This is a genomic window from Streptomyces sp. SS7 (assembly GCF_037993025.1).
Taxonomy (GTDB): domain Bacteria; phylum Actinomycetota; class Actinomycetes; order Streptomycetales; family Streptomycetaceae; genus Streptomyces.
Genome location: NZ_CP141223.1, coordinates 8,216,543 through 8,331,885 on the forward strand (window position 1 = coordinate 8,216,543; position 115,343 = coordinate 8,331,885).

At 71.8% G+C, this 115,343-nt stretch carries 88 protein-coding genes, 3 rRNA genes, 6 pseudogenes and 1 riboswitch (2 of these 98 running past the window's edge); of the genes and pseudogenes, 70 read left to right on the top strand and 27 right to left on the bottom strand.

Features of this window, described 5'->3' with window-relative positions; genetic code table 11:
- The 5 genes and pseudogenes from U5640_RS37770 to U5640_RS37790 form a co-directional block, all read left to right on the top strand.
- A pseudogene (locus U5640_RS37770) lies at window positions 1-1,498 on the top strand (nitrate- and nitrite sensing domain-containing protein) (it extends 1,425 nt beyond the left edge of the window).
- On the top strand, window positions 1,495-1,926 hold the full coding sequence (locus tag U5640_RS37775; RefSeq protein ID WP_340383318.1) for a roadblock/LC7 domain-containing protein: 432 nt from the start codon (window positions 1,495-1,497) through the stop codon (window positions 1,924-1,926). The pseudogene U5640_RS37770 and the gene U5640_RS37775 overlap by 4 nt, the downstream one beginning before the upstream one ends.
- Window positions 1,927-1,935: 9 nt before the next feature.
- The gene (locus U5640_RS37780; RefSeq protein ID WP_340383320.1) at window positions 1,936-2,331 is read left to right on the top strand and encodes a DUF742 domain-containing protein; all 396 of its coding nucleotides are present in this window, start codon (window positions 1,936-1,938) and stop codon (window positions 2,329-2,331) included.
- A 24-nt stretch (window positions 2,332-2,355) separates the two neighbouring features.
- A pseudogene (locus U5640_RS37785) lies at window positions 2,356-6,001 on the top strand (hydantoinase B/oxoprolinase family protein).
- Window positions 5,982-6,587: an ATP/GTP-binding protein gene (locus U5640_RS37790; RefSeq protein WP_340383322.1), complete on the top strand. Its 606-nt coding sequence runs from the start codon at window positions 5,982-5,984 to the stop codon at window positions 6,585-6,587. The pseudogene U5640_RS37785 and the gene U5640_RS37790 overlap by 20 nt, the downstream one beginning before the upstream one ends.
- A gap of 54 nt (window positions 6,588-6,641) precedes the next feature.
- On the opposite strand, the gene U5640_RS37795 is transcribed toward U5640_RS37790, so the two are convergent.
- The 3 genes from U5640_RS37795 to U5640_RS37805 all read right to left on the bottom strand — a co-directional run bounded on the left by U5640_RS37795 (window position 6,642) and on the right by U5640_RS37805 (window position 9,431).
- Window positions 6,642-7,391 carry an MIP/aquaporin family protein gene (locus U5640_RS37795; protein WP_340383324.1) on the bottom strand — a complete coding sequence of 250 codons (750 nt, stop codon included), beginning with the start codon at window positions 7,389-7,391 and terminating at the stop codon, window positions 6,642-6,644.
- Between the two features lie 427 nt (window positions 7,392-7,818).
- Window positions 7,819-9,009 carry a lipid-transfer protein gene (locus U5640_RS37800; RefSeq protein ID WP_340383326.1) on the bottom strand — a complete coding sequence of 397 codons (1,191 nt, stop codon included), beginning with the start codon at window positions 9,007-9,009 and terminating at the stop codon, window positions 7,819-7,821.
- The gene (locus U5640_RS37805; protein ID WP_340385567.1) at window positions 9,006-9,431 is read right to left on the bottom strand and encodes a zinc ribbon domain-containing protein; all 426 of its coding nucleotides are present in this window, start codon (window positions 9,429-9,431) and stop codon (window positions 9,006-9,008) included. The genes U5640_RS37800 and U5640_RS37805 overlap by 4 nt, the downstream gene beginning before the upstream one ends.
- A gap of 196 nt (window positions 9,432-9,627) precedes the next feature.
- On the opposite strand from U5640_RS37805, the gene U5640_RS37810 reads away from it, so the two are divergent.
- The gene (locus U5640_RS37810; RefSeq protein ID WP_340383328.1) at window positions 9,628-10,164 is read left to right on the top strand and encodes an NUDIX domain-containing protein; all 537 of its coding nucleotides are present in this window, start codon (window positions 9,628-9,630) and stop codon (window positions 10,162-10,164) included.
- A gap of 63 nt (window positions 10,165-10,227) precedes the next feature.
- Here the strand turns inward: U5640_RS37810 and U5640_RS37815 are convergent, their stop codons facing one another.
- Window positions 10,228-12,588: a TIM-barrel domain-containing protein gene (locus U5640_RS37815; RefSeq protein ID WP_340383330.1), complete on the bottom strand. Its 2,361-nt coding sequence runs from the start codon at window positions 12,586-12,588 to the stop codon at window positions 10,228-10,230.
- Between the two features lie 214 nt (window positions 12,589-12,802).
- On the opposite strand from U5640_RS37815, the gene U5640_RS37820 reads away from it, so the two are divergent.
- Window positions 12,803-14,770, top strand: a complete 1,968-nt coding sequence (locus U5640_RS37820) for an acetoacetate--CoA ligase (protein ID WP_340383332.1) — start codon at window positions 12,803-12,805, stop codon at window positions 14,768-14,770.
- A gap of 43 nt (window positions 14,771-14,813) precedes the next feature.
- Here U5640_RS37820 and U5640_RS37825 read toward each other — a convergent pair whose 3' ends face one another.
- Entirely contained in the window at window positions 14,814-16,133 is a 1,320-nt protein-coding gene (locus U5640_RS37825; RefSeq protein WP_340383334.1) for an aminotransferase class I/II-fold pyridoxal phosphate-dependent enzyme, read from the bottom strand.
- A gap of 52 nt (window positions 16,134-16,185) precedes the next feature.
- Here U5640_RS37825 and U5640_RS37830 point away from each other — a divergent pair, with 52 nt between their 5' ends.
- Window positions 16,186-17,454 carry an MFS transporter gene (locus tag U5640_RS37830; protein ID WP_340385569.1) on the top strand — a complete coding sequence of 423 codons (1,269 nt, stop codon included), beginning with the start codon at window positions 16,186-16,188 and terminating at the stop codon, window positions 17,452-17,454.
- Between the two features lie 24 nt (window positions 17,455-17,478).
- Complete coding sequence (locus U5640_RS37835; RefSeq protein WP_340383336.1) at window positions 17,479-18,369, top strand: hypothetical protein; 891 nt, start codon at window positions 17,479-17,481, stop codon at window positions 18,367-18,369.
- Between the two features lie 73 nt (window positions 18,370-18,442).
- Here the strand turns inward: U5640_RS37835 and ptsP are convergent, their stop codons facing one another.
- Window positions 18,443-20,113, bottom strand: a complete 1,671-nt coding sequence (gene ptsP / locus U5640_RS37840) for a phosphoenolpyruvate--protein phosphotransferase (RefSeq protein WP_340383338.1) — start codon at window positions 20,111-20,113, stop codon at window positions 18,443-18,445.
- An 80-nt stretch (window positions 20,114-20,193) separates the two neighbouring features.
- Window positions 20,194-20,643, bottom strand: coding sequence for a PTS glucose transporter subunit IIA (locus U5640_RS37845; protein WP_340383340.1), 450 nt, complete (start codon window positions 20,641-20,643; stop codon window positions 20,194-20,196).
- 533 nt (window positions 20,644-21,176) lie between these two features.
- Here U5640_RS37845 and U5640_RS37850 point away from each other — a divergent pair.
- The 13 genes from U5640_RS37850 to U5640_RS37910 all read left to right on the top strand — a co-directional run bounded on the left by U5640_RS37850 (window position 21,177) and on the right by U5640_RS37910 (window position 36,517).
- A 16S ribosomal RNA gene (locus U5640_RS37850) occupies window positions 21,177-22,702 on the top strand.
- Window positions 22,703-22,995: 293 nt separating this feature from the next.
- A 23S ribosomal RNA gene (locus tag U5640_RS37855) occupies window positions 22,996-26,116 on the top strand.
- An 84-nt stretch (window positions 26,117-26,200) separates the two neighbouring features.
- Window positions 26,201-26,317, top strand: a 5S ribosomal RNA gene (gene rrf / locus U5640_RS37860).
- The 16S, 23S and 5S rRNA genes sit together here, the layout of an rRNA operon.
- 110 nt (window positions 26,318-26,427) lie before the next feature.
- A complete protein-coding gene (locus tag U5640_RS37865) occupies window positions 26,428-27,036 on the top strand; it encodes a CDP-alcohol phosphatidyltransferase family protein (RefSeq protein ID WP_067256261.1) in 609 nt (202 codons plus the stop codon).
- Window positions 27,037-27,151: 115 nt separating this feature from the next.
- Entirely contained in the window at window positions 27,152-29,647 is a 2,496-nt protein-coding gene (locus tag U5640_RS37870) for a mannose-1-phosphate guanyltransferase (protein WP_067256259.1), read from the top strand.
- Window positions 29,648-29,745: 98 nt separating this feature from the next.
- Entirely contained in the window at window positions 29,746-30,651 is a 906-nt protein-coding gene (locus tag U5640_RS37875) for a DUF881 domain-containing protein (protein WP_340383346.1), read from the top strand.
- Window positions 30,648-30,980 carry a small basic family protein gene (locus U5640_RS37880; RefSeq protein WP_003988855.1) on the top strand — a complete coding sequence of 111 codons (333 nt, stop codon included), beginning with the start codon at window positions 30,648-30,650 and terminating at the stop codon, window positions 30,978-30,980. Before U5640_RS37875 ends, U5640_RS37880 begins: the two co-directional genes overlap by 4 nt.
- Before the next feature lie 5 nt (window positions 30,981-30,985).
- On the top strand, window positions 30,986-31,819 hold the full coding sequence (locus U5640_RS37885) for a DUF881 domain-containing protein (protein ID WP_340385571.1): 834 nt from the start codon (window positions 30,986-30,988) through the stop codon (window positions 31,817-31,819).
- An 82-nt stretch (window positions 31,820-31,901) separates the two neighbouring features.
- Window positions 31,902-32,786 (top strand): FHA domain-containing protein, encoded by an 885-nt coding sequence (locus U5640_RS37890; protein ID WP_340385573.1) that lies wholly within the window; start codon window positions 31,902-31,904, stop codon window positions 32,784-32,786.
- Window positions 32,787-32,828: 42 nt separating this feature from the next.
- Window positions 32,829-33,566 carry a MerR family transcriptional regulator gene (locus U5640_RS37895; RefSeq protein ID WP_340383533.1) on the top strand — a complete coding sequence of 246 codons (738 nt, stop codon included), beginning with the start codon at window positions 32,829-32,831 and terminating at the stop codon, window positions 33,564-33,566.
- An 84-nt stretch (window positions 33,567-33,650) separates the two neighbouring features.
- Window positions 33,651-34,124, top strand: coding sequence for a bifunctional nuclease family protein (locus U5640_RS37900; protein WP_055634823.1), 474 nt, complete (start codon window positions 33,651-33,653; stop codon window positions 34,122-34,124).
- Window positions 34,125-34,368: 244 nt separating this feature from the next.
- Window positions 34,369-35,055: a MerR family transcriptional regulator gene (locus U5640_RS37905; RefSeq protein WP_340383536.1), complete on the top strand. Its 687-nt coding sequence runs from the start codon at window positions 34,369-34,371 to the stop codon at window positions 35,053-35,055.
- Window positions 35,056-35,110: 55 nt separating this feature from the next.
- A complete protein-coding gene (locus tag U5640_RS37910) occupies window positions 35,111-36,517 on the top strand; it encodes a DNA polymerase IV (protein ID WP_340383538.1) in 1,407 nt (468 codons plus the stop codon).
- Window positions 36,518-36,917: 400 nt separating this feature from the next.
- Here the strand turns inward: U5640_RS37910 and U5640_RS37915 are convergent, their stop codons facing one another.
- Window positions 36,918-37,289 carry a PRC-barrel domain-containing protein gene (locus U5640_RS37915; protein ID WP_340383540.1) on the bottom strand — a complete coding sequence of 124 codons (372 nt, stop codon included), beginning with the start codon at window positions 37,287-37,289 and terminating at the stop codon, window positions 36,918-36,920.
- 112 nt (window positions 37,290-37,401) lie between these two features.
- Window positions 37,402-37,497: riboswitch (glycine riboswitch) on the top strand.
- Between the two features lie 184 nt (window positions 37,498-37,681).
- Here U5640_RS37915 and gcvP point away from each other — a divergent pair.
- Window positions 37,682-40,567, top strand: a complete 2,886-nt coding sequence (gene gcvP / locus U5640_RS37920; protein ID WP_340383542.1) for an aminomethyl-transferring glycine dehydrogenase — start codon at window positions 37,682-37,684, stop codon at window positions 40,565-40,567.
- 53 nt (window positions 40,568-40,620) lie between these two features.
- Here the strand turns inward: gcvP and U5640_RS37925 are convergent, their stop codons facing one another.
- The 6 genes from U5640_RS37925 to U5640_RS37950 form a co-directional block, all read right to left on the bottom strand.
- Window positions 40,621-41,040: a TOBE domain-containing protein gene (locus U5640_RS37925; protein ID WP_340383544.1), complete on the bottom strand. Its 420-nt coding sequence runs from the start codon at window positions 41,038-41,040 to the stop codon at window positions 40,621-40,623.
- Window positions 41,041-41,068: 28 nt separating this feature from the next.
- Window positions 41,069-42,154 carry an ABC transporter ATP-binding protein gene (locus U5640_RS37930; protein WP_340383546.1) on the bottom strand — a complete coding sequence of 362 codons (1,086 nt, stop codon included), beginning with the start codon at window positions 42,152-42,154 and terminating at the stop codon, window positions 41,069-41,071.
- The gene (locus U5640_RS37935; RefSeq protein WP_340385575.1) at window positions 42,151-42,960 is read right to left on the bottom strand and encodes an ABC transporter permease; all 810 of its coding nucleotides are present in this window, start codon (window positions 42,958-42,960) and stop codon (window positions 42,151-42,153) included. Before U5640_RS37935 ends, U5640_RS37930 begins: the two co-directional genes overlap by 4 nt.
- Before the next feature lie 44 nt (window positions 42,961-43,004).
- Window positions 43,005-43,835: a molybdate ABC transporter substrate-binding protein gene (gene modA / locus U5640_RS37940; protein WP_340383548.1), complete on the bottom strand. Its 831-nt coding sequence runs from the start codon at window positions 43,833-43,835 to the stop codon at window positions 43,005-43,007.
- Between the two features lie 160 nt (window positions 43,836-43,995).
- Window positions 43,996-44,391, bottom strand: coding sequence for a helix-turn-helix transcriptional regulator (locus U5640_RS37945; protein WP_340383549.1), 396 nt, complete (start codon window positions 44,389-44,391; stop codon window positions 43,996-43,998).
- Window positions 44,392-45,799: 1,408 nt separating this feature from the next.
- Window positions 45,800-47,752: an amino acid transporter gene (locus tag U5640_RS37950; protein WP_340383551.1), complete on the bottom strand. Its 1,953-nt coding sequence runs from the start codon at window positions 47,750-47,752 to the stop codon at window positions 45,800-45,802.
- Window positions 47,753-48,078: 326 nt separating this feature from the next.
- On the opposite strand from U5640_RS37950, the gene U5640_RS37955 reads away from it, so the two are divergent.
- The 4 genes from U5640_RS37955 to U5640_RS37970 are packed head-to-tail and all read left to right on the top strand — an operon-like array spanning window position 48,079 to window position 52,296.
- Entirely contained in the window at window positions 48,079-49,371 is a 1,293-nt protein-coding gene (locus U5640_RS37955) for an extracellular solute-binding protein (RefSeq protein ID WP_340383553.1), read from the top strand.
- A 4-nt stretch (window positions 49,372-49,375) separates the two neighbouring features.
- Window positions 49,376-50,371 carry a sugar ABC transporter permease gene (locus U5640_RS37960; protein WP_340383555.1) on the top strand — a complete coding sequence of 332 codons (996 nt, stop codon included), beginning with the start codon at window positions 49,376-49,378 and terminating at the stop codon, window positions 50,369-50,371.
- A complete protein-coding gene (locus U5640_RS37965) occupies window positions 50,368-51,198 on the top strand; it encodes a carbohydrate ABC transporter permease (protein WP_340383557.1) in 831 nt (276 codons plus the stop codon). Before U5640_RS37960 ends, U5640_RS37965 begins: the two co-directional genes overlap by 4 nt.
- Before the next feature lie 42 nt (window positions 51,199-51,240).
- Window positions 51,241-52,296, top strand: coding sequence for an endo-1,4-beta-xylanase (locus U5640_RS37970; protein ID WP_340383559.1), 1,056 nt, complete (start codon window positions 51,241-51,243; stop codon window positions 52,294-52,296).
- A 368-nt stretch (window positions 52,297-52,664) separates the two neighbouring features.
- On the opposite strand, the gene U5640_RS37975 is transcribed toward U5640_RS37970, so the two are convergent.
- The 3 genes from U5640_RS37975 to U5640_RS37985 form a co-directional block, all read right to left on the bottom strand.
- Window positions 52,665-53,714 (bottom strand): LacI family DNA-binding transcriptional regulator, encoded by a 1,050-nt coding sequence (locus U5640_RS37975; protein ID WP_340383561.1) that lies wholly within the window; start codon window positions 53,712-53,714, stop codon window positions 52,665-52,667.
- 201 nt (window positions 53,715-53,915) lie between these two features.
- Window positions 53,916-54,104, bottom strand: a complete 189-nt coding sequence (locus U5640_RS37980; protein ID WP_340383564.1) for a DUF5999 family protein — start codon at window positions 54,102-54,104, stop codon at window positions 53,916-53,918.
- Window positions 54,105-54,498: 394 nt separating this feature from the next.
- On the bottom strand, window positions 54,499-55,092 hold the full coding sequence (locus U5640_RS37985) for a hypothetical protein (protein ID WP_340383566.1): 594 nt from the start codon (window positions 55,090-55,092) through the stop codon (window positions 54,499-54,501).
- Between the two features lie 580 nt (window positions 55,093-55,672).
- On the opposite strand from U5640_RS37985, the gene U5640_RS37990 reads away from it, so the two are divergent.
- Both U5640_RS37990 and U5640_RS37995 read left to right on the top strand, forming a co-directional pair.
- A complete protein-coding gene (locus U5640_RS37990; RefSeq protein ID WP_340383568.1) occupies window positions 55,673-57,190 on the top strand; it encodes a glutamate--cysteine ligase in 1,518 nt (505 codons plus the stop codon).
- A 178-nt stretch (window positions 57,191-57,368) separates the two neighbouring features.
- Complete coding sequence (locus U5640_RS37995; protein ID WP_340383570.1) at window positions 57,369-58,148, top strand: CPBP family intramembrane glutamic endopeptidase; 780 nt, start codon at window positions 57,369-57,371, stop codon at window positions 58,146-58,148.
- Window positions 58,149-58,157: 9 nt separating this feature from the next.
- Here U5640_RS37995 and U5640_RS38000 read toward each other — a convergent pair.
- Window positions 58,158-58,969, bottom strand: a pseudogene (locus tag U5640_RS38000) (PhzF family phenazine biosynthesis protein).
- 224 nt (window positions 58,970-59,193) lie between these two features.
- Here U5640_RS38000 and U5640_RS38005 point away from each other — a divergent pair.
- The 27 genes and pseudogenes from U5640_RS38005 to U5640_RS38135 all read left to right on the top strand — a co-directional run.
- Complete coding sequence (locus tag U5640_RS38005; RefSeq protein WP_340383572.1) at window positions 59,194-62,148, top strand: LuxR C-terminal-related transcriptional regulator; 2,955 nt, start codon at window positions 59,194-59,196, stop codon at window positions 62,146-62,148.
- 284 nt (window positions 62,149-62,432) lie between these two features.
- A complete protein-coding gene (locus U5640_RS38010) occupies window positions 62,433-64,235 on the top strand; it encodes a phage tail sheath subtilisin-like domain-containing protein (protein ID WP_340383574.1) in 1,803 nt (600 codons plus the stop codon).
- 10 nt (window positions 64,236-64,245) lie between these two features.
- Complete coding sequence (locus tag U5640_RS38015) at window positions 64,246-64,767, top strand: phage tail protein (protein WP_340383576.1); 522 nt, start codon at window positions 64,246-64,248, stop codon at window positions 64,765-64,767.
- A gap of 9 nt (window positions 64,768-64,776) precedes the next feature.
- Window positions 64,777-65,505, top strand: a complete 729-nt coding sequence (locus tag U5640_RS38020; RefSeq protein WP_340383578.1) for a hypothetical protein — start codon at window positions 64,777-64,779, stop codon at window positions 65,503-65,505.
- Window positions 65,498-66,226, top strand: a complete 729-nt coding sequence (locus U5640_RS38025; RefSeq protein ID WP_340383580.1) for a hypothetical protein — start codon at window positions 65,498-65,500, stop codon at window positions 66,224-66,226. Before U5640_RS38020 ends, U5640_RS38025 begins: the two co-directional genes overlap by 8 nt.
- Entirely contained in the window at window positions 66,223-67,410 is a 1,188-nt protein-coding gene (locus U5640_RS38030; protein ID WP_340383582.1) for a DUF4255 domain-containing protein, read from the top strand. The genes U5640_RS38025 and U5640_RS38030 overlap by 4 nt, the downstream gene beginning before the upstream one ends.
- Window positions 67,410-69,380: an ATP-binding protein gene (locus U5640_RS38035; protein WP_340383584.1), complete on the top strand. Its 1,971-nt coding sequence runs from the start codon at window positions 67,410-67,412 to the stop codon at window positions 69,378-69,380. The genes U5640_RS38030 and U5640_RS38035 overlap by 1 nt, the downstream gene beginning before the upstream one ends.
- Window positions 69,371-69,619 (top strand): hypothetical protein, encoded by a 249-nt coding sequence (locus tag U5640_RS38040; RefSeq protein ID WP_340383586.1) that lies wholly within the window; start codon window positions 69,371-69,373, stop codon window positions 69,617-69,619. Before U5640_RS38035 ends, U5640_RS38040 begins: the two co-directional genes overlap by 10 nt.
- Window positions 69,616-75,774, top strand: coding sequence for a DUF4157 domain-containing protein (locus U5640_RS38045; protein ID WP_340383588.1), 6,159 nt, complete (start codon window positions 69,616-69,618; stop codon window positions 75,772-75,774). Before U5640_RS38040 ends, U5640_RS38045 begins: the two co-directional genes overlap by 4 nt.
- On the top strand, window positions 75,771-76,391 hold the full coding sequence (locus tag U5640_RS38050; protein ID WP_340383590.1) for a hypothetical protein: 621 nt from the start codon (window positions 75,771-75,773) through the stop codon (window positions 76,389-76,391). The genes U5640_RS38045 and U5640_RS38050 overlap by 4 nt, the downstream gene beginning before the upstream one ends.
- Window positions 76,388-77,029, top strand: coding sequence for a hypothetical protein (locus U5640_RS38055; RefSeq protein ID WP_340383592.1), 642 nt, complete (start codon window positions 76,388-76,390; stop codon window positions 77,027-77,029). Before U5640_RS38050 ends, U5640_RS38055 begins: the two co-directional genes overlap by 4 nt.
- A 44-nt stretch (window positions 77,030-77,073) precedes the next feature.
- Window positions 77,074-77,406, top strand: a complete 333-nt coding sequence (locus U5640_RS38060; RefSeq protein WP_340383594.1) for a tail protein X — start codon at window positions 77,074-77,076, stop codon at window positions 77,404-77,406.
- A 60-nt stretch (window positions 77,407-77,466) separates the two neighbouring features.
- Window positions 77,467-78,594, top strand: a complete 1,128-nt coding sequence (locus U5640_RS38065) for a hypothetical protein (RefSeq protein WP_340383596.1) — start codon at window positions 77,467-77,469, stop codon at window positions 78,592-78,594.
- Window positions 78,595-78,603: 9 nt separating this feature from the next.
- A complete protein-coding gene (locus U5640_RS38070) occupies window positions 78,604-79,116 on the top strand; it encodes a phage baseplate assembly protein V (RefSeq protein ID WP_340383598.1) in 513 nt (170 codons plus the stop codon).
- A gap of 2 nt (window positions 79,117-79,118) precedes the next feature.
- Window positions 79,119-79,448 (top strand): hypothetical protein, encoded by a 330-nt coding sequence (locus U5640_RS38075; RefSeq protein WP_340383600.1) that lies wholly within the window; start codon window positions 79,119-79,121, stop codon window positions 79,446-79,448.
- Window positions 79,448-79,819, top strand: a complete 372-nt coding sequence (locus U5640_RS38080) for a GPW/gp25 family protein (RefSeq protein WP_340383602.1) — start codon at window positions 79,448-79,450, stop codon at window positions 79,817-79,819. Before U5640_RS38075 ends, U5640_RS38080 begins: the two co-directional genes overlap by 1 nt.
- A complete protein-coding gene (locus U5640_RS38085) occupies window positions 79,816-82,836 on the top strand; it encodes a putative baseplate assembly protein (protein WP_340383604.1) in 3,021 nt (1,006 codons plus the stop codon). Before U5640_RS38080 ends, U5640_RS38085 begins: the two co-directional genes overlap by 4 nt.
- Entirely contained in the window at window positions 82,833-86,624 is a 3,792-nt protein-coding gene (locus U5640_RS38090) for a putative baseplate assembly protein (RefSeq protein WP_340383606.1), read from the top strand. The genes U5640_RS38085 and U5640_RS38090 overlap by 4 nt, the downstream gene beginning before the upstream one ends.
- Window positions 86,621-88,825 carry a hypothetical protein gene (locus U5640_RS38095; RefSeq protein ID WP_340383608.1) on the top strand — a complete coding sequence of 735 codons (2,205 nt, stop codon included), beginning with the start codon at window positions 86,621-86,623 and terminating at the stop codon, window positions 88,823-88,825. The genes U5640_RS38090 and U5640_RS38095 overlap by 4 nt, the downstream gene beginning before the upstream one ends.
- Window positions 88,826-88,862: 37 nt before the next feature.
- Window positions 88,863-90,284, top strand: coding sequence for a DUF6519 domain-containing protein (locus tag U5640_RS38100; protein ID WP_340383610.1), 1,422 nt, complete (start codon window positions 88,863-88,865; stop codon window positions 90,282-90,284).
- A 136-nt stretch (window positions 90,285-90,420) separates the two neighbouring features.
- On the top strand, window positions 90,421-92,028 hold the full coding sequence (locus U5640_RS38105; RefSeq protein WP_340383612.1) for an MFS transporter: 1,608 nt from the start codon (window positions 90,421-90,423) through the stop codon (window positions 92,026-92,028).
- A gap of 19 nt (window positions 92,029-92,047) precedes the next feature.
- On the top strand, window positions 92,048-92,566 hold the full coding sequence (locus U5640_RS38110; protein ID WP_340383614.1) for a hypothetical protein: 519 nt from the start codon (window positions 92,048-92,050) through the stop codon (window positions 92,564-92,566).
- A 127-nt stretch (window positions 92,567-92,693) separates the two neighbouring features.
- Complete coding sequence (locus U5640_RS38115) at window positions 92,694-92,891, top strand: hypothetical protein (RefSeq protein WP_067256180.1); 198 nt, start codon at window positions 92,694-92,696, stop codon at window positions 92,889-92,891.
- A 17-nt stretch (window positions 92,892-92,908) separates the two neighbouring features.
- The gene (locus tag U5640_RS38120) at window positions 92,909-93,502 is read left to right on the top strand and encodes a DUF308 domain-containing protein (RefSeq protein ID WP_340383618.1); all 594 of its coding nucleotides are present in this window, start codon (window positions 92,909-92,911) and stop codon (window positions 93,500-93,502) included.
- Between the two features lie 100 nt (window positions 93,503-93,602).
- Entirely contained in the window at window positions 93,603-94,046 is a 444-nt protein-coding gene (locus U5640_RS38125) for an SHOCT domain-containing protein (protein ID WP_340383620.1), read from the top strand.
- A 40-nt stretch (window positions 94,047-94,086) separates the two neighbouring features.
- Window positions 94,087-94,500, top strand: a complete 414-nt coding sequence (locus U5640_RS38130) for a hypothetical protein (protein WP_340383622.1) — start codon at window positions 94,087-94,089, stop codon at window positions 94,498-94,500.
- 44 nt (window positions 94,501-94,544) lie between these two features.
- A pseudogene (locus U5640_RS38135) lies at window positions 94,545-95,373 on the top strand (class II glutamine amidotransferase); the annotation flags it as partial.
- A 287-nt stretch (window positions 95,374-95,660) separates the two neighbouring features.
- Here U5640_RS38135 and U5640_RS38140 read toward each other — a convergent pair.
- Together U5640_RS38140 and U5640_RS38145 are read right to left on the bottom strand one after the other, a co-directional pair.
- The gene (locus U5640_RS38140) at window positions 95,661-96,872 is read right to left on the bottom strand and encodes an IS701 family transposase (RefSeq protein ID WP_340385577.1); all 1,212 of its coding nucleotides are present in this window, start codon (window positions 96,870-96,872) and stop codon (window positions 95,661-95,663) included.
- Window positions 96,873-97,018: 146 nt separating this feature from the next.
- A pseudogene (locus tag U5640_RS38145) lies at window positions 97,019-97,811 on the bottom strand (SDR family oxidoreductase).
- Between the two features lie 95 nt (window positions 97,812-97,906).
- Here U5640_RS38145 and U5640_RS38150 point away from each other — a divergent pair.
- Window positions 97,907-98,531 (top strand): annotated as a pseudogene (locus U5640_RS38150) (PadR family transcriptional regulator).
- 112 nt (window positions 98,532-98,643) lie between these two features.
- On the opposite strand, the gene U5640_RS38155 reads toward U5640_RS38150, so the two are convergent.
- Window positions 98,644-99,072 carry an SRPBCC family protein gene (locus tag U5640_RS38155; protein WP_340383624.1) on the bottom strand — a complete coding sequence of 143 codons (429 nt, stop codon included), beginning with the start codon at window positions 99,070-99,072 and terminating at the stop codon, window positions 98,644-98,646.
- A 236-nt stretch (window positions 99,073-99,308) separates the two neighbouring features.
- Here U5640_RS38155 and U5640_RS38160 point away from each other — a divergent pair, with 236 nt between their 5' ends.
- Together U5640_RS38160 and U5640_RS38165 are read left to right on the top strand one after the other, a co-directional pair.
- Entirely contained in the window at window positions 99,309-99,890 is a 582-nt protein-coding gene (locus tag U5640_RS38160; protein WP_340383626.1) for a Clp protease N-terminal domain-containing protein, read from the top strand.
- Window positions 99,891-99,915: 25 nt separating this feature from the next.
- Window positions 99,916-100,920, top strand: coding sequence for a DMT family transporter (locus U5640_RS38165; RefSeq protein ID WP_340383628.1), 1,005 nt, complete (start codon window positions 99,916-99,918; stop codon window positions 100,918-100,920).
- Between the two features lie 46 nt (window positions 100,921-100,966).
- On the opposite strand, the gene U5640_RS38170 is transcribed toward U5640_RS38165, so the two are convergent.
- Window positions 100,967-101,650: a pyridoxamine 5'-phosphate oxidase family protein gene (locus U5640_RS38170; protein WP_340383630.1), complete on the bottom strand. Its 684-nt coding sequence runs from the start codon at window positions 101,648-101,650 to the stop codon at window positions 100,967-100,969.
- Window positions 101,651-101,686: 36 nt separating this feature from the next.
- On the opposite strand from U5640_RS38170, the gene U5640_RS38175 reads away from it, so the two are divergent.
- A complete protein-coding gene (locus U5640_RS38175) occupies window positions 101,687-103,018 on the top strand; it encodes an aminotransferase class I/II-fold pyridoxal phosphate-dependent enzyme (RefSeq protein WP_340383632.1) in 1,332 nt (443 codons plus the stop codon).
- Between the two features lie 108 nt (window positions 103,019-103,126).
- On the opposite strand, the gene U5640_RS38180 is transcribed toward U5640_RS38175, so the two are convergent.
- The gene (locus U5640_RS38180; protein WP_340383634.1) at window positions 103,127-104,098 is read right to left on the bottom strand and encodes a DMT family transporter; all 972 of its coding nucleotides are present in this window, start codon (window positions 104,096-104,098) and stop codon (window positions 103,127-103,129) included.
- A gap of 74 nt (window positions 104,099-104,172) precedes the next feature.
- On the opposite strand from U5640_RS38180, the gene U5640_RS38185 reads away from it, so the two are divergent.
- Entirely contained in the window at window positions 104,173-105,075 is a 903-nt protein-coding gene (locus U5640_RS38185; RefSeq protein WP_340383636.1) for a LysR family transcriptional regulator, read from the top strand.
- A 13-nt stretch (window positions 105,076-105,088) separates the two neighbouring features.
- Here the strand turns inward: U5640_RS38185 and U5640_RS38190 are convergent, their stop codons facing one another.
- A complete protein-coding gene (locus U5640_RS38190; protein WP_340383638.1) occupies window positions 105,089-105,556 on the bottom strand; it encodes a pyridoxamine 5'-phosphate oxidase family protein in 468 nt (155 codons plus the stop codon).
- A 111-nt stretch (window positions 105,557-105,667) separates the two neighbouring features.
- On the opposite strand from U5640_RS38190, the gene U5640_RS38195 reads away from it, so the two are divergent.
- The gene (locus U5640_RS38195; RefSeq protein WP_340383639.1) at window positions 105,668-106,315 is read left to right on the top strand and encodes a cysteine hydrolase; all 648 of its coding nucleotides are present in this window, start codon (window positions 105,668-105,670) and stop codon (window positions 106,313-106,315) included.
- Here the strand turns inward: U5640_RS38195 and U5640_RS38200 are convergent.
- Window positions 106,302-106,784, bottom strand: a complete 483-nt coding sequence (locus tag U5640_RS38200) for a Rieske (2Fe-2S) protein (protein WP_340383641.1) — start codon at window positions 106,782-106,784, stop codon at window positions 106,302-106,304. The genes U5640_RS38195 and U5640_RS38200 overlap by 14 nt on opposite strands.
- Before the next feature lie 192 nt (window positions 106,785-106,976).
- On the opposite strand from U5640_RS38200, the gene U5640_RS38205 reads away from it, so the two are divergent.
- From U5640_RS38205 to U5640_RS38235, 7 genes are all read left to right on the top strand, one after another.
- Window positions 106,977-107,741, top strand: coding sequence for a HipA family kinase (locus U5640_RS38205; RefSeq protein WP_340383643.1), 765 nt, complete (start codon window positions 106,977-106,979; stop codon window positions 107,739-107,741).
- Between the two features lie 17 nt (window positions 107,742-107,758).
- Window positions 107,759-108,187 (top strand): DUF3037 domain-containing protein, encoded by a 429-nt coding sequence (locus U5640_RS38210; RefSeq protein WP_340385579.1) that lies wholly within the window; start codon window positions 107,759-107,761, stop codon window positions 108,185-108,187.
- A gap of 125 nt (window positions 108,188-108,312) precedes the next feature.
- Complete coding sequence (gene fabG / locus U5640_RS38215) at window positions 108,313-109,074, top strand: 3-oxoacyl-ACP reductase FabG (protein ID WP_340383645.1); 762 nt, start codon at window positions 108,313-108,315, stop codon at window positions 109,072-109,074.
- A 12-nt stretch (window positions 109,075-109,086) separates the two neighbouring features.
- Complete coding sequence (locus U5640_RS38220; protein ID WP_055635517.1) at window positions 109,087-109,842, top strand: SDR family oxidoreductase; 756 nt, start codon at window positions 109,087-109,089, stop codon at window positions 109,840-109,842.
- Window positions 109,843-110,041: 199 nt separating this feature from the next.
- On the top strand, window positions 110,042-111,622 hold the full coding sequence (locus U5640_RS38225) for an ABC transporter substrate-binding protein (RefSeq protein ID WP_340383648.1): 1,581 nt from the start codon (window positions 110,042-110,044) through the stop codon (window positions 111,620-111,622).
- A gap of 90 nt (window positions 111,623-111,712) precedes the next feature.
- Window positions 111,713-112,399, top strand: coding sequence for a uracil-DNA glycosylase (gene ung, locus U5640_RS38230; protein WP_340383651.1), 687 nt, complete (start codon window positions 111,713-111,715; stop codon window positions 112,397-112,399).
- Between the two features lie 144 nt (window positions 112,400-112,543).
- Window positions 112,544-113,008 carry a hypothetical protein gene (locus U5640_RS38235; RefSeq protein ID WP_340383653.1) on the top strand — a complete coding sequence of 155 codons (465 nt, stop codon included), beginning with the start codon at window positions 112,544-112,546 and terminating at the stop codon, window positions 113,006-113,008.
- Between the two features lie 137 nt (window positions 113,009-113,145).
- Here the strand turns inward: U5640_RS38235 and U5640_RS38240 are convergent, their stop codons facing one another.
- Window positions 113,146-113,631, bottom strand: a complete 486-nt coding sequence (locus U5640_RS38240) for a hypothetical protein (protein WP_340383655.1) — start codon at window positions 113,629-113,631, stop codon at window positions 113,146-113,148.
- Between the two features lie 200 nt (window positions 113,632-113,831).
- On the opposite strand from U5640_RS38240, the gene U5640_RS38245 reads away from it, so the two are divergent.
- Window positions 113,832-114,743 (top strand): Gfo/Idh/MocA family oxidoreductase, encoded by a 912-nt coding sequence (locus tag U5640_RS38245; protein ID WP_340383657.1) that lies wholly within the window; start codon window positions 113,832-113,834, stop codon window positions 114,741-114,743.
- Here U5640_RS38245 and lnt read toward each other — a convergent pair.
- On the bottom strand, window positions 114,661-115,343 hold the 3' end of the coding sequence (gene lnt / locus U5640_RS38250; RefSeq protein ID WP_340383659.1) for an apolipoprotein N-acyltransferase. It continues 820 nt past the right edge of the window; 683 of the gene's 1,503 nt are visible here — the last part of the coding sequence; the start codon falls outside the window, past its right edge — the gene reads right to left on this strand; the stop codon is at window positions 114,661-114,663. The two genes, U5640_RS38245 and lnt, sit on opposite strands and share 83 nt — an antisense overlap.

Below are 115,343 nucleotides of genomic sequence, written 5' to 3' on the forward strand. Positions count from 1 at the left end.
GGCCCCCTCCCGGCAGTGGCGCAAGCCCGTCCAGCTCATGGACATCGTGCGTGCCGCCGTCGCCGAGGTCGAGGACTACGAGCGCATCGAGGTCCGCCGGCTGCCGCGCCTCGCCGTCACCGGCCCCGCCGTCGCCGACCTCACCCACCTCGTGGCCGAACTCCTCGAGAACGCCACGGTGTTCGCCCCGCCGCACACCGCCGTCCAGGTCCTGGGCGAGCGGGTCGCCAACGGGTTCACCCTGGAGATCCACGACCGTGGCCTCGGCATGGCACCCGAGGCGCTCCTGGAGGCCAACCTCCGCCTCGCGGAGACCCCGGAGTTCGAGCTGTCCGACACCGACCGCCTCGGACTGTTCGTCGTCAGCCGCCTCGCCCAGCGCCAGAACGTCCGGGTCTCCCTCCAGCCCTCTCCCTACGGCGGTACCACCGCCGTCGTCTTCATCCCCGACACCCTGCTGACCGACGACGTCCCCGACACCAACGGCATCGGCTTCCGCCTCGACCGTCCCCGGGCCCCGAAGGCCGCCGAGTCCGCCGAGACCCACCGGCCCGAGCTCTCCGCGTCCGCGCAGCTCCCCGGCCTGCCCGTGCTGGACGGCCCCGTCGAGCTGGAGGCCCCCGTCGGCCTCGACGCCCTCGGCGGCTTCCCGCCCGCCCTGGCCGACGAGGACGACAGCGGTGTCCTGTTCCGCCCCCGCAGCTCCCTGACCGGCCCCGAGGCCGACCCCGTCGTCACCTCCGTCGACCAGCACCGCAGGCTGACCGAGCCCCGCGAGCCGGACCACGGCACCGACACCCCGGCCGCCCTGCTCCCGCTGCCCGACCGCCGGACGCCCAAGCTGGTCAGCTCGCACGGCCGCCCGGTCGGCGACCCGCGCGCCCCGCACCCGGAGACGGGCCAGGAGTCGGCCCACCGCACCCCGCCCCACCGCGCGGATACCGACGGGCCGGCGCCGCTGCCCTCGCGCCGCCGGGGCAGCGGGGCACAGATCCCGCGGAGCACCGGCGCGACCGAGCCCCCGCCGCTCCGCAACGGACACGGCACCGAAGGAACGTCGCAGCCCCCCGCCCTCCCGCAGCGCACCCGCCAGGCGACGTCCGGCGGCCAGAACGGCCCGGCCGCCCCCGCGCACCAGCTGCCCGACCCGCGCCTGAGTGGCACGGACGGCCCGGTGGAGCGCACGCTGGAAAGCGGTCAGGGCACCGGTCCGCAGGACCGCACCCTCGGCAACCGGCCTCATGACGCCGGCTCCGCACCCACGGCACTGCCCCGCCGGGTACGGCAGGCGAACCTGGCCCCGCAACTCAGGCAGGGACCCGCGCCGCGCACGACGACGAACCGGTCCGACATCGAGGAGCGGGACGCCGACGAAGTACGCAGCCGGATGGCCTCGCTCCAGCGCGGCTGGCAGCGCGGCCGCGCGGAGAACGCCGCGGGCGACGAGACCCACAGCGGCACAGCACCACAACGAACGACAAAGGGGGACGGTCGATGACCGCACCGCAGGCGACCGGCCACATGAGCAACAACGGCGAACTGAACTGGCTCCTCGACGAACTCGTCGACCGGGTAGCCAGCATCCGCAAGGCCGTCGTGCTCTCCGGCGACGGTCTGGCGACCGGCGCGTCCAGGGACCTCACCCGGGAGGACAGCGAGCACCTGGCCGCCGTCGCGTCCGGATTCCACAGCCTCGCCAAGGGCGTGGGCCGCCACTTCGAGGCCGGCGACGTCCGCCAGACCGTCGTCGAGCTCGACGAGGCCTTCCTGTTCGTCACCGCCGCCGGGGACGGCAGCTGCCTCGCCGTCCTCGCGGACGCCGACTCGGACGTGGGCCAGGTGGCGTACGAGATGACCCTGCTCGTCAAGCGGGTCGGCGTCCATCTGGGCACCGCCCCGCGCACCGATCTGTCCTCGGGCGGGTAGTGGGATGGCATGAGCACAGACGGTCAGGGAAGCAGCCACTGGTTCGACGACGAGGCCGGTCCGGTCGTCCGTCCCTATGCCATGACACGGGGCCGCACCACCAGTGCGGTCCAGCACCGTCTCGATCTGATCGCACTGGTCGTCGCCGAGCCGCACGCCGACGAGGCGGAGGCCGACCCCTCGCTGTCCCCGGAACACGTGCACATCGTGGACCTGTGCCGGGGGGCGCCGCAGTCGGTCGCCGAGCTGTCCGCGGAGCTCGACCTGCCCATCGGCGTGGTCCGGGTCCTCGTCGGGGACCTCGTGGACACGGAGTACGTCCATGTGAACCGGCCCGTACCGCCGGCCGAGCTGGTGGACGTGAGTATTCTGCGTGACGTGATCAACGGCCTCCGAGCGCTGTGAGCAGCGCGGAAGCGAGGTGAGGACGTGAGCGGCTGGCAGTTCTGGGTGGACCGGGGCGGAACCTTCACCGACGTCGTCGCGCGCCGCCCGGACGGCCGGCTGCTGACGCACAAACTGCTGTCGGAGAACCCGGCGCGCTACCCCGACGCGGCCGTCGCCGGGGTCCGCGCCCTGCTGGCGGACTCGGACGACCCCGTCGAGTCCGTCCGCATGGGCACGACGGTCGCCACCAACGCCCTGCTGGAACGCACGGGCGAACGCACGCTGCTCGTCATCACCCGCGGATTCCGCGACGCCCTGCGGATCGCCTACCAGAACCGCCCGCAGATCTTCGCCCGCCGGATCGAGCTCCCCGAACTGCTCCATGAACGGGTCGTGGAGGTGGACGAGCGCATCGCGGCCGACGGCACCGTGCTGCGCGCGCCCGACCTGGACTCCCTCGCCGACGCCCTGCGCGAGGCGTACGACGACGGGATCCGGGCCGTCGCCGTCGTCTGCATGCACAGTCATCTCCACCCCGAGCACGAGCGGGCCGTAGGACGCCTGGCCGCCCGCATCGGCTTCCCGCAGATCTCGCTGTCGAGCGAGGTCAGCCCTCTCATGAAACTCGTCCCGCGCGGGGACACCACCGTCGTCGACGCCTACCTCTCGCCCGTCCTGCGCCGGTACGTCCACCGGGTCGCCGACGCGCTGCGCGACGTCCGGCTGATGTTCATGCAGTCCAACGGCGGGCTCGCCGAGGCCCACCAGTTCCGGGGCAAGGACGCCGTCCTGTCCGGACCGGCCGGCGGCATCGTCGGCATGGCCCGCATGTCCCAGCTCGCCGGCTTCGACCGCGTCATCGGCTTCGACATGGGCGGCACCTCCACCGACGTCTCCCACTTCGCGGGGGAGTACGAACGCGTCTTCACCACACAGCTGGCCGGCGTCCGGCTGCGCGCCCCCATGCTGGACATCCACACCGTCGCCGCGGGCGGCGGTTCCGTCCTGCGCTTCGACGGCTCCCGCTACCGCGTGGGACCTGACTCCGCGGGCGCGGACCCGGGCCCGGCCTGCTACCGCGCGGGCGGCCCGCTCGCCGTCACCGACGCCAACGTGATGCTCGGCCGGATCCAGCCCGCCCACTTCCCCGCGGTGTTCGGCCCCGACGGCGACCAGCCCCTGGACGCCGCTCTGGTCCGCGACCGCTTCACCGCCCTCGCCCGCGAGATCCACCAGATCACCGGCGACGACCGCACCCCCGAACAGGTCGCCGAGGGATTCCTCCGGATCGCAGTGGCCGACATCGCCAACGCCGTGAAGCGGATCTCCGTACAGAAGGGCCACGACGTCACCCGCTACGCCCTGACGACCTTCGGTGGCGCGGGGGGCCAGCACGCCTGCCGGGTCGCCGATTCGCTCGGCATCCGCACCGTCCTGGTGCCCCCCATGGCCGGAGTGCTGTCCGCGCTCGGTATCGGCCTCGCCGACACCACCGCCATGCGCGAACAGTCCGTCGAGGCACGGCTCGAAGCCGGTGCCATGCCCGGCATCCGCGAGACCGCCGACGCCCTCGAAGCGGCGGCCCGCGCCGAACTGCGCGCCGAGGACGTCCCCGACGACCGTGTCCGCGTCACCCGCCGCGCACAGCTGCGCTACGACGGCACCGACACCACCCTCACCGTCGAACTCACCGAACCCGCCGCGATGACACACGCCTTCGAGGAACGTCATCGCGCCACGTACTCCTTCACGCTCGACCGCCCGATCGTCGTCGAAGCGCTCTCCGTGGAAGCGACCGGCATCACACAACCCCCCGATCTGTCCGCCCTCGCCCCGTACGAGGGCCGCACCGCCACGCCCCGGACCGTCCGCCTCCACACCGGCGGCGCCTGGCGCGACGTACCCCTGCACCGCCGCGAGGACCTTCCTCCCGGCGAGCCCGTCACCGGCCCCGCGATCATCACCGAGGCCGGCGCCACGACCGTGGTCGACGACGGCTGGGAGGCGGCGCCGACCCACGACGGGCATCTGGTCATGGAACGCACGGCGGTCACACAGAGTTCCCGACTCGCTACACACGTGGATCCGGTGCTGCTCGAGGTCTTCAACAACCTGTTCATGTCCATCGCCGAGCAGATGGGCGCCCGCCTGGAGTCCACGGCCCAGTCCGTCAACATCAAGGAACGCCTCGACTTCTCCTGCGCCCTCTTCGACCCGGACGGAAACCTGGTGGCCAACGCGCCGCACATCCCCGTCCACCTGGGCTCGATGGGCACCAGCGTCAAAGAGGTCATCCGGCGCCGCGGGGCGGGGATGCGGCCCGGGGACGCCTACGCGGTCAACGACCCGTACCACGGCGGCACCCACCTGCCCGACGTCACCGTGATCACCCCGGTCTTCGACACGCCCCGCAGCGGCGACACGGAGAGTGACCCCGAGATCCTCTTCTACGTGGCCTCCCGGGGCCATCACGCCGAGATCGGCGGCATCGCCCCCGGCTCCATGCCCGCCGACAGCCGCACCATCGACGAGGAAGGAGTCCTCTTCGACAACTGGCTGCTCGCCGAGCACGGACACTTCCGCGAGAAGGAGACCCTCCGCCTGCTCACCGGTGCTGCCCACCCCTCCCGCAACCCCACGACCAACCTCGCCGACCTGCGCGCCCAGATCGCCGCCAACCGCAAGGGCGTCGAAGAAGTCGCCCGGATGATCGAGGACTTCGGGCTCGACGTCGTCCAGGCCTACATGCGTCACGTGCAGGACAACGCCGAGGAAGCGGTACGGCGCGTCATCGACGCCCTCGACGACGGCGCGTACACCTACGAGACCGACTCGGGCGCCGTCATCCGGGTACGCGTACGCGTGGACCGCGAGAACCGCTCCGCGACCGTCGACTTCACCGGGACCTCGCCCCAGCTCGCCACCAACTTCAACGCCCCGTACGCGGTCGTCAACGCGGCCGTCCTGTACGTGTTCCGCACGCTGGTCGCCGACGACATCCCCCTCAACGACGGCTGTCTGCGCCCCCTGCGGATCGTCGTGCCGCACGGCTCCCTGCTCGCCCCCGCCCCCCCCGCCGCGGTCGTCGCGGGCAACGTGGAGACGTCCCAGGCGATCACCGGCGCCCTCTACGCGGCCCTGGGCGTCCAGGCCGAGGGCTCCGGCACCATGAACAACGTCACCTTCGGCAACGCACACCACCAGTACTACGAGACCGTGGCCTCCGGGTCCGGCGCGGGCGACGGCTTCCACGGCGCCGCCGTCGTCCAGACCCACATGACCAACTCCCGGCTGACCGATCCCGAGGTGCTGGAGTGGCGTCTTCCGGTACAACTGGAGGAGTTCGCCGTGCGGCACGGCAGCGGCGGGGCCGGACGATGGCACGGCGGGGACGGCGCCGTCCGCCGAATCCGCTTCCGGGAACGCATGACGGTCTCCACCCTCTCCCAACACCGCAGGATTCCCCCGTACGGTATGGCCGGAGGGGCGCCCGGTGCGCCGGGCGCCAACCGGGTGGAACGCGCCGACGGCACGGTCGTCCGGCTCGGCGGGAGCGGTTCCACGGACGTCGGCCCCGGTGATGTACTCGTCGTCGAGACCCCCGGCGGCGGAGGCTACGGCCCACCGCCCCACACCCCAGTCACACCACCAAGCAGGAGAAGTGAACGATGATCCTCGGGCGTCCTGAGCGCGGCAAGCCCCCGGTCGAGCCCGTCACGCTCAAGATCCTGGTCGCCGGCGGTTTCGGGGTGGGCAAGACCACCCTCGTCGGCGCCGTCAGCGAGATCAGGCCACTGCGCACCGAGGAGTACCTCACCGAGGCCGGCCGGCCGATCGACGATCTCACGGGCGTCGAGCGCAAGCACACCACCACCGTCGCCATGGACTTCGGGCGGATCACCCTGCGCGAGGACCTGGTGCTGTACCTGTTCGGCACACCCGGCCAGGAGCGGTTCTGGTTCATGTGGGACGAGCTCTCCGAGGGCGCGCTCGGAGCCGTCGTGCTCGCCGACACCCGCCGCCTGGAGGACTGCTTCGCCGCCGTCGACTACTTCGAGCGGCGCGGCATCCCCTTCCTCATCGGCGTCAACTGCTTCGAGGGAGCCGACCGTTACCCCGTGGCAGACGTCCGCGGGGCCCTCGACCTCGACGACGACATCCCGGTGATCCTGTGCGACGCGCGCGACCGGCGCTCGGTCAGGGACGTCCTGGTCGGAGTCGTCCAGCACGCGATGGACTACGGCACCGAGCGCCGTCAGACCGTCACCACCTGAGCCCCGTACGGCCCGCACCCCCGCCGACCGGGGTCCGGGCCGTCGCGCCACGGCTCAGAAGGCCAGGTGGTAGAGGAGTCCCGCGAGCACTCCGCCGACCAGCGGGCCGACGACCGGGATCCAGGCGTAGCCCCAGTCCGAGGTGCCCTTGTTCGGGATCGGCAGCAAGGTGTGCACGATCCGCGGACCGAGGTCGCGCGCCGGGTTGATGGCATAGCCGGTCGGCCCGCCCAGGGAGAGCCCGATGCCGACGACGAGCAGCGACACGATCAGCACGAGCGTGCCCGACTCGCCCAGACCTTTCGTCAGACCGAAGGCCAGGACGGGCAGGACGAGCGCCATCGTCGCGATGATCTCCGTGATCAGGTTGGCCACGGGATTCCGGATCTCCGGGATGGTGGAGAAGATGCCCAGCGTCGGCGTCGGCTCCTCGGCCGCGTCGCCGTCGGCGCCCGGCTGCCGTACGTTGGCCTGGAACTGCGCGAGATACACGAGATACGCCAGGACGGCACCGAGCATCGCCCCGACCAGCTGGCCCAGCAGATAGAGCCAGACCTTGCCCCACTTGCCCGTGTCGACGGCGATGCCGAGGGTCACGGCCGGATTGAGCTGACCGCCCGAGAGCGGCGCGGCCGTGTACGCCCCCGCCAGCACGCCGAACCCCCAGCCGAAGGCGATCACCACCCACCCCGACGCCCGCGCCTTGGAGTACCTCAGGGTGACGGCGGCGCAGACTCCCGCGCCGAAGAGGATGAGGATCGCGGTTCCGATGACCTCGCCGACGAATATGTCTCCGTTGCTCATGGCGGCTCCTGGGCCCGGGCCGGGGCGATCTGGCCCCGGTGCACTGTGGAGGGTGCGGTGCGCGTGGGTGCTTCGGCCATGGCAGGGATTTCCCGCGCCCCGCCCGGCGTCCGTGACGAGCGTGCCGTCGGAGCCGAATCGCCCTGAGGGAGGGGGCCGCGGTGCAGGACGTCCCGCGTGGCGTGTGCCTGGATACGCCGAGAATGTACGGCGATGTCGGCTGACACCGGGAAGTGTTCACCGGCGCCCGGGGAGCGTCAAGGAGGCGGACGGCAATGGTTGGCCACCACTTCGTCCACGGAGCCTTCCTCGGCCACATCGGCGGATCCAGCCCCTCCCGATCGGCCGGCACCTCGCCGGCACGCGCCGACGGGCCGCACCCGGCCGTCGCCGTGCCCGCGTCGGATGCCCCGGCCCGGACCGCCCCTCACCGCACGGCGAGCACCGCGGACCCGTGGCCGAACAGCCCCTGGTTGGCCGTGACGCCCACGCGCGCGTGCGGGATCTGACGCTCTCCCGCCTGCCCCCGCAACTGCCAGGTCAGCTCGCACACCTGGGCGATCGCCTGCGCCGGCACCGCCTCCCCGAAGGAGGCCAGCCCCCCGCTGGTGTTCACCGGTATGCGACCGCCCGGCGCCGTCGCGCCCTCCCGCAGCAGCTTGGCGCCCTCGCCCTCGCCGCAGAGGCCGAGATCCTCGTACCACTGCAACTCCAGAGCGGTGGACAGATCGTAGACCTCCGCCAGCGACAGATCCTCGGGCCCGATGCCCGCCTCCTCGTAGGCCGCGCGGGCGATCGACGCCCGGAACGGCTCGTCCGGGGGCTCCACCGCGACCGCTGAGTCGGTCGCGATGTCCGGCAGATCCAGTACGGCGCTGGGATAACGGGGCGTCACGGTGGACACGGCCCGGATCCGCACCGGCTCCGCCACACCGTGCCGGCGCGCGAACTCCATGCTCGACAGGACCAGGGCAGCGCCGCCGTCCGAGGTCGCGCAGATGTCCAGCAGCCGCAGCGGATCGGCGACCACCGGCGAGGCGGCGACCTCCTCGGCGGTGACCCGCTTGCGGTAGCGCGCACGCGGGTTGAGCGCCCCCATGGCGGAATTCTTCACCTTCACTTGGGCGAAGTCCTCCGGGGTGTCCCCGTGCACCGCCATGCGGCGGCGCGCGTACAGCCCGAAATACGTCGGATTCGTGGCGCCGAGGACCCGGAACCGCAGCCAGTCCGGGTCGTCGGGCCGGTCCCCGCCCGCGGGCCGGAAGAAGCCCTTCGGCGCCGCGTCGGCCCCCACCACGAGCGCCACGTCCGTCAGACCCGCGAGGATCCGCGCCCGCGCCGTGTCGATCGCCTGCGCCCCCGACGCGCACGCCGCGTACACACTCGTCACGCGCGCGCCCTGCCAGCCCAGGGCCTTGGCGAACGTCGCCCCCGCCACATAGCCCGGGTAGCCACCACGCACCGTGTCCGCGCCGACGACCGCGCCGACGTCGCGCCAGTCCAGACCGGCATCGGCCAGGGCCGCCCGCGCGGCCGCCACGCCGTACTCCACGAAGCCGCGCCCCCACTTGCCCCACGGATGCATCCCCGCGCCGAGGACCGCCACCTCTGCCGTCATCCCGCCACCCCCGTCGGCCGCCACTGCCACGTCGTCCAGGTCGTCTCCGCGTCCTCGCTCAGCACGCCGGGGACGACCTCCACCTCCATGCCCACCGCCAGATCCGCGACGGTGACACCGGGAACCGCCTGTCCCAGCACCACGATCCGCTCGGACTCCAGCGCCACAGCGATCAACGCGTACGGCTCCCACGGAAGTTCCGGATCGGTCACATAGGGTGACGGAGGGCGGTAGCGGCTGTCCGTGTACGACCAGACACGTCCCCGCCGTGACAGCGGGACCTCCTCCAGTTCTCCGCCCCTGCACCCCGGATTGCGGCAGTGCGTGTCCTCACGCGGGAAGAAGACCGACCAGCACGTCGAGCAGCGCGTGCCGAGCAGTCTGAAGTCCTCCCCGTCCCCGGTGAACCACCCGGCCACCACAGGTGTGCGTGTACGTGACAACGCGCCTCCTCCGTACCAGACCTGACGAAACGTCAGGAGTGTGGCACGCGCACCGGCAAATGGGCAGGGAGACGACGTGACGCGACGCTCCTCGACGGCTCCGCCGCATCCCTCACCCCGTGCACCGAGCCGCACGCGCACGACGCCCTCCCCAAGATCGGATACGCTCCGCCGCGTGTCCGAATCTCTGCACTCCCATGCGAACTCCGCACGCGACTCCCACTGTTCGAGCTGCGGAGCGCCCTACGGGGAGGGCGTCACCGGCTGGCCCCGCGCCTGCCCGGCCTGCGCCGCCGTCGCCTACCGCAACCCGCTGCCGGTGGCCGTAGCCCTCCAGCCCGTCTACGACACGGCGGGTACCGGCCTGGTCGTCATCACCCGAACCATCGCCCCCGCGCGCGGGGGCGTCGCCCTGCCCGGCGGCTTCATCGACCACCGCGAGGACTGGCGGCAGGCCGTTGTCCGCGAACTCCGCGAGGAGACCGGCATCGACGCCGCGAGCCGCGACGTCCGCCTCGCCGACGCCATGAGCTCGCCCGACGGCCACCTGCTGCTGTTCGGGCTCCTCCCGGAGCGCCCCGCCGACCGCCTCCCGGAGTCGGCGGCCACCGACGAGACGGAGGGCTGGCACGTCCTGCGCGGACCCGAGGAACTCGCCTTCCCCCTGCACACGCACGCGGTACGCGCGTTCTTCGAGGGCCGCTACATCTGAGCCGACCGCCCGACCGCCCGACCGCCCGACCGCCCGACCGCCCGACCGCTCGACGCGCCGGCGCTAACCGAGCCCGCGCACCCGGACGGGATGGGACGGCTCCCGCAGGCCGTCCTCGCCCTCACGCTCGACGACGACCTGCCGGCCCTCCCACCGGGCGACGTACCGCTCGATCTCGGGCTCGTCCCAGCCGTCGCCCGTCTCCCGCACCACCAAACCTCCACCGGTCCGCCCCCGGGCCGGTGTCCACACCTCCAGCTCCAGCCCTCCGTCGTCCCCGCGCACCGGTATGACGGCACCCGCGCGCGCGAACACCGGGATCCCCGACAGCGGCGCGTCCACGAGGACCTGCCCCGGCCCCCGGTGCCGCCGCCCGGTCGCCGTGTCGTACCAGAGCCCCCTCGGCAGCTGCACCGCACGCCGCTCGACCCCGGGAGCCAGCACCGGCGCCACGAGCAGGCTGTCACCCAGCAGAAAGGCGTCCTCGCAGTCCCGCAGCGCCCGGTCCTCGGGCGCGCCCCACCACACCGGGCGCACATACGGCGCCCCGGTACGCCGCGCCAGATGTGCCAGCGTCATGAAGTACGGCAGCAGCCGCCGGCGTTCGACGAGCGCCACACGCGTGTGCTCCAGCACCTGCGGACCGAACTCCCACGGCTCACGGCGCCCCGCCCGCAGGCTCGCGTGCGTCCGGAACAGCGGCAGGTAGGCGCCCAGCTGGAACCACCGCAGATACAGCTCGGGCGACGGACTCCCGTCGAAGCCGCCCACGTCCGGCCCGGAGTACGGGACCCCGCACAGCCCGAGCCCCATCACCAGCGCCAGCGACGCCCGCAGCCCGGGCCAGCCCGTGGCCACGTCCCCCGACCAGGTCCCGCCGTAACGCTGCAGGCCCGCCCAGCCGGAGCGGGAGAACACGAACGGCCGCTCCTCGGGCAGCAGCTCCCGCAGCCCTTCGTAGGCCGCCCTGGCCATGCACAGGGCGTAGACGTTGTGGGCCTCCCGGTGGTCGCCGTCCCGCCCGTCCAGCGCGTGACGGGCGGACCGGGGGAGCGTCGGCTCGCCGAAGGCCGTGAACGACGTCGGTTCGTTCATGTCGTGCCAGAAACCGGCGAACCCCTGCCCGACGCGCTCCGCGTACAGCTCTCCCCACCAGCGCCGTACACGCGCGTGCGTGAAGTCGGGGAACACCGCCTCACCCGCCCATGCCACGCCCTCGACGAGCCGCCCAGCGGCGTCCTTCACGAACGCGTCCTCGGCGAGCCCGCTGTCGTAGACGGCGTTGCCCGGCTCGGCCCGGACCGCGGGGTTGACGATCGAGACCAGCCGGATGCCGTCCCGCCGCAGCTCCTCGGCGAGCACCGGCAGCTTGGGGAAGCGGTCCTGGTCGACGGTGAACACCCGGTGCTCGTCGAAGTGGTCGATGTCGAGATGGACGGCGTCCAGCGGCAGACCGTGCTCGTGATAGCCCGCCACGATCCGCCGCACCTCCTGTTCGGTGCCGAAGCCCCAGCGCGCGTGATGGTGGCCCAGCGCCCATGCGGGAGGCAGCGCCGGAGCCCCCGTGAGCGAGGCCCACACGAGCAGCACGCGCGCGGGGGTGCCCACCACGACCCAGCACCGCAACGGCCCGCCGTCCATCCGCAGCTCGCTCGAACCCGGCCGGTCGTGCCCCGAACCGGCCCCCTCCTCGCCCTCCTTCAAGGTCACCGTGCCGTCCCAGGAGGTGTCGTGGAACACCAGATGCGTGGCCGCGTCGGACACCACCAGCTGCACCGGCATCGTCAGATACAGCGGATCGTCCTCCCGGTCGAACGCGTGTCCGGGATCCGTGTTCCACAGCCGGTACGTCCCGCCCCGCAGCCGGGGCCCCGACGCCCGCCCGCCGAGCCCGAAGAAACGCGCGTCCGCCGCCACCTCCGACCGCTGCATCCAGCGCGCCGGACCACCGTCGCGCGGCTCCCACCAGCGCGGCGGCAGATCACGCCGCAACGTCACCCCGCCCGGGGTGCACACCTCGACCGCCCCGTGCCGCGAGACCACCACGGTCACCCGCTCGGCCACCACCCGCCAGCCGCCGTCCTTGTCCGGCTCCAGCACCGCCCGGGGATCGGGCTCCGGGCACCGCCCGGCCAGCGCGTACGACGGCTCCGGCTCGGCCCCGTCCCAGCCCCAGAAGACCGCCCCGTTCACCGCCACGAAGATCCGCAGGTCCGAGCGGCTGAACCGGATCGTGCCGCCACCCGGCCCCGGTTCCACGTCCAGCACCGGCCCCGGCACCCGGGCACGCTCGACACCCCGCGCCGGCAACCCGGTGGCGTCGGCGCGCCTCCGGCGCCAGGCGGCCCGCACGGTACGCAGCCCCCTGGCCGCCCCGGCGGAGTACACCGTCTTCATCGAACGCACCAGGTCACGACCGTCCATGCTGTTCACCCTGCCACTGACCGCTCCACACGCGCGTGTCGTTCAACTGCCGTTCACCCATGCCGGGACCAGATCTTCACGACAGGGACTGTGTGGGGCACACCCTGGTGCAGAAGTCGATCACATGGCATCGTCCCTGTCAGCCGCGTCACGCGCACAACCCCGCACGTGCGCGGAGACGCATACGACGCGCCACAGTCCCGGAGCCGCCCCCATGTCGACCGTGAACCCCGAGCCGCTCTGGCGGCCAGATCCCCAGCGCATCGCGAAGGCCCAGGTCACCAGGTTCCAGGCCTGGGCGGCCGAGCACCACGGAGCCCCCGCGGACGGCGGGTACCCGGCGCTGCACCGCTGGTCCGTGGACGAACTGGAGTCGTTCTGGGCCGCCGTCACGCAGTGGTTCGACGTACGGTTCTCCACGCCCTACGCGCGCGTGCTGGGCGACCGCTCCATGCCCGGTGCCGCGTGGTTCCCCGGTGCCACACTGAACTACGCCGAGCACGCCCTGCGCGCGGCCGTCACCCGCCCGGACGAACCGGCCCTGCTGTATGTCGACGAGTCCCACGAACCCCAGCCGGTGACCTGGTCGGAGCTGCGCCGCCAGGTCGGCGCGCTGGCCGCCCGGCTGCGCGACCTGGGCGTGCGCCCGGGGGACCGGGTCAGCGGCTACCTCCCGAACATCCCGCAGGCCGTCGTCGCCCTCCTCGCCACCGCCGCCGTGGGCGGGGTCTGGACCTCCTGCGCCCCCGACTTCGGCGCCCGCAGCGTCCTCGACCGCTTCCAGCAGGTCGAACCCGTCGTGCTGTTCACCGTCGACGGCTACCGCTACGGCGGCAAGGAGCACGACCGCCGCGACGCCGTCGCGGAGCTGTGTCGCGAGCTGCCCACCCTGCGCGCGGTCGTCCACGTCCCGCTCCTCGGCAGCGAGGCCCCCGAGGGAGCCCTGGAGTGGGCGGCGCTCACGGCCGGCGACGACGAACCCGTCTTCGCGCAGGTCCCCTTCGCCCATCCCCTGTGGGTCCTCTACTCCTCCGGTACGACCGGCCTGCCCAAGGCCATCGTCCAATCCCAGGGCGGCATCCTGGTCGAGCACCTCAAACAGCTCGGCCTGCACTGCGACCTCGGCCCCGAGGATCGTTTCTTCTGGTACACCTCGACCGGCTGGATGATGTGGAACTTCCTCGTCTCCGGCCTCCTCACGGGCACGACCGTCGTCCTCTACGACGGCAGCCCCGGATACCCGGACACCGGCGCCCAGTGGCGCGTCGCCGAACGCACGGGCGCCACCCTGTACGGCACCTCGGCGGCCTACGTCATGGCCTGCCGCAAGGCGGAGGTGCACCCCGCCCGCGACTTCGACCTCTCCCGCATACGGTGCGTGGCCACCACCGGCTCCCCGCTCCCGCCGGACGGCTTCCGCTGGCTGCACGACGAGGTCCGCGAGGATCTCTGGATCGCCTCCGTCAGCGGCGGCACCGATGTGTGCTCCTGCTTCGCCGGCGCCGTACCGACCCTGCCCGTGTACACCGGAGAGCTCCAGGCGCCCGGACTCGGCACCGATCTCCAGGCGTGGGACCCGAACGGCCACCCCGTCGTCGACGAGGTCGGCGAGCTCGTGGTCACCAACCCCATGCCGTCCATGCCGGTGCACTTCTGGAACGATCCCGACGGCAGCCGCTACCACGACAGCTACTTCGACACCTACCCCGGCGTCTGGCGCCACGGAGACTGGATCACCGTCACCTCACGCGGCTCGGTCGTGATCCACGGCCGTTCCGACTCCACGCTCAACCGCCAGGGCGTCCGTATGGGCTCCGCCGACATCTACGAGGTCGTGGAGCGGCTGCCCGAGATCAAGGAATCCCTGGTCATCGGCATCGAACAGCCCGACGGCGGCTACTGGATGCCGCTGTTCGTGCATCTGGCCCCCGGGGCCGTCCTCGACGACGCCCTGCTCGGCCGGATCAAGCAGGCCATCCGCGAGCAGCTGTCGCCGCGCCATGTCCCCGACGAGGTGATCGAGGTGCCCGGGGTCCCGCACACCCTCACCGGCAAGCGCATAGAGGTCCCCGTCAAGCGCCTTCTCCAGGGCACCCCCTTGGAGAAGGCGGTCAACCCGGGCTCCATCGACAACCTGGAACTGCTCCACTTCTACGAGGAACTCGCCCGCAAGAAGGCCTGACACACGGAAAGCCCACCCCCCGCGCCGCGTCCCGCCAGGACGCTCAGCCGCCGTAGGTGGCCTCGGACTCGCCCAGGACCGCGGCGAAGTCCGAGGCCAGCCGTGCCGCGTCCACGGGTTCCAGCTCGGCCACGGAGATCCGCACACCCGGCTCCGACGCCAGCCGGAACCGGGCTCCCGCCGCCACCCACCAGCCCTGCGACCGCAAGCCGTTCACCACGGCCGACTCGTCCCGCACGGGCACCCACACGTTCATCCCGCTCGCCCCGTGCGCCGCGAGGCCGTGGGCCGCCAGCTCCCGCAGCAGCGCGGCCCGGCGCCGGGCGTACGTCTCCCGCGCGCGGGACACCAACGCGCGCGTGCCGTCGTCGGTCAGCAAGCCGTACACCGTCTCCTGGAGGAGGTGGCTGACCCACCCGGACGTCAGCAGCAGTCGCCCGTCGTGCCGCGCCAGCGTGACCGGGTCACAGGCCGCCGCCGCCCACCGCAGGTCGGTCCCGAGGAACTTGCTCACCGTGCGTACGTGCACCCAGCGCGACAGCCCGCCCGACGTGAGCGACCACAGCGGCGCGTCCGCGATCGCCGAGGCATGGTCGTTCTCGACGACCAGCAGATCCGGCTCGCCCCGCAGCACCTCGACGAGCTCGTCCCGGCGCGCCTCGGAGAAACAGCCCCCCCTAGGGTTCTGCGCACGGGGACTGCACACCAGCGCGCGCACCCCCGACCGTACGGCGGTGCGGAGCGCCTCCGGACGAAGCCCCTGGTCGTCCACGGCCACCGGCACGATCCGCAGCCCCAGGGCCGTGACCAGATCCAGCAGATGGTGGTAGCCGGGATCCTCCATGGCCACGGCGTCCCCCGGCCGGAGTTCCACGGACAGCAGCCGGCCGACCAGATCCAGCGCGCCGTGCGCGAACGTCACCTGCTCCACCGGTACGCCGTCGGGCCGCAGCCAGTCCCGTACGGCCTCCTCCAGCCGCTCCAGCCGGGGCGCCGCGCGATGCGAACGGGCCCCGGGGGACAGCCGCGTGGGAGGCACCAGCGCGGGCAGCAGCTGCGGATCGGGATGGCCGCCGGCCAGGTCGCGCAACCCCTCCGGCACCCTTGGCGGCCTGCGTGAGGCCACCGCGGGAACCGGCGCCACCACCGTGCCGCCCCGCCCGCGTGTGACGACGATGCCCCGCCGCCGCAGCTCCGTGTAGGCCGTGGCGACCGTCCCGGGACTCACCCCGAGCTCGTCCGCCAGCCGCCGTACCGGAGGCAGCGCGGCCCCCGGCCCCAACGCGCCCTCGGCCACGCCCCGCTCGACGGACGCGGCAATCCCCTTGGCCGTCGTACCACTGATCGCATATTGTGTTGCCACAGTGCCAAGTATGTATCAATACATAATTCGCGGCAAGGGGGAGCCCGTGCGAATGATCCACCGCGCCATCACCTGGACCCGCGGCACACCCGGAGGACGCGACGGGCGCCGCATGCTGACCATCGCCCTCGTCGACCGCGTCGGCAGCGGACTGTGGGCATCCGTCAGCGTCCTGTACTTCACCTACGTCTCGGGCCTCTCCGTCGCCCAGATCGGCACCCTCGTCGCCGTGGCCGGAGCCGCCGGAATCGCCGGCGCCCCCCTCGGCGGCCGCCTGGCGGACCGCTTCCCGGCCACCCGCGTCCTCGTCACCGTCCAACTGCTCCGCGCCCTCACCTCCTTCGCCCTGCTGACCACCGACCACTACGCCCTCCTCGTCGCCTACTGCTCCCTCGGCAGCCTCGGCGACCGCGCCGCCAACGTCCTCACCAAGCTCTACGCCACCCGCGTCGCCGGCCCCGACCGCGTCCGCTACCAGGCCCTCCAACGCACCGTCGCCAACGTCGGCTGGGCCCTCGGCGGCCTCGCCGCCGCAGCCGCACTGGCGCTCGGCACCACAGCCGCCTACCGCTGGCTCCTCGCGGGCGACGCCCTCTCCTTCGTCGCCTGCGCCCTGCTCACCCTCCGCGTCGGCGAACCCCGCTCCCACACCCGCACGGTGACCACCTCCAAGGCCCCGCGGACCACCGCCGCGCCCACCAGCCCCTGGCGCGACCGCACGTATCTGGCCTACGTCGCCACCGACACCGTGCTCTTCCTCGACGACGCCGTGTTCAAGGTCGGCCTGCCCCTCTGGATCGCCCACACCGACACGGCACCCCATGGCCTCGCCCCCCTGCTCATGGTCCTCAACAATGTGATGGTCGTGGCCCTCCAGGTCCCCCTGGCGCGCTTCGGCGCCACCACGACCGCAGCCCGCCGCCTCCTCGCCCCGCTCTCGGCGGCCTTCGTCCTCGCGGGCATCGCCATGGCCGCCTCCCCGACCGGCGGAACCGTCACCACCACCCTGTTCCTCACCGCAGCGGCCGCCCTGTTCACGCTCGCCGAGATCCTCCACGCCACGGTCTCCTGGGAACTCTCCGTCGCCCTGGCCCCCGACACCGCCCAGGGCGCCTACCTCGGAGTCCACGGCCTGGCCCAGTCCGCCCAGCGCAGCATCGGACCACTCGCCGTCACCGCGGCCATCGCCACCGGCCCCCTCGGCTGGCTCTCCTTCGGCACCGCCATCGCCCTCACCTGCGCAATCCAGCATCGACTGGTCCGCGAACGCCTCACACGAGGCCCATTGTCAGTGGCTCCGATTACTGTGAGTGAACATTGATCGACCATGCACACAGGGGGAAACATGGCACTCACCGACCGTCAGCTCATGCGCCGCGTCCTGCGCCGCGAAATCGCCGGCACCATCGGCCTGCTCACCGACGAACACGACTTCCGCGCCATGAAGCGCTACCGCAGCTTCACCTTCGACGACCACCCCACCTACCTCCGGCAGGTCGAAGACCTCCTCCGGGTCCGCGCCCTGCAGGGCACGCACACCACCGTCGCCCTCTTCGACCCGCAGGAATACGCCGACTTCTGCGCCGCAGGCCACCTCGACCCCGACCTCCCCGCCAGCCGCAGCCGCTTCACCGCCCAGCTGGCGACCACCGGCCCCACCATCCCCTACGACGGCCAGCCCCTCGCCGACCTCCTCCCCGCCCTCGTCGACGAAGCCGTACGCCAGGCCACCTGGGAGTACGCTGCCACCCTGCTGGCCCGCCTCGGGGCCTGCGCCACCTGCGGCGAGGACATCGGCCGCGCCGCCTTCCAACGCGCCTCCGACCTCGTCGTCCGCATCCTCGACACGGCCCCGCCCGGCGGCCGGCACCTCGTCTGCAGCGTCACGGGAACACCCGAAACCCTCGTCGCCGCCCTCCACGCCGACGACGAGACCGACAGCACGGAACAGGTCGACGGGGCCGAAGCCCTGGAGTTCATCACCGTCCTCGCCCTCGGCCTCGCCACCCGCGGCCCCGGTGGCCTGGTCATGCGCACGAGCACACCCGGCGGCCCCGACCGGGTCTACGGCTGGCGCATGCGCGGCGACGGTCTCGAACCCCTGACCGCCGGCGAGGTCTTCGACGCCTACTGCACCGACGCCGAATCCGGCGACCTCATCGCCCCCGAGTCCGGAGTCGACTACAGCGTCCCGCCGGACCTGGAGGAGGACCCCCGACCCGGCCACCACCACTGAACCGACACGTGAAGGGGCGCTCCACTCGAAAGCGGAGCGCCCCTGATCACCTACCGGAGGCCGGCCCGAGCACCTACTCGCCGGACAGCACGGCCTGGGCCGCGCTCCGCGCCTCAGCGGCGCTGTCCGTCGCCCGCGCCGCCGCAGCCGCCCGCTCGCACTGCGCCAGCGTGTACTTCGCCAGCGTCGCCCGCACATACGGAATCGACGCCGCACCCATGGAGAGAGAGGTGACGCCCAGACCGGTCAGCACACAGGCGAGCAGCGGGTCGGACGCCGCCTCACCGCACACCCCACAGCTCTTGCCCTCGGCCCCGGCCGCCTCGGCCGCCAGCGCAACCAGGTCGAGAAGCGCGGGCTGCCACGGATCCTGCAGCCGGGACACCGCCCCCACCTGCCGGTCCGCGGCGAACGTGTACTGGGCGAGGTCATTCGTGCCCAGCGACAGGAACTCGACCTCCCGCAGAATCGAACGGGCTCGCAGCGCGGCGGACGGGATCTCCACCATGGCTCCGAACTTCGCCCGCAGCCCGGCCTCCCGGCACGCGTCCGCGAACGCCTTGGCGTCGGCACGGTCCGCCACCATCGGGGCCATCACCTCGAGGTGGACCGGCAGACCCTCGCCGGCCGTGGCCAGCGCCGTCAGCTGCGTCCGCAGCACGTCGGGGTGGTCCAGCAGCGTGCGCAGACCCCGCACGCCCAGCGCCGGGTTCGGTTCGTCGGCCGGGGTCAGGAAGTCCAGCGGCTTGTCGGCGCCCGCGTCGAGCACCCGCACGACGACCCGCCCCTCGGGGAAGGCTTCGAGCACCTGGCGGTAGGCCTCGACCTGCTTCTCCTCGGAGGGCGCGTTCTTGCTGTCGTCGAGGAAGAGGAACTCGGTACGGAACAGCCCGACGCCCTCGGCCCCCGCCTCGACGGCGGCCGGCACGTCCGCCGGTCCACCGACGTTCGCCAGCAGCGGCACCTTGTGCCCGTCGGCCGTCGCACCCGGACCGGTCGCCCCCGCCAGCGCGGCCTTGCGCTCCGCGACCGCAGCCCGGAGCTGGTCCTTCTTCTCCTCGCTCGGGTGCACGAAGATCTCGCCGGTGCTGCCGTCGACCGCGATCATCGTGCCCTCGGCCAGCTCACCGGCGCCCGGCAGCGCCACGACAGCCGGCACACCGAGCGCGCGCGCCAGGATCGCGCTGTGGCTGGTGGGACCGCCCTCCTCGGTCACGAAGCCGAGCACCAGGGTCGGGTCGAGCAACGCCGTGTCGGCCGGCGCCAGGTCTCGGGCCACCAGTACGTACGGCTCGTCGCTGTCCGGGACGCCCGGCATCGGGACGCCCAGCAGACGGGCGACGATACGGTTCCGCACGTCGTCGAGGTCGGCCACCCGCCCCGCGAGGTACTCGCCGGCCCCCGCCAACAGCTCGCGATACGCGGCGAACGCGTCGTACACGGCCCGCTCGGCCGTGCTGCCGACGGCGATACGCCGCTCCACGTCCACCATCAGCTCGGGGTCCTGAGCCATCATGGCCTGCGCTTCGAGCACCGCCTGGGCCTCGCCGCCCGCCAGGTTGCCGCGCGCCGTCAGATCGGCCGCGACGGCCTCCACGGCCTGGCGCGCGCGCCCCTGTTCGCGCTCCGCCTCCTCGGCCGGTATCTGCTTGGCAGGCGGCTCGAGCACCGCCGTTCCCATGTGCCGGACCTCGCCGATCGCCACACCGTGGCTCACGCCGACGCCTCGCAGCGTTGTCTCCATCTCACCTGTCTCCGATAGAGCGGCGGGTCCCTCCGCCGCGTTGGTTGTCCTCTGTGCCGCCCCGTGGGGCGGCGTCGGCATCACTGCCAGGTAAAGAGAAGGTCGCCGGCCTTCATGTCGCCGTCCTCGCGGAGCTCGCCGAGGGCCTCGGCCGTGGCCTCCAGGGCCACGACGGGGCACACGGGAGACTTGCCGCTCTCCTCGACCGCGGCGGGGTTCCAGCGCACGACGGCCTGACCGCGGGTCACGGTGTCGCCCTTGTTCACGAGGAGCTCGAAGCCCTCACCGTTGAGCTGCACGGTGTCGATACCGAGGTGGGTGAGCACACCGTGTCCCTCGGAGTCGACGACGACGAAGGCGTGCGGGTGGAGGGAGACGATCACCCCGTCCACGGGCGCCACGGCCTCGGAGGGTTCGCGCACCGGGTCGATCGCGGTACCGGGGCCGACCATGGCTCCGGAGAAGACCGGATCGGGCACCGCGGCCAGTCCGATGGCGCGTCCTGCAAGAGGGGACGTCACGGTGGTCATGGGAAGCCTCCCAGGGGTGGAGATGTACAGGGTCGTCACTGCTTGTCCCGGACGGCGCACTGTGCAGCAGGGTATGTCAGATGAACTACCGGTTCCGCACGAGAGCCCGATCCGTGGTCTAGACCACCAGCGTAGTGGATTTGCGTGCGATCCGCGGCCCCGTGTACAGTCGTACTCCTGCCTGAGGGTGAGCGACGCGATCGAGCGCGCTTAACAGGGCGGCAACCAACTCTGATGGATCCCAACTCTGGATCATCTTCCGCATGCCTGCGGAACGGTGGTCAGGAGGGCGGAAAAAGCCTGATAGTGTTGGAAACACCGAAGGGAAGCCCGGAGGAAAGCCCGAGAGGGTGAGTACAAAGGAAGCTTTCGTTCCTTGAGAACTCAACAGCGTGCCAAAAATCAACGCCAGATTAGTTGATACCCCGTCCCCGGCAGTGATAGCCGAGGATGAGGTTCCTTTGAAAAAATACAGCGAGGACGCTGTGAACGGTCGGATCATTCCTCCGACTGTTCCGCTCCCGTGAAAAGCATTCACGGAGAGTTTGATCCTGGCTCAGGACGAACGCTGGCGGCGTGCTTAACACATGCAAGTCGAACGATGAAGCCCTTCGGGGTGGATTAGTGGCGAACGGGTGAGTAACACGTGGGCAATCTGCCCTTCACTCTGGGACAAGCCCTGGAAACGGGGTCTAATACCGGATATCACTCTCGCAGGCATCTGTGAGGGTCGAAAGCTCCGGCGGTGAAGGATGAGCCCGCGGCCTATCAGCTTGTTGGTGAGGTAACGGCTCACCAAGGCGACGACGGGTAGCCGGCCTGAGAGGGCGACCGGCCACACTGGGACTGAGACACGGCCCAGACTCCTACGGGAGGCAGCAGTGGGGAATATTGCACAATGGGCGAAAGCCTGATGCAGCGACGCCGCGTGAGGGATGACGGCCTTCGGGTTGTAAACCTCTTTCAGCAGGGAAGAAGCGAAAGTGACGGTACCTGCAGAAGAAGCGCCGGCTAACTACGTGCCAGCAGCCGCGGTAATACGTAGGGCGCAAGCGTTGTCCGGAATTATTGGGCGTAAAGAGCTCGTAGGCGGCTTGTCACGTCGGGTGTGAAAGCCCGGGGCTTAACCCCGGGTCTGCATTCGATACGGGCTAGCTAGAGTGTGGTAGGGGAGATCGGAATTCCTGGTGTAGCGGTGAAATGCGCAGATATCAGGAGGAACACCGGTGGCGAAGGCGGATCTCTGGGCCATTACTGACGCTGAGGAGCGAAAGCGTGGGGAGCGAACAGGATTAGATACCCTGGTAGTCCACGCCGTAAACGGTGGGAACTAGGTGTTGGCGACATTCCACGTCGTCGGTGCCGCAGCTAACGCATTAAGTTCCCCGCCTGGGGAGTACGGCCGCAAGGCTAAAACTCAAAGGAATTGACGGGGGCCCGCACAAGCAGCGGAGCATGTGGCTTAATTCGACGCAACGCGAAGAACCTTACCAAGGCTTGACATACACCGGAAAGCATTAGAGATAGTGCCCCCCTTGTGGTCGGTGTACAGGTGGTGCATGGCTGTCGTCAGCTCGTGTCGTGAGATGTTGGGTTAAGTCCCGCAACGAGCGCAACCCTTGTCCTGTGTTGCCAGCATGCCCTTCGGGGTGATGGGGACTCACAGGAGACCGCCGGGGTCAACTCGGAGGAAGGTGGGGACGACGTCAAGTCATCATGCCCCTTATGTCTTGGGCTGCACACGTGCTACAATGGCAGGTACAAAGAGCTGCGAAACCGTGAGGTGGAGCGAATCTCAAAAAGCCTGTCTCAGTTCGGATTGGGGTCTGCAACTCGACCCCATGAAGTCGGAGTTGCTAGTAATCGCAGATCAGCATTGCTGCGGTGAATACGTTCCCGGGCCTTGTACACACCGCCCGTCACGTCACGAAAGTCGGTAACACCCGAAGCCGGTGGCCCAACCCCTTGTGGGAGGGAGCTGTCGAAGGTGGGACTGGCGATTGGGACGAAGTCGTAACAAGGTAGCCGTACCGGAAGGTGCGGCTGGATCACCTCCTTTCTAAGGAGCACTTCTAGGCCGCTCTGCGGTCCAGAGGCCAGTACACCGGCGAACGTCCGGTGCTGGTTGCTCATGGGTGGAACGTTGATTATTCGGCACGGTCTGGATGTCTCCTGCTAGTACTGCTTCGGCGTGGAACGTGGAGAGGACTGACAGATCGGGTCGGGCACGCTGTTGGGTGTCTGAGGGAATGAACCCTCGGATGCCGGCCCCAGTGAACTCCGGGTTGTTGCTCGGGGGTGATGGGTGGCTGGTCGTTGTTTGAGAACTGCACAGTGGACGCGAGCATCTGTGGCCAAGTTTTTAAGGGCGCACGGTGGATGCCTTGGCACCAGGAACCGATGAAGGACGTGGGAGGCCACGATAGTCCCCGGGGAGTCGTCAACCAGGCTTTGATCCGGGGGTTTCCGAATGGGGAAACCCGGCAGTCGTCATGGGCTGTCACCCGCTGCTGAACACATAGGCAGTGTGGAGGGAACGCGGGGAAGTGAAACATCTCAGTACCCGCAGGAAGAGAAAACAACCGTGATTCCGGGAGTAGTGGCGAGCGAAACCGGATGAGGCCAAACCGTATGCGTGTGAGACCCGGCAGGGGTTGCGCATGCGGGGTTGTGGGATCTCTCTTCCACGGTCTGCCGGCCGTGGGACGAGTCAGAAACCGTTGATGTAGGCGAAGGACATGCGAAAGGTCCGGCGTAGAGGGTAAGACCCCCGTAGTCGAAACGTCAGCGGCTCGTTTGAGAGACACCCAAGTAGCACGGGGCCCGAGAAATCCCGTGTGAATCTGGCGGGACCACCCGCTAAGCCTAAATATTCCCTGGTGACCGATAGCGGATAGTACCGTGAGGGAATGGTGAAAAGTACCGCGGGAGCGGAGTGAAATAGTACCTGAAACCGTGTGCCTACAAGCCGTGGGAGCGTCGGGTAGGAACTTGTTCCTACCTCGTGACTGCGTGCCTTTTGAAGAATGAGCCTGCGAGTTTGCGGTGTGTTGCGAGGTTAACCCGGGTGGGGTAGCCGTAGCGAAAGCGAGTCCGAACAGGGCGTTTCAGTAGCACGCTCAAGACCCGAAGCGGAGTGATCTAGCCATGGGCAGGTTGAAGCGGAGGTAAGACTTCGTGGAGGACCGAACCCACCAGGGTTGAAAACCTGGGGGATGACCTGTGGTTAGGGGTGAAAGGCCAATCAAACTCCGTGATAGCTGGTTCTCCCCGAAATGCATTTAGGTGCAGCGTCGTGTGTTTCTTGCCGGAGGTAGAGCACTGGATAGGCGATGGGCCCTACCGGGTTACTGACCTTAGCCAAACTCCGAATGCCGGTAAGTGAGAGCGCGGCAGTGAGACTGTGGGGGATAAGCTCCATGGTCGAGAGGGAAACAGCCCAGAGCATCGACTAAGGCCCCTAAGCGTACGCTAAGTGGGAAAGGATGTGGAGTCGCAGAGACAACCAGGAGGTTGGCTTAGAAGCAGCCACCCTTGAAAGAGTGCGTAATAGCTCACTGGTCTAGTGATTCCGCGCCGACAATGTAGCGGGGCTCAAGCGTACCGCCGAAGTCGTGTCATTGCAGTATATAGCCCCAACGGGTGCTGTGATGGGTAGGGGAGCGTCGTGTGCCGGGTGAAGCAGCACCGGAAGGTAGTTGTGGACGGTTCACGAGTGAGAATGCAGGCATGAGTAGCGATTCACACGTGAGAAACGTGTGCGCCGATTGACTAAGGGTTCCTGGGTCAAGCTGATCTGCCCAGGGTAAGTCGGGACCTAAGGCGAGGCCGACAGGCGTAGTCGATGGATAACCGGTTGATATTCCGGTACCCGCTGTGAAGCGTCAAACATCGAACCAGGCGATGCTAAGTCCGTGAAGCCGCCCCGGAGCCTTCGGGCAAGGGGGAGTGGTGGAGCCGACGGACCAGACTTGCAGTAGGTGAGTGATGGGGTGACGCAGGAAGGTAGTCCAGCCCGGGCGGTGGTTGTCCCGGGGTAAGGGTGTAGGCCGTGCGATAGGTAAATCCGTCGTACATGTGGCTGAGACCTGATGCCGAGCCGATTGTGGTGAAGTGGATGATCCTATGCTGTCGAGAAAAGCCTCTAGCGAGTTTCATGGCGGCCCGTACCCTAAACCGACTCAGGTGGTCAGGTAGAGAATACCGAGGCGTTCGGGTGAACTATGGTTAAGGAACTCGGCAAAATGCCCCCGTAACTTCGGGAGAAGGGGGGCCACGTCTGGTGAGGGGACTTGCTCTCCGAGCTGGGGGTGGCCGCAGAGACCAGCGAGAAGCGACTGTTTACTAAAAACACAGGTCCGTGCGAAGCCGTAAGGCGATGTATACGGACTGACGCCTGCCCGGTGCTGGAACGTTAAGGGGACCGGTTAGTCGAGATTCGTCTCGGCGAAGCTGAGAACTTAAGCGCCAGTAAACGGCGGTGGTAACTATAACCATCCTAAGGTAGCGAAATTCCTTGTCGGGTAAGTTCCGACCTGCACGAATGGCGTAACGACTTCTCGACTGTCTCAACCATAGGCCCGGTGAAATTGCACTACGAGTAAAGATGCTCGTTTCGCGCAGCAGGACGGAAAGACCCCGGGACCTTTACTACAGTTTGATATTGGTGTTCGGTTCGGCTTGTGTAGGATAGGTGGGAGACTGTGAAGCTTGGACGCCAGTTCAGGTGGAGTCGTCGTTGAAATACCACTCTGGTCGTGCTGGATGTCTAACCTGGGTCCGTGATCCGGATCAGGGACAGTGTCTGATGGGTAGTTTAACTGGGGCGGTTGCCTCCTAAAGAGTAACGGAGGCGCCCAAAGGTTCCCTCAGCCTGGTTGGCAATCAGGTGTTGAGTGTAAGTGCACAAGGGAGCTTGACTGTGAGACCGACGGGTCGAGCAGGGACGAAAGTCGGGACTAGTGATCCGGCGGTGGCTTGTGGAAGCGCCGTCGCTCAACGGATAAAAGGTACCCCGGGGATAACAGGCTGATCTTCCCCAAGAGTCCATATCGACGGGATGGTTTGGCACCTCGATGTCGGCTCGTCGCATCCTGGGGCTGGAGTCGGTCCCAAGGGTTGGGCTGTTCGCCCATTAAAGCGGTACGCGAGCTGGGTTTAGAACGTCGTGAGACAGTTCGGTCCCTATCCGCTGTGCGCGTAGGAGTCTTGAGAAGGGCTGTCCCTAGTACGAGAGGACCGGGACGGACGAACCTCTGGTGTGCCAGTTGTTCTGCCAAGGGCATGGCTGGTTGGCTACGTTCGGGAGGGATAACCGCTGAAAGCATCTAAGCGGGAAGCCTGCTTCGAGATGAGGACTCCCACCCACTTGATGGGGTAAGGCTCCCAGTAGACGACTGGGTTGATAGGCCGGATCTGGAAGCACAGTAATGTGTGGAGGTGACCGGTACTAATAGGCCGAGGGCTTGTCCTCAGTTGCTCGCGTCCACTGTGTTGGTTCTGAAACCACGAACAGCCCCGTATGCCACATACGGTGCGGCTGACAGTTTCATAGTGTTTCGGTGGTCATAGCGTGAGGGAAACGCCCGGTTACATTCCGAACCCGGAAGCTAAGCCTCACAGCGCCGATGGTACTGCAGGGGGGACCCTGTGGGAGAGTAGGACACCGCCGAACTCCTTTTAGAGCTCTGGCTCTTGGGCCCACCTGGCCCAGGAGCCAGAGCTTTTTTGCGTTGAGGTAGGGTCAGGGGGCATCGTTGGCACGTTTTCTATGGAGGCCCCCGGGTGGAGGTCCAGGAGACCCGCGTCCAGACAGACCGGGTCCTCACCATCCCGAACATCCTGAGCATGGCGCGTCTCCTCGGCGTGCCCCTCTTCCTGTGGCTGATCCTCAGGCCTGAGTTCGGGGGTCCCCAGAGCGACGGCTGGGCCCTCCTGGTGCTGGCTCTGAGCGGCATCAGCGACTACCTGGACGGGAAGCTCGCCCGGCGCTGGAACCAGGTCAGCAGCCTCGGCCGACTGCTCGATCCCGCCGCTGACCGGCTCTACATTCTTTCGACCCTGGTCGGCCTCACCTGGCGGGAGATTCTGCCCGTCTGGTTGACGGCTGTACTTCTTGCGAGGGAACTGGTCCTGCTGGTGATGGTGGGCATCCTCAGGCGCCACGGTTATCCGCCGCCGCAGGTGAACTACCTGGGCAAGGCGGCCACCTTCAACCTGATGTACGCCTTCCCGTTGCTCCTGCTCAGTGACGGAAGCGGGTGGCTGGCGTCACTCGCTGCTATTTTCGGATGGGCGTTCGCAGGGTGGGGTACAACGCTCTATTGGTGGGCAGGAGTCCTCTACGTGGTGCAGGTCCGCCGCCTCGTTCGTGCGGACGCCATGGCCGGCTGAGCCCGTCGTCGGGCGGGGGCAGTAGTGGCTCGATGGCCCGCTTCGGAAAAGTGCGGGACAATCTTGATGGGTGAAGTCGGCTAGACCGTCGTCTCTTTAGGAGGACGCTTCCGACATGAAGGCCGTCGTGATGGCCGGAGGCGAAGGCACACGCCTTCGCCCGATGACCTCGAGCATGCCCAAGCCGCTCCTGCCGGTGGCCAACCGGCCGATCATGGAGCACGTCCTGAGGCTGCTCAAAAGGCATGGGCTCAACGAGACCGTCGTCACCGTGCAGTTCCTGGCCTCATTGGTCAAGAACTACTTCGGTGACGGAGAAGAGCTCGGAATGGAGCTCAGCTATGCCAATGAGGAGAAGCCACTCGGAACCGCCGGAAGCGTCAAGAACGCGGAAGAGGCGTTGAAGGACGACGCCTTCCTCGTCATCTCCGGCGACGCTCTCACCGACTTCGACCTCACCGAGCTGATCAACTTCCACAAGGAAAAGGGCGCACTGGTCACCGTCTGTCTGACGCGTGTGCCCAATCCGCTGGAATTCGGCATCACCATCGTCGACGAAGAGGGCAAGGTCGAGCGTTTCCTCGAGAAACCGACCTGGGGCCAGGTCTTCTCGGACACGGTGAACACCGGTATCTACGTCATGGAACCCGAGGTCTTCGACTACGTCGAGGCCGACGTGCCCGTCGACTGGTCCGGTGACGTCTTCCCGCAGCTCATGAAGGAGGGCAAACCGATCTACGGCTTCATCGCCGAGGGCTACTGGGAGGACGTGGGCACCCACGAGAGCTATGTGAAGGCCCAGGCCGACGTGCTGGAGGGCAAGGTCGACGTCGAACTCGACGGCTTCGAGATCTCCCCCGGAGTCTGGGTGGCGGAAGGTGCCGAAGTGCACCCCGACGCCGAACTGCGCGGTCCGCTGTACATCGGCGACTACGCCAAGGTCGAGGCCGGCGCGGAAATCCGTGAGCACACCGTCGTCGGCTCGAACGTGGTGGTCAAGAGCGGCGCGTTCCTGCACAAGGCCGTCGTGCACGACAACGTGTACGTCGGGCAGCACAGCAATCTGCGTGGCTGTGTCGTCGGAAAGAACACCGACATCATGCGGGCCGCCCGCATCGAGGACGGTGCCGTCATCGGCGACGAATGCCTGATCGGTGAAGAATCGATCGTGCAGGGCAATGTACGGGTGTATCCGTTCAAGACCATCGAGGCCGGCGCGTTCGTCAACACCTCGGTGATCTGGGAGTCCCGGGGCCAGGCGCACCTGTTCGGCGCCCGCGGTGTGTCGGGCATCCTGAACGTCGAGATCACCCCGGAGCTGGCGGTGCGGCTGGCCGGCGCCTACGCCACGACCTTGAAGAAGGGCTCCACCGTCACCACGGCCCGCGACCACTCCCGGGGCGCCCGGGCGCTGAAGCGGGCGGTGATCTCCGCGTTGCAGGCCAGCGCCATCGACGTACGGGACCTCGAAAACGTACCGCTGCCCGTGGCGCGGCAGCAGACCGCGCGGGGGTCGGCCGGCGGGATCATGATCCGGACCTCGCCGGGGGTGCCGGACTCCGTGGACATCATGTTCTTCGACGGGCAGGGTGCCGATCTGTCCCAGGGCAGTCAGCGCAAGCTGGACCGGGTGTTCGCCCGGCAGGAGTACCGGCGGGCTTTCCCGGGCGAGATCGGGGACCTGCACTTCCCGGCCAGTGTGTTCGACTCGTACACCGGGTCGCTGCTGCGGAACGTGGACACGACCGGGATCTCGGAGTCCGGACTGAAGGTCGTGGTCGACGCGTCGAACGGCAGTGCGGGGCTGGTGCTGCCGAGTCTGCTCGGCAAGCTGGGCGTGGATTCGCTGACCATCAATCCCGGTCTGAACGAGGCCAGGCCGACGGAGACCGGTGATCAGCGGCGCTCGGGGCTCGTACGGCTCGGCGAGATCGTGGCCTCCTCGCGTGCTGCGTTCGGGGTGCGGTTCGACCCGGTGGGCGAGCGGCTGTCGCTCGTCGACGAGAAGGGCCGGATCATCGAGGACGACCGGGCCCTGCTGGTGCTGCTCGACCTGGTGGCCGCGGAGCGGCGCAGCGGGCGGGTGGCGCTGCCGGTGACCACGACACGGATCGCCGAGCAGGTGGCGGCGTACCACGGGACCCAGGTCGAGTGGACGACGACGTCGCCCGACGACCTGACCCGGGTCGGCCGGGACGAGACGACGATCTTCGGCGGGGACGGCAAGGGCGGTTTCATCGTCCCCGAGTTCAGCAGCGTCTTCGACGGTACGGCGGCTTTCGTGCGGCTGATCGGGCTGGTCGCGCGGACACAGCTCACGCTCAGCCAGATCGACGCGCGGATTCCGCGGGCGCACGTCCTGAAGCGGGATCTGGCGACTCCCTGGGCCGTCAAGGGGCTGGTGATGCGGCGGGTCGTCGAGGCGGCCGGAGACCGCTTCGTGGACACCACGGACGGCGTGCGGGTGGTCGAGACGGACGGGCGCTGGGTGATGGTGTTGCCCGACCCGGCCGAGGCCGTCACCCATCTGTGGGCGGAGGGGCCCGACGACGCCTCCGCGCAGGCCCTGCTCGACGAGTGGTCCTCGGTCGTGGACAGCGCCGGACGCTGATCCGCGCGGAACACGCGCGTGCCGGACAGGCCTCCGCGAAGGGGCCTGTCCGGTTCGGCGGTGGGGCCATTCGGAGGTAGTGGTCGCGACGTGCGACGATGTGCGGCATGCCGCAGCCGCCCCCCGTTCGGAGCACACCCGCGCGCGTGTCGCGTCCGGATGCCTCCATGTCGCTGCTCACCAACGTCATGGACCACAGCCTCGACGACGGGTACGCAGAGGCCGCCGCCCGCAAGGAGTCCGAGGGTGCCGGTGGTCTGCCGAAGACGCTGCGGGCGAAGCTCGGACTGGCGGGCGGGCTGGTGCTCGCGGCCCTCGTGGTGACCGTCGGGGCGGCCCAGGCGCGGATCTCGGCCCCGGTCGTCGCCAAGGAGCGCGAGGAACTGGTGGACCGCGTCGACGCCGAGACCAAGGCCGCCGACGAGCTGGAGCGGACCGTCGACCGGCTGCGCGACGACGTGAGCGCCCGGCAGCGCGAGGCGCTCAAGCACAGTGGTGGCGGCGGCCAGGCGGATCTGGTGAGTGTGCTGTCGGGGGCCGTGGAGGTGCACGGGCCCGGGATCAAGCTCGTCGTCAACGACGCCAAGGAAGCCAGCACGGGCGGTGGCGACGGACCGCGGGAGACCTCCGGGTTCTCCGACACCGGGCGCGTCCGTGACCGTGACATGCAGAAGGTGGTCAACGGACTGTGGGCGTCGGGAGCCGAGGCCGTCTCGATCAACGGACAACGGCTGACGGCGCTGTCGGCGATCAGGGCTGCGGGTGACGCGATACTGGTCGACAACAAGCCGCTGGTGCCGCCGTACACGGTGCTCGCGGTGGGGGACGGGAAAAACCTCAGCACCAGGTTCCAGAACAGCGCGGACGGCGTCTATCTGAGCGTGTTGCAGGAGGACTACGGCATCAGGACGGCCCTTTCCGTGAAGGACGACGTCCGGCTGCCCGCCGCACCGAGTGTGATCGTACGTACAGCTGAGCCGAGAACTGAGAAGGGCACATCGTGATCGCCGTACTGGGCCTCGTCGTGGGAGTCGTGGCCGGCCTGTTGGTCCGGCCCGAGGTTCCGGCGGTTGTCGAGCCTTATCTGCCGATCGCCGTCGTGGCGGCGCTGGACGCCGTGTTCGGCGGTCTGCGGGCCATGCTCGACGGGATCTTCGACGACAAGGTCTTCGTGGTGTCGTTCCTGTCGAACGTGGTGGTGGCCGCGCTGATCGTCTTCCTGGGGGACAAGTTGGGCGTGGGCGCCCAGCTGTCGACCGGTGTCGTGGTCGTCCTCGGCATCCGGATCTTCTCCAACGCCGCGGCGATCCGCCGGCACGTCTTCCGGGCGTGACGACGATGAGCAACCAGGACGAGGTGGCCGAGAACAGGCTGCGCAAGGAACTGCCGGAGGAGGTCCCGGCGCCCCCCGTGGCGGTCGAGGAGGACCGGGAGGTCGCCGAGCCGGTGCTGACCGGCCGGCAGCGGCTGGTGAAGGGGCTGTGGCCGCCGCGCGTCACCCGGGCCCAACTCATCGTCGCCCTGCTGCTGTTCGGGCTCGGCTTCGGTCTGGCCGTGCAGGTCGCCTCCAACAGCGACAGCGGGAACGCCCTGCGCGGCGCGCGCCAGGAGGATCTTGTGCGCATCCTCGATGAACTGGATGACCGCAGTCAGCGTCTTGAGGACGAGAAGCAGGGACTCGAGAAGCAGCGGGCGGAGCTGGAGAACAGCTCCGACCAGGCGGAGGAGGCCCGTAAGCAGACGGTGGAGAAGGAGAAGCAACTCGGCATCCTCGCGGGCACGGTGGCCGCGCAGGGGCCGGGCATCACGATGACGATCGAGGACACGAAGGGGACGGTCGAGGCGGACATGCTGCTCGACGCGATCCAGGAGCTGCGTGCCGCGGGCGCCGAGGCGATCCAGGTCGACGACGTGCGGGTGGTCGCCGGCACGTACCTGACGGATTCGGACAACAGCGTCAGTGTCGACGGGAACAAGATCAACGCCCCGTTTCGTTTCAAGGTCATCGGCAACCCGCAGGACCTGGAGCCGGCGCTGAACATCCCTGGAGGCGTGGTGCAGACTCTTGAGAAGGAGCAGGCCACGGTGACCGTCGAGCGGTCGGACAAGATCGTCGTGGACGCCTTGCGAGCGGCGAAGCAGCCTGACTACGCTCGGTCGTCGGCCCGGTGAACCGGGGGTGCATGGGGGCCGTCCGGCAGGGGCATGAGGTTGCGGGGGGTCGACGCACCGATCGGGTGGTGCGTGGTGGAAACTGTCTGGTGGATACGGACGTTGTGAAGGTGTCCGGGTCGGCCGGTGTATTCATTCAGGGTTCGTCCTGCCCCACGGGCGGGTCTGTTTCGGTCAAGGGGAATCGCCCGTGAAGTTGTTTGCGAAGTTGTTCGGCAAGAGCGCGCGAGAGGGCAGCGACAACGCGACTGCCCGGCATCGCGCACAGCCCGACGCAGAGGGCCAGCGGCCGCTGTTCCGGGACCAGGTGTCCGGTCCGGGGGGTGACATTTCCGGAGGTCAGGGCGCGGCGTCTGTTGACCCCGCACAGTCCGGCGGCATAGGTTTCGGCCAACCGTCAACCTCAAGTACGGGTGGAGGGTTTTCTCCCATGTCGGCCCTGGTGTGTACGAGGTGCGGTAACCGCAACGCGGAGAACAGCCGCTTCTGCTCCAACTGCGGCGCGCCGCTGCGTCCCGGTCTGACGCCGGAGCGTGCGTCGGAGACGACCTCCACCATCTCCATCTCCGGTCTCGAGGCCTACGACTCCGAGGCCACCGGGCAGACCCAGCTGCCGGCGCTCTCCCCGGAGGCGCAGGCCGCGGTCGACGCGCTGCCGTCGGGTTCCGCGCTGCTGGTCGTCCGTCGTGGCCCCAACTCGGGCAGCCGCTTCCTGCTGGACGGCGACCTGACGACGGCCGGGCGTCATCCGCAGAGCGACATCTTCCTGGACGACGTGACGGTCTCGCGGCGCCACGTGGAGTTCCGTCGCCACCCGGACGGCACCTTCAAGGTCGCGGACGTCGGCAGCCTGAACGGCACGTACGTCAACCGGGAGCGGATCGACGAGGTCCCGCTGTCGAACGGTGACGAGGTGCAGATCGGCAAGTACCGGCTGGTCTTCTACGCGAGCCAGCAGGGTTACTGACCCTCCCCCGGAGTCCATCCGGGGGGAACCAAGGGAAGGTCCATGCTTCAAACACCGAGGGGCGGTGCCGGATCCGGCACCGCCGCCGCGGACGCAGGTGCGATGAGCATCGGCACCGTACTGAACGCGCTGCGGGTCGAGTTTCCCGAGGTCACCATCTCCAAGATCCGTTTCCTGGAGGCGGAGGGGCTGATCGAGCCCCAGCGGACCCCGTCGGGGTACCGCAAGTTCAGCGCGCAGGACGTCGAGCGCCTGGGCCACGTACTGAGGATGCAGCGGGACCACTATCTGCCGCTCAAGGTGATCCGGGAGCATCTGGACGCCATGGAGCGGGGCGAGGCGGTCCCGTTGCCGACCGTGGGCCGGCAGCGGGACGGAGAAGCTTTTCCGGAGCCTGTGGAGGGGCCCACGGCGGCCCGGATCGGGCGGGCCGAGCTGCTCGCGGCCGCCGGGATCGACGAGGCGGCGCTGGTGGAGTGGGAGTCCTACGGGCTGCTCGTCCCGCTGGAGGACGGGGTCTATGACGCGGAGGCCGCCACCGTGGCCGCGCTCGTCGCCGAGCTGGGGCGGTTCGGGATCGAACCCCGGCACCTGCGGGTGATGAAGGCCGCCGCCGACCGTGAGGCGGGGCTGGTGGACCAGGTGGTCGCCCCGCTCAGACGGCACCGCAACCCGCAGACCAGGGCGCACGCCGAGGCCCGTACGAAGGAGCTGGCGGGGCTCACGGTCCGGTTGCACGCGGCGCTGGTGCAGACCGCTCTCGGCGTCCGGTTGCCCTGAGCCACCGGTTTCGCCCTGGGCGGATCGGTCACCCGTTCCCGGCCCGACTACCCAAACGTCCCGGGCACGGCCTAGGGTTGCTGTGTGAACGAGCTCGATGTCGTAGGTGTCCGGGTCGAAATGCCCTCCAACCAACCGATCGTGCTGCTGCGTGAAGTGGGAGGCGACCGTTACCTCCCCATCTGGATCGGACCGGGGGAGGCGACGGCGATCGCCTTCGCCCAGCAGGGCATGGCCCCCGCGCGACCGCTGACCCACGATCTCTTCAAGGACGTGTTGGAAGCCGTCGGCCAGGAGCTCACCGAGGTGCGCATCACGGATCTGCGCGAAGGCGTCTTCTACGCCGAGCTGGTGTTCGCCAGCGGCGTCGAGGTGAGTGCGCGCCCGTCCGACGCCATAGCGCTGGCGCTGCGCACCGGGACGCCGATCTTCGGCAGTGACACGGTGCTCGACGACGCGGGCATCGCCATTCCGGACGAGCAGGAGGACGAGGTGGAGAAGTTCCGCGAGTTCCTCGACCAGATCTCGCCCGAGGACTTCGGCACCAGCAACCAGTAGCCGGAGTGCGGCCTGCGGAGCCAGGAGGGCCGCAGGCCGGCCGCCCTGTTTCCGGCACGTGCCAGCGGCGCGTGTGAGCGTCCTACGGCTACTTCTCCAGGCATTCGGCTAGCCTTTCCCCGCGGTGGGGTGCGGGAAACCACTCTTAGGGTGATTATCACTCGGCGTGGCGAGTGTGGCGATCGTTGACGCACCCCTGGTGACTGCCTACCGTCGAGAAGGCAGGTCAAGGACGGAGGTCGGCGTGAGAAGCAGCGGCGACGGTGCGGTTGGGGGTGCCCCCGGACTCGGTGTCGGGGGAAGCGGTCCGTACCCTCCCCCGAGCTCTCGGCTACGCCCGGGCAGGGGATATCCCCACCAGGGCGGCGCGGCCGAGCACGCGGCTCCGCAGCGACCCGCGGCCGTGCCGAGCAGCGGAGGGGCGGCGTCCATGGCGTCCGAGCAGATCGGCTACCGCGGACCGACGGCCTGCGCGGCCGCCGGCATCACCTACCGGCAACTCGACTACTGGGCCCGCACCGGCCTCGTCGAGCCGAGCGTGCGGCCCGCGTACGGGTCGGGGACGCAGCGGCTCTACAGCTTCCGGGACGTCGTCGTCCTGAAGATCGTCAAGCGGTTCCTCGACACCGGGGTGTCGCTGCAGAACATCCGTACGGCCGTCCAGCATCTGCGGGAGCGCGGCTTCTGCGATCTGGAGCGGATGACCCTGATGAGCGACGGCGCGACGGTCTACGAGTGCACCTCGCCGGACGAGGTCCACGCACTGCTCCAGGGCGGTCAGGGCATCTTCGGGATCGCCGTCGGCGTGGTCTGGCGGGACGTGGAGGGCGCGCTGTCGCAGCTGCACGGCGAGCGGGTCGACACCGGGGAGACGCTCGTGGGGCCCAATCCGGCGGACGAGCTGGCGCGTCGGCGCAACCGGGCGGTCTGAGGCCTCCGCCCAAGGGGCGGCTGCGTTGTCAGTGGCGTGGTGCAGCATCGGAGATGTGAGAAACGCGCCCACGATCCTGCATCTCGACATGGATGCCTTCTACGCCCAGGCGGAGCAGGCGTCCAAACCGAGCCTGCGGGGGAAGGCCGTGATCGTGGGCGGTCTCGGCCCGCGCGGCGTGGTGGCCACCGCCTCCTACGAGGCCCGGGCCTTCGGAGTGCACTCGGCGATGCCCACGGCCCAGGCGCGCCGGCTGGCCCCGAACGCCGCCTACCTCGTCCCGCGCTTCGCCTTCTACCGTCGGATCAGCGACCAGGTCATGGGGCTGCTGCGGGCGGTGTCGCCGCTCGTGGAGCCGTTGAGCCTGGACGAGGCGTTCGTGGATTTGGAGGCCGGGGGAGCGGCCTGGGACGGCGAGTCGGCGCGGCTGGCCGGCATCCGGCTGCGGGCGGACATCCGGGCCGTCACGGGCCTCACGGGGTCGGTGGGCCTGGCCGCGTCGAAGATGCTCGCGAAGATCGCCTCCGAGCAGGCCAAGCCGGACGGGCTGGTGCTCATCGAGCCCGGGACCGAGCGGGCGCTGCTCGGGCCGATGCCGGTGCGGACGCTGCCCGGGGTCGGTCCGGCCACGGGGGACCACCTGCGTCGGGCCGGGATCACCACGGTCGACGAGCTGGCCGAGGCCGGTGAGGACGAGCTCGTGCGCCTCGTGGGCAAGGCGCACGGGCAGGGGCTGTACGCGATGGCGCTGGCGCGCGACGACCGGCCCGTGGTCGCGGAGCGGGAGGCGAAGTCGGTCTCGGTCGAGGACACCTACGACGTCGACATCCATGACCGGTTGCGGGTGGAGCTGGAGGTGAAGCGGCTGGCGGAGCGTTGTGTGCGCAGACTGCGGGGCTCCGGTCTGTCCGGGCGGACGATCGTGCTGAAGGTGCGCCGCTACGACTTCTCCACGCTCACCCGGTCCGAGACGCTCCGTGGCCCCACGGACGATCCGGCGGTGGTGCGGGAGGCCGCCGGGCGTCTGCTGGACTCCGTCGACACCACGGGTGGGGTGCGGCTGCTCGGGGTCGGTGTCAGTGGTCTGGCGGACTTCACCCAGGAGGACCTGTTCGCCCAGGCCGCCGGGGAGGAGCCGGGCGACGGGGCCGAGGAGGAGGATCCCGGCGAGACCGCCGTGCCGCAGGCCGTGCCGGCCGAGCACCGGTGGAGCCCCGGCTGCGACGTGGTCCACGCCGAGCTGGGGCCCGGCTGGGTGCAGGGGAGTGGGCTGGGCCGGGTCACCGTGCGCTTCGAGACCCCGGAGTCGGAGCCGGGGCGGGTACGGACGTTCCGGATGGACGATCCGGCTCTTGCGGCGGCGGAGCCGTTGCCACTGGTACGGCCGAGACCGGCCGAGGACGCCGGTACCCACCGGGACGGCGATCTCGGGGACGGCGAGGGCATCAGGACGGCGGGGTGAGCTGGGGCGGTGAGGGCCGCCTGGCTGATGGATGCCGCTGGGATGGCGAGGCTCACGGCGGTGCCCATAGGGATGACGGTGCCGGCCGGTAGGGCGGCCGTCACGCCGGGGATGGCGAGGACTGTGGAGGTAGTGGCGCTGGCGGGGACGGCTTGGAGGGCGGTGCCTCCCCGGCTGGGCGGTCCCAGCGGGATGTAGGGGCCACGGGGACGGCGGTACCCACCCCAACTGTCGGGCGCGTGGGGGCGGTGAGGCCCACCGGGAGGGTGGCTGGGTGCCGAGAGGCGGGGTGCACGGGCCGTTCCGTGCACCCGGGATGTCGGCGACCTCGTTGCGGGGATGTCGGCGACCGCCGGGACGGCGGTGGCTCTCGGAGGGGGAAGTGGGGCCGGCGGTCGGGTCAGGTTTCGTCTGTGCCTGCCAGGTGGCCGAAGTCGTGGTCCGGGAGGGGTGGGGGAGCGGCGACGTCCAGGCCGTAGTGGTGGTAGAGCTGGAGTTCCTGTTCCGGGGAGAGGTGCCGGCCGACGCCGAAGTCGGGTGCGTCCTTGATCAGGGCCCGGTCGAAGGGGACGTGGAGGGTGCCCTCGACCAGCTCGCTGGGTTCGAGGGGGACGAAGGCGTCCCGGGAGAACAGCCCGGTGCGTATCGCGGCCCACTCGGGCACACCGGTCGCGTCGTCGAGATAGACCTCGTCGACGGTGCCGATCTTGGTGCCGTTGCGGTCGAACGCCTTGCGGCCGATCAGGTTGCGCGGATCGATATCGGTCTGCACGGGCCCTCCACTTGGTCGCAACTCATCCGTAAGCACTACAAAAGAACACATTGGGACGAGCGGCCACTCGAGCCGTCCTCATGGACCTCGCTGGTAGTCTGGCAACGGCTGCTGACCCCGTGCGGGAGAGTCCTCCGGAGATCACCGGAGGCGCCGAAGGAGCAACTCCTCCCCGGAATCTCTCAGGCACACGTACCGCGCGGACGAGGTCACTCTGGAAAGCAGGACGGAAGTCGACGGCGTCGACGGCCTCCGTCCTCACCGACGGTGAAAGCCGGCTGCCCGGTGGCGGCCGGTGAAGCTCTCAGGTTGAGATGACAGAGGGGGAGGCCGTCCGGGCACCCGCGCCGTGGTGCCCCTCGAAGGTCGCGTCAGACCAGGAGGCCTCAGACATGACCGCCGATCGCATTCCGCTCACCCGGCTCGAACAGGGCATCCCCTTCGAGCAGCGTCACATAGGGCCCGACCAGGAGGCGCGGGCCAAGATGCTCGCGCACGTCGGCTACGGCTCGCTCGACGAGCTGACCGCCGCCGCCGTCCCGGACGTGATCAAGAACGCCGACGCGCTCGACCTGCCGGGCGCGCGCACCGAGGCCGAGGTCCTGGCCGAGCTGCGCTCGCTGGCCGACCGCAACCAGGTCCTCGGCTCCATGATCGGCCTCGGCTACTACGGCACCTTCACGCCGCCGGTGATCCTGCGCAACGTCATGGAGAACCCGGCCTGGTACACGGCCTACACGCCGTACCAGCCGGAGATCTCGCAGGGCCGGCTGGAGGCGCTGCTGAACTTCCAGACCATGGTCGCCGACCTCACCGGGCTGCCCACCTCCGGTGCCTCGCTGCTCGACGAGGGCACGGCCGCCGCCGAGGCGATGGCCCTGTCCCGGCGCATGGGGAAGAACAAGAAGGGCCTCTTCCTCGTCGACGCCGATGTGCTGCCCCAGACCATCGCCGTGCTGCAGACCCGTGCCGAGCCGACCGGCGTGGAGATCGTGGTCGCCGATCTCGCCGAGGGCATCCCCGCCGAGATCGCCGGACGTGAGATCAACGGCGTGCTGCTCCAGTACCCGGGCGCCTCCGGAGCCGTACGCGACATCAAGGCCGTCATCGACCAGGCGCACGGGCTCGGCGCGCTCGTCACCGTCGCCGCCGACCTGCTGGCCCTGACGCTGCTGAAGTCGCCCGGCGAGCTGGGCGCGGACATCGCCGTCGGGACGACCCAGCGGTTCGGTGTGCCGATGGGCTTCGGCGGACCGCACGCCGGATACATGGCGGTCCAGGAGAAGTTCGCCCGCAGCCTGCCCGGACGGCTCGTCGGGGTGTCCGTGGACGCGGACGGGCACAAGGCCTACCGGCTCGCGCTCCAGACACGGGAGCAGCACATCCGCCGGGAGAAGGCCACCAGCAACATCTGCACCGCCCAGGTGCTGCTCGCGGTCATGGCCGGCATGTACGCCGTCTACCACGGGCCCGACGGGCTGCGGACGATCGCCGGGCGCACCCACCGCTACGCCGCGGTCCTCGCCGCGGGCCTCACGGCCGGCGGGGTCGAGGTCGTGCACGGCTCCTACTTCGACACACTGACCGTGCGCGTGCCGGGCAGGGCCGGCGGGATCGTCGCCGACGCCCGCGGGGGCGGGGTCAACCTGCGCCTCGTCGACGCGGACCACGTCTCGATCGCGTGCGACGAGACCACGACGCGGGCCCAGCTGGCCGCCGTATGGGCCGCTTTCGGTGTGGACGGGGACGTCGAGGCGCTCGACGCGGCCGCCGCGGACGCGCTGCCCGAGGGGCTGCTGCGCGCCGACGCGATCCTCACCCACCCCGTCTTCCACGAGCACCGCTCCGAGACCGCGATGCTGCGCTACCTGCGCCGGCTCGCCGACCGGGACTACGCGCTCGACCGGGGCATGATCCCGCTGGGCTCCTGCACCATGAAGCTCAACGCGACCACCGAGATGGAGCCGGTCACCTGGCCCGAGTTCGGGCAGCTGCACCCCTTCGCGCCCGCCGAGCAGGCCGAGGGCTACCTCACGCTCATCCGGGAGCTGGAGGACCGGCTCGCCGAGGTCACCGGGTACGACAAGGTGTCGCTCCAGCCCAACGCCGGATCGCAGGGCGAGCTGGCGGGGCTGCTCGCGGTGCGCGGTTACCACCGGGCGAACGGGGACGAGCAGCGGACGGTGTGTCTCATTCCGTCCTCCGCGCACGGCACCAACGCGGCGAGCGCCGTGATGGCCGGTATGAAGGTCGTGGTCGTGAAGACCGCGGAGGACGGCGAGATCGACGTCGAGGACCTGCGGGCGAAGATCGAACGGCACCGTGACGAGCTGGCCGTGCTGATGATCACCTACCCGTCGACGCACGGGGTGTTCGAGGAGCACGTCGCCGACATCTGCGCCCAGGTCCACGACGCGGGCGGACAGGTCTACGTCGACGGCGCCAACCTCAACGCGCTCGTCGGGCTGGCCAAGCCGGGCCACTTCGGCGGTGACGTCTCCCACCTGAACCTGCACAAGACCTTCTGCATCCCGCACGGCGGCGGCGGTCCCGGCGTCGGCCCCGTCGCCGTACGGTCGCATCTCGCGCCGTATCTGCCGAACCACCCGCTCCAGCCCGCCGCCGGGCCGGAGACGGGTGTCGGACCGATCTCGGCCGCGCCCTGGGGCTCCGCGGGCATCCTGCCGATCTCGTGGGCGTACGTGCGGCTCATGGGCGGCGAGGGGCTGAAGCGGGCCACCCAGGTGGCGGTGCTCAGCGCCAACTACATCGCCAAGCGGCTCGAGCCGCACTACCCGGTGCTGTACACCGGCCCGGGCGGGCTGGTCGCGCACGAGTGCATCATCGACCTGCGGCCGCTGACCAAGGCGACCGGGGTGAGCGTGGACGACGTGGCGAAGCGGCTGATCGACTACGGCTTCCACGCGCCGACCATGTCGTTCCCGGTGGCGGGGACGCTGATGATCGAGCCGACCGAGTCCGAGGACATCATCGAGCTGGACCGGTTCTGCGAGGCGATGATCGCCATCCGCGCGGAGATCGAGAAGGTGGGCTCCGGGGAGTGGCCGGCGGAGGACAACCCGCTGTCCCAGGCACCGCACACCGCCCGTGCGCTCGGCGGGGAGTGGGAGCACGCGTACACCCGTGAGGAGGCCGTCTTCCCGGCCGGGGTGTCCGTGGCCGACAAGTACTGGCCGCCGGTGCGCCGGATCGACCAGGCCTTCGGTGACCGGAACCTGGTCTGCTCGTGCCCGCCGCTGGACGCGTACGAGGACTGATCGGCAGGAGAGCGCAGGGCCCGTCCGGATGCCGGACGGGCCCTCGCCCGTTCTCAGGCCGTCGCCAGGGACACCTCGGTTGCCTTGATCAGGGCGATGACGTCGGAGCCCACGAAGAGCCCGAGGTCGACGGCCGCGTCCTTGGTGATCGCCGCGGTGAGCGCCCCGCCGGCCACGGAGACCTTCACGACGGCCATGACCGTGCCGGTCGTCAGCCCGGTGATGGTGCCGGGGACCTGGTTGCGGATGGAAAGGCCCTCGACTCGGTGGCTGGCCAGGGAGACCTCCGTCGACTTCACCAGCGCGTGGACGGCGGTGCCGGGGGTGAGGCCGAGGTCCTGCACGGCCTCCAGGGTGATGGCCGCCGTGAGGTCCTGTCCGCCGTCCAGACGGACCTGGACGGTGGCCATGACCTCGCCGGGGTGGACGGCGGTGACGGTGCCGGGGAGCTGGTTGCGGATGCTCAGGGTCATGGGCACCCACGGTAGGGCCGCGAGCCGTTCATGCCGGGTATGCGTGGGTCTGTGCCGCCTTGACTGTCGCCCAGACCGCCGTGCCCGGATGCAGGTCCAGCTCCGCGGCGGCGACGGTCGTCAGGTCGGCGGCGAGCGGCAGTTCGCCGGTGAGGGCGGCCCGGATCTGGTCGCCGTGGGTCTCCAGGCCCGCGACCTCGCACCGCCAGAGGTTGCGGGCGCTGGAGCCGGTGGGGCGGTCGCGGTGGAGGGTGACCGCGCTCGGCGGGAACGCGACGAACACCGGCCCGGAGAGGATCTCCGTCATGGTGACGGCCGGACCGGTGTCCAGGCGCACCGTGTGGCCGTCGGCCCGGCCCCGGTAGAGGTTCAGGCCGACCAGCTGGGCGACGTAGTCGGTGCGCGGACGGCGGGCGATGTCGGCCGGGCCGCCCTCCTGGACGACGCGGCCCTCCTCGACGACGACCAGGCGGTCGGCGAGGACCATGGCGTCCAGCGGGTCGTGCGTGACGAGGACGGCGACCGCCTCGAAATCGGCCAGATGACGGCGGAGCTGGGCCCGTACCTCCAGCCGGGTACGGGCGTCCAGGGCGGCGAGGGGCTCGTCCAGGAGCAGCAGGCGGGGGCGGACGGCTAGGGCGCGGGCCAGGGCGACGCGCTGGGCCTGGCCGCCGGAGAGCCGGCGGGGTTTGGCACCGGCGTGCGCCGCCAGCCCCATGCGGTCGAGCCACGCGGCGGCCACGGCCCGGGCCTCGGTTCTGCCCGCGCCGTGGCAGCGCGGCCCGAACGCGACATTGTCCAGGGCGCTGAGGTGCGGGAACAGCAGATAGTCCTGGAAGACCACGCCGACCGGGCGGGCCTCGGGCGGGGTGCGCTCCAGAGCCGTGCCGTCCAGGCGGAGGTGCCCGCCGGTGAGCGGGACGAGACCGGCGAGGGCGCGCAGTGCGGTGGTCTTGCCCGCACCGTTGGGGCCGAGCAGGGCCACGACGTCGCCGGGGGCGGCGGTCAGGGCGACGTCGAGACGGAAGGAGCCGCGGTCGACGACGAGCCGGGCGTCGAGGCCCTCGCCGGGGCGGAGCGGCGGGACGGCGGTGTCCTTGCCGAGCGTGGTCATGACGCGGTCATCCAGCGCTCGCGCAGCCCGGCGAGGACGGCGATCGACACGGCGAGGAGCACCAGACTGAGGGCGATGGCCGCCTCCGGGTCGCTCTGCAGGGCGAGGTAGACGGCGAGCGGCATGGTCTGGGTACGCCCCGGGAAGTTGCCCGCGAAGGTGATGGTCGCTCCGAACTCGCCGAGGGCGCGGGCCCAGGCGAGCACGGCGCCGGCCGCGATGCCCGGCGCGATCAGGGGGAGCGTGACCCGGCGGAAGGCGGTGAAGCGGGAGGCGCCGAGGGTGGTGGCGGCCTCCTCGTAGCGCGGGTCGGCCGCGCGGAGCGTGCCCTCGACGCTGATGACGAGGAACGGCATCGCCACGAACGTCTCGGCGACGACCACGCCGGCCGTGGTGAAGGGCAGGGTGACGCCGAACCAGGAGTCCAGCCACTGACCGATCACGCCGTTGCGGCCGAGGGCCAGCAGCAGCGCCACACCGCCCACCACCGGGGGCAGGACCAGCGGCAGGGTCACCAGCGCGCGGACCAGGCCCCGGCCGGGGAAGTCGGTGCGGGCCAGCAGCCAGGCGAGGGGCACGCCGATCACCAGGCTCACCGCGGTCGCCGCGGTGGCGCAGACCAGCGACAGCCGCAGGGCCTGCCAGACCTCGGCGCTGGTGAGCTGCTCGGGCAGGGTGTGCCAGGGCGCCCGGACGAGGAGAGCGACCAGTGGCAGGAGCAGGAAGGCCAGGCCGAGCAGGGCGGGCAGGAGCAGGGCGAGCGGGACGCCCGTGCGGACGCGGGCGCGCCGCGGGCCGCCCTCCAGGGCGTTCGCGACGGCCTGCTTCCCGGGCGGGGTCACGGGCGGGGTCACGGCTGCAGGAACCCGGCCTCGGTGAGGACCTTCTGCCCGTCGGTGGAGCGGACCAGCGCGATGAAGGCCTTCGCGGCCTGGGCGTTGGGGGCGTCCTTCAGCAGGGTGATCGGGTAGTCGTTGACGGCGTCGGCGGACTCGGGGAACTCCACACCCTCCACCTTGTCACCCGCGGCGTGCACATCGGTCTTGTAGACGACGGCCGCGTCCGCCTCCTTCAGCTCGACCTTCGTCAGGGCGGCCTTGACGTCCTGCTCGTAGGAGACGGGGGTGAGCTTGAGGCTGCTGGCCGCCAGCGCCTTCTGCGCGGCGGCGCCGCAGGGCACCTCCTTGTCGCACAGCACGACCTTCAGCCCCGACTTGGTGAGGTCCTTGAGGGAGGAGACCTTGTCGGGGTTGCCCGGCAGGGTGGCGATCTCCAGCTGGTTGCGCACGAAGGTGACCGGCTCGGTGGCGTTGTCCTTGGCATCGGTCACGATCGCCATGGTCTTGGGGCTGGCGGAGGCGAACACATCGGCCGGGGCGCCGCCCGTGATGCTCGCGGCCAGGGTGTCGCTGCCGCCGAAGTTGAAGGTGACCTTCGTGCCCGGGTGCGTCTTCTCGAACTCCTGGCCGAGCGCGGTGAAGCTCTCCTTGAGTGAGGCGGCCGCGAAGACCGTGACCGTGCCGGAGAGCTTGGCGGCGGAGGAGGCGGAGGTCGAGGCGTCGGACTTGGCCGAGGTGTCGCCGGAGTCGCCGGAGGAACAGGCGCTCAGGGCCAGTAGCGCGGCGACTCCCACGCCGGTCATCTGCGCGGCGCGGCGGGTACGGCGCTCGGTACGGGTCATCACGGTGTACTCCTCGGTCTCAACGGTCCCTCGAACGGCCCGACATCATGATGATGCCGCATATGCAAGGCATTCGTCGTCTGAGGATTCGCATAATCCGGGGTGAGCGGGGTGATGGGTACGCAGGTGCGTTCGTGCGGAGGTGTCGGCCCGCCGGGGTTCAGACGCGGTCGATGTGCACGTTCGTGGACTTCACGCGGGCGGTGGCCTCCATGCCGACCTCCAGGCCCAGCTCCTCGACGGCCTCCCGGGTCAGCAGGGAGACCAGCCGGTGCGGGCCGGCCTGGATCTCCACCTGGGCGGCGACGTCGCCGAGCTTGATCGCGGTGACGATGCCGGGGAAGGCGTTGCGCACCGAGGTGTACGGGGTGTCCTCGTCGGCGTTGTCCGTGCGGGCGAGGGAGACCGAGAAGGCGGCGAGGTCCTTGCCGTCGATGAGGCGCCGTCCGCCCTCGTCCCGGTGGGTCGCCACCCGGCCGGCGTCCGCCCAGCGGCGCGCGGTGTCGGGGCTCACGCCGAGCAGCCGTGCCGCCTGTCCGATTGTGTAGCTCTGCATGCGGGTCACGATAGGGCCGCGGTGCTCGGAGAGTCGGCGGAGGGGGCGTACGTCAGCCCGGCGGGGCCGGGGAGGTCGGCGGTCACGGTGCGGGAGGTCGGTCGGCGTAGACCGGGGGGTCGGCCGACGGGGGTCCGGGAGATCGGCCGGTCGGGCCCGAGGGGTTGGCTGGCGGGGGCTGAGCGGGTTGACCGGTCGGGTCTGGGAGGTTGGCCGGCGGGGTGCGGGATGGCTGGCGGGGTCTGGGTGGTCGGCTGTTGGGTGCGGGAGGTCCGGCGGGGTCCGGGAGATCGGCCGGACGGGTCCGAGAGATCGGCTGGCGGGTCCGGGAGATCGGTCGGCCGAGCCCGAGATGTCGGCCGGTGGGGGCTGAGGGTGGTCGGCCGACGGGGTGGGAGGTTGGCCGGTCGGGCCTGGGGGTCGGCCGGGTTTGGGTGCGGTGCGGGGGTCGGTCGGCGGGGTCTGGGAGGCGGGCTGTTGGGTGCAGGAGGTTGGCTGGAGGCGTCTGGGAGGACGGCCGGTCGGGCCCAGAGATCGGCTGGCCGGGTCCCGGAGACCGGCCGCAGTCGGGCCCGGGGGCGGCCGGTGGAGGTCGGTGGGGGCTGAGGGTGGTCGGCCTGCGGAGTCCGGGAGGTCGGCCGGTGCGGTGCGGGAGATCGGCCGGTCGCGTCCGGGAGTCTGGTGGTCGGCTGGTTGGGTCCGGGAAATCAGCCGGTGGGGTCCGGGGGGTCTGCTGGCGGGGATCGGGAGGCCGGCCGGGAGGGATCGGGAAGTCGGCTCGTGGGGTCCGGAAAGTCGGCCGGTGGGGTCCGGGGGGTCTGTTGGCGGGGATCGGGAGGCCGGCCGGGAGGGATCGGGAAGTCGGCTCGTGGGGTCCGGAAAGTCGGCCGGTGGGGTCCGGGGGGTCTGTTGGCGGGGATCGGGAGGCCGGCCGGGAGGGATCGGGAAGTCGGCTCGTGGGGTCCGGAAAGTCGGCCGGTGGGGTCCGGGGGGTCTGTTGGCGGGGATCGGGAGGCCGGCCGGGAGGGATCGGGAAGTCGGCTCGTGGGGTCCGGAAAGTCGGCCGGTGGGGTCCGGGGGGTCTGTTGGCGGGGATCGGGAGGCCGGCCGGGAGGGATCGGGAAGTCGGCTCGTGGGGTCCGGAAAGTCGGCCGGTGGGGTCCGGGGGGTCTGCTGGCGGGGATCGGGGGGTCTGCTGGCGGGGATCGGGAGGACGGCCGGGAGGGATCGGGAAGTCGGCTCGTCGGGTCCGGAAAGTCGGCCGGTGGGGTCCGGGGGGTCTGCTGGCGGGGATCGGGAGGCCGGCCGGGAGGAATCGGCAGGTCAGTCGGCCGGACCGGGCGGTCGGCCGGCAGGAATCGGGAGGCCAGCCGGGCGGACCGGGCGGGCAGCCCGACGGGTCAAGCGGTCAGCCCGTGTGGACCCGTGGGCGGCGGGAGCGGTCCGGCTCGGCCTCGCGCAGGACCTCGCGGGTGACCGGGGCGACCTCGCCCTGGCCGAACAGGAAGAAGCGCAGGAAGTTCGCGAAGGGGTTGCCCTCGGTCCACTCGAAGTAGATGTGCGGGAGGCAACCGGTCGTGTCGCGGGTGTGGAGGAGGAGGGCGGCGAGGGCGTTCGGGATGGAGGAGGACTCCAGGGTCAGCACCCGGTAGCGGTTGTGCAGCACCTCGCCGCGGACCGTCAGGCCCGCCTCGAACTCGGAGGGGTCGAGGACCGTCACCTCGACGAAGACGAAGTCCTCGCCGGGGAGGTCGTTGTCCTCGCGGATCTGCTCGATCTTGTCGCGGTACTCGGCCTTGTCGCGCTGGTCGGGCTCGTTGGCGATGAACCGCAGCTTCCGGCTGGCCATGTCCCGGATGAAACGTTCCGCCATCGGGTCGAGCGTCACGCTCGTCACCCGCAGCTCGAAGGCCCGGGCCAGCCGGGAGAGGAGGGAGACGAGGATGATGCCGGCGATGAAGCAGGCGCCGATCTTCACACCGTCCGGGCGCTCGATCACGTTGACGACGGTGGTGTAGAGGAACACCGCGGAGATGACCGCGAAGCCGATGGCCCACCCGCGCTGTGCGGCCTTGTGGGCGGCGATGGTCACGGCGATGGCGGCGGAGCTGATCAGCACCAGGACACCGGTGGCGTAGGCGCCGCCCTGGGCGTCGACGTCGGCGTCGAAGATCCAGGTGACCAGGAAGGCGACCAGGGTGAAGACGATGACCATCGGGCGGACCGCGCGCGCCCAGTGCGGTGCCATGCCGTAGCGCGGCAGGTAGCGGGGCATCAGGTTGAGCAGCCCGGCCATCGCGGAGGCGCCGGCGAACCAGAGGATCGCGATGGTCGAGATGTCGTAGACCGTGCCGAAGGCGCTGCCCAGGTACTCGTGGGCCAGGAAGGCGAGGGCGCGGCCGTTGGCCTGGCCGCCGGGCTCGAACTCCTTCTCCGGGATCAGCAGCGTGGTGATGAAGCTCGTCGCGATCAGGAAGACGCTCATGATCAGGGCGGCGGTGGTGAGCAGCTTCTTGGTGTCGCGGATCCGGCCGGTGGGCGTCTCCTCCGTGTCGCCGGCGTCGCCCTTGACGTGAGGCATGACGGCAACACCGGTCTCGAAGCCGGACAGCCCGAGCGCGAGCTTGGGGAAGACGATCAGGGCCACGCCGACCATGGCGAGGACGTTGCCGTGCTCGGCCGTCAGGGCGTCGGCCCAGTCGGTGACGACATGGCCCGCGGTGGCCACGTGCCAGAAGCCGACGATCACGACCACGACGTTCAGCGCGAGATAGACGCCGACCAGGGCCACCGCGACCCCGATGGCCTCCAGGAAGCCCTTGAGGAACACCGCGCCGAGCAGGGCGACCAGCGCCAGGGTGATGATCATCTGCTTGTCGTGCAGGGCGCTGTTCAGATGGGGGTTCTCCACCAGGTGGGTGGAGGCGTCGGCGGCCGACAGGGTGATGGTGATCAGGAAGTCGGTGGCGGCGAAGCCCAGGAGGGTCAGCACGAACAGCTTGCCCTGCCAGAAGGACAGCAGCCGCTCCAGCATCGCGATCGAGCCCTCGCCGTGGGGGCTCTCGTCGGCCACGCGCCGGTACACCGGCAGTGCGCCGGCGAGGGTGACGATCACCAGCACGATGGTCGCGATGGGTGACAGCAGACCGGCCGCGAGCGCCGCGATGCCGGGCTGGTACCCCAGGGTCGAGAAGTAGTCGACGCCCGTCAGGCACATCACCCGGTACCAGGGCTGGCCCTTGTGCTGCTGCTCGGCCTCGGCCTGCTGGCCCTGCTGCACATGGCCCTTGCCCATGTCGGAGAGGCCCTCCAGCATCCAGGCGCGCAGGCGACCGGGGGGAGGGTGCTCGGTGGTGGCCATACGTGTGCTCCTGGGTGCGGGTCCGCCGTGGGGTTTCGGCCATCACGCGGACGGCGGATTCAGCGTAAGCGGAGAGTGACGCGCAGGCCCGCGGATGATGGGCCGGGGGGCGTCAAACTTCCGTTAAGACCTCTCCTTAAGGTTCGGTGACCGGACCGAATGTTTCGGAGCCCTTCCGGCCGTCGACGGTCCTCGGTGCGGGCGCAGATGCCAGGATTCCCTGTGTTCAGGGGGTTGCCTCCTGTCGGAGGGTGTCTCTAGGGTGCGGCAGCAGCGAAGCTTTCTGGATCTGGTTCGAAACTTTCGATCTACCCAAGGAGCGCATGATGGGCGACCCGGCACTGTCCCGCCGCGGCTTCCTGGCGGCCTCCGCCGCAGCCGGTGTGAGCATGACGGCACTGAGCGGCTGCGGCGGCGACTCGGACGGAGGGTCGTCGGGGACGACCACGATCGAATGGTGGAACATCTCCACCACCCAGCCCACCAAGGACGTCTGGGCCGCGCTCGCCAAGCGGTTCGAGGCCCAGAACCCCAAGGTGAAGGTCAAGATCGTCCAGATGGAGAACGACCCCTACAAGTCGAAGATGACCGCGCTGACCGCGTCCGGGAAGCTTCCCGACATCTTCCACACCTGGGGCGGCGGTGTCCTGCGACAGCAGATCGACGCCGGGCTCGTCGAGGACCTGACCGACCGGAGCAAGGGGTGGGGCGACGGGCTGCTCTCCGTCGCCCGCCAGCCGTACCTCTTCGACGACAAGGTGTACGGCATCCCGTTCGACATCGGCATGATCGGCTTCTGGTACAACAAGGCGCTCTTCAAGAAGGCCGGCGTCGCCGCTCCCCCCACCACCTGGAGCGGCTTCCTCGACGCCGTCAAGAAGCTGAAGGCCGCGGGAATCACCCCGCTCGCGCTGGCCGGCAAGGAGAAGTGGCCGGGCATGTACTACTGGGCCTACCTCGCCATGCGCACCGCCGGCATCGACGCCCTGCGCAAGGCGAACGACGCCAAGGACTTCACCGGCGACGGGTTCGTCCAGGCGGGGCAGCACCTCCAGGACCTCGTCGACCTCCAGCCGTTCCAGAAGGGCTTCCTCGGCGCCGCCTACAGCACCCCCACCGGTCAGGCCGCCACCATGGGCAACGGCAAGGCGGCCATGGAGCTGATGGGCCAGTGGGCGCCGGTCGTCGAGGCCGACGCGGGCAAGGGGATCGGCGCCGACCTCGGCTTCTTCCCGTTCCCCGCCGTCGAGAGCGGCCAGGGCGCGATCACCGAGGTCTTCGGCGGCGGCGGCGGACACGCCCTGCGCAAGGGGGCCCCGCAGGCGGCCGTCGACTTCCTGAAGTTCTTCGCCTCGGCCACCACCGACACCGAGCTGGTCAAGAAGACCGGTGTGCTGCCCGTCGTACCGGCCGCCGAGAGCGCCCTCACCGACCCCAACCTGTCCGCCGTACAAGCCCAGCTGAAGGCCGCCACCGGCTTCCAGCTCTATCTCGACCAGGCGTACGCGCCCGCCGTCGGCCAGGAGGTCAACGACAGCGTCGCCGCGCTCATCGCCGGATCCAAGTCCGCCCAGCAGGTCACCGAGTCGATCACCAAGGTCGCCAAGGAAGAGCAGTAGCCGGATGGCCTCGACCTACCTCCCGGACAAGCGCAGCACCCCGGACACCGGCCGGCCGCCGCCCCTGCCCGCGGCCGCCGGCCGGACCCGGCGCCGGGTGCTGCACTGGCTCACCGCCGTCGGCTTCCAGGTGCCCGCCCTGGTGCTGTTCGGCACGCTGGTGCTGCTGCCGATGCTGTTCGCCCTGTACGCCGCGTTCTTCCGGTGGGGCGGCTTCGGCATGCCCGACGACTTCATCGGCGGCGACAACTTCACCCGCCTCTTCCAGGACCCGGTGTTCATCGGCGACCTGTGGCGCTGCCTCGTCCTGGTCGGGCTCTCGCTGCTGCTCCAGCTGCCGTTCGCGCTCGCCCTCGCCGTCGCCCTCAACCAGAGGATCCGCGGGCGGGCCGTCTACCGCATGCTGTTCTTCGCGCCGTACATCCTCTCCGAGGCGATCACCGGTGTGCTGTTCAGCATGATCTTCGCCCCCGGCGACGGACTGGCCGACCATCTGCTGGGCGCGGTCGGCCTGGACGGGCTCGGCGGGCAGTGGTTCGCCGACCCCTCCACCGTGATGGCCACCCTGTTCCTGGTCATGACCTGGAAGTACTTCGGCTTCCACATGATGCTCTACCTGGCCGGACTCCAGTCCATCCCGGCCGAGTTGACGGAGGCCGCGCTGATCGACGGGGCCGGGCCCTGGCAGCGGTTCCGCAGCGTCACCCTGCCGCTGCTCGCGCCCACGCTCCGCATCAGCGTGTTCCTGTCGGTGATCGGCGCCATCCAGCTCTTCGACCTCGTGTGGATCGTCACGGCCGGCGGCCCCGACCACCACTCCGAGACGATGGCCGTGACCATGTTCCAGTACGGCTTCAAGCGCTACCAGGTCGGCTACGCCAGCGCGATCAGCGTCGTCATCTTCGGCATCAGCCTCGTCTTCGCCCTCGTCTACCAGCGGTTCGTGCTCCGCCGCGATCTGGAGGGCGCCACCACGACCATGCGAGGAGGCGGCGCATGAGCGTCCGCAGAAGGGGCCGCACCCTTCCCCTGCACGCCGCGCTGGTCGTCGTCGGCGCCGTGATGGCCGTACCGCTGCTGTACGCCGTGCTGTCCGGCTTCAAGTCGACCGACCAGCTCTCCCGCAACCCCTTCGGGCTGCCCGACCCGTGGGTCACCTCCAACTACACCGACATCCTCGGCTCGGGCTCCTTCTGGCAGCTGCTCGGCTCCAGCACGGTGATCGCGGCCGGGACGACGGTGGTGGTGGTCGCGGTGTCCGCGCTCGCCGCGTTCTCCTTCGCGCGGTTCGCCTTCCGCGGCCGCGAGCTCCTGTTCACGCTGTTCACGATGGGGCTGATGTTCCCGTTCGCGGTCGCGGTCCTGCCGCTGTTCCTGCTGCTGCGCTCGATGGGCCTGCTGGACAACCCGCTCGGGGTGATCCTGCCGCAGGCCGCCTACGGGGTGCCGATGACGATCGTCATCCTGCGCGGCTTCTTCCGGGAGATACCGGCCGAACTGGAGGAGGCGGCGACCCTCGACGGCTGCGGACCGCTCGGCTTCTTCTGGCGGATCCTGCTGCCGATGGCCCGGCCCGCGCTCGGCACGGTCTCCGTGCTCGCCGTCGTCGCCAGCTGGAACAACTTCCTGCTGCCCCTGCTGGTCTTCAACGAGCCGTCCTGGTGGACGCTCCCGGTCGGCGTGCAGCAGTTCCAGGGCCAGTACTCCTCCGAGTACGCCCGGATCTTCGCCTATCTCGTCCTCGCCATGGTTCCCGCCCTGGCCTTCTACTCCGTCGCCGAGCGCCAGCTCGTCGGCGGTCTCGCCGCCGGCGCCACGAAGGGATGACCCGCGCCTGCCCACGCCCCACCGACCGTGAGGAGTCGCACCATGTCCAGCACCGTCCGCACCCGGCTGAGACTCGCCGGAGCGCTCGCCGCCGTCCTGGTGGCCGCCGGGATCGCCGGCGGGCCCGCCGCCCAGGCCCATGACAAACCCCGGCCCACCCTCGCGGACCTGGCCCAGCGCCACGGCCGCTACTTCGGCAGCGCCACCGACAACCCCGAACTCACCGACACCGCCTACACCCGTATCCTCGGCAGCGAGTTCGACATGATCACCCCCGGCAACGGCATGAAGTGGTACGCCACCGAGCCGCAGCAGGGCGTCTTCGACTGGACCAAGGGCGACGAGATCGTGAACCTCGCGCGGGCGAACCACCAGAAGGTGCGCGCCCACACCCTCGTCTGGCACAGCCAGCTGCCCGACTGGCTCACGAGCCGGGAGTGGACGGCCGACGAGCTGCGCGCCGTACTGAAGAACCACATCCAGACCGAGGTGCGCCACTACCGGGGCAAGGTCTACGCCTGGGACGTCGTCAACGAGGCGTTCAACGAGGACGGCACCTACCGCGAGACCGTCTTCTACAAGACCCTCGGCCCCGGTTACATCGCCGACGCCCTGCGCTGGGCCCACCAGGCCGACCCCAGGGCCAAGCTGTACCTCAACGACTACAACATCGAGGCCGTCGGCCCGAAGAGCGACGCCTACTACCGGCTGGCCAAGGAGCTGAAGGCCCAGGGCGTCCCGCTGCACGGCATCGGCCTGCAGGCCCATCTCGCGCTCCAGTACGGCTATCCGACCACCCTGGAGGACAACCTCCGCCGCTTCGCCCGCCTCCGCCTCGACACCGCGCTCACCGAGGTCGACGTGCGCATGCTGCTGCCCGCGACCGAGGAGAAGCTCGCCCAGCAGGCCCAGTGGTACCGCGACATGACCGAGACCTGCCTCGCGGTGCGCCGGTGCGTCGGCATCACGATCTGGGACTACACCGACAAGTACTCCTGGATCCCGGCCTTCTTCCCCGGCGAGGGAGCCGCCCTGCCCTGGGACGAGCAACTCGCGCCGAAGCCGGCGTACACCGCGATCCGGCAGGCGCTCCGCTAGTGCCGTGACCGGAAAGGTTCACCGGCTCGCGACGCCCGGCGCGGCACCTCGCCGCGTTGTCGCATCACCCGAGTACATCCGGTACGCGGGCGACGCTCCGCCTTGCGATGCACCGCACCGGACGCCGCGAGCTTCCCGGCAAACCTTCCCGGTCACGGCACCGGGGGGTGTTGCGAAAGTCCCGCACAGCACACGCGGCGCCCGGCACGCTCCCCGGAGGGGGCACCCCCACTCGCCGCACCGGCCGAAACCCCAAGTACGTCCAGTACGAGGGCTTTCGTCCGGCACTCCCCCAGCCTTCGGCCGGGGGGACCCCCAGAGCACGCACCGGACACCGCGGGCACCGCACGGGACTTTCGAAACACCCCCTAGGTCCGGTCGGAGTTCTTCGGCGGGGCCGTGCTGGAGCGGATCACCAGTTCCGTGCCCAGTTCCACCCGCGGTGAGTCGGGGTGCTCGCCGCGGGCCAGGCGCAGGACCGTGCGGGCGGCCAGCTTGCCCATGTCGGCGAGGGGTTGGCGGACGGTGGTCAGCGGGGGTGCCGACCAGCGGACCTCGGGGAGATCGTCGAAACCGACCACGCTCATGTCCTCGGGGACGCGCAGTCCGCGCCGGCGCAGCGCCTCGATCGCGCCGAGGGCCATCTGGTCGCTCGCCGCGAAGAGCGCGGTCGGCGGTTCGGGGAGGTCGAGCAGGGCCGTGCAGCCGGTGAAGCCCGACTCGGGGTGGAAGTCGCCGGGGACGACGAGGCTCTCGTCGACGGTGACGCCGGCGCCCTCCAGGGCGGCCCGGTAGCCGTCGTGGCGGGCGCGGGAGCACAGCAGTCGGGGAGGCCCCGCGATCAGGCCGATACGGCGGTGGCCCAGGGCCAGCAGATGCTGGGTGGCGGCGAGGCCGCCGGACCAGTTGGCGGCGCCGATCGTCGGGGTGTCGAGGGCGGGGGAGCCCATCGGGTCGACGATCACCAGCGGGACGTTCAGGATGCGCAACTGCTCGTGCAGCGTGGGTTCCAGGGCCGAGGTGACCATGATGACGCCGTCGGAGGCACGGGCGCGCAGATTGCGCATCCACTCGCGGGCGTCCCCGGAGCGGCCGTGGATCGCCGAGACGACGGTGCCCACCCCGGCCGCGTGGGCGACCTCCTCGACCCCCCGGATGATCTCCACCGCCCATGGGCTGTCGAGGTCGTTGAAGACCAGGTCGAGCAGGGCCGCGCGGGACGCGGAGGGGGCGGCGGGACGTTTGCGGTAGCCGTGCTCGCGCAGCAGTTCCTCGACGCGCGCGCGGGTGCGGGGGGAGACGTCGGAGCGGCCGTTGACCACCCGGGAGACGGTCGGCACCGAGACGCCGGCCCGGCGGGCGATCTCCGTGATCGTGACCTTGCCGCGGCCCGCGGATGATGTGCCGTCCGCCGTCATTCCCCCACCTCCGTCGCCTCGTTCCGGGCGCCGTGCCGAAACTTCCAGGAGTCTTCCGGAAAACGTGTGCGTACGAAAGGGAGGGCGGGGACTACGAGGAGTGAGCGCGCCCGGACACGCGTCGGGGCCGGTTCGCAACGGCCCGCTGCGGTCCGGCCCCTCGAAGTCCCCGGACGGCGGTCCCGCGCCGTCCGGTGCTGCTCAGGCTGCGGTCGTGACCCGGTGCGGGGCGATGACCCGGCCGTCCGGCAGGAGCTCACCGGTGTCCTCGAAGAGGAGGACGCCGTTGCACAGCAGGCTCCAGCCCTGTTCCGGGTGGTGCGCCACGAGCCGGGCGGACTCCCGGTCGGCGGAGGTTGCTGTCGGGCACGGCGGCTGGTGCTGGCACATGGATGGGTTCTTCCGCTCTGGCGTGATGTGTGTGGTGTGTGTGGTCGTGTCTGTCCCGCGGCGTGAAGCGTCGTGTACGTCGTTCATGGCCGCCCCCCGTTGTGATAAGTCGGTCGGAACCCAGTGTTGCCCCACGGACGTCGTTCCGCAGGGATTTCGCGGCACCGCCTCTCACAGGTTCATGACGCATCACCCGCGCGGGCGGTTCATCTCAACTGCACTGTCACTTCGGGTGGTTTCCAGTGGCCGGATAGGGCTAGTCCGGACGGGGACGCCGGGACGAACACCGCGGACGGCACCGTACCCCGGCGCCGGGGTACGGCGACGGGGTACGGCGTACGGGCGGTGCCGGGGTCCGGCGTAGGGGTGACTGCGGTCCGTGGGCGGTACCGCGTCAGGCGGGCGAGCCCAGCAGGGGCGGCGGGGCGGACGGGGGCACCCGAAGGGTCAGCACCGGGAGCAACTCGGCGACGCGGTGGGCGCGATGGGCGGCGATGCCGGGCGGCGCCGGCGCCAGCGGCACCAGCAGATCGGTCGCCGCGGGGTGTCCGGTGGTGCCGTCGGAGTCGGTGTCGCCGTGGAGCCAGAGGGTGAGCATGTAGAGCCCGGGCACCGACAGCAGCCGTGCCTGGTACGGCTGGGTCGCCGACTCGGCCTGCCGCAGGGCGCGTTCGGTGGAGGCGATGTAGGGGCCCTCGAAGAAATGGGAGAACGCCCAGCCGTCCGGGGTGAGCCGGGTCTCGGCCGCTGCCACGGCCCGGTCGCCGCAACGGATCAGGAAGCGCCAGCCGGCCAGTCGCGTCGCGGACACGCCCTCGGGGGTGATCCGGTCCAGGACGTGCAGCGGCAGCGGGAGTTCGGGGGTGGCCTCGTCCTGGGCGGAGCGCAGGGACGGAGTGCGGGCTTCACGGACCGCGGTGGGGGAACCGAGGGCCGTCAGGACGGAGCGGAGGGCGGGCGCGGGAGCCGGAGGGACGTGCAGCGGCATGATGGGTCGCCTCTCATTCACAGGCGGTGGCGCGAGGGCGGGGGCGGACGGCGCTGTCAGCTAGCTCTCGTGAAGGTCGGAGAGGCAGGGGCCGGGGTCTTCGGACAGCCGGGGTGCGCGAGCGGCCCGCCGCCACCTGGACGACAGGCTCCTCCGACCGCGGGGCCCACCTTCTCCGCCTTGTGCGAGGAGTTTATACGACACGTGTTCAGACTGTGTTTCGTCTAGCCGATCCCGGGACACCCGGCAAGTGTCCATTCGGTCGGCGATACGTGTGAATCATCCCGATTCAGAGCGGTGGGCGCCGCGATGACCTCGGGTTATGCGCACGCAATGGTCGGCCCATTCTCGTCGGACTTTTTCACGAGTTCCCGAGTTCGAGTTCCGGGCGATAGTGAAAGAGTGGTTTGCCGCTTGCCCCGTGAATGTGCCTCCGGTCAGTCCGGCGCTTCCGGTCAGCGTAGCGGCTGCCGGGAACCGGCGGGGACGTTATCGATCGGTCCGGCTGGGCATCATCCCACCTGACCCGGGAGACCGGCGGCCGGACCACCGGCCCGCCCATGCGAGGAGGGACGCTTCGATGGGGGAGAAGGTCGCGGCGGGCGCGTTCGACCTGGCCGATCGGCAGCAGTACCGCGCCAAGCTCCGAAGGTGCCTGACGGGGCTGGAGCGGCTTCTGGCCCAGCAGCGCTTCGACCGGCCGAAGAACCTCATGGGGCTCGAGATCGAGCTGAATCTCGCGGGCGCCGACGGCCTGCCGAAAATGCTGAACGGTGAAGTACTCGAGCGGATCGCGAGCCGGGACTTCCAAACAGAACTCGCCATGTTCAACCTGGAAGTCAACATAGCTCCACACCGATTGGGCGGGCGGGTATTCGACCGGCTCGCCGAGGAACTCCGTACGTCACTGGCATATGCCCATCGAAAGGCGGGGGAGGTCGACGCGGGTATCGTGATGATCGGTATTCTGCCGACTCTCGACCGTGACGACCTGGTCACCACCAATCTTTCCGACGTCGACCGCTACACCCTGCTCAACGACCAGATCGTGGCCGCCCGGGGCGAGGACTTCGCCCTCGACATCGACGGCGTGGAGCACCTGTCGTGCACCTCGAAGTCGATCGTCCCCGAGGCTGCCTGCACCTCCGTACAACTGCACCTGCAGGTCACCCCGGCCCGCTTCGCCGACGTGTGGAACGCGGCGCAGGCCGTCACCGCCGCGCAGATCGCCGTGGGCGCCAACGCACCCTTCCTGTTCGGCCGCGAGCTGTGGCGCGAGTCCCGGCCCCCGCTGTTCACCCAGGCCACCGACACCCGGCCGCCCGAGCTCCAGGCACAGGGCGTACGGCCGCGCACCTGGTTCGGGGAGCGGTGGATCAGCTCGGCCTACGAGCTGTTCGAGGAGAACCTGCGCTACTTCCCCGCGCTGCTGCCCCTGTGCGACGACGAGGACCCGCTGGAGGTGCTGGAGGCGGGCGGAATCCCCTCGCTGGCCGAACTGGTCCTGCACAACGGGACCGTCTACCGCTGGAACCGGCCCGTGTACGGCATCGCCGACGGCGTCCCCCACCTCAGGGTGGAGAACCGGGTGCTGCCCGCCGGACCCACCGTGACCGACGTGATCGCCAACGCGGCCTTCTACTACGGCGTCGTCCGCGCCCTCGCCGAGGACACGCGGCCGGTGTGGTCCCGGCTGCCGTTCGAGGCGGCCGAGGCCAACTTCGACGCCGCCTGCCGGTACGGCATCGACGCCCGCTTGCAGTGGCCGCGGCGCGGGCGGCTCGGGGGCGTGGGCGAGGTCGACGCGGTCAGTCTCGTACGGGAGGAACTGCTGCCGCTCGCGGAGGCCGGGCTCGATGCCTGGGGGGTGGAGCCGGCCGACCGGGACCACTACCTCGGGGTCATCGAGGAACGGTGCCGGCGGCGGACGAACGGGGCGACCTGGCAGGTGGCGACGTTCCGGCGGGCCGTGGACGCGGGGCTGTCGCGGGACGCGGCCCTGGCGGCGATGACGCGGCGCTACGCCGAGCTGATGCACCTGGGGGAGCCGGTGCACACATGGCCCGTGGGGTTGCCGGAGGCGGTGGGAGTGCGGTGAGTCCCCAGGGGGCCAGGGGCGCGCTCCGGGGTGCGGGGCGGTGGCGGCCGGTCGCGCGGTTCCCCTCGCCCCGTTAGGTCGGCATGGGCCTCCCCGGCCGTCGGGGGAGGGGCGGTTCCCGTTGCTTCCGTGTCATCGGGCAAGCTGTGGTGTCCCTTGAACGGAAGCGGGTGTGCGGGTGGGTGAGGTGTACGACGAGCGGCCGTCTCGGCGGATCTTCCGGGACGAGACACTGCTCGTGCTGGGGCTGTCGCTCGGTGCCAGCGGAGTGTCCGCGCTGATCAGTTTCCTCGGCTCGGTCACCAAGCCGGGCGGGCTGAAGGACCAGGCGGCGACGCTCAACGCCTCGGCCGCACCGGGCCGGCCCTGGCTGGACCTCGCCTGGCAGCTCTTCGGGATCGCCTCGGCGCTGGTCCCGGTGGCGCTCGTCGCGCACCTGCTGGTGCGCGAGGGCCAGAGCGGACTGCGGACGCTCGGCTTCGACCGCAGCCGGCCCTGGTGGGACCTCGGGCGCGGGGCCGGGGTCGCGGCCGTCATCGGCAGCACCGGCATCGCCTTCTACCTGCTGGCCCGCGGGCTCGGCTTCAACCTCACCGTCGTCCCCGAGGCTCTCCCGGACGTCTGGTGGAAGTTTCCCGTGCTGATCATGTCGGCGCTCCAGAACGCGATCCTCGAAGAGGTCATCGTGGTCGGCTATCTGCTGCGCCGCCTCGGACAGCTCGGCTGGACGCCCGGCACGGCGCTGGTGGCCAGCGCCGTGCTGCGCGGGTCCTACCACCTCTACCAGGGCATCGGTGGGTTCATCGGCAACATGGTGATGGGCGTGGTGTTCGTCCTGCTGTACCGGCGCTGGGGGCGGGTGGGGCCCCTGGTGGCGGCCCATGCGCTGCTCGACATCGGCGCTTTCGTGGGGTACGCGCTGCTGGCCGGGAAGGTGTCCTGGCTGCCCACGGCCTGAGCCGCCGGCTCACCAGGCCAGCAGCTCGCCCTCGACGACCGTCACCGCGCGGCCGTTCAGCAGGGTCCGCCCGCCGCGCAGTTCGGTGCGGACCCGGCCGGAGCGCGGGGAGGCCTGGAGACCGGTGAGCGCGGTGCGGCCGAGCCGTTCGCTCCAGTACGGGGCCAGCGCCGTGTGGGCGCTGCCGGTGACCGGGTCCTCGTCGATGCCGACGTTCGGGAAGAAGCAGCGGGAGACGAAGTCGTGGCCGAGGGCCGGGTTCTCGGCCCGGGCCGTGGCGATGATGCCGCGCCTTGAGTGGGCGCCGAGCGCCCTGTGGTCCGGCCGCAGGGCGTGCACGGTCTTCTCGTCGGCCAGCTCGACCAGCAGGTCGCCCAGGTGGGGGCCGGTGTCCAGGGCGGTGAGCGGTTCGGCGCCGAGGGCCTCGGCGACCCCGTCCGGCAGGGCGACCTCGGTGAGCGGAGCCGTCGGGAAGTCCAGGGTCACCGATCCGTCCTCGGCCGGCGTCGCGACGAGGACGCCGCTGCGGGTGGCGAACCGCACCGGGCCGGTGTGGGCACCCGTGTCGAACAGGACGTGGGCGGTGGCCAGGGTGGCGTGGCCGCACTGGTCGACCTCGACGGCGGGGGTGAACCAGCGCAGCGCCCAGTCCGCCTCGCCGCCGGGCGGGAGGGGTGCGCGAAGGCCGTCTCGGCGTGGTTGACCTCCAGGGCCACGTTCTGGAGCCGGTCGTCGCCCGGGAAGGCGTCGAGGAGCAGGACCCCGGCCGGGTTTCCGGCGAAGGGACGGTCGGTGAAGGCGTCGACGATTCGAATCCGCATGGCCGTGACGGTAGGGGCTCGGCCGACCCGTCGGCCAAGGCCAATCCATGACGCCTGGACCGGTTCCCCGGGCCCGTCCGCAGCCACGGCCGTCGGGCCCGGTGCCGCCGGACGCCCGACGGTGCGCGGCTGACCTGCGCTTTCCTCCCGCTGCGGGGGAGCGCGGTCCCTGCGATGCTGGAGGAGGCGAGCGCTACCCACGATCGACACCGGGCGGTGAGCGCATGGCAGGGTTCGAGGAAGACGGCGCGGAGCCGAAGGCCCCGGGGGCCGGTTCTCGCGGCGAGGCGGCCTCGGGAACCGACCCGCTGGACGAGCCGGTGCCGGGGGCCGGGTCGCCGGGCGCGGCCGTGCCGGGAACCGGTCTCGCGGAAGCTGCGCAGCGAGCCGTGCCCGCAGCCGATCCTTCGGGGAGGGCGGCTCCGGCGGCCGATCTGCACGGGGCGGCTCCGGCGGCCGATCCGCACGGGACGGCTCCGGCGGCCGATCCGCAGGGTGATCCGTATCTGCGGACGCGGTTCGCGATCCCCGCGCGGCCGGCGACGTTCCTGCGCCGTGAACGGCTGCTCGCCCATCTCGACCAGGCCCTGACCACCCCGCTCACCATGGTGAACGGCTCCGCCGGCGCGGGGAAGACCCTGCTCGTCGCCGACTGGGCCGCCGAGCGGGAGCCGTCCGTCGCCTGGTTCACCACCGAGGCCGCCGACCAGGGACCCGGCATGTTCTGGGCGTACCTGCTCCAGGCGCTGCGGGCCGCCGGGGTACCGCCGCCCTCCGGGGTGGGCAGCCCGGCGGACGCGAGCCGGGTCACCCACACCCTGCTGGCCCGGCTCGCCGCCGACCTCAGCGCCCGCGAGCGGCCCGTCACCCTGGTCCTCGACGAGTACGACCAGGTACGCGACCCCGACATCGCACAGCAGCTGGAGTTCGTCCTGCACCACGCGGGCGGCGGACTGCGCCTGATCCTCGTCACGCGCACGGAACCCCTCCTGCCGCTGCACCGCTACCGCGCCGCCGGACAGCTCACCGAGATCCGCGGCGCCGAGCTGGCCTTCACCCCGCAGGAGACGGCCGAACTCCTCGCGCTGCACGGGCTGAGCCTGCCCCTGCCCGCGGCGGGCGCGCTCGTGGAACGGACCCGGGGCTGGGCCGCCGGCCTGCGCCTGTGCGCCCTCGCCGCCCAGGAGACCCCGGACCCGCAGACGTATCTCAAGGAGTTCGAGGCCGACCGCAGCACCGTCGCCGACTTCCTGCTGGCGGAGGTGCTCAAACAGCAGAGCCCGGAGGTCCAGGATCTGCTGCTGCGGGTCAGTATCCTCGAACGGCTCTGTCCCGAGCTCGCCAACGCCCTGACCGAGCGGGCCGACTCCGAGCCGATCCTGGCCGGGCTGCACCGGGAGAACGCCTTCGTCGAGGACCTCGGACACGCCTGGTACCGCCTCCACCCCCTGTTCGGGGAGATCCTGCGGGCCCATCTGCGGGTGCGCGCGCCCGGCCTGGAACAGGAGCTCCATCTGCGGGCCGCCCACTGGTTCGGGCGGTCCGGGCTGCTCACGGAGACCCTCGGGCACGGGGCGGCCGCGGGCGACTGGGAGTTCACCGCGAGCGCCCTCGTCGACGACCTCGCGATCGGCCAGCTCTTCACCGGCCTGCGCTCCGACGACTTCGTCGAACTGTTCTCCCGCATGGGCCCCGAGGCGGGCAGCCCCGCGACCGAACTCGTCCGGGCGGCCCGGGACCTGTCGCGCTGCGATCTGGAACACGGGCTGGCTCATCTCCGCGCGGCACAGCGGGGGTTGGCGGAGAGGGAGGCGGCGGACCCCTCGCCGGCGGAAGCCGCGCGTACGGCCACGGACGCCGACGCCTTGGAGGCGGGCGGCGCGCCGGGTGCGGCCGCCCCCGACGAGGCCGCCGCCCGGCTCAGCTGTGCCCTGCTGGAGGCCTCGGCCGCCCGTCTCACCGGCTCGCCCGCGCGGGCGGAGGCGGCCGCGGCGGACGCCGAGAAGGTCCGCGCGCAGGTGCCCCCCCATCTGCTGGACAAACATCCCGAACTCACCGCGCTGCTGCTGACCCACCTGGGCTCGACCCGGCTGTGGGCCGGGCGGTTCGAGGAGGCGAGGGCCGCCCTCACCCCGGCCGCCGAGTGCCCCGGCGGCGCATCGACGGCGCTGCTGCGCGAGGACGCCCTCGGCCGGCTGGCCCTCATCGACTGCCTGGACGGCCATGTCGGCCGCGCCGAGCGCCAGGCCCGCGCGGCGATGGCCGAGACGGAACGGTTCGGACTGCCCCGGTCCGCCGGCTCCGGCATCGGGCTGCTCGTCCTGGCCGCGGTGGCCGTCGACCGCAACGAACTGGGCGAGGCACAGGCCCTGCTCGACGCGGCGGCCGAGTCGCACCCCGCGCTGCGGGACCCGGTGAGGGAGGCCGGCCGGGTCCTCGCCACCGCCCGGCTGCAGCTGGCCCGCGGCGACACCCGGGGCGCTCTCGACGCGGTGGAGCCGACCGTCACCGCCGAGGTCGTCTCGCCCTGGGCGGCGGGGCAGTCGGCGCTGGTCGCCTCCGCCGCGCATCTCGCGGAGGGACGGCCCGAGGCCGCCGTAAGCGTGCTGCGCGCGGTGCCGCGGGACCAGGTGGCCTGCGCGGTGGAGGAAGCGCGGGCCCGGCTGGCCGCGGGGGAGCCGGGCGAGGCGGTCGAGCTGCTCGACCGGACGCGCCCCGAGGAGCACTGCGGGCCCGCGGTGACCGTCCGGGCCACGCTGGTGCGGGCCCGCGCCGCCGAACGGACCGGCGATCCCGCCGCCGCGCGCCGGCTGCTCGCCCGGGCCCTGCGCGAGGCGCGCCGCGACCGGCTGCGTCGGCCGTTCCTGGAGACCGGCCCGTGGCTGCGGCCCCACCTGAGAACCGGCCCCCTCCGGGAACTGGCCGGCGGCTGGCTCACCCCCGGCGCGCCCCCGCCGCCCGCCGAGGAGGCGCCCCCGGTGGTCGTGGAGGAGCTGAGCGGACGCGAGCGCGATGTGCTGCGACGGCTGGCGATGATGATGTCCACCGAGGAGATCGGCGCCGATCTGTACGTCTCGGTGAACACGGTGAAGACCCACCTCAAGAGCGCCTACCGCAAGCTCGGGGTGAACCGCCGCCATGACGCGGTACGCCGGGCTCGCGAACTCGGACTGCTGTGACGGCTCGCCGGGCAGCGCGTCCCGGGAAAGATCGCCGTCGAATAAAAGTCGGCTTGTCGGGTAGTCGCGTAAATGACCTTGGTTAATCATGGGAATTACCATGAGTGGTTGACCCTGACGCTGTGTGCATGCTCTTATGGTGTCGGTCGATATGCGTCGGCCCAAATCTCTCGGGGGAGGGGTACGGGGGCAGGGGAAACCTCTTTCTGATCGTCGCTTCCATTCGCTTATTCGCGTGCGATTTTTTCATTGCTTCGAGCAGTCTCAAGGGGAATGGGGAGGGTATGGCGACGTCTGTCTCGTATCCCGGGGTGTACATCGAGGAGTTGTCGAGCGGGGTCCGCACGATCACCGCGGTGACCACCTCGGTGACGGCGTTCGTGGGAGCGACCCGGCGGGGACCGATCGACGAGGCGGTGACGATCACCAGCTTCGCCGACTTCGAGCGGCGGTACGGCGGCCTGGACACCAAGAGCCTGCTGGGCTACGCGGTGCAGCAGTTCTTCCTGGCGGGCGGCTCGGTCGCCGTCGTCGTCCGGGTCGCGAAGGGCGCCGCGCCCGCGTCCAGGGCCATCGCGGCCGGCGGCGAGCCGAAGGCCCTGACCGTGACCTCGCGCGACGCCAGCGAGTGGGGCAACGGGCTGCGGGTCGCGATCGACCCGGGCACGACCGACGACACCTTCGGGCTGCGCGTGCTGGACGCCTCCGGCGCGATGCTGGAGCGCTATCGCAACCTGTCGATGAACGCCGACGCGCCGCGCTTCGTCGAGGCGGTCGTCAACGAGTCGTCGTACATCGACACCAAGGCGACCGGTGACGCGGTGCCCGACTTCTCCGGCACGGTCTCGGGGCCGCTCGACCGGCTGCCGGACCTCGCGGGCAAGAATTTCACCGCGGCCGTCCCGGACGTCCCGCCCGTCGAGATCACGCTCTACACCGCCGCCGACACCCCGCCCGCGTCGCCCGCCGCGCTCGGCCTGCTGCTGGAGCGAAAACTGCGGGCGGCGTCGCCCGACAAGGCCTTCACCAGGGCGGACGTCGACGTGACCGGCACCCGGCTGCAGGTGCTGGCCGGCACGGCGGGCACCACGATGACGCTCACCGGCGAGGTGGCCAACGCGCTCGGTCTGACCACGGCCCACGCCACCGCGTACGCGCTGGAGGGCGGCGACGACGGAGAGCCGCCGACCGACGCCGAGTTCCGCGGCAGCGAGGCCGACGGGACCGGCATGCAGGCACTGCGCCAGGAGCCGGACGTCAACCTGCTCTGCCTCCCCGACCTGGCCGGGCCTGACTACGCGGGGGACGCGATCGGCGTGATCGCCACCGCCGTGGAGCTCTGCGAGGACAAGCGGATGCTGCTGATCGTCGACAGCCCGCCTGAGTGGACCGGCGTCGAGCAGGCCCGGGCCGGCCTCCCGGCGTACGACGCGGTCCGCAGCGACCACGCGGCGCTGTACTTCCCGCACATCACGATGACCGACCCGCTGACCGGACGGCTGCGCGCGTTCCCCCCGTCGGGAGCGGTCGCCGGGCTCATGGCCAGGACCGACGCCGAGCGCGGTGTGTGGAAGGCGCCGGCCGGCACCGATGTGCGGCTCACCGGGGTGCGTTCGACGAGCGTCAGGATGTCCGACGCCGAGAACGGCCTGCTCAACCCGCTCGGCGTGAACTGCCTGCGGAGCTTCCCGATCGTCGGTCCGGTCGTCTGGGGCGCGCGCACCCTCCTCGGCGCGGACGCGCTCGCGTCGGAATGGAAGTACGTCCCCGTCCGACGGCTGGCGTTCATGATCGAGGAGAGCCTGTACCGCGGCCTGAAATGGGTGGTGTTCGAGCCGAACGACGAGCCGCTGTGGGGCCAGATCCGGCTCAACGTCGGCGCCTTCCTGCACACCCTGTTCACCCAGGGTGCGTTCCAGGGCACCGCATCGCGCGAGGCCTACTTCGTGAAGTGCGACAAGGACACCACGACCCAGGACGACATCAACCGCGGCATCGTCAATGTGATCGTCGGTTTCGCACCGCTGAAACCGGCCGAGTTCGTCGTGGTGAAGATCGAGCAGATGGCCGGCCGGATCGAGGTGTGAGGAATTCGAAATGGCAGAGTTCACTGTCAACGCGCAGCGGTTCGACCCTTACAAGAACTTCAAGTTCCTGGTGCTCTGGGACGGAAAGACCGTCGCCGGGTGCAGCAAGATCAGCCCGTTGAAAAGGACCACCGAGGTGATCAAGCACCGTAATGGCGGCGATCCCAGTTCACCGAGGAAATCCGCCGGCCGGACCGAGTTCGAGGCGATCACGATCGAGCGCGGTGTCACACACGACCCGGAGTTCGACCGCTGGGCGAACAAGGTCTGGATGGTCGGCCAGGGCCTCGGCAGCGAGTCCTCGCTGAAGGACTTCCGCAAGGACATCGTGATCCAGGTCCTCAACGAGGCCGGACAGGTGGCGCTCGCCTACAAGGTCTACCGGGCGTTCCCCTCGGAGTACCAGGTGCTCGGCGAGCTGGACGCGAACGCCAACGCTGTCGCCATCCAGCACCTCAAACTCGAGTGCGAGGGCTGGGAGCGGGACCTGGAGGTCACCGAGCCGTCCGAGCCGTCGTACCGGATTCCGTAGGGGCGTGCGGTGGCTGCCCCGAGGGAGCTGCTCGCCGCCTGGGAGATCGGGCTCGCGCTGCCCGCCTCCTCGCCCCAGCGGGCGGTGCTCCTGCACGCGCTGGCCCGGCCCGGGCGGACGGCCGACGAGCTGCTCGGCGTCCCCGTCGGGACCCGGGACGCCGACCTGCTCGGCCTGCGGGCCGCACTGTTCGGCGACGTCCTCTCGGTCCGGATCGGCTGCGCCGCGTGCGGTGCGGACCTGGAGTTCGACGTCGACGCTGGAGGCCTGGCGGCCACCGCGCCCGCGGCCGAACCGGAGCCGCTGACCGACGGCGACTGGACCGTGCGGTTCCGGCTGCCGACGCCCGCCGATCTGCTCGCGGTGCGCGACGGGGCCGCAGAGGACCCACGACGCGGGCTCGCCGCCCGGCTGGTGGTCGAGGCGCGGCGCGGTGACCGGGCGGTTCCCGCCGACCGGCTGCCCGAGCGCGTCGTCCACCTGCTCGCCGAGGCGGTGGCGGCGGCGGACCCGGCGGCCGACATCTCGTTCGCCATGGCCTGCCCGGACTGCGGCGGGCAGGTGCGGGCGCAGCTCGACATCGCGACCTACCTGTGGGACGAGCTCGACTCCTGGGCCCGTACGACGCTCGCCGACGTCCACGCGCTGGCCTCCAGCTACGGGTGGACCGAACCCGACGTACTGGCGCTCTCACCACTGCGCCGCCGCTACTACCTGGAGCTGGCCGGACATGGCTGAGACACGGACACCGGACCTCTTCGACCGGCTGCTCGCCCGCACCGGGGCGGTGCTCCGGCCGGACGCCGCGGTGGCGCTGGCACGGCCGCGGCTGGCGATGCCCTTCGAGCGGCTCCCCGAGGCGCCACCGGCCGAGACCGAGACCGCGGTGGACACCGCGCTCGACTCGGCCGCCGCGCCGTCGCGGCCGGTGCCCGAGACCCCGGCGCCACCCCGGGCGACGGCCCCGGCCGGTCCACCCGGGGCCCCCGCGCCACGACCGACGGCGCCGACCCGGATCGAGCGGACCGTACGGGCGATCGAAACGGTGCGCACCACGTCTCCGGAGCCGCCCGACGACGGGCCGGTGACCGCGCCGGACGTCCTGCGGAGCGTCCTGGAGCGGCTGGTGCCCCCGGCCGGCGCGTGGGTGGAGGCCGTGCCGCAGCCGGTCTCCCGACGACCCGTCACGGACACCCCCGAAGCCATCCCCTCCCTCCGGCCCGCGGCCGCCGCACGGACCAGGGCCGCGGCCCACGACCCCGCGCCGCGGACCGCCGGCGCGGTCCGGCGGCGCGAGGCGCAGGCCGCACCGGCCGAGCCGTCGGTCCGGATCACCATCGGCCGGCTCGAAGTGACGACCGCCGCACCCGAACCGAAGCGCGAGCGCACCGGCCGGACGGCACGGCCCGAACCGGCCGTCGGCCTGGCGGCCTTCCTCGACCGGCGGGAGGCGAGGTGAGCAACTACCTGGCGATCGCCCAGGCCACGGAGGCGCTGCGCGGCCTGCTGGCCCGCTCGGTGCAGTCCGACGTGCCCTACGCCGTCCAGGTCGAGGCCCGCAAACCGCCCGGCGAGCCGGTCACGGAGCCCACCATCACGGTGTTCTGCTACCGGATCACCCCCAACGCGTCCCGGCGCAACGCCGACACCCCCACCCGGGACGGGGCCGGGCGGCTGCGGCGAACCCCCACCGCCGCCTACGACCTGCACTACCTGATCAGCTGCTACGGCAACGAGACCCAGCTCGTGCCGCAGGCGCTGCTGGGCTCGGTGGCCCGCACCCTGCACGAGCAGCCCGCGCTGTCCCCGCAGGACCTGGAGACGGCCGCCCAACAGACGTTCCTGGCCGGAGCCGACCTCGCGGCCTCGCCGCAGGCGGTCCGGCTGACCCCGTCGACGATGGATCTCGAGGACCTGTCGAAGCTGTGGTCGACGCTGATCCAGACGCCGTACACGCCGTCGATCGCGTTCGAGGCGTCCCTGCTGCTGCTCGAGAGCCGGCAGACGCCGGCCGCCGGCCGCCCCGTCCGTGAACCCCGGGTCAGGGTGGTCGCGGGCCGGCGCCCGGTGGTGGAGGAACTGCGCAGCCGCCCGGCCGGCACGGACACCGAGCCACGGCCAGGCCCGGTGCCGGCCGGCCACGAGGTGGTGCTCACCGGGCACGACCTGAACGGCGAGAAGGTCGTCGTCGACGTCGGCGGCGAGCCGGTGGACCCGTCCGCCGTGGACGACGGCCGGGTGGTGTTCACCCCGCCCGCCGGCCTCACCGCCGGGGTGCACCCGGTACGCGTCCGGCACGCGGTCGCGCTCGGCGACGCGGTCCGCACCCTCGACTCGAACGGGATCGCGCTGGCGCGCCAGGCCACCGTGACCGCGTCCCGGGTCACCGCCGGACGGCTCCGCGCCACCCTGGACATCGCCGTCGGCGACCGGCAGCGGGTGTCGGTGCTGCTGGACGAGCTGGACGGGCCCGGCAGCCACCGCTTCGACGCGGCGCACCCGCTGCCCGGTCCGCGGGACCCCAAGACCGTCGAGGTCGCGACGGCGGGAGTCCCCGCCGGCGGGTATCTGCTGCGGGTGCGGATCGACGGCGTCGACACGCGGGTCGGCGAGGACCTGCGCACACCGGCGGTGACGTTCTGATGCACGACGACGGGCGCGAGGCCGACGCGGCGGTCATGGCCCAGGCCGTGGCCGACGTCCTGGCACGCCTCGACGCGCACGCCCGGACCACCGCCGACACCACGGCCGACGGCGGTGCCCCCGGACGGCTGCGGCGCCGGTCCCGGCACGCGGCGGCGGCCACCGGCGACCGCAGGACCCCGCGGGGCGGCCACGACGGAGCGCCGGACGACGCGTCGTACGACGAAGGCGCGCTGGCGACGGTGGTCGACTGCTTCGGGCTGACCCCGTTCGAGCGGGACCTGCTGGTGCTGTGCGCGGCGATGGAGCTGGAGCCGAGGGCGGCGGCGCGCTGCGCGGCGGCGGGCGGGCGGGACTTCCCGACCTTCTCGCTGGCCCTCGCGGCGCTGGCCGAGCCGCACTGGAGCGCGCTGACACCGGACGCGCCGCTGCGTCGGTACCGGCTCGTCGAGGTCGCCGACGAGCCGGTGCTGACCACCGCGCGGCTGCGGATCGACGAGCGCGTGCTGCACTACCTGCTGGGTGTCTCCCAGGTCGAGCCACGGCTCCAGGGACTGGTCGCGCGCGCCGCCGTCCCCGGCCGCCTGCCGACGTCGCAGGCACGGCTGGCGGCCCAACTGGCGTCGGCGGTGAGCACCGACCGGGTGGCGGCGCTCTCCGGCGGCGACCTGCAGACCCGGCGCGAGGTGACCGTCACCGCGGCGCTGGCGGCCGGTTTCGTGACGTTCACGCTGTCCGCGGCCGATCTTCCCGCCGAGCCCGCGGACCGCGCGGTGCTGGCCCGGCTCTGGGAGCGCGAGGGAGTGCTGCTGCCCGCCGTACTGCTGGTCGAGGTCGACGGGACGGCACAGGCGGCCGCCGCGGAGGCGTTCGTGGCGATGCTGGGCGTGCCGGTGGTGCTCTCCGGCCGGGACCCCCTCACCGCCGCCGCGACCCACCGCGCGCAACTCGTCGTCGCGCCGCTGGAACAGGCCGAGCAGCGCGAGCTGTGGCGCGCCGAGCTGGACGGCCGCGGCGGCGAGGCCGACGTGGCGGGGCTCGTGGCGCAGTTCAGCCTGCCCGGACATGTCATCCGGTCCGCCGGCGCGGTGGCGCGCAGGGCGGGCGGTGATGTGGCGGAGGCGGCCTGGCGCGCGGGCCTCGCGCACGCGCGGATCGTGCTCGACGAGCTCGGACGCCGGGTGGAGCCGCGCGCCGGCTGGGACGACCTGGTGGTGCCCGAGCGGCAGCGCGGGATCCTGCGCGAGATCGTCGCGCACGTCCGGCAGCGCGCCACCGTCTACCAGGACTGGGGGTTCGAGGACGTGCTGCGGCGCGGGCTCGGCGTCACCGCGCTCTTCGCGGGCGGCAGCGGCACCGGCAAGACGCTGGCCGCGGAGGTGGTGGCGGGCGCGCTCGGCCTGGACCTGTTCGTCATCGACCTCTCCCAGGTGGTCAGCAAGTACATCGGCGAGACCGAGAAGAACCTGCGCCGGATCTTCGACGCGGCCGAGCGCGGCGGCGCGGTGCTGCTCTTCGACGAGGCGGACGCGCTCTTCGGCAAGCGCAGCGAGGTGAAGGACTCGCACGACCGGTACGCGAACCTGGAGGTCAGCTATCTGCTGATGCGGATGGAGTCCTACCGCGGCCTGGCGATCCTGACCACCAACCAGAAGAAGGCCCTGGACCACGCGTTCCTGCGGCGGCTGCGGTTCGTCGTGGACTTCCCCTTCCCCGACGTGACCGAGCGGGCCGAGATCTGGCGGCGGGTGATCCCGCCCCGGGCGCCGGTCGACGGGGTCGCGGTCGAGCGGCTGGCGCAGCTGACGGTGGCCGGCGGCAGCATCCGGAACATCGCCCTGTCGGCTGCCTTCCTCGCCGCCGACGAGGGCACCGAGCTGCGGATGCGGCATCTCCTCGCCGCCGCCCAGACCGAGTACGCCAAGCTCGAACGCTCGGTGACCTCCACGGAGGTGGCCGGATGGGTGTGAGCCTGCACGTGGACGAGCTGGTGATCCGTGGCGTCGACGGGGTACGGCGCGCCGACGCCGACCGGATCGCGCGTGCCTTCACCCGTGAGCTCACCCGGCTGCTGACCGAGCGGCCGCCGACGGCCGAGGCCGTCTCGTACGACGTGCTGAGCGGCCTGCGTCCGCTGCCCGCCACCGTGTCGCCGCGTCGGCTCGGCCGCGAGCTGGCTCGGGCCGTGCACCGGGAGCTGGTGCGGTGAGCGCCGTCATGCCGGTGCGGCAGCAGCAGCCGGAGCCGCCGCGCCGCAGGCGTTCGAAGCGGTCCACGCCACTGCGGGAGCGCGGGGCCCGGCGCACGCCGCCGAAGCCCGACGCGGTGCTGGCCCAGGCCGGGAAACCGCTGGAGCCCGGGGTCGGGCGCGTGATGGAGGAGTTGCTCGGCCACGACTTCGGAGCGGTACGCATCCACAGCGACCGGGACGCCGCCGCGCTGGCCGCACTGGTCGGCGCGGACGCCGTGGCCGTCGGCCAGGACATCTTCTTCGGCGCCGGCCGGTACCGCCCGGAGACCGCCCAGGGGCTGCGGCTGCTCGCGCACGAGCTGCTGCACACCGTACAACTGCCGGACGCGCCCGGCCGGCTGCGGCTCGGCCGGCAGGACGGCACGCTGAGCCGGCCGCTGGACGGGGTGGAGCGCGAGGCCGAGCAGCGGGTGGACCGCGCCCTCGGTGAGCGGGGCACGGCGGCCGGCGGTGAGCGGGAGGTGGCGCGGCGGGGCGCGCAGCCGGTGTCGTGGCTGCGGTTCATCAGCGTCGACGTGTCCCAGCTGCGCGCCGAGCAACTGGACCCCGCGGCGCTGGTGGACCGGATCGTCGCCGGTGTGGTGCGTACGCTGCGCGGCGACCCGGCGGACGCGGCGGGGCGCGTGCGGCAGCAGCTCGCACGGCTGGCACCGCAGTTGCGGGCCGACGTGCTCGACCGGCTGCGGCAGCGGCTGCCGTCGGCGGAATACCTGAGGATCGAGCACCTGGTGCTCGTGGCCGACACGGCCGCGGGCCCGCCGGTGGACACCGCCGCCGTACCGGAGCCCGTGGTGGAGCCGGCCGAGCGGGAGCGGACCGAGCGGCGCGACCGGGCCGAGCGGGCGGCGGGCGACGAGCGCGAGCGTGCGGACCGGGAGCGCGACGGACGCGACGAGCGGCGGGACCAGCAGGACGCCGAGCGCGAGAAGGGCGGCGTGCTCGACGACCGGGGCCGCGGAAACTCCGCCGACTCCGCCGACTCCGCCGACTCCGCCGACTCCGCCGACTCCGCCCCGGAGGACCGGCAGCAGCGCGAGGACGACGAGCACCGCGAGGACGACGAGCACCGCGAGGACGACGACAACCGCGAGGCCACGGAGCAGGGTGAGCGGTCGGGGGCGGAGGCAGCGGCGGGGGGTGCGCCCGCGCAGCCGGAGATGGCCGCGCCCGGGGCCGGGACGGGCCCGGCCGGGCCGGAGCCGGTCGGTCAAGCACCGGTCGTCGGGGCACAGGTCGCCGCGGCAATTCCGGTCGACGGCGGAGGCGCCGACCCGGTCCGCGAGGACCGTGCGGAGGACGTCGCGAACGACCCGCAGGGCCCCCTGGCCCGGCACGGGCTGCTGAAGGAGCAGGGCAGGCGGGACGAACCGCCCGAGCAGGAGAGGCCGCTCGACACCGAGGCCGACGCGGAGTCCGAGGTACCGGTACCGGAGGCCGCCGCCGAGCCCGAGCCGCCGCAGCAGGTCGCCGACCGGGCCGAGCAGGCGGCGGGGACGGACCGGCCGGCGCCGGACCCGGTGCCGAAGACCGATCCCGACCTGTCCGGGGTGCCGACCGCCGACGACGAACTGAAGGCCGAGCCGCGGAGCACGCCGCCGACGCCGCGTGCGCTGCCGAGCATGCCCGCGCCCCCGCCGGTCGAGGCCGAGCCACGCGATCTCGATCGCGCCGAGCAGGCCGAGCGGGCCGCCGAGCCGGAACTGGAGCGCGCGGACGCGCAGGACCCGCAGGAGAGGGCGGTCGAGGGCGAGGGGGCCCCGTCCGGCACACCGGGGGCGGAGACCGGGACCGACGTCGCCCCCACCGAGTCCGCGGGCCCGCCCGGGGGTTCGGCCGATGGCACGTCGGCCACCACGACCGGCCCCGCCGAGCCCCCGACCGCGACCGCCGCCGGTCCGGCCGCCGGGCCCGCCTCGGCCCCGCCCGCCTCGGCCGAGCCCGCCTCGGCCGAGCCCGCCACGACCGGGCCCGCCGCCGTGGAATCCGTCGCTCCGGTCGCGCGGGGCCCGGAGGAACCGCGGCCGACGGAACCGATGCCCGGCGACCCCCAGATGGCGGAGGCCGCCCCCGGCGACGGCCCGGCGGCGGCGCCCGGACCCAGGCAGGGGCCCGAAGGCACCCCTCCCGGCGCCGGGCCCGAGGGGTCGCTGGAGAGCGGGGGCGGCGGATGCGCCGGAGCACCGGCGGCCACGACGGAGGCCGCCGCCCAGGACGGGGGCGGCGGCTGCGGCGCGGGCGGCGCACCGGCCCCGGCCGAGCGGACGCCGCAGGCACAGCCGCCGCCGGACGTCTCCGGCCAGGAGCCGACGGCCGCGCTCGCGACGGTCTCGTCCCAGCCACCGGCCCGCATGCCGCAGGCACTCGGCGGTGTCGACCGGGCCGTGGGCACCACCGTCGGCAAGGAGCACCAGGACCTCCGGGACGCCCCGCCGACGCTCGAACGGCCCAGCGGCGCCCCCCGGACCCAGGCCGGGGCCCCGCCGACCGGTGAACCGGTGTCCACCGCGGTCGAACCGATGACGGAGGTGACCCCGCAGACGCTCGTCCGGCAGCGCGAGGCCGACCCGCCCGCGACCGCGGACACCCCCGGCCCCGCGACCCGGGTCAAGGACCCGGTCGTCGCCGGGGGCGGTGAGGAGAAGGCCGACGACGCCGAGATCCAGCGGCTCCAGGACGCGGTCGACGGCGTGCCCACCCGGGACGACCGGCTGCACACCACCGTCGGGGCCGCGCCCAGGGTCCGGCTGGAGGGCGGGACCGACCCGGCGCTCGCCGACGAGCAGCACCGGCAGACCGAGGACCGGATCCACCGGACGCACACGCTCGGCCGGCAGGACGCGGCGGTTGGGCTCGGCGAGGACCGGATCTACCCGGACGCGCCCGGAGAGACACTCACCGCCGCCCCGGTGCCCGGCCGTACGCCCGCCGCCGGTGCCCCGGCCGCGTCGGGTGCCCCGGGCACCGGCGGGGCGGACCCGGACACGGTGTCGGCGGTCGCCGTGCAGGAACGCGGCCCCCAGATCCAGGCGGGCTTCGCCGAGGGCCGGGGCCGGATGGGCCGGGCCGGGCAGGACAGGCAGAACCAGTCCGACCGGGCGAGTGAGGACCACCGCGCCCAGGTCCAGCAGGCCGTCGCGGAGAACGGCGACCAGCAGGCCGCCGTACGCCAGGAAGCGCGCGAGGACGCGGCCGGCCGGCGCGGTGAGTGGCGTGACGAGCAGGACAGGGCGGTTGAGGACACCACCCGGACCACGACCGACGCGCACGCGAAGGCCCGCGAGGACACCGCGGCGCGCAAGACCGAGGCAGACGCCGCCGTCGACCGGCGCAGGAACGAGGACAACGACCGGATCGGCAGGGAGCGCAGGGCCGCCGAGGAGAAGGCCCGCAAGGAGCGCGAGGCCAAGAAGCAGGAGTCCTCCGGCTGGTGGGGCTGGGTCAAGTCCAAGGTCAAGGCCGCGTTCGACGCACTGGTCTCGGTGATCAAGGGTGTCTTCGACCTGGCCGTCAGGGCGATCGACGCGATCAAGGAAGGCTTCAAGAAGGCGGTCGACGGGCTGATCGACCTGGCCGCGAAGGCGATCACCGGCATCATCAAGGGCCTCGCGCAGGTCCTGCTGGCCGCGGTGAGCGCGATCGCCACCGTCTTCCCCGGCATCGCGGCGAAGATGCGCAGGGCGATCGTCTCGCTGCGCGACGCCGCCGTCGCCCGGGTGCAGCAGCTCGCCGACCGGCTGAAGAAAGCGGTCGGAGCGCTCCTCGACGCGCTGGTCGGCGCGCTGGTCGCGGTCCTGCGGCTGTACGAGAAGGCACTGCTCGCGGCCGTCGAGGTGGTCCGCGGCGCGGTGACGAAGGCCATCGCGTACGTCGACTCCGCGCTCCGGCTGCTCGGTGAAGTCGCGGCGCTGGTCAAGGACATCGCGCCGGACCCGCTCGGCTGGGTCCGCAAGCTCGGCGCCGCGGCCCGGGACGGGGTCCGCACCTTCCTCTGGGGCGCGATCAGGAGCGCGGTCCGGGCGTGGTTCGACGAGAAGGTCGAGTCTGTCGTCGGCATCGGCAAGATGCTGTGGAACGTGCTGGTGAAGGGCTGTATGTCGGTCGCGCAGATCGGCAGGATGGCCTGGCAGGCGATCGTGAAGTCGCTGCCCGCGATGATCGTCTCGCTCGTCGTCGAGAAGCTGATCGCCCTGATCGTCCCGGCCGCCGGCGGCATCATCGCGATCGCCCAGGGCGTGATGGCGGCCTATCAGAGCGTCAGCAGGGTCATCGCCGCCTTCAGCGCGTTCCTGACCTTCCTGAAGGCGGTGAGGGCCGGTGGCGCGGCGGCGGCGTGCCTGTTCGCGCGGGCCGTGGCCGCCGGGGCGGTGGCGCTGCTGGAGTTCCTCGCCAACTTCCTCATGGCGCGGATCGGGAAGGCGCTGAAGGGCGTCGGCACCAGGCTCAAGGGCATCGCCGAGAAGATCATGAAGGGCCTGGGCCGCGGCGCCCGCGCCGTGCGGAAGACCGCCGGCCGCGGGGTCGACGCCGCCCGGAACGCGTTGCGCCGCGGGGTGGCGGCCGCACGGCGCGGTGCCGTCGCCACCGCGCAGGCGGTCCGGCGCGGTGTCACCGCGGGGGCACGGGCCGTGCGGTCGGGCGCGCGCCGGGTCGGCGCCGCCGCCAGGAGCGGTCTGCGCGCGGCGGCCGGCGGGGTACGGCGTGCGGCGGGCGCGGTCGGCCGGGTGGTCGGGGCCCGCGCTGCGGACGGTCGGCCGTACGATCCGGCGGCTGGGTGCGGGGCTCGCGCACAGCAGGCTGGGCCGTGCGCTGACGGCGAGCGCCCGCAGGCTGAAGAACCTGGTGGCCAAGGCCAGGGAGAGGTTCCGGGACTGGCGCGGGAAGGTCGCCGACCGGCGCGCGCAGAACCGCCGGAACACCAGGAACAAGCCCCAGGAGTCCAAGGAAGCGCGGCTCGCCCGGATCACCGCGAGGCTGCGGCCGGTGCTGCGGAAACTGGTACGGCGCGGTGTGCGGGAGCACGTCCTGCGAGCCGCGCTGATCCCGCTGCGCCCGTGGTACCGCCTCAGGCGCCTCCATCTGACCGGTCGGCCCGTCAGCAACGTCCTCGCAGGTCTCAGCCCGGGCGAACCCTTCCTGCCGCTGGACGAGGTCGGCGAGAACGAACTGCTCCGCATCCTGCGCGAAGAGGTCGACGCCGAGACCAGGACGCCGCGGTTCAGGGAGATGGCGGACGAGGTGAAGGCCGAGAAGGCGGACCCCCGGCAGGTCGATCCCGAGGCCTGGCGGCGGAGCGCGAAGACCGACCCGGCGGTGCCGTCGCGCCTGACGTCCATCACCGCGCCGTCCGGGGTGTCGCCCCTCGCGCTCGCGCACGGCGTGAACCAGTTGATCTCCGAACGCCGGATCGCCCGTGCGCGGTTGATCACGCTCGGCGGGCGGACACCCGTCGTGATCGCCTCCCTGCGGGTGACCGGCAGCGACCCGGCCGGCCGCTGGCGGCCGATGACGCAAGGCCCCGCCGGTGTCTGGCGGCCGGTCACCTCGGTCAGCCTCGACTACCCCGGCTTCAGCGCCGCGGCGGCCGCCGACCCGGCCACCACCGTCCAGGCCCTGCAGCACGCGCACGCCGGCAACTTCGACGCGCTCGGGAAACTGCCGGCGCAGGCGCAGATCGGGGCACTCGTACCCCTGGGCGCGGAGCCGATGCGGGCCCCCTATCCGGGAGTGACGAGTCCGGCGCTGCTGCGGGTCTCGGCGGCGGCCGTCGCCGGACGCCCCGGAGGCATCCCGGCCTCGGAGGCCCTGAAGACGATGCCCTACGCACAGCCCGGATCGGTCGGCGCCTCGGCCGTCATGGCGTACCGGGAACGGAAGGCGGCCGGCGAGGGGGTGCGCCCCCGCGAGCCGTGGCAGGTGCGGCGCCCCGGCGGCGAGTCACCGGAGATGCTGCGGACCAGGATCGTCAACACGATGCGCGCCCTGCTGCTCGTCGAGGGGATCGTCACCCCCGAGTCCGGCAAGGGGGAGGCGCAGCAGGCGTTCCTCGGCCATGTGCGCAGGATGCTGCGCGACGCCGCGATCCGACGGAGGCTGTTCGGTGGTACGTGACATGAGCGGAGACGGTGTGGAACGGCACGTCCTGAGCCGGCGGATGGTGCTGCGCTCACGCGGTGACGAGCGCAAGGTCCAGCGTCTCGTCGACGAACTGCGGATGGTCCCCCTCGGCGAGGAACGGCCGGCTGCGGAACTGCTCCAGCGGTCCTGGCGGATGTCGCCGAGCGTCCTCTTCCAGGCCCTCACCGATGAGCGGGCCGACGCCACCGCGGTCGTGCTGGTCGGGGACGACCGGAAGCAGGTGGCCCGATACGCCGAGCTGGTCGAGCGGTTCGTGCAGCCGCTCACCGACGAGGAGTTGCTGGCCACGATCACGTCCGCGCGGACGGCGACCGAGCGCGCCCGGGCGGTGCTGACGTCCGGACTCGGAGCGCCGTTCGCCTACGACGCCCGGTACTTCGAGCGGATCACCGCCGCGATGTTCGACGAGGACCGCGAGGTCCGCGCGGCGGGTCTGGCGGCCTCGTCGTACGCGTTCTGGCCGCAGTACCGCGAACCGCTCGCGGCGATGGCCGAGTTCGAAGAGGACCCGCGGCTGCGCGAGGACGCGCGTGCCGCGCTCGGGGCGAGATACGACGCGCCCGACGTACGGACCGAGGGGGAGGAGGACGGATGACGAGGTACGCGGATCTGCCCAAGCCGGTGCAGGCCGGGATCGTGATCGTGGACCCCGAGCGCGGGACGCCGCAGCGGATCGTCGTGCTGCAGTTCAATCCGGATTCGCTGGAGCGCAGCATCGCGCCGCAGGCGGGCGGTGGGGAGCAGCAGGGGGACCGGACGGAGGCGTTGCGGCTCAAGGGGCCGGCGGTCGAGTCGTGGAAGTTCACCGCCGAGCTGGACGCCACCGACCAGCTCACCGTGCCGTCGCCGCTCGGTGTCCATCCGCAGCTGGCCGCCCTGGAGATGCTGATCCAGCCGCCGGCCGCACAGATGCGGGCGAACAGCCGGCTGGCCGCGCTGGGCATGCTCGAGATCACGCCCGTCGAGCAGCCGCTGACGCTGTTCGTGTGGGGCCCGCGACGCGTCGTACCGGTGCGGCTGACCGAGCTGTCGGTCACCGAGGAGGCGTTCGACCAGCAGTTGCAGCCGATCCGGGCCACGCTCGCGGTCGGGCTGCGGCTGCTGACGGTCAGCGACCTGCCCGCGGGGCACCGCGGCGCGGAGCTGTACCTGGCGCACCTCGCACAGAAGGAACGCCTGGCGGGGCAGCTCGCCGCGGGCCGGCTCGCGCAGCTCGGACTGACCGGAATCTGAGACCCGTACGACGACGAACCATGGCGAGACGAAGGGGGAAGCGCGTGGCAGGGGTGCTCGACGACATTCCGGCCCCGGACCCGTATCCGCGGACCAGCAGGTACCACGGCATCGGGCAGTCGGTGCACACGACGGCGGACGGGTGCGAGATCCCGTACACACCGCGGCGGATGCTGCCGCCGCCGGAGCGGCTGGCGCAGATCGACGCGCACGTGGTGGCCGACGGGGACCGCGCCGACAACCTGGCGAACCGGTACCTGGGCGACGCCGAACAGTGGTGGCGGATCGCCGACGCGAACCCCGTCATGGACCCGGCCGACCTGACCCGGACCCCGGGCCGGGTCCTGCGGATCACGCTGCCGGACCGGACCGGCTGACCGGACGACGACGGCACGCCGGGTCGCGAGCGGCCGGTGCGCACAGAGGGAGGGGGAGCGATGGCCGAGGCGCCCGTGCGGTTGCTGCTGATGATGGGGCGGCAGATCGCCGTGCCGGCACCCGGGGCGGTGACCGAGGCGTTGCTGTCGGCGCAGATCACGGTCAGCGCCGGGCAACGCAGCGGGTTCCAGCTGGCGTTCGACCTGTCCGGGAGCGGCCTGATCGGGCGGACCCTGCTGCCCTCCGGCTTCTTCGACCCGCCGACCCGGGTGGTGCTGACGGCGATCGTGCGGGGAACGCCGACGGTGCTGATGGACGGGATCGTGCTGCGGCACGAGGTCGGGGTGAGCGGGGTGCCGGGGCAGTCGACGCTGACGCTGACCGGCGAGGACCTGACGGTGCTGATGGACCTGGAGGAGCGCGAGGGCGTGCCCTATCCGGCGATGGGTCCGGCGGTCCGGGTGGCGACGATCGTCGCGCAGTACGCGCAGTACGGGATCGTGCCGCTGATCGTCCCCGAGCTGGTGCCGCAGACTCCTCCGCCGACGCAGCGGGTGGACTTCCAGAAGGGCACCGACCTCGGGTACCTCAACGAGCTGGCCAAGGCCAACGGGTACGTCTTCTACCTCGATCCAGGGCCGGTGCCGGGCGTCAGCAAGGGCTACTGGGGACCGGAGGTGCGGCTGGGCGTCCCGCAGCACGCGCTGACGGTGAACTCCGACCATCTCTCCAACGTGGACCAGATGACGTTCGGGTTCGACGGCTCCGCCCGGGAACAGCCGGTGGCCCGTGTCCAGATCCCCGCCACCAAGGTGGCGCTGCTGCTGCCGGTGCCCGAGGTGAGCGTGCTGCGGCCGCCGCTCGCGGCCCGGCCCGCGCCGGCCCTGAAGAAGAAGGTGATCGCGGACACCGCGAAGAAGGAGCCGGCGCAGGCGGTCGCCGAGGCGCTCGCCAGGGCGGTCGAGTCGTCCGACGCGGTGAGCGGCTCCGGCCAGCTGGACGTCACCCGCTACGGGCAGGTGCTGCGGCCCCGCGAGGTGGTCGGGGTGCGCGGTGCGGGGCTGACGTACGACGGCCTGTACTACGTGAAATCCGTGACGCACAACCTGCAGCGCGGCTCGTACACCCAGAACTTCACCCTGGCCCGCGAGGGCCTGGTGTCCCTGACCCCGGCCGTGCTCCCGTGAGGACGACAGATGGCAGAAGCGACGAAGTACCTCGGCAAGTACCGCGGCACCGTGGTCAACAACGTCGACCCGTTGCAGCAGGGCCGGATCCAGGCCACGGTGCCGGACGTGCTCGGCGACACCCCGTGCACGTTCGCGATGCCGTGTCTTCCGCTGGCCGGCCCGCAGACCGGGATGTACGCCGTCCCGGTCGTCGGGGCGGGGGTGTGGATCGAGTTCGAGCAGGGCGACCCCAGCTACCCGATCTGGACCGGCTGCTGGTTCGGCTCGGTGGCCGAGGTGCCGCCGCCCGCGCTGGCCGGCCCGCCGGGACAGCCGAACATCCTCCTGCAGACCCGCGGCCAGTACAGCGTCCTCCTGTCCGACCTGCCCGGCGGCCCCGGCATCACCCTGCGCTCACCGGGCGGGGCGGTGATCACGGTCAACGACACCGGCATCCTGATCAGCAACGGAAAGGGCGCCACGATCTCGCTGGTCGGCACCATGGTGGACGTCAACGCCGGTGGACTCACGGTGACCTGACGATGACGAACGTCCTGCACGTGAACGCGACCGTGAGCTGCCCGCACGGCGGCCGGGCGTCGTACCTGCCCGCCGCCCCACGGGGGAACCTGTCCGGCCTCCCGGCCGCCACGGTGGCCGGCGTCTGGCTGATCGCGGGCTGCCCGTTCACCGTCGGGCCCAAGCCGCAGCCGTGCGTGACGATCCGCTGGGTGACACCGGCGGCGCGGGTGACGGTGGCGGGGGCCCCGGTCGTCACGCAGGCGTCGACCGGGCTGTGCCTGAGCGCGGAGCAGGTGCCGCAGGGGCCGCCGCTGGTGACGGTCGTACAGCAACGAACCAAGGGGGTCTAGTGACCGAGCGGATCGACATCGACTTCCCGTTCCGGGTGGACAGACGGGGGCGGACGGCCGACGTCGGGTACGACGGCCACCTCGCGGACCTGATCGAGCTGGTGCTGTTCACCGGCCCGGGCGAACGCGTGATGCGGCCGGACTTCGGCTGCGGCCTGCTGGACCTGGTCTTCGAGCCGAACAGCCCGGAACTGGCGGCCACCCTGCAACTGGCCGTCCACGCCCAGCTGGAGCGCTGGCTGGGGGACGCGATCCAGATCGACGCGGTGGTGGTCGAGAGCGACGACAGCGTGCTGCGGGTGCGGGTGGCGTACGTCGTCCGGGCGACCGGCGACCGCCGTACCGACACGTTCGAGGGGAGGGCGCCGTGAACACCGGGCACCGGCGCCGGGACGTCCGCGCCGCGCGGCTCGACGGCATCGATGCCGTGGAGGCCCAGGACGACGGGCTCACCCTGGTGGTGACGTTCCTCGGCAGGGCGCCCGAGCGGCTCACCCCGGGCCACATCCGGATCGACGGCGGCCGAAGGATCACCGGCGTGCACGTCACCGAGGTGACGGTCGAACGCGCGGAGGACGCGGACCTGGACGACCGGGCCGTCGTCGTGGTCGACCGCACCGGCGACACCTCGCCGTACACCCTGTCCGTGGTGGAGCCGGACGCGTACGGGCGGCCGGGGACCGAGCCGCGGGCCGGGTTCGACCCGCGCTACTCCCGCGCCGACTTCGTCTTCCACCCCCGCTGCCCGGTCGCGTCGGACCGCGCCTGCGGGTGCGGCGGGGCGCCCGCGGCCCGGCCGGCGCCGGTGATCGACTACACGGCACGGGACTACGCCACCCTGCGCCGCCAGCTGCTGGACCGGATGACGCTGGTCGCGCCCTCCTGGACCGAGCGGCATGTGCCGGACCTCGGGACGACCGTGGTCGAACTGCTCGCCTACGTCGGTGACCAGCTGGAGTACCAGCTGGACGCGGTGGCGACCGAGGCGTACCTGCACACCGCGCGGCGGCGCACCTCGGTACGCCGGCACGTCCGGCTGATCGACTACCCGATGCACGACGGGTGCAACGCGCGCGCCGCGGTGACGCTGAGCGTGGACGACGAGGTGACACTGCGGCCGGGCACGTTCCGGTTCGCGGCGGTCGACGTCAGCCGGGTGGACCCGGTGGAGCGGCCGGAGCTGGGGGCGGTCCTGACGGAGGCGGCGTTGTCCGCCCTGCCGCCCGCCGTGCGCACCGACGTCTTCGAACCCCTCGCGAGCGGGGAGACCGAGCTGCGGCCGACGCACAACCGGATCCGGTTCCACACCTGGGGCGACGAGGAGTGCTGTCTGCCCAGGGGCGCGACCTCCGCGACGCTCGTCGACGAGGGGCTGTCCCTGGTCCCCGGTGACCTGCTGGTGATCGAGGAGGTGCTCGGTCCGCGCACCGGGGCGGCGGCCGACGCCGACCCGACCCACCGGCAGGTGGTGCGGCTCACGTCGGTGACGTCCGCGTGCGACGCGCTCTACGACCTGGCGGTCGTGGAGGTCACCTGGGCGGACGAGGACGCGCTGGCCTTCGCCGCCTGTCTCACCACGACGGGCGGCCCGGCGTGCGAGCGGCTGGCCGACGTGACCGTCGCGCGGGGCAACGTCGTCCTGGTCGACCACGGACGCGACCTGACGTTCTGCGGCGGGCCCCCGGAGGAGTACGACGTCCCGGCGGAGCCGGCGCCGGCGCTGGTGTGCGACTCCGGCTGCTGTCCGGACCGTCCCGAGCGCGGGCCCGCCGGGGAGGCCGTCGTGGCGCTGATGACCCTGGCGCGGCGCGGCGACCAGCTCACCGAGGAGCAGGTCTCGACCCTGCGCGCGGTGGTCGGCCCGGCGGCGCTGGACCGGTGCGGGCTGGACGCGGCGGCGCCCGCGGCCGACCAGGCGTCGAGCCTGGACACGCTCCTGGCCCAGCTCACCTACCCCGGCACGATGGAGCCGTTCCGCCCCGGGCCGGCCGACGAGCCGGTGACGCAGCGGACGGCGTACCCGGACCCGGCACGGGTCTCGGCCGCGCAGGCGGACCTGCTCGACGGCATCGCCGCGCGGGCCGGGGCGTGGCTCACCGCGCTGTGGCGCGCGGCCCGGCCGCTGACCGAGCGGGAGATCGCCGAACTGCGGCTCCTGTTCGGTCAGCAGACGCTGGACCGGCTCGGCCTCGCCCACGACGAGGCACGGGCGCTGCGCGAGCTGCTCCTGCGCCACGACGCCCTCCTGGGCGCCAAGATCCGGCGGCTGGCACGTCTGTCCCGCCGGGCACGCGACGGCGAGGTGCTCGGCGGCTGGCTGCCGGAGGAACTCGCACAGACCTGGGGCCCGGCGTACGCCGACGGCCTGCGGGCCGACGACCCGCGGCTGGCCGGCCCCGCGTCGGCCGCGCTCGCCCAGGACCCCCGCGCCGCGCTGCCCGCGGTCACCGTCACGGCCCGCACACCCGACGGCACACCGGCGGGCACATGGACGCCGCGCCGCGACCTGCTGACCGCGACCCCGGACACGCGGGCGTTCGTCGGCGAGACCGAGGAGGACGGCCGGCCGACCCTGCGGTTCGGCGACGGCGTGCACGGCGCGCCGCCCCCGGCGGGCGGGCGGATCGCGGTCCGCCACCGGGTGGGCAACGGCGTCGCGGGCAACGTCGGTGCCGAGGCGATCGGGCACCTGGTGCTGTGCGACGGCCACGACGACGCCGTCACGCTGGTGCGCAACCCGCTGCCCGCGCGCGGCGGTACCGAGCCGGAGGCCCTCGACGAGGTACGACGCCTCGCGCCGCTCCAGCCGCACCGGGTCAGGCTCCGGGCGGTGACCGCGGACGACTACGCCGCCCTGGCCTCGGCGGTGCCGGGGGTACAGCGGGCGGCGGCCGACCTGCGCTGGACCGGCAGCGGCCAGGAGGTGCACGTCGCGGTCGACGCCCTGGGCACCGGGACGCCCGGCGCGCGGCTGCTGGCCCGGGTCGCGCACACGCTGGACGGCGTACGGCGGATCGGGCACGACGTGGTCGTGCAGCCGGCGACCGCGGTCCCCGTCGACCTGGAGCTGCAGGTCTGCGCCGCCGCCGGCCACCAGCGCGGTCATGTGCGCGACGCGGTGCGGCGGACGGTGCTGGCCCTGTTCGCGCCGGACGCGGTGACGTTCGGCGATCCGGTGCGGATCAGCCGGGTCGTCGCGGCGGCGGCCGCCGTGCCCGGCGTGACGAGCGTGCTGGTGACCCGGCTGCGGAGGCTGTTCGCGCCGGACGCCGGCGAGCTGGACGACGGGCTCCTGCGGATCGGGCCGCTGGAGGTCGCACAGCTGGACGACGACCGCGACCGGCCGGAGAACGGCCGGCTGCACATCGAGATCGGGGGAGGCCGATGACCGGGGGCTGTCGATGCGGCGCGGGCGGCGGGGACTGCTGCACCGGAACGGGGCTGCGGACGCCGTTCAGCCGGGTGAACCCGCCGGGGCTGCCGCAGATCGCGTACCGGACCGGCGACCACCACGCGTTCTGGTCGTCGGCGCTGGCGCGGCTGTCCGGCCCGGCCTACCCGGAGCTGCGCGACCTGCTGGTGCGCACCCCGGACGACCCCGCGCTGTCCTGGCTGGACGCGTGGGCGGTGCTGGGCGACCTGCTCGGGTTCCACACCGAGCGGGTGGCGAACGAGGGCTACCTGCGCACCGCGACCCGGGCGGACTCGCTGCTGCTGTTCGGCCGGCTGCTGGGACACACGCCGCGGCCGGGCGTCGGCGCGGGCGTGTACCTCGCCTACCAGGTGGACCGGGACCGGGCGGTGACGATCCCCGCCGGGTCGCGGGCCCAGAGCGTGCCGGGGACGGGCGAGGAGCCGCAGTCGTTCGAGACCGTCGAGGACCTCGCGGCCCGGTCGGCCTGGAACGACCTGAAGGTGCGGCTGCGGCGGCCCTACCCGGTGCGGCTGCGGGCGGACCGCACGATCGACCGGCGCGAGGTGCACCTGGCCGGCGCGGGGGCCCGGCTGCAGACCGGTGACCGGCTGCTGTTCGTGTTCGGCACCGAACCGGGGCGGCAGGCGCTCGACGTGGTGCGGACGAGCACCGTCGACACGGCCGAGGGGATCACCTCGGTGCTGATGCCGGGCGCGAGACAGCCGACGCTCGCCGCCCTGGAGGACGCGTTCCGGGACAAGGTCGCCGAGCTGGCGGGGGACGACAAGTACCGCGACAGCCGGATCGTCCGGCGCTATGTCGACACCGTGCTCGTGCCGTTGCGCGACCGCCTGCCGGCGGAGCCCGTCGTCGGAGCCGTCCCCGCCGGCGCCCCCGGCCTCGACGGGGACGGCTCCGACCCGGACGCGATCACGACCCCGACCGGGTTCGCGCGGGCGCTCGACACCGCGCTGCACCTGCTGGAGGAGTCGCTGGCGGCGGCAGCCCCCTACCCGGCGGTGCACGGCTTCCTCGCCGCGCTGCGCACGGACCTGACCGCGCTCCGCGCGCAGGCCGGCCTGCTGGAGCCCGAGCAGGACCGGCCCCCGGCGGACGACGGGAACGCGACCCTGTTCGACCGGCTCGCCCTGGCCCGCTCCGAGGACCCCGCGCTGCTCGGACTGGCCGCGCTGCTCGGCTCGCTGCGCAAACCGCCCACGCCCCAGCCGCCGTCCGCCCGCGCGCTGCGGCTGGACCCGGCGGACGTGTTCGGCACCGGCTCCGACGCCGGGGTCCGGCTGCTGACCGCACTGGACCCGCGGCTCGCCTCGCTGTACGAGGCCTGGCGCCACGTCCGCCTCACCAGGCCGCTGCCGCTCGCGGGACTCCAGGCGATGCGCACGGTGGCGACCCCGTTCGGCGCGACCGCGCCGCAACAGCCGCAGTACGACCGGAACGGGCGGATCGTCGGGTACGTCGACTGGCCGCTGACCGGATCGAAATCGCTGACGCTCACCGTCGAGTACGAGGACGGCAGTCCGAAGACACTCGTCCCCCGGTGGATCGAGTCGGGCAGTCCGGTCGGCGACTCGCAGCCGCTGCCGTTCGACGGCTTCGTCCAGGTGGGGCCGCTGGGCGTCTGGGTCACCACCACGACACCGGCGGGCGCACCGGCCACCGTGACCCTGCAGTGCTGGGGCAACGAGGTCGCGCGCACGGTCACGTTCACCGGACCCAAGCCGGACAGCGGCACACCGCACGGCAGGATCACCGTCGAGGTCGCCCCGGCCTTCGGCACCGATCCGGCGCCGGTCGTCGAGGACCTCCAGCCCGGCGACGAGGAGACCACCACCCACGGCGGCGTCAACGTCGTCCTCGGCCGGGCCGAGCGGACCGACGACCCGGACCGGGCCACGGTCGCGCTGACCACCACCAGCACGGTGTCGGCGAAGGTGCTCGTCCTGGACGCCGTGTACCCGGGCATCGGGCCGCAGAGCTGGGTCGTCGTAGAGCGGCCCGGCGCCGTGCCGTCGCTCCAGCGGCTGATCACCCGCGTCGAGAGCGCCCGGGTGGTCTCCCAGGCCGACTTCGGCATCACCGGCAAGGTCACCGAGCTGACCCTGGCGGACGCCTGGCTCGGCCCTGAGGACACCCAGCTGTCGCAGATCCGCAGGACCACGGTGTACGCGGGCGGCGAGCCGCTCACCGTCGCCACCGAGCCGATCCCCGAGGACGTGGCCGGCACGGTCGTCGAGCTGGCCGAGCTGTACGACGAACTGGAGCCGGGCCGCTGGGTGATCGTGGCCGGCGAGCGCACCGACATCCCGGCCACCCCCGGGGTGCGGGCCGCCGAACTCGCCATGGTCGCCGGTGTCTCCCACGCCGTCGACCCGGCCAGGCCCGGCGAGCCGGTGCACACCACGCTGACCCTCGCCGGGCCGCTGGCATACACCTACCGCCGTACGACGGTGACGATCCACGGCAACGTCGTACGGGCCGACGCCGGCGCCACCCGCGACGAACCGATCGGCAGCGGCGACGCGGGGCAGGCCGGGCAGAGCTTCACGCTGTTCGCCGCGCCGCTGACCTGGCTGCCGGCCGACAACCCGCGCGGCGCCCGCAGCACGCTCCAGGTGCGGGTCGACGGGGTGCTGTGGCAGGAGGTGGACAGCCTCGCCGGGCAGCCGCCGACCGCGAAGGTCTACGTCACCGGCACCGGCGAGGACGGCCGTACGACGGTCGGCTTCGGCGACGGTGTGCACGGCGCCCGGCTGTCCACCGGCCACGAGAACGTCCGGGCCCGCTACCGGGTCGGGATCGGCGCCGCGGGCAACGTCGCCGCCGGCACCGTGACCACGCCGCTGACCCGCCCGCTGGGTGTCACCGGGGTGACCAACCCGCTGCCGGCCGGCAGCGGGGCCGACCCGGACGGCCTGCGGCAGACCCGGCGGCAGATCCCGCTCGCGGTGGCGGCGCTGGACCGGCTGGTCGGGATCACCGACTACGAGGACTTCACCCGGTCGCGGGCCGGGATCGGCCGGGCCGCGGCCCGACGGATCTTCGCCGGCCGCGAGCTGATGCACGTCACCATCGCGGGCGCCGGGGACATCACCCTCGACGAGGACGGCGAGATCGTCCGGTCGCTGCGCTCCGCGCTCGCCCTGTACGGCGATCCGCAGCTGCCGGTCCGGGTGGACGTGCGCGAGCTGGTGCTGCTGGTGATGTCGGCCGGGCTCAGGATCGCGCCGGACCACTCCTACGACCTGGTGGAGCCGCAGGTACGACGCGCGCTGCTGGAACGGCTCGGGTTCGACCACCGCGAGCTGGGCCAGCCCGCGTACCTGTCCGAGGCGATCGCCGCCGCGCAGGCGGTGCCGGGCGTCGAGTACGTCGACGTGGACGTGTTCGCCGGTGTCCCGGGCAGCATGACGCCGGCCGGGCTCCGGGAACTTGCGTCCACGCTCACCATGCCGAACGCCATGGTGCCGGCCCGGGCGGCGGCCCACACGGTCGAGTACCACGACGTACGGCCGCCCGAGGGCGGCGATCCCGCGTCCGCCCGCGAGTCGCTGACCTCGGTCGCCGCGCAGGCCGGCCTCACGGTCGCCGAGCTGCTGCGGCTGAACCCCGGTCTGCCCCCGGCCGAGCCGCTGCCGGTGGGCACCCGTGTGGTGGTGTTCGCCGGCGTCCGGCCCGCGCAGCTGGTGCTGCTGTCCCCCGCCGTCCCGACCACGCTGATCCTGAAGGAGCTACGCGGATGAGCCGCAGGCCGGACCGACTGAGCGAACTGATCGCGCTGCACATCCGCAAGACCGACGCCGGCCACGGGGCCGCGCTGCGGGCGCTGCTCGCGGTGATCGGCGAACAGGTCGACCTGGTGCAGAGCGACCTGGAACGGCTGTACGACAACTGGTTCGTGGAGACGGCCGAGAGCTGGGCGGTCCCCTATCTGGGCGATCTGGTGGGCTACCGGCTGCTGCCCGGGCACGAGGAGGCGCTCGCGACGGCGGCCACCGACCGGTTGGTGGCCCGGCTGGCGCCCCGCCGGGACGTCGCCGCGACGGTGGCGTCCCGGCGGCGCAAGGGGACGCTGCCCATGCTGGAGGAGCTGGCGTCGTCGGTGGCGGACTGGCCGTCGCGGGCGGTCGAGTTCCACCGGCTGCTCCTGCGCGACCAGCCGATCCGGCTGTACCCGTCCTCGGACGAGGCGGCGGTGCGACGGGCCCGGGCGGCGCCGGGGCTGGTCGACGTGCGCGACGACGCGGCCCTGGTGGGGATCGGCGGGCCGTTCGAGACGCAGGGCCGGCTCGCCGAGGCCGCGCGTATCGGCTCGGCCCGGCGGCAGGGCCGGTACCGGCCGGCGAACGTCGGGGCGTACGTCTGGCGGCTGAAGCCGCAGCCGCTGACCCACGCACCGGCGTACTGCATCGACCGGGCGCGCAACCAGTTCACGTTCTCGATCCTCGGCAACGACGTGCCGCTGGCGACCAGACCGGTCCCCGAGCCCTCCCCGGAGCACCTCGCGGGACGGGAGCACGTGCCGGCGCCGATCACCCGCCGCGAACTGGCCGACCGTCTGCCGGACTTCTACGGCCGGGACAAGAGCTTCGCGATCTGGCGGGACGGGCACCCGGACCCGGTGCCGCAGGGCGACATCGTGGTGGCCGACCTGTCCGGCTGGTTCTACCGGGCGCGGCGCGGCCAGGTGGTGGTCGACCCGGAGCTCGGGCGGATCGTGTTCGGGGCGCGGTCGGCACCGCGCCGCGGGGTGTGGGTGAGCTACCACTTCCTCCAGCCGTCCGACCTCGGCGGCGGGGAGTACCCGCGGGACGTGACCACGCCGGGTGCGGCGAAGGTGTACCGGGTCGGGCCCCATGAGGAGTTCGAGCGGATCCAGCCGGCCTACGCGGCCTGGCAGCGCGACAACCGCGACGGCGGCCGGCCGGAGGCGGTGATCGAGATCGCGGACTCGGGGGCGTACCAGGAGCAGCTGGAGTTCGTGCTGTCGCCGGGGGACCGGCTGGAGGTGCGCGGCGCGGAGCGCACGCGGCCGGTGCTGCGGCTGCTGGACTGGTACAGCAACCGCCCGGACTCGTTGCAGATCCGGGCGGTCTGCCCGCAGGAGGGCGACGACCGGCCGCCGCCGCGGTTCGTGCTCGACGGGCTGCTGGTCACCGGCCGCGGGGTCAGCGTGACCGGGCCGATGGGCGCGGTCGTCGTACGGCACTCGACGCTGGTGCCCGGGTGGTCGCTGGAGCCGCACTGCCGCCCCACCCACCCGCAGGAACCCAGCCTGGTGCTGGAGAACACCACGGCGTGCGTGGAGATCGCGCACAGCGTCGTCGGATCGATCCTCGTGGTGAACGACGAGGCCGGGACCGACCCCGTCACGGTGTGCGTCACCGACTCGGTGCTGGACGCGACGGCCGCGGACCGCGAGGCGGTGTCCGCGCCGGACTGCCGCCATGCGCACGCGGAGCTGACGGTACGGCGATCGACGGTGATCGGCGAGGTCCACGCGCACGCGGTCCGGCTGGGCGAGAACGCGGTCTTCGACGGCCTGATGCACGTGGCGCGGCGGGGGATCGGCTCCTTGCGGTACTGCTACGTGCCGCCGGGCTCGCGCACACCGCCGCGCCACCACTGCCAGCCGGACCTGGTCGCGGAGGACCTGCGGCGGCTCGCCGAGTCCGGTGACGTGGACCCCGCGGACCTGCCCCGATTGCGCTCGCTGGAGGCCGCGCGGGTGCGGCCCCGGTTCACCGCCCGGGGGTACGGGGCGCCGGCCTACCTCCGGCTCGCGCCGTCGTGCGCGGTGGAGATCGCCCGGGGCGCGGACGACGGCTCCGAGCTGGGGGTGCTGCACGACCTGTTCCAGCCGCAGCGGGAGGACAACCTGCGGGCGCGGCTCGCGGAGTTCTCGCCGGCCGGCCTGGACGCCGGGACCGTCCCGGTGACCTGACACGGCGTCACTCGACGCATCGGAGGGAAGGCAAAGGATGCACGGCGATTTTTCGCGTCGGACGTACCGGCCGCAGGAGCACTACGTCGCGGTCGTCAGCCAGCAGGGCCGGGTGCTGCTGGACGCCGAGGCCAACGAGCAGGCCGAGCTCGCGCTGGCGGCCGACCGGGCCCTGGCCGCCGACCTGATCGGCCGGCACGGCGGGCCCGGCGACGGCTTCCGGATCGAGTACGGCCCCGAGTCCGAGGGCGAGAAGGCCTCGCTCACGATCGCTCCCGGCCGCTACTACGTGGACGGCATCGCGGTCGACGCCACCCGCCCGGAGCCGCTGCCGGCGGTGGAGGAGTGCGGAGGCCGGCCGACGGACGCGGGGCGCGCCCACCCGGACACGGGCGCCGAGGCCGGGGCGAGGACCGCCGACGGCACCGGCACCGGCCCGGCGTGGACCTACTGGGACCAGCCGTACGCCCACCGCGACGTCGAGCGGGACGAGGACGAGCTGCCGTCCGGCCCGTTCCTCGCCTACCTGCGGGTGCGCGACCGGCTGGTGACGGCCGTACAGGACCCCCTGCTGCGGGAGACCGCGCTCGGCGCCGCCCTGCCCGACACCACGGCGCGGGTACGGGCCGACTGGGAGGTGCTGCCCCTCCGGCTGGGGGAGGACCGGCGCTGTGACCCCGCGGCGGCGTTCGACGCGTGGGTCGCCGCGCAGCAGGACCGCACCTGTCGGCTCGCCGCGCGCGCCGAGCGGCCGGCACGGACCGAGAACGATCCCTGCGCGGTGGCGCCGGACGCGCGCTACCGGGGACCGGAGAACCAGCTCTACCGGGTGGAGATCCACCGCGGGGGCGAGGCCGGCGAGGCGTCGTACAAGTGGTCGCGCGAGAACGGGTCGGTGGTGCTGCCGCTGACCGCGGTCGACGACTGGGTCACCCTGGAGGCGCTGGGCCGCGACGACAAGCTCGACCTGGACGTCGGCGACTTCGTCGAGATCGGCGACGACGCGTCCGACGGGCGCGGTGAGATCCACGACCTGCTCCAGGTGGTCGAGATCGACCTGCCCGGGCGGCGGGTGCGCCTGTCCGGGGAACCGGCCCCCACGGTCGGCCGGCAGCCGGGGCGCCATCCGTATCTGCGGCGCTGGGACCAGCCGGAGAGCCGCCGTCGCGGCGCGCCCCGGCCGGCGGGCGGCGCGGTCGGGCTGGTCGAGGGCGAGTGGCTCGACCTGGAGGACGGGGTGCAGATCTACTTCGCGCCGTGCGGGCAGTACGTCTCCGGCGACCACTGGACCTTCGCCGCCCGCACCGTCACCGGCGCCGTCGAGTGGCCCACGGACGCCGGGGGGCGGCCCCTGCTGGCGCGCCCGGCGGGCGTCGCCTACCACTACGCGCCGCTGGCGTGGATCGACGACGGTCAGGCCCAGGACCTGAGGAAGGTCTTCCGGCAGCTCACGGAATGACCGGCGCGGACTCGCCCGTGACGGGTGAGGCGCCGCACCCGCCCCTGAGCTGCGATGGAGGGGCGGCCGGTCGGTCGCGGCCGCCGCCCGGCCGACGCCCACCGGCGTCCCGGGCCGACTCGGCGAGGTGGACACGGTGACACACTGGCGGGCTCTGATCGTCCTCGGCACGGCCCAGTTCCTGATGGTGCTGGACACCTCCGTCATGAACGTCTCCATCAGCCAGCTGGTCGAGGACTTCGACACCGAGGTGACCGCCATCCAGGCCGTCATCACGCTGTACGCGCTGGTCATGGCCGCTTTCATGATCGTGGGCGGCAGGTTCGGCGACATCCTCGGACGGCGCCGCATGTTCCTGCTGGGCCTGGCCGTCTACGCCGCGGGCTCGGCCCTGACCGCCGCCGCCCCCACCGTGTGGGTCCTCGCCCTGGGCTGGTCGGTCATCGAGGGGCTGGGCGCGGCGATGGTGCTGCCCGCCATGGCCGCCCTGGTCGCCGCCTCCTACCGGGGACGCGACCGGGCCGTCGCGTACGGCGTCATCGGCGGGCTGGCCGGCGCGGGCATCGCCGTCGGACCGCTGCTGGGCGGCTGGGTGACGACGTACCTCACCTGGCGGCTGGTCTTCGCCGGGGAGGTCGTGGTCGTCCTCGCGATCCTCGCCTTCCGGCGGGTGATCGCCGACGTCCCGCAGACCGGCCCCCGGCCGCGGCTGGACGGGATCGGCGCCGCGCTCTCCGCGGTGGGCCTGGCACTCGGCGTGCTCGGGGTGCTCCAGAGCGGTACCTGGGGCTGGGTGCAGCCGCGCAACCCGCCCTTCACCGTCCTGGGGTTCGCGCCGACCCTCTTCGTGATCGGTCTCGGCGTCGCCGTCCTGACCGCCTTCGTGCGCTGGGAACGGCACCGGGAGCGGCACCACACGGACCCCCTGGTCCATCTCGACCTGCTGCGCCAGCCGACCCTGCGCTCCGGCCTGCTGTGTCTGCTCAGCCAGAACCTCATTCTGCTCGGCCTGTTCTTCGCCATCCCGCTCTACCTCCAGGTCGTCCAGGGCTTCGACGCCTTCGAGACGGGACTGCGCCTGCTGCCCGTCTCCGTCACCATGCTCCTGGCGTCCACGCTCGCCGCCCGGCTCGGGCGCAAGGTGGGGGCGCGCCTGGTGGTCCGCCTCGCCCTGCTGATCCTGCTGGCCGCCATCGTGTGGCTGCTGGCCACCATCGACCCGGACATCGACGACGTGCAGTTCGGCTGCGCGATGGGCCTGCTCGGCGTCGGGATGGGGCTGCTCGCCTCGCAGCTCGGCAACGTCGTGCAGTCCAGCGTGGGCGAGGAGGAGCGCAGCGAGGCGGGCGGGCTGCAGTTCACCGCCCAGAACCTCGGGTCGGCGCTCGGCACCGCGCTCATCGGGTCCCTGCTCGTCGGCGCCCTCGCCCAGGCCTTCACCACCCAGGTGGAGAACGACCCCCGGCTGTCCGAGGAGACCGTGCGGCGCACCGGCGTCGCCCTGGAGGCCGGGATCTCCTTCGTGCCCACCGACCAGGTGCGGTCGGCCGCCGAGCAGGCCGGGCTGCCGCCCGCCGAAGTCGACGCGCTCACCGAGTCCTACGCCACGGCCCAGCTCGACGGTCTGAAGGCGGGGATCCTCGCCGCCGGAGGCATCACCCTGGCCAGTTTCCTCGTCACCTCGCACCTGCCGACCCGGCCGTCCACCCGCCGTGCGCAGCCGTCGAGCGCCGACGCGGCCTGACCCGCGAAGGAGCCGGGCCATGTCCGACACCGACCACCTCCAAAGCGGGGAGTCCGCCCTCGGGCGGCGCTCCCGCGCCGACTACACCGGGGGCGTCTACGGCTCGATGCTCGCCGCGTCCGTCGTGGTCGGCGCCGGAGCGCTGGGCGACTTCCCCCGACTGGAGGTGGTGGGGCTGCTGGTGCTGACGGGCGTGGCGTTCTGGCTGGCCCATGTGCACGCCCAGATGTTCGGGGCGCGGCTGGTCCAGCGGCGGCCGGGCCGGGCGGTCCTGCTGCACGTGTGCCGGGAGGAGTGGCCGATCGTCGAGGCCGCCGTCCCGCCAGCGGTCGCCGTCGCCGTCAGCCCCCTCCTCGGGCTCGATCTCACCGGCACGCTGTGGCTGGCGCTGACGGTCGCCGTGGCGGGCCAGGTCGGCTGGTCGGTGGCGGCGGCCCGACGGGCCGGTGCCGCCTGGCCGCTGGTGGCCGTCACGGCCGCGGTGAACCTGGTGCTGGGCCTGGCGATCATCCTGTTCAAGCTGCTCATCACCCATTGACCGGGAGGTGCTCGGAAGGCGTCGCCGCAGATCAGCCGAGTGGCCCGGGTGGTGTCTCACCTCTGGTGGGTGAGGCTCTCGCGGACCGCCGCGACGGACCATCGCAGGGAGACCACTAGGAAGGCTCATGCGCTACGAGATCCGTGTCGACGGACAGATGTCGGAGACGTTGATCAAGGTCTTTCCCGAGCTGGACCACGTCGTGATGTCCGGCCAGACCGTCCTGTTCGGGCACGTCGTCGACGAGGCGCATCTGTACGGCCTGCTGGCCCGCTGCCAGTCCCTCGGACTGCGTGTCCTGGAGATGCGGCAGATGCCGGACTGACCCCCGCTGGAGGAGCCATGACCGTGCCGTCGTCACCCGGCGGGGACCCCGCCGCCGTCCTCTCCGCCGTCGGCCGGTCCTGGACCTGGCTGCTCGGGTCCGCCGTCGCCACGCTCGTCCCGGGCATCCTGGTGCTGGTCTGGCCCGACGAGACCCTGCACGTGCTCGCGGTGCTGATCGGGCTGTACCTGCTCGTGACCGGGCTGTTCCGGTTCGTCGCCGTGTTCGCCCGGGACGACCACGGCGAACGGCTGCCCGGACTCCTGCTGTCCGTGCTGTACGTCCTGGCCGGCGTGCTGTGTCTGCGCAACCCGCTGCAGACCATCGCCGCGCTCTCCCTGATCGTCGGGGTCGTCTGGCTGGTGTCGGGTGTCCTCACCCTCTACACGGCCCTGGCCGCCCGGGACCTGCCGCACCGCGGCTTCGTCCTGGCCGCGGCCCTGCTCGCCGTCGTCGCGGGCATCGTCGTGCTGGCCCTGCCCACCGAGTCGGCCCGGGCGCTGACCCGGCTGCTCGGGCTGTGGCTGGTGCTGCTGGGCCTCGCGGAGGTGACGCTCGCCCTCTCCTGGCGGGCGGCTCTGCGCCGGGCAGGTCTCACCCGTTCGGGGTGAGGCGCCGGGCGTTTGCCGTGCGCACGCTGAAGACGCAGTCAACGGCCGACGGGCACCTGCCCGGGAACCATCGGGCGCACGCCCGGAACGGAGGACCGAGATGACCGGGGACACGTACCTCGCCTACGACTATCCGCTGCTCAGCGCCTTCTGGACCATGCTGATCTTCTTCCTGTGGATCATGTGGTTCGTGCTGCTGTTCCGGGTGATCGTGGACATCTTCCGCGACGACGACCTCAGCGGCTGGGCCAAGGCCGGCTGGCTGGTGTTCTGCATCTGCCTGCCCTTCCTGGGCGTGTTCGTGTACGTCGTGGCCCGCGGGAAGAACATGGGCCGCAGGGAGATCGCGCAGGCCCGGGAGCAGCAGCAGCAGTTCGACGACTACATCCGGCAGACCGCCAAGGGCACCGGCGGCCCCACCAGCAGCGTCGACGAACTCGCCAGGCTGTCCGAGATCAAGGCCCGCGGGGACATCACGGACGAGGAGTTCGACCGGGCCAAGCAGCTGGTCCTCAGCGGGCACGGCTCCGCGAGCCACCACTGAGCCGACCGACGACACCGAAGACACCGAATCGAGGCAGGGCATGACGACCAATCCGACGCGCGCGCACGAGACCGGGCGGCACTGGGCCGAAGGTCTGACGGCGTTCGCCGCGGTCACGCTCATGATCGCCGGGGTGCTGGACATCTTCCGCGGGATCATGGGGATCGCCCAGGACGACATCTTCGTCACGACGCGCAGCTACGTCTTCCGCTTCGACGTCACCGGCTGGGGCTGGGTCCATCTGATCCTCGGGGCGGTCGCGGTGATCATCAGCCTGGGGCTGTTCCAGACGGCCCTGTGGGCCCGCGTCGGCGGTGTGGCCATCGCGAGCCTCATCATCATCGCCAACTTCCTCTCCCTGCCGTACTACCCGGTCTGGTCGGTGGTGATGATCGCGTTCTCCGCGTTCGTCATCTGGGCGCTGTGCGTCGTACGACCCGACCGGTACGCCTGACCCGTCCGCCGCACCGGCGACGGCATGACAGGAAGGCTGACGACATGTGCCGATGGCTGGCCTACTCGGGGACCCCGATCCTTCTCGACACGATCCTGTACAAGCCGCAGCACTCGCTGATCGACCAGAGTCTGCACTCCCGGATGGGCGTGGAGACGACCAACGGCGACGGCTTCGGCATCGGCTGGTACGCGCCCGAGTCGGACGACCAGGTCCCGGCGGTGTTCCGGGACGTCGGACCGGCGTGGAGCAACCGCAATCTGCGGGAGATCGCCCGCCATGTCCGTTCCCCGCTGTTCTTCGCCCACATCCGGGCGACGACCGGTACGGCGGTGCAGCAGACCAACTGCCACCCCTTCCGGCACGGCCGCTGGCTGTGGATGCACAACGGGGCGATCAACGACTTCCACCGGATGCGCCGTGACCTCGCCCTCGCCCTCGACCCGGAGCTGTTCCTCGACATGGAGGGCTCGACGGACTCCGAGATGATGTTCTACCTGGCCCTCACCTTCGGCCTGGAGAAGGACCCGCCGGCCGCCGTCGAGCGGATGGCGGGGTTCGTGGAGCAGGTCGGACACGACCACGACGTGGAGTTCCCGCTGCAGATGACGGTCTCGGTCGCCGACGGCGAGCGGGTGTGGGGCTTCCGCTACTCCAGCCAGGGACAGTCCCGCTCGCTGTTCTACAGCACCGCGGTGGAGACCCTGCGCGAGCTCCACCCCGATTTCGCCTTCCTGCGCGAGGTCCTCCGACGACACCCGGCTCGTGGTCTCCGAGCCCCTGGGCGACCTGCCGGGCGCCTGGAACGAGGTGCCCGAGAGCAGCTACGGCGTCGTCGAACCGGGCCACGACCAGATGCACCAGTTCGTCCCACAGGTGGCCCAGCGCCGTGACCGGAAAGGTTCACCGGCTCGCGACGCCCGGCACGGCACCTCGCCGCGTTGTCGCATCACCCGAGTACATCCAGTACGCGGGCGACGCTCCGCCTTGCGATGCACCGCACCGGACGCCGCGAGCTTACCGGCAAACCTTTCCGGTCACGGCACTAGTAGTGCTTGGTCAGGTGGATATCGGTTCTGGCATGTTGCGGTGACAGGTGGGGCAGGCGCCGGTCCAGACCGCGAGCAGTAGCTGCAGTTCGCGGGCGACCTTGTAGAGGCTCAGGCCGGCGCCGTCTCTTTTGGGGACCGGGTGATGCGCTGGAGGGTGCAGAAGGCGTGCGCGACGGAGACCAGGGTGACGTGGTGGTGCCAGCCTCGCCAGGTGCGGCCTTCGAAGTGGGCCAGGCCCAGGGCCTGCTTCATCTCGCGGTAGTCGTGCTCGATGCGCCAGCGCAGCTTCGCGGTGCGCACGAGGGTGGCCAGCGGAGTGTCGGCGGGCAGGTTGGACAGCCAGAACTGCACGGGTTCGGGCTCGGTGGCGGGCCATTCGGCCAGCAGCCGGCGCACCGGCAGCTCCGGGCCGTCGCAGGCTTTGCGGATCTCGCGTCCGGCGGGCCTGATCCGCAGGGCCACGAACCGCGAGTACATCCGTTTCAAGCCGCTGCGGCCGGTGCCCGGGCGGGAGCCTTCCCGCCACTGCACCGGCTTCGCGGCCCGCTTGCCGGCCGCGATGACCAGCTTTTTCACGGCCTGGGCCGGCTCGGGGTAAACAGGCTGCGGCCGAGGCCCTCGACCGCCGTAGGGCGGGATGTGGGGCCTGGCTTCTTCCGGCTGGGCAGTGGTCGTGGTGGAGATGCCCACCACGTAGTCAAGGCCGCGCTCCTCCAGGCCGAGGCGGAAGGCTGCGGCGTCGCCGTAGCCGCCGTCGGCGACGACGAGCGGGATGTCGTCGATGCCCCACGACCTGGCCTCGTCGATCATGTCCAGGGCCAGCTGCCACTTCTCGACATGGCCGACCTCTTCGGGGATGCCGCACTTCGTGCGGCGGGCCACCTTGGCCGCATCGGCCTTCGGTGAGGCGGGGTCCCAGCTCTCGGGCAGGAACAAGCGCCAGTCGATGGCCGCCGACGCCGCATCGGAGGCCATGTGCAGGGACACCCCGGCCTGGCAGTTGGTGACCTTGCCCGCGGTGCCGGTGTACTGCCGGGCCACACACGCAGAGGCGTCCCCGTCCTTGAGGAAGCCGGTGTCATCCACGATCAGCGCGGTCGGCTTGATCACGTGCTGCATCCGCCAGGCGAGGCGAGCGCGGACATGAGCCGCGTCCCACGGGCTGGTGGTGATGAAGTTCGCCAGGGCCTGCCGGTTGCCGTCCTCGCCCAGACGGGCGGCCATCGGTTCCACCAACTTGCGCCGCCCGTCCAGCAGCAGGCCCCGCAGATACACCTGGCCCCACCGGCGCTGATCCGCCCGCGCGAACGACTCGAACATCTCCGCCGCGAAGTCCTCCAGATCACACCGGACCGCGGCCAACTCCCCACCCAGCACAACACGTCAACGACACACCCGATCAAACGGACACGCCACCGGCGAATCAACCTGACCAGGCACTACTAGGTGTGCACCCCCGGAGAGTTTCAGTGGACGGAGAAACCGCCGTCGACGAAGAGCGCCTGCCCGGTGACGTAGCCGGAGGCGCGGGAGGCCAGGAACACCGCGGCCCCGGCGAAGTCCTCGGCCAGTCCGTTGCGGCCGACCATGGTGCGGGCGGCCAGTGCGGCCACGCGCTCCGGGTCGGCCGACAGCCGTGTGTTGAGCGGGGTCATGACGAAGCCGGGCACCAGGGTGTTGCAGGTGACGCCGTGCGGCGACCATGCCTCCGCCTGGGAACGGGCCAGTGACTCCAGTGCCCCCTTGGAGACCCCGTACGCGCCGCTCCGGACGAAGGCCCGGTGCGCCTGCTGGGAGGTGAGGTGGATGATCCGTCCGAAGCCCCGCTCGGCCATGCCGGGACCGAACCGCAGGCCCAGCAGGTAGGGAGCCTCCAGGTTCACGGCCATGGTGGCGTCCCACACGTCCTCGCCCAGCTCGCCCATCGGCGGCCGCAGGTTGACGCCCGCGCTGTTGACGAGGATGTCGGGCTCGCCGAACACGGCGGCCGCGCTCTCCGCCGCCGCGCGGACCCCGTCGCGGGTGCTCAGATCCGCGCTCACCCAGGCCGCCCCGGCCGCCCGCCGCGGTCAGCTCCTCGACGGTGGCGGCCAGCTCCGGTTCCCGGCGGGCCACGACCACCACGCGCGCCCCCGCCCCCGCGAGCGCGCCGGCGATGGCGCGTCCGATGCCGGAACTGCCGCCCGTCACCAGGGCCACCAGGCCGTCCAGCGAGAACAGTTCGGAGAGGTAGGCGTGCGGGCCGCGCTGCGCAGTCATGTCCGCACCCTATCGGCGGAGCCTTGCCAACCGAACTGTTCCGATATATCGTTGACGCATCGCGACAGATCAACGATGGAATGGAGTGATGGGCGATGCGTACCCACGGATTCGAGCGTGGACATGGTCAGGACGGCCCCTGGAGCGGCCGCGGTGGACGGGGTGGCCGGCGGGCGGCCTTCGGGCCCTTCGGTCCGGGCGGTCCCGGTTTCGGTCCGGGCGGACCGGGCTTCGGTCCCGGCCCCTGGGGCGGGACGAGGGCGCGGCGGGCCCAGGGGAAGGGCGCGGCGCGGTGACGTACGGGCCTCGATCCTGGCCCTGCTCAAGGACCGTCCGATGCACGGTTACGAGATGATCCAGGAGATCGCCGAGCGCAGCGGCGGGGCGTGGAAGCCCAGCCCCGGCTCGGTGTACCCGACCCTCCAGCTCCTGGAGGACGAGGGGCTGATCAGCAGTGAGAGCGAAGGCGGCAAGAAGCTGTTCTCTCTCACCGAGGAGGGCCGTACCGCGGCCGAGGAGGGGCCGGACGCCCCCTGGGAGGAGGCCACGCGTGGCGTCGACTGGGAGGCGCTCGGCGAGATCCGCCAGGCCGGCTTCGGGCTGATGGAGGCCTTCGGGCAGGTCTGGAAGACCGGCAGCAAGGACCAGCGCGACAAGGCGCTCACGGTCATCAACGAGGCCCGCAAGAAGCTGTACCTGATCCTCGCCGACGAGGACTGACGGCAGTCGTCCGTCCGGCGACGCCGCGACGGTCGTACGGCGGTGACGGCGCCCCGCGGAGTGATCCGCGGGGCGCCCTTGCGTGCCGTACGGCGGCCGTGGCCGGGCCGGGTCAGGCCACCAGCCCGCCCAGTTTGCGCAGCGACTCGTTCAGCGCGGCCGTTCCCGAGTCCTTCAGCTTGCCCGCCATCAGCGACACGGCCGCGCCCGTGAACTCGCCGTCGATGCGCACCGTCGTGGCGTCCCCGTCCGGGGTGAGGGTGTAGCGGGTGGCCACGGACACCGCCATCGGGCCCTTGCCGCGGATCACCAGCACCCGCGCCGGTTCCAGCTCCTCGACCGTCCACTCGACCTCGGCCGGGAAGCCCATCAGCTTCATGTTCTCCTGGAAGGTCGCGCCCACCTCGAGGCTCTCGGGGCCGCCGCCGGGGAAGTTGGTGTGCGTCGCGTTCCACTCCCCGTAGGCAGGCCAGTCGGTGAGCTGGGCCCACACCTTCTCGGCCGGTGCCTGGATGCGTGCCTCCGCGCTGACTTCGGCCATGAGACCACCCTCCTCGGGTCGGGCAACTGGGCGCTGCGGTGTCGCGGAACGTAGCTCCAGGGCCTCGAACATTCAATACTGATGAACCGTCAAGGAGGCGCGCGCCCCTGACGCATGGATGGCCTGATCTCATCCGCAAGGAGGAGATTGCCTCCACTGGTGTCCGCTCTGCGTGGGACGTGCGGATGCTCCCTTCCGGGGATGACGCGACCGGGCTGGGCTGATGAGGTGGGGATGTGCAACCCCGTATTCCCCGGCAGCCGACGGATGACCAGGCGACGCACGGGACGGACGACGCCCCGAGACCCGACCACGACTGTGCGGCGGTCCTCGCGGCCGCCCGCCGCCGCGCGGTGCGCGACGGGGACCGTCAGATCGACACCGTCCATCTGCTGCACTCACTCCTCGAACACGACCCCCGGGTCCGCGCCGCCTTCGGTGACGGGCCCCAGCTCCCGCGGCTGCTCGGCTATCTCGTCCAGCGCAGCATCGGCTACGGCCTGCGCTGGCAGAGCGGTGTCGAGGACTCCGGGGCGCTGCCGGTCGTCCCGGCGGTGGAGGGGGTCTCGCCGCTCGCCGCGGCCGCGCTGGAACAGGCGGGCGCGCGCGGCGGCCGCCGGGACGCGGTCCGGGCTCCCGGCCTCGACCTCCTCCTCGCGCTCGTCGCGGACCCGCAGGCCCGGGCCGTCGAGGTCCTCGCCCACGCCGGGGTGGACGTGCCCGATCTGCGCGCCCGCGTCGAGGAGAGCCTGACGGCAGCGGAGCCGGGACTGTACGACGTACCGTCCGGTTCCCGAGACAGGTGCCATCGGGGATGACGGTCCTGTCAGTGCCTGTCATCATGTGCCGGTGCGCACCTCTGGAAGCAGTCAGGGCAGCCGCGGCAAGGGCATCGGGCTCGGGCTGGCGGTCGGGTCGGCGATCGCCTTCGGCGGATCGGGGGTCGCGGCCAAGCCCCTGATCGAGGCGGGGCTCGACCCGCTGCACGTGGTCTGGCTGAGGGTGACCGGCGCCGCGCTGGTCATGCTGCCGCTCGCCGTGCGCCACCGAGCCCTGCTGCGCCGCCGCCCCGCGCTCCTCGCCGGGTTCGGCCTGCTCGCGGTGGCCGGGGTCCAGGCCTTCTACTTCGCCTCGATCTCCCGGATGCCCGTCGCGGTGTCCCTGCTCCTGGAGTATCTGGCGCCCGCCCTGGTGCTGGGCTGGGTGCGGTTCGTGCAGCGGCGGCCGGTGACCCGCGCCGCCGCGCTCGGGGTGGTCCTCGCGGTCGGCGGGCTCACCTGTGTCGTCGAGATCTGGTCGGGGCTCCGGTTCGACGCCCTCGGGCTGGTCCTCGCGCTGGCCGCCGCCTGTTGCCAGGTCGGCTACTTCGTCCTGGCCGACCAGGGCGGCGACGCGGGCGACGACGCCCCCGACCCGCTCGGCGTGATCGCCTACGGACTGCTGACCGGCGCCCTGGTGCTCACCGTCGTGGCCCGTCCGTGGAACCTGGACTTCTCCGTGCTCACGGGCTCCGCCGACCTGAACGGCACCCGGCTCCCGGCCTGGCTGCTGCTCGGCTGGATCGTGCTGATCGCCACGGTCGTCGCGTACGTCACCGGCGTGCTCTCGGTACGCCGGCTCTCCCCGCAGGTCGCGGGGGTCGTGGCGTGTCTGGAGGCGGTCGTCGCGACCGTGCTGGCCTGGGTCCTGCTGGGCGAGCACCTCTCGGCGCCGCAGCTCGCCGGGGGTGCGATGGTGCTGCTCGGCGCGTACATCGCCCAGTCGTCCGCGCCCGCCAAGGGCTCCCCGCAGCCCGTCGCCGGCGGTGAGCCCGAGCGGGATCAGGCCGCCCGCGAGGCCACTGCCTGACGCGGGCGCCGAGGGCGGGGGAGGGGACTGCGGCGGCGCCGGCGCGTCACAGGGCCGTCAGGTAGTCCGGGACCGGCGTGCCGGGGGCCAGGTCGGCCTCCGGGAGCGGGGCGCCGTACCCCTTGCGCAGCGGGAGCACTCCGGCCCAGTGCGCCAGGGCCAGATCCTCGGGCTCGTCGTTGACCCCGCCGGTGCGGGTCTTGGCGGAGACCTCGTTCAGGTCGAGGCGGATCACCGCGGTCGCCGCCAGTTCCTTCTTGTTCGCCGGGCGGGAGTCGGCGGCGCGGCCCGGGACGACATGGTTGACCAGCGCGTCGAGGGCGGCACGCTTCTCCTCCGGGTCGGTGACGTCGTACGCCAGGCCGTGCACCACGACCGAGCGGTAGTTGATCGAGTGGTGGAAGGCGGAGCGGGCCAGCACCAGACCGTCCACGTGCGTCACCGTCAGGCACACCGGCAGCCCCGGTTCGGCCCGGCCCGCCATCCGCAGCGGACGCGAACCCGTGGAGCCGTGCACGTACAGCACCTCGCCGACCCGTCCGTACAGCGTCGGCAGGACGACCGGCGCGCCGTCGCGGACGAAACCGAGGTGGCAGACGTACCCCTCGTCGAGTATCGCGTGCACCAGCTCCTTGTCGTAGGCGGCCCGCTCCGCGGAGCGTGTGGGGACCGTGCGGTTGGTCGCGGGGTACGCGGCGGGCTGCGGTGCGGGCCGGGGTGTCGCCTGCATGGGCGTTCTCCATTGCACTAGTGCATAATAGACTTTGTGCTAGGAGAGTATCCGATCCAAGGCAGCCGCGCAGCGGACATTTCCGCGAGCATCGAGCGCGCGGTGGGCGAGGGCGCCCTGCAGCCGGGGCAGTCGCTGCCGCCGATGAGGGAGTTGGCGGTCACGCTCGGCGTGAATCCGAACACGGTCGCCGCCGCGTACCGCACCCTGCGTGAACGCGGAGTGATCGAGACGCACGGGCGCCGCGGCAGCCGGGTGCGGCCCAAGCCCGCCACCACCGGCCGGGAGAACGTCCGCCTCGACGTGCCGGAGGGCGTCCGCGACCTGGCGGACGGCAACCCCGATCCGGCCCTGCTGCCCCCGCTCGCCCCCGCCTTCGCGGCGGCCGCCGCCCGCGCCGACCGCGAGCCGGTCCTGTACGGCGCCGATCCTGTGGACCCCGGCCTGGCCCGGGCGGCCCGCGCCGCGCTCGACGCCGACGGCGTGCCCGCCGGACCGCTCACCGTGGCCTCCGGCTCCCTGGACGCCGTCGAACGCGTCCTCGCCGCCCACCTCAAGCCGGGCGACGGGGTCGCGGTGGAGGACCCCGGCTGGGGGCGCACCCTCGACCTCGTCCCGGCGCTCGGGCTGCGCACGGTCCCGGTCGGCGTCGACGACGAGGGCCCGCTCCCGGACGGCCTGCGCGCGGCCCTGGAGAGCGGGGTGCGCGCCGTGCTGATCACCGACCGCGCCCAGAACCCCACCGGCGCCTCCGTGACCGCCGCACGCGCGCGTGCGCTGCGGGCGGTGCTCGCGGACCACCCCGGGGTGCTGCTGATCGAGGACGACCACGGACACGGCATCGTCGACCTGCCGCTGTGTCCCCTGGCGGGCGTCACCCGGCACTGGGCCTTCGTCCGCTCGGTCGCCAAGGCCTACGGCCCCGACCTGCGGCTCGCCGTGCTGACCGGCGACGAGGTGACCGTGGACCGGGTCCGGGGACGGCAGCGGCTGGGGCCCGGTTGGGTGAGCCTTCTCCTCCAGCGGGCCGTGGAGCGGCTGTGGGCCGACGGCGCGGTGGACGGCCACGCGGTGGCCGCGGCCTACCGGGGACGACGGGAGGCGCTGATCGCCGCGCTGGCCGAGAGGGGGGTCGCCGCGCACGGGCGCAGCGGGATGAACGTGTGGGTGCCGGTCCCGGACGAGACCGGGGTGGTGGCGAGACTGCTGCACGCCGGGTGGGCGGTGTCACCGGGGGCGCGGTTCCGGCTGAGCGCCGGGCCGGGCATCCGGATCACCGTGTCGACGCTGGGGGGCGAGGAGGTGGGGCCGCTGGCGGACGCGGTGGCCTCGGCCCTGGGGCCGGTTCCCCCTCGTAGTTATGTGTAGCTCGTGGTTACGTCCAGCGCCGTAGGGGTGCGGGTTGTGGGCGGGTGCCGGTGCGCCGTGGCCGGTCGCGCAGTTCCTCGCGACCCTCGGGGGACACGGCTCCCGCGTTCACCGCTTGCCCCTCGCCTGCGTGAGCGCCGCCCCCGCCAGCACGATCACCGCCCCCACCGGCGTCGACCAGCTCAGCGGCTCGCCGAGGAACGCCACCCCCGCCCCCGTCGCGATCACCGGGATGAAGTAGGTGACCATCTGCGCGGTGGTCGGGCCGACCTCCGCCACCAGCCCGTACTGGATCAGCAGGGCCAGACCGGTGCCGAGGGCGCCCAGCGCGGCGATCGCCAGGAGCGGCAGCGGGGCGACGTGGTCCGGGACGCCGGCGACCAGCGGGGTGACGACCGCGAGCTGGAGGGCGGCCACGCCCAGTTGCGCGCCGGTCATCGACAGGGCCGAGGCCCCCGTCCCGGCCAGGGTGCGGCGGACGTAGATCCAGCCGATCGGGTAGCTCAGCGAGGCCAGCAGGGCCATCGCCGTGCCGCGGGCGTCGAGGCCCTGGAAGCCCTGCCAGGCGCCCAGGACCGTCAGGACCCCGAGGAAGCCCAGGCCGAGCCCCGCCACCCGGACCCGGGTGGGCCGGTCCTCGGACAGGGCGACCAGGGAGAGCGCCATGCCCCACAGGGGCGAGGTGGCGTTGCAGATGCCGGCCAGGGTGGAGGGGATCGTGAGCTCGGAGTAGGCGAAGAGCGAGAACGGCAGGGCGTTCAGCAGGAACGCGGCGACCGTCAGATGCGCCCAGGTGCGGGCCCCGCGCGGGAGCCGCTCCCGCCGCACCAGCATCGCGGCCGCCAGCACCGCCGTGCCGAACACCAGCCGGCCCAGGGTGACCTGGAACGGGGCGTAACCCTGCGTGCCCACCTTGATGAGCAGGAAGCTGAAGCCCCAGATCAGCGAGAGCGCGCCGAACCTCAGTCGCCAGTCCAGGGTGCGGCGGGTGCGGGGGACCGCGGGGGCGGAGGCCCGGGTGGCGGTGTCGGCGGCGGTGTCGGCGCTGGTTCTGGCAGTGGTGTCGGCGGCGGCGGTCATGACGGCAACTGTGCGGCACACAACTTCGTAGCACAATCGAGAATTCGCACGCGATACCTCGTAGCATTGCTTATATGTTGAACCTGGAGCGCCTGCGGACCCTCGACGCCCTCGCCCGGCACGGCAGCGTCAGTGGCGCCGCCGCGGGCCTGCACATCACGACCTCGGCCGTCTCGCAGCAGCTGGCCAAGCTGGAGCGCGAGGTCGGGCAGCGGCTGCTGGCCAAGCACGGCCGCGGGGTGCGGCTGACCGACGCGGGGCGCCTGCTGGCCGAGCACGCGGCCCGGATCCTGTCCCAGGTGGAGCTGGCCCAGTCCGATCTGGAGGCCCGGCGCGGGCAGGTCGCGGGGGAGCTGCGGATCTCCGCGTTCCCCACCGCCGCGCGCGGACTGTTCCCGGTCGCGCTCGCCGAGCTGCGCAAGGCGCACCCGGCGCTGCGGCTGCGCTCCTGCGAGCTGGAACCGGAGAACGGCGTCGCGGGGGTCGTCCGCGGCGATCTCGACCTCGCGGTCGTCCTGGACTGGTACAACAAGCCGATGCCCGTGCCGGACGGGCTGGTCAAGGCGCCCGTCCTGGACGACCCCGCCGATGTCGCCATGCCGGCCGGGCATCCCCTCGCGGGCCGGGACGAGGTGGATCTCGCGGAGTTCGCCGGGGACGAGTGGATCACCTGGGGCGAGGGCGAGTTCTGTCACGAATGGCTGATGTTCACCCTGCGCTCGCGCGGCGTCGAACCGATCGTCGGCCACCGGGCCGCCGAGACCCACACCCAACTCGGTCTGGTCGCCGCCGGCCTGGGGGTCTGCATCGTGCCGCTGCTCGGACGCGACCCGGTGCCCGAGGGCGTCGTCCTGGTCCCGCTCAAGCAGCGGGTGCGCCGCCATGTGTACGTGGTCTGGCGGGCGGACGCGGACCGCCGTCCGTCGATCCGGGCGGCGGTCGCGGCCCTCAAGGCGGCCGGTTCCACGGTGAGTTGAACGGTGCGGGGCGTTACCCGTCGCCCAGCTTGCGGAAGTCCCAGGAGACGACCTTCTCCGGCCGCAGCCGCACCCACGCGTGCCGCCCGTCGTGCGGCATCGCGTCCAGGCCGAAATTCTTGCGGGCGAACAGCGTCTCCACGGCGTCCAGTTCGGCGCACAGCTCGCCGGTGCGCGGAGCCTCGCCCACGAACTCCACGGCGCCGGACAGCTCGACGCCCCGCAGTGCGTCGTACTCCTCGCCCGTGTCGACCACGATCGCGACCCGCGGATCACGGCACAGCTGCGTCCAGCGCTTGCTGCGCACCACGGAGTACAGCCACAGCGCGCTGCCGTCCCACAGGAACCACAGCGCGCTCACGTGCGGGGCGCCGTCGGCGGACACCGTGGCCACCCGGCAGGTGCGCTGGGTGGTGAGGAACGCGTCCAGCTCTCCCGGCGACATCATGATCTTCCGGCCCCGGCGCTGAGTGACGGTCATCCGGCCCCCTCATCCTTCTTCTCTTGTCACTGCTTCCCGTGTACTGCTTACCACTACGACTTTTCTGACAGTGCGTCAGAAAAGCAAGTATCCCGACAACCAGGGGGAGCCGTGCCCTCGTCCGAAGCGCTCCGGGACCTCCTCGACCCCGACTCCACCGTGCTGCTCACGGTGGAATGCCAGCGGGGCGTCGTCGGCCCCGGCGCCGCACTGCCCCAACTCGCCGCCGCGGCGAGGGAGTCGGGCGCCCTCACCCAGGTGGCCCGGCTGGTCGCCGCCGCGCACGGCAGCGACGTCCAGGTCGTCCACGCCATCGCCGAGCGCCGCCCCGACGGCCTGGGCGCCAACCGCAACGCACGCCTCTTCCGGGCCGCCGAGCGCCTGCCCGTCCAGCAGCTCACCGGCACCGAGGCCACCCGTGTCGCGCCCCCGATCGAGGTCGCCGGCCGGGATCTCGTCGTACGGCGGCTGCACGGGCTCTCGCCGATCCAGGGCACCGACCTCGACGCCCTGCTGCGCAACCTCGGCTGCCGCACCCTGATCGTCACCGGGGTCTCGGCCAACGTGGCGATCCCGAACACCGTCTTCGACGCGGTCAACCGGGGCTACACCGCCGTCGTGCCCTCGGACGCCGTCGCGGGGGTGCCGGCCGACTACACCCCCGCGATGATCCGCCACACCCTCGCGCTGGTCGCCACGGTCACGACCACCGACGAGGTGCTGACGGCCCTCCGGCGTCCGGACGTCAGGCCAGCGTGATCGAGTCGCCGCTGACGCTGATCTTCACCTCGGGCAGCGCCTGCCTCGCCGGACCGCTCTTCACGCTGCCGTCCTCGATCGAGAAGTTGCTGTTGTGGCAGGGGCAGTTGATGACCCCGTCCGCGATGGTCTTCACCGCACAGCCCTGGTGGGTGCACACGGCCGAGAACGCCTTGTACGTGCCCGCCGCCGGCTGGGTGACGACCACCTTCTGCGCGTCGAAGATCTTGCCGCCGCCCTCGGGGATGTCGGCGGTCGCGGCCAGCGCGCCGCCGGCCGCACCGCCGGTGCTCGCGGCCCCACCGGCACCCGTCGAGCCCGTCGTCCCGCCGGTCGAGGCCGACGAGGAGGAGTCGTCGTCGGACCCTCCGCACGCCGTCAGCGCGACGGAGAGCCCCGCGGCTCCGGCGGCCGCCATGACCGTACGGCGGGCGGGTTTCGACGCGGAGTTGATCGATGCGCTGGTCATGCTGGGGATTTCCTTCCAGGGGGGGTGGGTGGACCTGTCGAGAGGTACGGCCGGTGGGCGCCGCGTGTTCAGAACCCCCGCCAAGTCCGGACGGTGTCGAGATATTGACCTGTTCGAGATCAGGCCCGCGTAAGCCGGAGCTGTCGCGGAGCTGTCGGACGCCGTCCCACCGGGCCCCAGTAACCTGGGGCGATGCTCAAGGAAGTCACCGCCACCCGCTACATCACGGCGTTGCGTGAGGGCGGCTCGCTGCCGGGACTCGTCGAGGCCGACGACCTCGGAACGTACGTCATCAAGTTCACCGGCGCCGGACAGGGCCGCAAGACCCTGGTCGCGGAGGTCGTCTGCGGCGAGCTCGCCCGCCGGCTGGGCCTGCGGATGCCCCGGCTCGTGACCCTCGCCCTCGACCCCGTCCTCGGCCTCGGCGAACCCGATCCGCAGGTCCAGGAGCTGCTCCGGTCCAGCGGCGGCACCAACCTCGGCATGGACTTCCTCTCCGGCGCCCTCGGCTACGACCCCCTCGCCTTCCCGGTGAGCCCCGCGGAGGCCGGCGCCGTCATCTGGTTCGACGCGCTCGTCAACAACGTCGACCGCTCCTGGCGCAACCCCAACCTGCTGCTGCGGCGCGGCGAACTGTGGCTCATCGACCACGGCGCCACCCTGATCTGGCACCACAACTGGCCCACGGTCGAGACCTCCGCGGCCCGCCCCTACGACGCCTCCGACCACGCCCTGGCCTCCTTCGCCCCCGACATCGCCGGCGCCGCCGAGCGGCTCGCCCCGCTGGTCACCGCCGACCTGCTCGCCGAGGTCACCGCCGAGATCCCCGACGTCTGGCTCGCGGACGAACCGGGCTTCGACACCCCGGACGACCTGAGAGCGGCCTACGCCCGGCCGCTGCTCACCCGGGCGGCCGTCATCGCCGACCGCATCACCGGCATCGAGGAGAACAAGTGAGCGAGCGCCACATCCACATGGCCGGCCACGTGACCGAGCGGCACATCACCCGGTCCGGCCAGGGCGGCGACCGGGACGTCTTCGAGTACGCCCTGCTGCGGGTGGTGCCGAGGGTGGAGCGCGGCGAGTGCATCAACGCGGGCGTGCTGGTCTACTGCCGCGCCCGGGCCTACGTCGGCGCCCGCACCCATCTCGACGAGGGACGGCTGCTCGCCCTGGACCCGGGCGCCGACGTGGCCGGGATCAGGGCCGCGCTGGCGGCCGTCGAGGGCGTGTGCGGCGGCGGCGCGGCGGCCGGGCAGGCGGCCGGCGACGACCCGGGACGGCGGTTCCGCTGGCTGGTCGCGCCGCGCTCGGCGATGGTGCAGCCGGGGCCCGTGCACACCGGACTCACCACCGATCCGGCGGCCGAGGCGGGGCGGTTGCTGGACCTCCTGGTGAGGTAATGGATCACACCGGCGCCGTGTGGCGTTGACACCGGGTGCCAGGGCTTCTAGCGTCACGTCTGCCGAAGGTACTAAGCGGTCGCTCACCGCGCGACAGGTTCTCTCAAGGGCGAGGAGACACAGGAATGTCCACCACTGAACAGCGGGTCGCCGTAGTCACGGGCGCGGCGCGCGGCATCGGCGCGGCCACCGCCGTACGGCTGGCCGCCGAGGGCCGTGCGGTCGCCGTGATCGACCTCGACGAGGCCGCCTGCAAGGACACCGTGGAGAAGATCACCGCGGCCGGCGGCAAGGCCGTCGCGATCGGCGCCGACGTCTCAGACGAGGCCCAGGTCGAGGCCGCGATCGCCCGTGTCGTGACGGAGCTGGGCGCCCCGACGATCCTCGTCAACAACGCGGGCGTGCTCCGCGACAACCTGCTGTTCAAGATGAGTGCCTCCGACTGGGACACCGTCCTGAACGTGCATCTGCGCGGCTCGTTCCTGATGACCAAGGCCGTCCAGAAGCACATGGTCGACGCCGGCTTCGGCCGGATCGTCAACCTGTCCTCCTCCTCCGCGCTCGGCAACCGCGGCCAGGCCAACTACTCGGCCGCCAAGGCCGGTCTGCAGGGCTTCACCAAGACCCTCGCCATCGAGCTCGGCAAGTTCGGCATCACCGCCAACGCCGTCGCCCCCGGCTTCATCGCCACCGACATGACCGCCGCGACCGCCGCCCGGGTCGGCATGGGCTTCGAGGAGTTCAAGGCCGCCGCCGCCACCCAGATCCCCGTGGCCCGCGTCGGCGAGCCCGACGACATCGCCAACGCGATCGCCTTCTTCACGAACGAGGCCGCCGGCTTCGTCTCCGGCCAGGTGCTGTACGTCGCCGGCGGACCGCTCGACTAGGGATCAGGAACCATGACCGTGGAACTCTCCGGCAAGGTCGCGCTCGTCACGGGCGCGAGCCGCGGCATCGGCTACGGCGTCGCCGAGGCGCTCGTCGCCCGCGGCGACCGGGTCTGCATCACCGGCCGCAACGAGGACGCGCTGAAGGAGGCCGTCGAGCAGCTCGGCGCCGACCGGGTCATCGGCGTGGCCGGCAAGGCGCACGACCTCGACCACCAGACGGCCGCCGTCGAGGCGACGATGGAGGCCTTCGGCCGCGTCGACTACCTCGTCAACAACGCGGGCACCAACCCGGTGTTCGGGCCGATCGCCGACCTCGACCTGGAGGTGGCGCGCAAGGTCTTCGAGACCAACGTGGTCTCCGCCCTCGGCTTCGCCCAGAAGACCTGGCACGCCTGGCAGAAGGACAACGGCGGCGCGATCGTCAACATCGCCTCCCTCGCGGGCCTGTCGGCCTCGCCCTTCATCGGCGCGTACGGCATCAGCAAGGCCGCGATGATCAATCTGACCCAGCAGCTGGCGCACGAGTTCGCGCCCCGCGTCCGGGTCAACGCGATCGCCCCGGCCGTCGTGAAGACCAAGTTCGCCCAGGCCCTGTACGAGGGCCGGGAGGCGGAGGCGGCCGCCGGCTACCCGCTGGGCCGGCTCGGCGTGCCGTCCGACATCGGCGGCACCGCCGCCTTCCTCACCTCCGAGCAGTCCGACTGGATCACCGGTCAGACGCTCGTCGTCGACGGCGGCATCCTGCTCAACGCCGGTGTGGCCTGAGTCTCATCGCACGCCGCCACGGGCCCCGGTTCCTTGACGGAACCGGGGCCCGTGTCCATTTCCGGACCCGCCCCGGCGCATGACAACGTCGTCACGATTTCTCGCTGATCAATAACGCTTTCCTCCCACCCGTTGAGCCTTTCCGCGCCTGCGGTATGGTCTGGCCACTCTTGGCATGGCTTTTACGAGGAGCGTGTGCGTGTTCTACCGGAATCGATCGTTGCAGCATGTGGCGGTGATCGCGTCCATATCCCTGGTGAGCGGATGCGGTCTTCTGGGAGACGAGAGCTCCGAGGACGCCGGACCGATCGTCGTGGGCACCACCAGCGCTCCCAGCACGCTGGATCCCGCGGCCTCCTGGGACAGCTCCTGGGAGCTCTTCCGCAACGTCTACCAGACGCTGCTGAACTACAACCCGGGTCAGACCACCCCTGAACCCGACGCCGCCGAGAGCTGCGAGTTCAAGGACAGCAAGAGCACCGTGTACAGCTGCACGCTGCGCGAGGGCCTGAAGTTCTCCAACGGGCACACGCTGGACGCCAAGGCCGTCAAGTACTCGTTCGACCGGATCAAGAAGATCAACGTCAACGGTGGACCCGCGGGCCTGCTGGAGACGCTCTCCCAGGTGCAGACGAAGGGCGACCGCGAGGTCGTCTTCCGCCTCAGCCAGCCCGACGCCACGTTCCCCCTGGTGCTCACCACGCCCGCGATGTCGATCGTGGACCCCGAGGAGTACCCGGCGACCGCGCTCCGCAAGGAGAACGGGATCGTCGGCTCCGGACCGTACCGGCTGCAGTCCTACGACGAGGGCAAGCAGGCGGAACTCGTCCGCAACGACTCCTACAAGGGCATAGCGGACCTGAAGAACGACGCCGTCACCATCCGCTACTTCCAGCAGTCGGACCAGCTGGTCAAGGCCCTCAAGAGCAAGGAGATCTCGGTCGTCTACCGCGGTCTCGGCGCCTCCGACATCGTCGACATCGAGACGAACCAGAACGCGGAGGGGCTCCAGCTCGTGGAGAACCCCACCACCGAGATCAGTTACCTGGTGTTCAACCCCAGCGACCCGTGGGCCGCGAAGCCCGCGGTGCGCAAGGCCATCGCCCAGATCGTCGACCGCTCGGCGCTCGTGCACAACATCTACAAGGACACCGTCGAGCCGCTGTACTCGATGGTGCCGGCCGGACTCACCGGCCACACCACGGGCTTCTTCGACGACTTCGGAAACCCCAGCGTGACCAAGGCCAAGGCGATCCTCAGGGAAGCGGGGATCACCGAGACCGTCCCGCTGACCCTCTGGTACACCACCGACCGCTACGGCTCCACGACCAAGCCCGCCTTCGAGGAGCTGAAGCGGCAGCTGGACGCCTCCGGCCTCTTCAAGATCACCCTCAAGAGCCGCCCGTGGAAGACCTACGTCAAGGGCTACCAGGACGGCGAGTACCCGGTGTTCGGGCGCGGTTGGTTCCCCGACTTCAACGACGCCGACAACTTCATCGCGCCGTTCGTGGGCGAGCAGAACGCGCTCGGTACGCCGTACAAGTCCCCCGCCATCACCGACAAGCTGCTGCCGGAGTCGCGGGCGGAGAGCGACCGCGGCGCGGTGAAGCAGCAGATCGAGGACGCGCAGAAGATCTTCGTGAACGACGCGCGCCTGCTGCCGCTGTGGCAGGGCAAGCAGTACGTGGCGGCGGACGAGGAGATCTCCGGCCTCGAGAAGGTCATCGACCCGGCGACCATGATGACGATGTGGGAGCTGTACCGGAAGACCAGCTGGTAGCGGGTCCGGAACCCGGTCCGGGGCGCCGATGTCAGTGGTCGCCTGTAGGTTCTGTGGTGAGTAAGTGACCGCACAACGGAGGACGTTGACGTGACCGACATCGCCATGCTGCCCGAGTCCTGGCGCGGGGTCCTGGGCGACGAGCTGCAGCAGCCCTACTTCAAGGAGCTGACGGAGTTCGTCGAGGAGGAGCGCGCGAAGGGTCCCGTCTACCCTCCGCGCGAGGAGGTGTTCGCCGCGCTCGAGGCGACGCCGTACGACCAGGTGAAGGTCCTCGTCCTCGGCCAGGACCCGTACCACGGCGAGGGCCAGGGCCACGGCCTGTGCTTCTCGGTGCGGCCCGGCGTCAAGATCCCGCCCTCCCTGCGCAACATCTACAAGGAGATGCACGAGGAGCTGGGCACCCCCGTCCCGGACAACGGCTACCTGATGCCGTGGGCCCGGCAGGGCGTCCTCCTCCTCAACGCGGTCCTGACGGTCCGCTCCGGCGAGGCGAACTCGCACAAGGGCAAGGGCTGGGAGAAGTTCACGGACGCGGTGATCCGCGCGGTGGCCGACCGGCCCGACCCGGCGGTGTTCGTCCTGTGGGGCAACTACGCGCAGAAGAAGCTGCCGCTGATCGACGAGTCCCGGCACATCGTCGTCAAGGGCGCGCACCCCTCCCCGCTGTCGGCGAAGAAGTTCTTCGGCTCCCGTCCGTTCACGCAGATCGACGCGGCGATCGCGGCGCAGGGCCACACCCCGGTCGACTGGACCATTCCCCACCTGGCCGACTGAGTGCGTGCCGCCGGGCCGGTTCCTCCGCGGACCGGTCCGGTGCCGCCTGACCCGGATCGCCGCCCGCTGCCGTTAGCGTCGTGCCATGGGCACGGTGCCGTCCGGGGGATGCGGTGTCGTCGCGAGGACGCGAAGGAGGACGCGGTGGCGGAGCGACAGGAACAGACGGCGCCCGACGCCCTGCTGACGCGGATCGGGCAGGTCGTCATGCTGCACCACGGGGGAGACCGCGAGGAGGCCCGCCGCAGACTCCTCGAACTCTGGACCGAGCTGGGCGAGGACGGCGATCCGCTGCACCGCTGCACCCTCGCGCACTACCTGGCCGACACCCAGGACGACCCCTTCGACGAACTGGCCTGGGACCTGAGGGCCCTCACCGCGGCCGAGGAACACGAGGAGTCGCCCGCCGTACGGGCCCTGTACCCCTCGCTCCATCTGAACCTGGCGGCGGACTACGTCCGGCTCGGCCGCGCCGGTGCCGCCCGCACCCATGTGCGCAGGGCACGCGGGGCGGCCGGCGTCCTCGGGGACGACAGTTACGGCGACGGCGTGCGGGCGGCGATCACCAGGATGGAACTCCGCCTGGGTGAGGGCGGAGCGGAGAGCTAGGAGTCTGATGAAGATCTTGCTCCGGCCGCCTGGCTCGCCCCGGATTGCCAGTAAATGTCAATCACTATGAACCGGTGCAAGTCGGGCGCGATTTCAAGATCTTCAGGACGCTTCCAGTGCCTGCGGCGGTCACGGCACTAGCGGTGGCCGCCGTACACCTGGCGGCAGGCCACCGCCTCCGGGCTGTCGTTGCGCCAGCCGCCGTACTTCCTGCCCAGGGCGCACACATCGGTGGTCCGGCGGAGGTCGGCGCCGACGTCCGGGACACCGGCGTGCGGGGGGACGTGCCGGCGCGGGGCCGGGTGCGCCGGGGCGGGGCGCGGGTGCTGGGGGTGGGCCCGGTGCGCCGGACCGGGTCCGTCCGGGCCGGCTGCCGGGGCCGGCCGGTGCCGTTGCCGAAGCGTTGTGGCCGCCCGTTCCCGGGTGTCCGGACCGACCATCTCCAGCGCCTCACGGGCCGGCGCCTGCACGACCTGGGGTTCGGCATCCGCCTTCGGACGGGGCGCCGACGGCCCGGCGGCGGGCGGGCCGGGCACGGGCGGGCGCTGGACGGTGACGCAGCCGGAGAGGGCCGCGAGGGCCATCACCAGGAGCGCCGCGGTTGTCGTCGTGGTTCGCTGCACCCGCGCAACTCTGCTGGTTCCGGCCCTGCGCGTGACATCGGACGGCCGCAGGTTGCCCCGCACGGGTGAACACGTCCCCCGCAGGGAGGTCATGGGCCCACCGCAGGTGACGTCGCTCTCCCGCCCGCGGCTGGTCGGCGGCCCCCGCGGCCCCCGTATGCTGCGGGGGAGGCACGCGGTTCGAGGTGAGGGAGCGCCCCGTGAAGGTCGGCTGCATCGGACTCGGAGACATCGCGCAGAAGGCGTACCTGCCGGTCCTCGGCGCGCTGCCCGGGATCGAGCTGCACCTGCAGACCCGTACGCCGGCCACGCTCGACCGGATCGCCGACGCCTACCGGCTGCCCGCCGACCGGCGTCACCGCGACCTCGACGCGCTGCTCGCCACCGGCCTCGACGCGGCCTTCGTGCACGCGCCCACCGGCGCCCACCCCGAGATCGTCGCCCGGCTGCTGGAGGCGGGCGTCGCGACGTACGTCGACAAACCGCTGGCGTACCGGCTCACCGACTCCGAGCGGCTCGTGGAACTCGCCGAGGAGCGCGGCGTGTCCCTGGCCGTCGGCTTCAACCGCCGCTTCGCGCCCGGCTACGTCCAGTGCGCCGACCATCCGCGCGACCTGATCCTCCTGCAGAAGAACCGGGTCGGACTGCCCGAGGAGCCCCGCACGATGATCCTCGACGACTTCATCCACGTCGTCGACACCCTGCGCTTCCTGGCCCCGGCCCCGGTCGACGACGTCACCGTGCGGGCCCGGGTCGAGGACGGGCTGCTGCACCACGTCGTCCTCCAGCTCTCCGGCTACGGCTTCACCGCGCTCGGTGTGATGAACCGGCTCAGCGGCTCCAACGAGGAGATCCTCGAGGTCTCCGGTCAGGACACCAAGCGGCAGGTCGTCAACCTCGCCGAGGTGATCGACCACAAGGGCCAGCCGAGCGTGCGACGGCGCGGCGACTGGGTGCCGGTGGCCCGTCAGCGCGGCATGGAGCAGGCGGTGCTGGCCTTCCTGGACGCGGTGCGGGCGGGCAAGGTGCTCAGCGCCCGGGACGCGCTGGCGACCCATGAACTGTGCGAGCGGGTGGTCCGAGCGGTGCGGGATCACCCCGCCGCAGCCTGATCGCCGCCGTCCCCTCCGTCAGGCCCAGCGTCACCAGCACCAGCAGGGCCCCGTGGACCGGCCAGTCGCCGTAGCGGACGTACGGGGTGACGCCGTCGGCGAGCGGGACCTCGTACACGGCCGCGGTGCTCGCCTCCGTGCCCAGCCAGGGGCCGAGGCGCCGCCCGCTCGCGTCGTACACCGCCGAGTCACCGGTCAGCGTGGCGTGCACGAACGACCGGCCGGTCTCCGCGGCGCGCAGCGCGGCCAGCGAGGCGTGCTGCGCGGGCGCCCAGCTGTGCTGGAACGAGGACGTCGAGGACTGCGCGACGAGGAGGTCCGCGCCGTCCTCCGCCAGATGCCGGCTCATGTCGGGGAACGCGGTCTCGAAGCAGATCATCGGCCCGATCCGCAGCGCCGGCCCGATGTCCATCACCACCTGCTCGCTGCCGCGCCGCCGGTCCTCGCCCGCCGCCTTGCCGACCGAGGTGGCCCAGCCGAACAGCGAACGCGCCGGTATGTACTCCCCGAACGGCACCAGCCGCATCTTGTCGTACCGGTCACCGGTCGGGCCGTGCGGACCGACCAGGATCGCGCTCTTGTAGATACCGGGCCGGTCCG

Bases quoted from the DNA above. Each gene is read 5' to 3' on its own strand.
- U5640_RS37975 (WP_340383561.1), bottom strand. From the start codon at position 53,714: ATGACGGCGGACGGCACATCATCCGCGGGCCGCGGCAAGGTCACGATC.
- U5640_RS38185 (WP_340383636.1), top strand. From the start codon at position 104,173: ATGTTGAACCTGGAGCGCCTGCGGACCCTCGACGCCCTCGCCCGGCAC.
- U5640_RS38125 (WP_340383620.1), top strand. From the start codon at position 93,603: ATGACCGGGGACACGTACCTCGCCTACGACTATCCGCTGCTCAGCGCC.
- U5640_RS38220 (WP_055635517.1), top strand. From the start codon at position 109,087: ATGACCGTGGAACTCTCCGGCAAGGTCGCGCTCGTCACGGGCGCGAGC.
- U5640_RS37955 (WP_340383553.1), top strand. From the start codon at position 48,079: ATGGGCGACCCGGCACTGTCCCGCCGCGGCTTCCTGGCGGCCTCCGCC.
- U5640_RS38040 (WP_340383586.1), top strand. From the start codon at position 69,371: ATGGGTGTGAGCCTGCACGTGGACGAGCTGGTGATCCGTGGCGTCGAC.
- U5640_RS38115 (WP_067256180.1), top strand. From the start codon at position 92,694: ATGCGCTACGAGATCCGTGTCGACGGACAGATGTCGGAGACGTTGATC.
- U5640_RS38130 (WP_340383622.1), top strand. From the start codon at position 94,087: ATGACGACCAATCCGACGCGCGCGCACGAGACCGGGCGGCACTGGGCC.
- U5640_RS37970 (WP_340383559.1), top strand. From the start codon at position 51,241: ATGTCCAGCACCGTCCGCACCCGGCTGAGACTCGCCGGAGCGCTCGCC.
- U5640_RS38100 (WP_340383610.1), top strand. From the start codon at position 88,863: ATGCACGGCGATTTTTCGCGTCGGACGTACCGGCCGCAGGAGCACTAC.
- U5640_RS37780 (WP_340383320.1), top strand. From the start codon at position 1,936: ATGAGCACAGACGGTCAGGGAAGCAGCCACTGGTTCGACGACGAGGCC.
- U5640_RS37875 (WP_340383346.1), top strand. From the start codon at position 29,746: ATGTGCGGCATGCCGCAGCCGCCCCCCGTTCGGAGCACACCCGCGCGC.
- U5640_RS37800 (WP_340383326.1), bottom strand. From the start codon at position 9,009: ATGACGGCAGAGGTGGCGGTCCTCGGCGCGGGGATGCATCCGTGGGGC.
- U5640_RS37960 (WP_340383555.1), top strand. From the start codon at position 49,376: ATGGCCTCGACCTACCTCCCGGACAAGCGCAGCACCCCGGACACCGGC.
- modA (WP_340383548.1), bottom strand. From the start codon at position 43,835: ATGACCCGTACCGAGCGCCGTACCCGCCGCGCCGCGCAGATGACCGGC.
- U5640_RS37820 (WP_340383332.1), top strand. From the start codon at position 12,803: ATGTCGACCGTGAACCCCGAGCCGCTCTGGCGGCCAGATCCCCAGCGC.
- U5640_RS38120 (WP_340383618.1), top strand. From the start codon at position 92,909: ATGACCGTGCCGTCGTCACCCGGCGGGGACCCCGCCGCCGTCCTCTCC.
- U5640_RS37790 (WP_340383322.1), top strand. From the start codon at position 5,982: ATGATCCTCGGGCGTCCTGAGCGCGGCAAGCCCCCGGTCGAGCCCGTC.
- U5640_RS37830 (WP_340385569.1), top strand. From the start codon at position 16,186: ATGATCCACCGCGCCATCACCTGGACCCGCGGCACACCCGGAGGACGC.
- U5640_RS37985 (WP_340383566.1), bottom strand. From the start codon at position 55,092: ATGCCGCTGCACGTCCCTCCGGCTCCCGCGCCCGCCCTCCGCTCCGTC.
- U5640_RS37990 (WP_340383568.1), top strand. From the start codon at position 55,673: ATGGGGGAGAAGGTCGCGGCGGGCGCGTTCGACCTGGCCGATCGGCAG.
- U5640_RS38005 (WP_340383572.1), top strand. From the start codon at position 59,194: ATGGCAGGGTTCGAGGAAGACGGCGCGGAGCCGAAGGCCCCGGGGGCC.
- U5640_RS37965 (WP_340383557.1), top strand. From the start codon at position 50,368: ATGAGCGTCCGCAGAAGGGGCCGCACCCTTCCCCTGCACGCCGCGCTG.
- U5640_RS38140 (WP_340385577.1), bottom strand. From the start codon at position 96,872: ATGTTCGAGTCGTTCGCGCGGGCGGATCAGCGCCGGTGGGGCCAGGTG.
- U5640_RS38070 (WP_340383598.1), top strand. From the start codon at position 78,604: ATGGCAGAAGCGACGAAGTACCTCGGCAAGTACCGCGGCACCGTGGTC.
- gcvP (WP_340383542.1), top strand. From the start codon at position 37,682: ATGACCGCCGATCGCATTCCGCTCACCCGGCTCGAACAGGGCATCCCC.
- U5640_RS38010 (WP_340383574.1), top strand. From the start codon at position 62,433: ATGGCGACGTCTGTCTCGTATCCCGGGGTGTACATCGAGGAGTTGTCG.
- U5640_RS37775 (WP_340383318.1), top strand. From the start codon at position 1,495: ATGACCGCACCGCAGGCGACCGGCCACATGAGCAACAACGGCGAACTG.
- U5640_RS37895 (WP_340383533.1), top strand. From the start codon at position 32,829: ATGCTTCAAACACCGAGGGGCGGTGCCGGATCCGGCACCGCCGCCGCG.
- U5640_RS37845 (WP_340383340.1), bottom strand. From the start codon at position 20,643: ATGACCACCGTGACGTCCCCTCTTGCAGGACGCGCCATCGGACTGGCC.
- U5640_RS38055 (WP_340383592.1), top strand. From the start codon at position 76,388: ATGACGAGGTACGCGGATCTGCCCAAGCCGGTGCAGGCCGGGATCGTG.
- U5640_RS38190 (WP_340383638.1), bottom strand. From the start codon at position 105,556: ATGACCGTCACTCAGCGCCGGGGCCGGAAGATCATGATGTCGCCGGGA.
- U5640_RS38205 (WP_340383643.1), top strand. From the start codon at position 106,977: ATGCTCAAGGAAGTCACCGCCACCCGCTACATCACGGCGTTGCGTGAG.
- U5640_RS38170 (WP_340383630.1), bottom strand. From the start codon at position 101,650: ATGCAGGCGACACCCCGGCCCGCACCGCAGCCCGCCGCGTACCCCGCG.
- U5640_RS37980 (WP_340383564.1), bottom strand. From the start codon at position 54,104: ATGTGCCAGCACCAGCCGCCGTGCCCGACAGCAACCTCCGCCGACCGG.
- U5640_RS38065 (WP_340383596.1), top strand. From the start codon at position 77,467: ATGGCCGAGGCGCCCGTGCGGTTGCTGCTGATGATGGGGCGGCAGATC.
- U5640_RS37930 (WP_340383546.1), bottom strand. From the start codon at position 42,154: ATGACCACGCTCGGCAAGGACACCGCCGTCCCGCCGCTCCGCCCCGGC.
- U5640_RS38095 (WP_340383608.1), top strand. From the start codon at position 86,621: ATGAGCCGCAGGCCGGACCGACTGAGCGAACTGATCGCGCTGCACATC.
- U5640_RS37795 (WP_340383324.1), bottom strand. From the start codon at position 7,391: ATGAGCAACGGAGACATATTCGTCGGCGAGGTCATCGGAACCGCGATC.
- fabG (WP_340383645.1), top strand. From the start codon at position 108,313: ATGTCCACCACTGAACAGCGGGTCGCCGTAGTCACGGGCGCGGCGCGC.
- U5640_RS38050 (WP_340383590.1), top strand. From the start codon at position 75,771: ATGAGCGGAGACGGTGTGGAACGGCACGTCCTGAGCCGGCGGATGGTG.
- U5640_RS37925 (WP_340383544.1), bottom strand. From the start codon at position 41,040: ATGACCCTGAGCATCCGCAACCAGCTCCCCGGCACCGTCACCGCCGTC.
- U5640_RS37950 (WP_340383551.1), bottom strand. From the start codon at position 47,752: ATGGCCACCACCGAGCACCCTCCCCCCGGTCGCCTGCGCGCCTGGATG.
- U5640_RS37815 (WP_340383330.1), bottom strand. From the start codon at position 12,588: ATGGACGGTCGTGACCTGGTGCGTTCGATGAAGACGGTGTACTCCGCC.
- U5640_RS38035 (WP_340383584.1), top strand. From the start codon at position 67,410: ATGCACGACGACGGGCGCGAGGCCGACGCGGCGGTCATGGCCCAGGCC.
- U5640_RS38180 (WP_340383634.1), bottom strand. From the start codon at position 104,098: ATGACCGCCGCCGCCGACACCACTGCCAGAACCAGCGCCGACACCGCC.
- U5640_RS38090 (WP_340383606.1), top strand. From the start codon at position 82,833: ATGACCGGGGGCTGTCGATGCGGCGCGGGCGGCGGGGACTGCTGCACC.
- U5640_RS37870 (WP_067256259.1), top strand. From the start codon at position 27,152: ATGAAGGCCGTCGTGATGGCCGGAGGCGAAGGCACACGCCTTCGCCCG.
- U5640_RS38110 (WP_340383614.1), top strand. From the start codon at position 92,048: ATGTCCGACACCGACCACCTCCAAAGCGGGGAGTCCGCCCTCGGGCGG.
- U5640_RS37945 (WP_340383549.1), bottom strand. From the start codon at position 44,391: ATGCAGAGCTACACAATCGGACAGGCGGCACGGCTGCTCGGCGTGAGC.
- U5640_RS38210 (WP_340385579.1), top strand. From the start codon at position 107,759: ATGGCCGGCCACGTGACCGAGCGGCACATCACCCGGTCCGGCCAGGGC.
- U5640_RS37885 (WP_340385571.1), top strand. From the start codon at position 30,986: ATGAGCAACCAGGACGAGGTGGCCGAGAACAGGCTGCGCAAGGAACTG.
- U5640_RS38075 (WP_340383600.1), top strand. From the start codon at position 79,119: ATGACGAACGTCCTGCACGTGAACGCGACCGTGAGCTGCCCGCACGGC.
- U5640_RS38155 (WP_340383624.1), bottom strand. From the start codon at position 99,072: ATGGCCGAAGTCAGCGCGGAGGCACGCATCCAGGCACCGGCCGAGAAG.
- U5640_RS38015 (WP_340383576.1), top strand. From the start codon at position 64,246: ATGGCAGAGTTCACTGTCAACGCGCAGCGGTTCGACCCTTACAAGAAC.
- U5640_RS38200 (WP_340383641.1), bottom strand. From the start codon at position 106,784: ATGACCAGCGCATCGATCAACTCCGCGTCGAAACCCGCCCGCCGTACG.
- ptsP (WP_340383338.1), bottom strand. From the start codon at position 20,113: ATGGAGACAACGCTGCGAGGCGTCGGCGTGAGCCACGGTGTGGCGATC.
- U5640_RS38025 (WP_340383580.1), top strand. From the start codon at position 65,498: ATGGCTGAGACACGGACACCGGACCTCTTCGACCGGCTGCTCGCCCGC.
- U5640_RS37835 (WP_340383336.1), top strand. From the start codon at position 17,479: ATGGCACTCACCGACCGTCAGCTCATGCGCCGCGTCCTGCGCCGCGAA.